84 protein-coding genes, 4 tRNA genes and 1 pseudogene are annotated in these 90,612 nt (G+C 50.2%); 43 read left to right on the top strand and 46 right to left on the bottom strand.

The annotated features are described in order from the left end of the window. The first annotated feature begins 112 nt into the window (after positions 1 to 112). From HMPREF2872_RS02280 to dapC, 4 genes are all read left to right on the top strand, one after another. The gene (locus HMPREF2872_RS02280) at positions 113 to 1,063 is read left to right on the top strand and encodes a YoaK family protein (RefSeq protein WP_283118966.1); all 951 of its coding nucleotides are present in this window, start codon (positions 113 to 115) and stop codon (positions 1,061 to 1,063) included. A gap of 142 nt (positions 1,064 to 1,205) precedes the next feature. Next, a complete protein-coding gene (locus HMPREF2872_RS02275; protein WP_070630897.1) occupies positions 1,206 to 1,886 on the top strand; it encodes a YiaD family glycine zipper/OmpA-like lipoprotein in 681 nt (226 codons plus the stop codon). 341 nt (positions 1,887 to 2,227) lie between these two features. Beyond that, positions 2,228 to 3,400, top strand: a complete 1,173-nt coding sequence (locus HMPREF2872_RS02270; protein WP_070630894.1) for an NAD(P)H-dependent flavin oxidoreductase — start codon at positions 2,228 to 2,230, stop codon at positions 3,398 to 3,400. Between the two features lie 123 nt (positions 3,401 to 3,523). Beyond that, positions 3,524 to 4,714 (top strand): succinyldiaminopimelate transaminase, encoded by a 1,191-nt coding sequence (dapC, locus tag HMPREF2872_RS02265; protein ID WP_070630891.1) that lies wholly within the window; start codon positions 3,524 to 3,526, stop codon positions 4,712 to 4,714. A 47-nt stretch (positions 4,715 to 4,761) separates the two neighbouring features. Here the strand turns inward: dapC and HMPREF2872_RS02260 are convergent, their stop codons facing one another. The 7 genes and pseudogenes from HMPREF2872_RS02260 to HMPREF2872_RS02230 form a co-directional block, all read right to left on the bottom strand. Continuing rightward, a complete protein-coding gene (locus HMPREF2872_RS02260) occupies positions 4,762 to 4,932 on the bottom strand; it encodes a rubredoxin (RefSeq protein ID WP_003680460.1) in 171 nt (56 codons plus the stop codon). A gap of 84 nt (positions 4,933 to 5,016) precedes the next feature. Beyond that, entirely contained in the window at positions 5,017 to 6,108 is a 1,092-nt protein-coding gene (locus HMPREF2872_RS02255) for an acyl-CoA dehydrogenase family protein (RefSeq protein ID WP_070630888.1), read from the bottom strand. Between the two features lie 124 nt (positions 6,109 to 6,232). Next, positions 6,233 to 6,781: a carboxymuconolactone decarboxylase family protein gene (locus HMPREF2872_RS02250; protein WP_003685141.1), complete on the bottom strand. Its 549-nt coding sequence runs from the start codon at positions 6,779 to 6,781 to the stop codon at positions 6,233 to 6,235. Between the two features lie 148 nt (positions 6,782 to 6,929). Then, positions 6,930 to 7,352, bottom strand: a pseudogene (locus tag HMPREF2872_RS02245) (YidB family protein). 163 nt (positions 7,353 to 7,515) lie between these two features. Continuing rightward, entirely contained in the window at positions 7,516 to 7,971 is a 456-nt protein-coding gene (ruvX, locus tag HMPREF2872_RS02240) for a Holliday junction resolvase RuvX (protein WP_070630887.1), read from the bottom strand. Beyond that, positions 7,964 to 8,512, bottom strand: a complete 549-nt coding sequence (locus HMPREF2872_RS02235) for a YqgE/AlgH family protein (RefSeq protein WP_070630885.1) — start codon at positions 8,510 to 8,512, stop codon at positions 7,964 to 7,966. The genes ruvX and HMPREF2872_RS02235 overlap by 8 nt, the downstream gene beginning before the upstream one ends. Before the next feature lie 27 nt (positions 8,513 to 8,539). Then, on the bottom strand, positions 8,540 to 9,085 hold the full coding sequence (locus HMPREF2872_RS02230; RefSeq protein WP_070630884.1) for a CreA family protein: 546 nt from the start codon (positions 9,083 to 9,085) through the stop codon (positions 8,540 to 8,542). Positions 9,086 to 9,258: 173 nt separating this feature from the next. Here HMPREF2872_RS02230 and HMPREF2872_RS02225 point away from each other — a divergent pair, with 173 nt between their 5' ends. The 4 genes from HMPREF2872_RS02225 (at position 9,259) to HMPREF2872_RS02210 (ending at position 15,243) form a co-directional block, all read left to right on the top strand. After that, positions 9,259 to 11,124 carry a murein hydrolase activator EnvC family protein gene (locus tag HMPREF2872_RS02225; RefSeq protein ID WP_070630882.1) on the top strand — a complete coding sequence of 622 codons (1,866 nt, stop codon included), beginning with the start codon at positions 9,259 to 9,261 and terminating at the stop codon, positions 11,122 to 11,124. 215 nt (positions 11,125 to 11,339) lie between these two features. Continuing rightward, positions 11,340 to 12,812 (top strand): S41 family peptidase, encoded by a 1,473-nt coding sequence (locus HMPREF2872_RS02220; protein ID WP_063075383.1) that lies wholly within the window; start codon positions 11,340 to 11,342, stop codon positions 12,810 to 12,812. 95 nt (positions 12,813 to 12,907) lie between these two features. Continuing rightward, a complete protein-coding gene (radA, locus tag HMPREF2872_RS02215) occupies positions 12,908 to 14,284 on the top strand; it encodes a DNA repair protein RadA (RefSeq protein ID WP_070630880.1) in 1,377 nt (458 codons plus the stop codon). A gap of 152 nt (positions 14,285 to 14,436) precedes the next feature. Beyond that, complete coding sequence (locus tag HMPREF2872_RS02210; RefSeq protein ID WP_070630878.1) at positions 14,437 to 15,243, top strand: DUF4198 domain-containing protein; 807 nt, start codon at positions 14,437 to 14,439, stop codon at positions 15,241 to 15,243. 55 nt (positions 15,244 to 15,298) lie between these two features. Here the strand turns inward: HMPREF2872_RS02210 and HMPREF2872_RS02205 are convergent, their stop codons facing one another. Beyond that, a complete protein-coding gene (locus tag HMPREF2872_RS02205; protein ID WP_070630876.1) occupies positions 15,299 to 15,859 on the bottom strand; it encodes a pseudouridine synthase in 561 nt (186 codons plus the stop codon). An 80-nt stretch (positions 15,860 to 15,939) separates the two neighbouring features. Next, a tRNA-Ser gene (locus tag HMPREF2872_RS02200) sits at positions 15,940 to 16,032 on the bottom strand. 199 nt (positions 16,033 to 16,231) lie between these two features. Here HMPREF2872_RS02200 and HMPREF2872_RS02190 point away from each other — a divergent pair. From HMPREF2872_RS02190 to HMPREF2872_RS02155, 8 genes are all read left to right on the top strand, one after another. Next, entirely contained in the window at positions 16,232 to 16,744 is a 513-nt protein-coding gene (locus tag HMPREF2872_RS02190; protein ID WP_283118965.1) for a hypothetical protein, read from the top strand. A 52-nt stretch (positions 16,745 to 16,796) separates the two neighbouring features. Beyond that, positions 16,797 to 17,414 (top strand): 4'-phosphopantetheinyl transferase family protein, encoded by a 618-nt coding sequence (locus HMPREF2872_RS02185; RefSeq protein ID WP_070630872.1) that lies wholly within the window; start codon positions 16,797 to 16,799, stop codon positions 17,412 to 17,414. Positions 17,415 to 17,507: 93 nt separating this feature from the next. Then, entirely contained in the window at positions 17,508 to 19,826 is a 2,319-nt protein-coding gene (locus HMPREF2872_RS02180; protein WP_070630870.1) for an MMPL family transporter, read from the top strand. Positions 19,827 to 19,960: 134 nt separating this feature from the next. Continuing rightward, entirely contained in the window at positions 19,961 to 21,199 is a 1,239-nt protein-coding gene (locus tag HMPREF2872_RS02175) for an NAD(P)/FAD-dependent oxidoreductase (RefSeq protein WP_070630868.1), read from the top strand. 97 nt (positions 21,200 to 21,296) lie between these two features. Beyond that, the gene (locus tag HMPREF2872_RS02170; RefSeq protein ID WP_070630865.1) at positions 21,297 to 21,815 is read left to right on the top strand and encodes a hypothetical protein; all 519 of its coding nucleotides are present in this window, start codon (positions 21,297 to 21,299) and stop codon (positions 21,813 to 21,815) included. 3 nt (positions 21,816 to 21,818) lie between these two features. Beyond that, positions 21,819 to 23,021, top strand: coding sequence for a beta-ketoacyl-ACP synthase (locus HMPREF2872_RS02165; RefSeq protein WP_070630863.1), 1,203 nt, complete (start codon positions 21,819 to 21,821; stop codon positions 23,019 to 23,021). A 173-nt stretch (positions 23,022 to 23,194) separates the two neighbouring features. Continuing rightward, a complete protein-coding gene (locus tag HMPREF2872_RS02160; RefSeq protein WP_070630862.1) occupies positions 23,195 to 25,417 on the top strand; it encodes an NADP-dependent isocitrate dehydrogenase in 2,223 nt (740 codons plus the stop codon). A gap of 58 nt (positions 25,418 to 25,475) precedes the next feature. Next, positions 25,476 to 26,069: a LolA family protein gene (locus tag HMPREF2872_RS02155; RefSeq protein WP_070630860.1), complete on the top strand. Its 594-nt coding sequence runs from the start codon at positions 25,476 to 25,478 to the stop codon at positions 26,067 to 26,069. 55 nt (positions 26,070 to 26,124) lie between these two features. On the opposite strand, the gene ylqF is transcribed toward HMPREF2872_RS02155, so the two are convergent. The 15 genes from ylqF to HMPREF2872_RS02080 all read right to left on the bottom strand — a co-directional run bounded on the left by ylqF (position 26,125) and on the right by HMPREF2872_RS02080 (position 39,962). Next, on the bottom strand, positions 26,125 to 27,066 hold the full coding sequence (gene ylqF / locus HMPREF2872_RS02150; protein WP_049322861.1) for a ribosome biogenesis GTPase YlqF: 942 nt from the start codon (positions 27,064 to 27,066) through the stop codon (positions 26,125 to 26,127). A 93-nt stretch (positions 27,067 to 27,159) separates the two neighbouring features. Continuing rightward, positions 27,160 to 27,396 (bottom strand): protocatechuate 3,4-dioxygenase, encoded by a 237-nt coding sequence (locus HMPREF2872_RS02145; RefSeq protein WP_049351430.1) that lies wholly within the window; start codon positions 27,394 to 27,396, stop codon positions 27,160 to 27,162. A gap of 34 nt (positions 27,397 to 27,430) precedes the next feature. Next, entirely contained in the window at positions 27,431 to 28,285 is an 855-nt protein-coding gene (gene rapZ / locus HMPREF2872_RS02140) for an RNase adapter RapZ (RefSeq protein ID WP_070630859.1), read from the bottom strand. Further along, positions 28,266 to 29,228: an HPr(Ser) kinase/phosphatase gene (hprK, locus tag HMPREF2872_RS02135; protein ID WP_003685274.1), complete on the bottom strand. Its 963-nt coding sequence runs from the start codon at positions 29,226 to 29,228 to the stop codon at positions 28,266 to 28,268. Before hprK ends, rapZ begins: the two co-directional genes overlap by 20 nt. Positions 29,229 to 29,231: 3 nt before the next feature. Further along, positions 29,232 to 29,681: a PTS IIA-like nitrogen regulatory protein PtsN gene (gene ptsN / locus HMPREF2872_RS02130; RefSeq protein WP_070608114.1), complete on the bottom strand. Its 450-nt coding sequence runs from the start codon at positions 29,679 to 29,681 to the stop codon at positions 29,232 to 29,234. Positions 29,682 to 29,948: 267 nt separating this feature from the next. Further along, a complete protein-coding gene (ubiA, locus tag HMPREF2872_RS02125; RefSeq protein ID WP_283118964.1) occupies positions 29,949 to 30,794 on the bottom strand; it encodes a 4-hydroxybenzoate octaprenyltransferase in 846 nt (281 codons plus the stop codon). Between the two features lie 248 nt (positions 30,795 to 31,042). Further along, positions 31,043 to 31,537: a chorismate--pyruvate lyase family protein gene (locus HMPREF2872_RS02120; RefSeq protein WP_070630855.1), complete on the bottom strand. Its 495-nt coding sequence runs from the start codon at positions 31,535 to 31,537 to the stop codon at positions 31,043 to 31,045. Beyond that, a complete protein-coding gene (bioD, locus tag HMPREF2872_RS02115; RefSeq protein WP_070630853.1) occupies positions 31,527 to 32,183 on the bottom strand; it encodes a dethiobiotin synthase in 657 nt (218 codons plus the stop codon). The genes HMPREF2872_RS02120 and bioD overlap by 11 nt, the downstream gene beginning before the upstream one ends. Further along, a complete protein-coding gene (bioA, locus tag HMPREF2872_RS02110; protein ID WP_070630901.1) occupies positions 32,180 to 33,469 on the bottom strand; it encodes an adenosylmethionine--8-amino-7-oxononanoate transaminase in 1,290 nt (429 codons plus the stop codon). The genes bioD and bioA overlap by 4 nt, the downstream gene beginning before the upstream one ends. A 52-nt stretch (positions 33,470 to 33,521) precedes the next feature. Beyond that, the gene (locus HMPREF2872_RS02105) at positions 33,522 to 34,427 is read right to left on the bottom strand and encodes a DMT family transporter (RefSeq protein ID WP_070630851.1); all 906 of its coding nucleotides are present in this window, start codon (positions 34,425 to 34,427) and stop codon (positions 33,522 to 33,524) included. Between the two features lie 194 nt (positions 34,428 to 34,621). Next, entirely contained in the window at positions 34,622 to 35,824 is a 1,203-nt protein-coding gene (trpB, locus tag HMPREF2872_RS02100; RefSeq protein ID WP_070630848.1) for a tryptophan synthase subunit beta, read from the bottom strand. A gap of 111 nt (positions 35,825 to 35,935) precedes the next feature. Next, positions 35,936 to 36,346, bottom strand: coding sequence for a hypothetical protein (locus tag HMPREF2872_RS02095; protein ID WP_003685036.1), 411 nt, complete (start codon positions 36,344 to 36,346; stop codon positions 35,936 to 35,938). 4 nt (positions 36,347 to 36,350) lie between these two features. Beyond that, a complete protein-coding gene (locus tag HMPREF2872_RS02090) occupies positions 36,351 to 36,953 on the bottom strand; it encodes a DNA glycosylase (protein WP_070625528.1) in 603 nt (200 codons plus the stop codon). A gap of 36 nt (positions 36,954 to 36,989) precedes the next feature. Beyond that, positions 36,990 to 37,610: a phosphoribosylanthranilate isomerase gene (locus HMPREF2872_RS02085; RefSeq protein WP_003680512.1), complete on the bottom strand. Its 621-nt coding sequence runs from the start codon at positions 37,608 to 37,610 to the stop codon at positions 36,990 to 36,992. Between the two features lie 303 nt (positions 37,611 to 37,913). After that, the gene (locus HMPREF2872_RS02080) at positions 37,914 to 39,962 is read right to left on the bottom strand and encodes a DNA internalization-related competence protein ComEC/Rec2 (protein WP_283118963.1); all 2,049 of its coding nucleotides are present in this window, start codon (positions 39,960 to 39,962) and stop codon (positions 37,914 to 37,916) included. Positions 39,963 to 39,972: 10 nt separating this feature from the next. Here HMPREF2872_RS02080 and HMPREF2872_RS11940 point away from each other — a divergent pair, with 10 nt between their 5' ends. Further along, positions 39,973 to 40,155 carry a hypothetical protein gene (locus tag HMPREF2872_RS11940; protein ID WP_283118962.1) on the top strand — a complete coding sequence of 61 codons (183 nt, stop codon included), beginning with the start codon at positions 39,973 to 39,975 and terminating at the stop codon, positions 40,153 to 40,155. 152 nt (positions 40,156 to 40,307) lie between these two features. Here the strand turns inward: HMPREF2872_RS11940 and HMPREF2872_RS02075 are convergent. Both HMPREF2872_RS02075 and HMPREF2872_RS02070 read right to left on the bottom strand, forming a co-directional pair. Then, a tRNA-Glu gene (locus HMPREF2872_RS02075) sits at positions 40,308 to 40,382 on the bottom strand. A 12-nt stretch (positions 40,383 to 40,394) separates the two neighbouring features. Next, a tRNA-Arg gene (locus HMPREF2872_RS02070) sits at positions 40,395 to 40,471 on the bottom strand. A gap of 115 nt (positions 40,472 to 40,586) precedes the next feature. On the opposite strand from HMPREF2872_RS02070, the gene HMPREF2872_RS02065 reads away from it, so the two are divergent. After that, positions 40,587 to 41,978 (top strand): 3'-5' exonuclease family protein, encoded by a 1,392-nt coding sequence (locus HMPREF2872_RS02065; protein WP_070630845.1) that lies wholly within the window; start codon positions 40,587 to 40,589, stop codon positions 41,976 to 41,978. A gap of 196 nt (positions 41,979 to 42,174) precedes the next feature. After that, positions 42,175 to 42,966, top strand: coding sequence for a Cof-type HAD-IIB family hydrolase (locus HMPREF2872_RS02060; protein ID WP_070630843.1), 792 nt, complete (start codon positions 42,175 to 42,177; stop codon positions 42,964 to 42,966). A 65-nt stretch (positions 42,967 to 43,031) separates the two neighbouring features. Here the strand turns inward: HMPREF2872_RS02060 and HMPREF2872_RS02055 are convergent, their stop codons facing one another. From HMPREF2872_RS02055 to HMPREF2872_RS02040, 4 genes are all read right to left on the bottom strand, one after another. Beyond that, the gene (locus tag HMPREF2872_RS02055; protein WP_003680520.1) at positions 43,032 to 43,238 is read right to left on the bottom strand and encodes a DUF2788 domain-containing protein; all 207 of its coding nucleotides are present in this window, start codon (positions 43,236 to 43,238) and stop codon (positions 43,032 to 43,034) included. 86 nt (positions 43,239 to 43,324) lie between these two features. After that, on the bottom strand, positions 43,325 to 44,494 hold the full coding sequence (gene metZ / locus HMPREF2872_RS02050; RefSeq protein ID WP_070630841.1) for an O-succinylhomoserine sulfhydrylase: 1,170 nt from the start codon (positions 44,492 to 44,494) through the stop codon (positions 43,325 to 43,327). A 115-nt stretch (positions 44,495 to 44,609) separates the two neighbouring features. Further along, a complete protein-coding gene (locus HMPREF2872_RS02045) occupies positions 44,610 to 45,170 on the bottom strand; it encodes a DUF3465 domain-containing protein (RefSeq protein ID WP_070630839.1) in 561 nt (186 codons plus the stop codon). A gap of 121 nt (positions 45,171 to 45,291) precedes the next feature. Beyond that, entirely contained in the window at positions 45,292 to 46,092 is an 801-nt protein-coding gene (locus HMPREF2872_RS02040) for a hypothetical protein (protein ID WP_070630837.1), read from the bottom strand. Between the two features lie 162 nt (positions 46,093 to 46,254). Between HMPREF2872_RS02040 and HMPREF2872_RS02035 the strand changes: the two genes are divergently transcribed. The 3 genes from HMPREF2872_RS02035 (at position 46,255) to HMPREF2872_RS02025 (ending at position 47,754) form a co-directional block, all read left to right on the top strand. Further along, positions 46,255 to 46,506 carry an NGO1151 family protein gene (locus HMPREF2872_RS02035; protein ID WP_049329152.1) on the top strand — a complete coding sequence of 84 codons (252 nt, stop codon included), beginning with the start codon at positions 46,255 to 46,257 and terminating at the stop codon, positions 46,504 to 46,506. Positions 46,507 to 46,582: 76 nt separating this feature from the next. Further along, positions 46,583 to 47,386: a basic amino acid ABC transporter substrate-binding protein gene (locus HMPREF2872_RS02030; protein WP_004521100.1), complete on the top strand. Its 804-nt coding sequence runs from the start codon at positions 46,583 to 46,585 to the stop codon at positions 47,384 to 47,386. A 128-nt stretch (positions 47,387 to 47,514) separates the two neighbouring features. Further along, complete coding sequence (locus HMPREF2872_RS02025) at positions 47,515 to 47,754, top strand: putative hemolysin (protein WP_070630835.1); 240 nt, start codon at positions 47,515 to 47,517, stop codon at positions 47,752 to 47,754. Positions 47,755 to 47,822: 68 nt separating this feature from the next. Here the strand turns inward: HMPREF2872_RS02025 and serS are convergent, their stop codons facing one another. Both serS and HMPREF2872_RS02015 read right to left on the bottom strand, forming a co-directional pair. Further along, positions 47,823 to 49,115, bottom strand: a complete 1,293-nt coding sequence (gene serS, locus HMPREF2872_RS02020) for a serine--tRNA ligase (protein WP_070630833.1) — start codon at positions 49,113 to 49,115, stop codon at positions 47,823 to 47,825. Positions 49,116 to 49,240: 125 nt separating this feature from the next. Continuing rightward, positions 49,241 to 49,316: transfer RNA gene (locus HMPREF2872_RS02015), tRNA-Glu, on the bottom strand. A 133-nt stretch (positions 49,317 to 49,449) separates the two neighbouring features. On the opposite strand from HMPREF2872_RS02015, the gene rdgC reads away from it, so the two are divergent. The 4 genes from rdgC to dcd all read left to right on the top strand — a co-directional run bounded on the left by rdgC (position 49,450) and on the right by dcd (position 52,359). Further along, positions 49,450 to 50,349, top strand: a complete 900-nt coding sequence (gene rdgC / locus HMPREF2872_RS02010; protein ID WP_070630832.1) for a recombination-associated protein RdgC — start codon at positions 49,450 to 49,452, stop codon at positions 50,347 to 50,349. Between the two features lie 78 nt (positions 50,350 to 50,427). Next, entirely contained in the window at positions 50,428 to 51,210 is a 783-nt protein-coding gene (locus HMPREF2872_RS02005; protein WP_070630830.1) for an ADP-ribosylglycohydrolase family protein, read from the top strand. A 25-nt stretch (positions 51,211 to 51,235) separates the two neighbouring features. Then, the gene (locus tag HMPREF2872_RS02000) at positions 51,236 to 51,667 is read left to right on the top strand and encodes an MORN repeat-containing protein (RefSeq protein WP_070630828.1); all 432 of its coding nucleotides are present in this window, start codon (positions 51,236 to 51,238) and stop codon (positions 51,665 to 51,667) included. Between the two features lie 125 nt (positions 51,668 to 51,792). Beyond that, on the top strand, positions 51,793 to 52,359 hold the full coding sequence (gene dcd, locus HMPREF2872_RS01995) for a dCTP deaminase (protein WP_003680541.1): 567 nt from the start codon (positions 51,793 to 51,795) through the stop codon (positions 52,357 to 52,359). A gap of 55 nt (positions 52,360 to 52,414) precedes the next feature. Here dcd and HMPREF2872_RS01990 read toward each other — a convergent pair whose 3' ends face one another. Then, positions 52,415 to 53,236, bottom strand: a complete 822-nt coding sequence (locus HMPREF2872_RS01990) for a posphoenolpyruvate synthetase regulatory kinase/phosphorylase PpsR (protein WP_070630826.1) — start codon at positions 53,234 to 53,236, stop codon at positions 52,415 to 52,417. Between the two features lie 416 nt (positions 53,237 to 53,652). On the opposite strand from HMPREF2872_RS01990, the gene ppsA reads away from it, so the two are divergent. The 5 genes from ppsA (at position 53,653) to HMPREF2872_RS01965 (ending at position 59,136) form a co-directional block, all read left to right on the top strand. Further along, positions 53,653 to 56,037 (top strand): phosphoenolpyruvate synthase, encoded by a 2,385-nt coding sequence (gene ppsA, locus HMPREF2872_RS01985; protein WP_070630824.1) that lies wholly within the window; start codon positions 53,653 to 53,655, stop codon positions 56,035 to 56,037. 268 nt (positions 56,038 to 56,305) lie between these two features. After that, complete coding sequence (locus tag HMPREF2872_RS01980) at positions 56,306 to 57,010, top strand: peptidoglycan DD-metalloendopeptidase family protein (RefSeq protein ID WP_070630822.1); 705 nt, start codon at positions 56,306 to 56,308, stop codon at positions 57,008 to 57,010. A gap of 172 nt (positions 57,011 to 57,182) precedes the next feature. Next, positions 57,183 to 57,665, top strand: coding sequence for a hypothetical protein (locus HMPREF2872_RS01975; RefSeq protein ID WP_070630820.1), 483 nt, complete (start codon positions 57,183 to 57,185; stop codon positions 57,663 to 57,665). A 205-nt stretch (positions 57,666 to 57,870) separates the two neighbouring features. Beyond that, positions 57,871 to 58,830 carry a DnaJ C-terminal domain-containing protein gene (locus tag HMPREF2872_RS01970; RefSeq protein WP_063068882.1) on the top strand — a complete coding sequence of 320 codons (960 nt, stop codon included), beginning with the start codon at positions 57,871 to 57,873 and terminating at the stop codon, positions 58,828 to 58,830. A 15-nt stretch (positions 58,831 to 58,845) separates the two neighbouring features. After that, positions 58,846 to 59,136: a chaperone modulator CbpM gene (locus HMPREF2872_RS01965; protein ID WP_003685006.1), complete on the top strand. Its 291-nt coding sequence runs from the start codon at positions 58,846 to 58,848 to the stop codon at positions 59,134 to 59,136. A 117-nt stretch (positions 59,137 to 59,253) separates the two neighbouring features. Here HMPREF2872_RS01965 and HMPREF2872_RS01960 read toward each other — a convergent pair whose 3' ends face one another. Continuing rightward, positions 59,254 to 59,448: a YbdD/YjiX family protein gene (locus tag HMPREF2872_RS01960; protein ID WP_036493904.1), complete on the bottom strand. Its 195-nt coding sequence runs from the start codon at positions 59,446 to 59,448 to the stop codon at positions 59,254 to 59,256. Next, positions 59,438 to 61,519, bottom strand: a complete 2,082-nt coding sequence (locus HMPREF2872_RS01955) for a carbon starvation CstA family protein (protein ID WP_070630818.1) — start codon at positions 61,517 to 61,519, stop codon at positions 59,438 to 59,440. Before HMPREF2872_RS01955 ends, HMPREF2872_RS01960 begins: the two co-directional genes overlap by 11 nt. 329 nt (positions 61,520 to 61,848) lie before the next feature. On the opposite strand from HMPREF2872_RS01955, the gene HMPREF2872_RS01950 reads away from it, so the two are divergent. Then, positions 61,849 to 62,592, top strand: coding sequence for a pseudouridine synthase (locus HMPREF2872_RS01950; RefSeq protein WP_036493902.1), 744 nt, complete (start codon positions 61,849 to 61,851; stop codon positions 62,590 to 62,592). Positions 62,593 to 62,651: 59 nt separating this feature from the next. Here the strand turns inward: HMPREF2872_RS01950 and alr are convergent, their stop codons facing one another. Next, on the bottom strand, positions 62,652 to 63,710 hold the full coding sequence (alr, locus tag HMPREF2872_RS01945) for an alanine racemase (RefSeq protein WP_070630816.1): 1,059 nt from the start codon (positions 63,708 to 63,710) through the stop codon (positions 62,652 to 62,654). Between the two features lie 216 nt (positions 63,711 to 63,926). On the opposite strand from alr, the gene HMPREF2872_RS01940 reads away from it, so the two are divergent. Together HMPREF2872_RS01940 and HMPREF2872_RS01935 are read left to right on the top strand one after the other, a co-directional pair. Then, positions 63,927 to 64,388 (top strand): winged helix-turn-helix transcriptional regulator, encoded by a 462-nt coding sequence (locus HMPREF2872_RS01940; RefSeq protein ID WP_003747450.1) that lies wholly within the window; start codon positions 63,927 to 63,929, stop codon positions 64,386 to 64,388. A gap of 574 nt (positions 64,389 to 64,962) precedes the next feature. Then, positions 64,963 to 66,300: a GTPase/DUF3482 domain-containing protein gene (locus HMPREF2872_RS01935; protein ID WP_070630814.1), complete on the top strand. Its 1,338-nt coding sequence runs from the start codon at positions 64,963 to 64,965 to the stop codon at positions 66,298 to 66,300. A 73-nt stretch (positions 66,301 to 66,373) separates the two neighbouring features. On the opposite strand, the gene HMPREF2872_RS01930 is transcribed toward HMPREF2872_RS01935, so the two are convergent. Genes HMPREF2872_RS01930 through HMPREF2872_RS01920 form a run of 3 tightly spaced genes read right to left on the bottom strand, consistent with a single transcriptional unit; the run spans position 66,374 to position 72,329 of the window. Next, positions 66,374 to 67,780, bottom strand: a complete 1,407-nt coding sequence (locus tag HMPREF2872_RS01930) for an efflux transporter outer membrane subunit (protein WP_141752830.1) — start codon at positions 67,778 to 67,780, stop codon at positions 66,374 to 66,376. A 56-nt stretch (positions 67,781 to 67,836) separates the two neighbouring features. Further along, positions 67,837 to 71,049: an efflux RND transporter permease subunit gene (locus tag HMPREF2872_RS01925; protein WP_070630810.1), complete on the bottom strand. Its 3,213-nt coding sequence runs from the start codon at positions 71,047 to 71,049 to the stop codon at positions 67,837 to 67,839. 11 nt (positions 71,050 to 71,060) lie between these two features. Then, positions 71,061 to 72,329, bottom strand: coding sequence for an efflux RND transporter periplasmic adaptor subunit (locus HMPREF2872_RS01920; RefSeq protein WP_070630808.1), 1,269 nt, complete (start codon positions 72,327 to 72,329; stop codon positions 71,061 to 71,063). 225 nt (positions 72,330 to 72,554) lie between these two features. Here HMPREF2872_RS01920 and HMPREF2872_RS01915 point away from each other — a divergent pair, with 225 nt between their 5' ends. Continuing rightward, the gene (locus HMPREF2872_RS01915; protein ID WP_070630806.1) at positions 72,555 to 73,190 is read left to right on the top strand and encodes a multidrug efflux system transcriptional repressor MtrR; all 636 of its coding nucleotides are present in this window, start codon (positions 72,555 to 72,557) and stop codon (positions 73,188 to 73,190) included. A 65-nt stretch (positions 73,191 to 73,255) separates the two neighbouring features. Here the strand turns inward: HMPREF2872_RS01915 and ettA are convergent, their stop codons facing one another. Together ettA and HMPREF2872_RS11720 are read right to left on the bottom strand one after the other, a co-directional pair. Continuing rightward, the gene (gene ettA / locus HMPREF2872_RS01910) at positions 73,256 to 74,932 is read right to left on the bottom strand and encodes an energy-dependent translational throttle protein EttA (protein WP_003685028.1); all 1,677 of its coding nucleotides are present in this window, start codon (positions 74,930 to 74,932) and stop codon (positions 73,256 to 73,258) included. A 183-nt stretch (positions 74,933 to 75,115) separates the two neighbouring features. After that, positions 75,116 to 75,256: a hypothetical protein gene (locus HMPREF2872_RS11720; protein ID WP_168164751.1), complete on the bottom strand. Its 141-nt coding sequence runs from the start codon at positions 75,254 to 75,256 to the stop codon at positions 75,116 to 75,118. Between the two features lie 15 nt (positions 75,257 to 75,271). On the opposite strand from HMPREF2872_RS11720, the gene HMPREF2872_RS01905 reads away from it, so the two are divergent. The 3 genes from HMPREF2872_RS01905 to pgmB all read left to right on the top strand — a co-directional run bounded on the left by HMPREF2872_RS01905 (position 75,272) and on the right by pgmB (position 79,635). Continuing rightward, complete coding sequence (locus tag HMPREF2872_RS01905) at positions 75,272 to 76,624, top strand: SLC45 family MFS transporter (protein WP_070630804.1); 1,353 nt, start codon at positions 75,272 to 75,274, stop codon at positions 76,622 to 76,624. Between the two features lie 74 nt (positions 76,625 to 76,698). Continuing rightward, entirely contained in the window at positions 76,699 to 78,957 is a 2,259-nt protein-coding gene (locus HMPREF2872_RS01900) for a glycoside hydrolase family 65 protein (RefSeq protein ID WP_070630802.1), read from the top strand. A gap of 12 nt (positions 78,958 to 78,969) precedes the next feature. After that, positions 78,970 to 79,635 carry a beta-phosphoglucomutase gene (gene pgmB / locus HMPREF2872_RS01895; protein ID WP_070630800.1) on the top strand — a complete coding sequence of 222 codons (666 nt, stop codon included), beginning with the start codon at positions 78,970 to 78,972 and terminating at the stop codon, positions 79,633 to 79,635. 70 nt (positions 79,636 to 79,705) lie between these two features. On the opposite strand, the gene murI is transcribed toward pgmB, so the two are convergent. Together murI and HMPREF2872_RS01885 are read right to left on the bottom strand one after the other, a co-directional pair. Beyond that, positions 79,706 to 80,515, bottom strand: coding sequence for a glutamate racemase (murI, locus tag HMPREF2872_RS01890; protein WP_070630798.1), 810 nt, complete (start codon positions 80,513 to 80,515; stop codon positions 79,706 to 79,708). Positions 80,516 to 80,576: 61 nt separating this feature from the next. Continuing rightward, complete coding sequence (locus HMPREF2872_RS01885; RefSeq protein ID WP_070630796.1) at positions 80,577 to 81,806, bottom strand: multidrug effflux MFS transporter; 1,230 nt, start codon at positions 81,804 to 81,806, stop codon at positions 80,577 to 80,579. A gap of 241 nt (positions 81,807 to 82,047) precedes the next feature. Between HMPREF2872_RS01885 and HMPREF2872_RS01880 the strand changes: the two genes are divergently transcribed. The 3 genes from HMPREF2872_RS01880 (at position 82,048) to HMPREF2872_RS01870 (ending at position 84,905) form a co-directional block, all read left to right on the top strand. Continuing rightward, entirely contained in the window at positions 82,048 to 83,577 is a 1,530-nt protein-coding gene (locus HMPREF2872_RS01880) for a helicase HerA-like domain-containing protein (RefSeq protein WP_070630793.1), read from the top strand. A gap of 130 nt (positions 83,578 to 83,707) precedes the next feature. Then, positions 83,708 to 84,196, top strand: a complete 489-nt coding sequence (locus HMPREF2872_RS01875) for a GNAT family N-acetyltransferase (protein ID WP_036472879.1) — start codon at positions 83,708 to 83,710, stop codon at positions 84,194 to 84,196. A gap of 208 nt (positions 84,197 to 84,404) precedes the next feature. Continuing rightward, positions 84,405 to 84,905: a glycosyltransferase family 9 protein gene (locus tag HMPREF2872_RS01870; RefSeq protein ID WP_191620539.1), complete on the top strand. Its 501-nt coding sequence runs from the start codon at positions 84,405 to 84,407 to the stop codon at positions 84,903 to 84,905. 48 nt (positions 84,906 to 84,953) lie between these two features. Here HMPREF2872_RS01870 and HMPREF2872_RS01865 read toward each other — a convergent pair whose 3' ends face one another. The 3 genes from HMPREF2872_RS01865 to HMPREF2872_RS01855 all read right to left on the bottom strand — a co-directional run bounded on the left by HMPREF2872_RS01865 (position 84,954) and on the right by HMPREF2872_RS01855 (position 87,850). Then, positions 84,954 to 86,309 (bottom strand): PFL family protein, encoded by a 1,356-nt coding sequence (locus HMPREF2872_RS01865; protein WP_070630792.1) that lies wholly within the window; start codon positions 86,307 to 86,309, stop codon positions 84,954 to 84,956. Positions 86,310 to 86,324: 15 nt separating this feature from the next. Next, positions 86,325 to 86,597 carry an ACT domain-containing protein gene (locus tag HMPREF2872_RS01860; protein WP_003680574.1) on the bottom strand — a complete coding sequence of 91 codons (273 nt, stop codon included), beginning with the start codon at positions 86,595 to 86,597 and terminating at the stop codon, positions 86,325 to 86,327. A gap of 107 nt (positions 86,598 to 86,704) precedes the next feature. After that, positions 86,705 to 87,850 carry a polyamine ABC transporter substrate-binding protein gene (locus tag HMPREF2872_RS01855; RefSeq protein WP_070630790.1) on the bottom strand — a complete coding sequence of 382 codons (1,146 nt, stop codon included), beginning with the start codon at positions 87,848 to 87,850 and terminating at the stop codon, positions 86,705 to 86,707. A gap of 328 nt (positions 87,851 to 88,178) precedes the next feature. Between HMPREF2872_RS01855 and HMPREF2872_RS01845 the strand changes: the two genes are divergently transcribed. Continuing rightward, positions 88,179 to 88,715, top strand: coding sequence for an RNA pyrophosphohydrolase (locus tag HMPREF2872_RS01845; RefSeq protein ID WP_004520487.1), 537 nt, complete (start codon positions 88,179 to 88,181; stop codon positions 88,713 to 88,715). Positions 88,716 to 88,783: 68 nt separating this feature from the next. Next, positions 88,784 to 90,612, top strand: a 1,829-nt coding sequence (locus HMPREF2872_RS01840; protein ID WP_070630786.1) for a DNA topoisomerase IV subunit B, incomplete at its 3' end; no start/stop codon positions are given.

Raw genomic sequence — 90,612 nt, 5'->3', positions numbered from 1 at the left:
TGTGGTGTAAACAACGCAACGTTTTCCTACACTTTATATTATTTGTTCTTGGCAGCAGGCAGTTGCATATAAAATACACCCAATATAAATGCTCGACCCTATCCTCAAATCAATGAACGACGACAAACGGCCCCACTCTTACCGACCGCGCCACCATAGGCAACACACGCCGCCGTTTTGGCAGGCAGACCGCCCGTACCTGCACGAACACAATATTTCCGATGCCCGTTTCAGACGGCTGGGCTACATCATGGCCTTTCTTGCCGGCGCGATTAATGCCGGCGGTTACTTCGCATTCTCACGTTATACCTCCCACGTTACCGGCTCAATGTCGCTGTTGGCAGATGTTTTGTATCTTCAAGAGTGGAGTGTGGCCATTATTGCCACAATCAGCGTGTTGTGTTTTGTTGCCGGAGCCGCGCATTCGGGCTGGGTGATTTTATGGACGCAGCAGATGCGTTTCCGTGGCAGCTTTGGGTTTTCCATGTGGCTGGAAGCAGTTTATCTGTTGATATTCGGTTGGTTCGGTATTGCCGCGATGGAATGGGATTTTGGCGGCTCTGATTTTATTATGCCGTCTTTGGCATTGTTTTTATTGTGTTTTATTATGGGCATGCACAATACGGTTATCACGCTTCTTTCCGGCGGAGCCATCCGCTCCACCCACATGACCGGTACGGCGACCGACTTGGGCATTGAAATTTCACGCGCGCTTTATTACTCCAAACAACATCATCCGCGCCTGCCGCACGTCCGCGTCAACAAACCGAAAATGTGGCTTTTAAGCGGCTTGATGCTGTCGTTTTTGCTGGGCGGCGTGGTTGGCGCATGGGGTTATCATTTGGTCGGCCATCATTTCGCCCTGCCCGTTTCCGCCGTTTTGTTCATACTGGGCGCAGGCTCGGTGGGATACGATGTCAAAGTCAGACTAAAATGGGCATTTGTCAGCTGGTATCGCCGTAAAAAGAAAAACGGAAGAAATCCTAAAGAAACTTACTTTTCATCTGACTACAAAACGGCCAAACTGTCAGAAAAATGCAGAAATGTTTCAGTATTATGTTAACTGGCAAATATTTGCGTAATATCGGGTTAAACCCATTCTTTTGCGTTTCGGATATTCGATATCATTAATTCGTAATGACCCACGCGGTTTTTATTCATTTTTTTCAGACGGCCCGTGCCGTCATCTAAAAAGAGGATACGACATGAAATTCTTGAAACCCCTGACCGTTATTGCTACTGCAATTCCTTTGGCACTCACCGGCTGTGTGGCCGATCCTGCTACCGGTCAACAATCCGCCAGCAAAACCGCTATGTATGGTTTGGGCGGTGCGGCTGTTTGCGGCATCGTTGGTGCGCTGACCCACGGCGGTAAAGGCGCGCGCAACTCCGCATTGGCTTGTGGTGCAGTAGGTGCCGGTATCGGCGGTTACATGGACTACCAAGAGAAAAAACTGCGTCAAAGCCTGGCCAACACCAACATCGAAGTTGAACGTCAAGGCAACCAAATCAAACTGGTTATGCCTGAAAACGTAACCTTCGCTACCGGCAGCGCTGCCCTGAGCGGCCATGCTCAAAGCGCCTTGTCTGCCGCCGCGCAAACTTTGGTTCAATATCCTGACACCACTTTGACCATCAACGGCCACACCGACAATACCGGTAACGACGCCATCAACGAGCCATTGTCTCGCAACCGCGCCGAATCTGTTGCCATCTTCCTGCAATCCCGTGGCGTAAGCAGCACCCGTTTGAGCACTTTCGGTTACGGCTCCCGTCAACCCATCGCCTCCAACGCTACTGTTGAAGGCCGCGCACAAAACCGCCGCGTTGAAATCTTGATCAACCCCGACCAACGCGCCATTGACGCTGCTAAAAAACAAATGTAATCCGACATCTGTCTGATTCCCATAATTAAGGCCGTCTGAAATTTCAGACGGCCTTTTTTCTTTGTAGATTTTGTTTGCAATTTCTTCTCCTCAATTCAATCCACCATAAAATTTATTCTTTTATTAACAAGACTTTTCAATTTTTCCTTCAAAAAAACTGTATTAATACTCTAATTTTTACACTAACTTAGAGTATAATTCCTAAAATTTTAAAAACACGCCCCATACCGTCTGAAAAACGGCGGCGAAAAACACACTTATTTATATACACATCAGTCCGTTATCCAATCCATTTCATAGGATTTCAGACGGCGCCATCCAGAATCTATGAAGGAGCATTCATGCAAAACAACTTTGACCCATTGATTATCCGTGGCAAATCACTGATCCCCGTCGTACAAGGCGGTATGGGTGTAGGCGTTTCCGCATCAAAACTCTCCAGCGCGGTTGCGCGCGAAAACGGCGTAGGTACGATTGCCAGCGTCGATTTGCGCCACTTGCACGAAGATTTGCTGGCCGAATCAAAAATCGACTCCAGCGAAGAAAAATACACCCGCCTCAACTGCATCGCGCTTGACCGTGAAATCAAAAAAGCCAAAGCCGATTCAGAAGGCAAAGGCATGATTGCCGTCAACGTCATGAAAGCCGTCAAAGACCATGCCGCCTACGTCCGTCAGGCGTGCGAATCCGGTGCTGACGCGATTGTGATGGGCGCAGGTTTGCCTTTGGACTTGCCGGAAATGGCCGAGGGCTACCACAAAGATGTCGCCCTTTTCCCTATTTTGTCCGAATCACGCGGTATCAACATCGTTTTGAAACGTTGGATGAAAAAAGGCATCTTGCCCGATGCCATCGTTATCGAACACCCTGCCCACGCAGCCGGCCACTTGGGCGCGGCAACCGTTGACGGCGTGAACGATGCCAAATTCGAGTTCAAACGCGTTATTGAAGAAACATTTGAAGTATTCAAAAACTTAGGCTTGGAAAGCGAAAAAATCCCGTTGGTACTCGCCGGCGGCATGGCAAACTTTGAAAAAGTCAAAACAGCCTTGAAAAACTGGGGCGCATCCGCTGTTCAAATCGGTACCGCGTTTGCCGTGACCGAAGAAGGCGATGCCCACATCAACTTCAAGAAAACGCTGACCGGTGCGGAAACCGAACAAGTGGTTGAATTCATGTCTGTTGCTGGTTTGCCTGCTCGCGGCGTGCGCACCAAATTCCTCGACAGCTACATCAAACGTGAAGCCAAATTGCAAGCCAATGCCAAAAACGATCCGCGCCGTTGCACCCAAGGCCTGAACTGCCTGACCAGCTGCGGCTTGCGCGACGGTTTGGCCAAAGCCGGTCAATTCTGTATCGACATCCAACTTTCCGCAGCATTCCGCGGCGAAGTCGATAAAGGCCTGTTTTTCCGCGGCAAAGACCCACTGCCGTTTGGCAACGCCATCCGCACGGTTCAAGAAACCATTCATTATCTCTTGAACGGTTCCCTGCCCGTTGTCTCTGCCAAATAAACGCATCAATATTTAAAAGGCCGTCTGAAAAAACATTTAAACCCTGTTTTCAGACGGCCTTTTTGTCCCAATCCATCTAAAAAATGCTAAGATTGTTGCCTGAATTTATCCGGCTGAAACATCATGAACCCATTATTGAACCATCTCAAACCCTATCCTTTCGCCCGCCTGCGTGAAGCCATGCAAGGCATTGATGCACCCGAAGGCGTAACGCCCATTCATCTGCAAATCGGCGAGCCGAAACATCCGACGCCCAAAGTCATCACCGACGCGCTGACCGCCTCCCTGCACGAACTGGAAAAATATCCGCTGACCGCAGGCCTGTCCGAACTGCGCCAAGCCTGCGCCGAATGGGTTGCCCGCCGTTATGATGGTTTGAGCCTCAATCCCGACAATGAAATCCTACCGGTATTGGGCAGCCGGGAAGCTTTGTTCTCTTTTATCCAAACCGTTTTAAATCCGGCTTCAGACGGCCCCAAACCGGTCGTTATCAGCCCTAATCCTTTCTATCAAATTTACGAAGGCGCGACTATTTTGGGCGGCGGCGAAATCCATTTTGCCAACTGTCCTGCGCCCAGCTTCAATCCCGATTGGAGCAGCCTGCCCGAAGACGTATGGCAACGCACCAAAGTCCTGATCGTCTGCTCGCCAAACAACCCGAGCGGCAGCGTCCTGCAATTAGAAGACTGGAAAGAAATTTTTGATTTGCAAGACAAATACGGCTTTGTTATTGCCTCTGACGAATGCTATTCCGAAATCTATTTTGACGGCAACAAACCAATCGGCGGCCTGCAGGCTGCGGCGCAATTAGGACGCGGCACACGCAACATTATTATGTTTACCAGCCTGTCCAAACGCTCCAATGTCCCCGGTTTGCGTTCCGGCTTTGTCGCAGGTGATGCCGAGTTGCTCAAAAACTTCCTGCTCTACCGCACCTACCACGGCAGCGCGATGAGCATTCCCGTCCAACGCGCCAGTATTGCCGCTTGGAACGATGAAGAACACGTCATTGACAACCGCCGCCTCTACCAAGAAAAATTCGACCGCGTTATCCCTATTTTGCAACAGGCATTCGATGTCAAACTGCCTGACGCGTCGTTCTACATTTGGCTGAAAGTTCCCGATGGCGACGACTTGGCATTTACGCGCAACCTGTGGCAAAAAGCCGCTATCCAAGTGTTGCCCGGCCGCTTCCTCGCCCGCAATACCAAACAAGGCAATCCGGGCGAAGGCTACGTCCGCATCGCTCTGGTTGCCGATGTGGAAAGCTGCGTCAAAGCGGCTGAAACCATGGTTGCTTTATACCGCCGATAAAACAAAGGCCGTCTGAAATTTCAGACGGCCTTTTTAAATCAACCAAGTTATATCACGAAATCCAACAGATAAAAATCTTCTTTACCTACGCCGCACTCAGGGCATTTCCAGTCGTCGGGAATATCCTCAAACTTGGTTCCGGCAGGCAGGCCGTGCTCTGGATCGCCGAGGTCTTCGTCGTAAATCCAGCCGCAAGGGCCGCACATATATTGAGCCATTGTGTGTTCCTTCTATTTTAAAAGGCCGTCTGAAACCGTATTTTCAGACGGCCTTTCGTGTGTTTTATTGTTGATATTTTGAATTTATTGCGCTGCTTCCAAAGCGGCGATTTCTTTACGCAGGTGTTTGATGGCCGGTGTTACGATGGCGACGAACATGGCCTCGCGGACGCGGCGTTGCGCCGGACTGCGCATCAGATAACCTTTCGCGCCTGCATGCAATGCGGCAGATTGAGTGGCGCTCAGTGCCAATACAGCAGCGGCTTCACGTAGTTTCAAAGTTGCCAGCGTATCAGGTTTATTGTTCCATGCATTATCGGCAAGGCGTTCGGTTTTCGCCCATACGCCGTCCAACGCGGCTTTCAAATCATCGTAGCTGTGGTTGAGGTAAGCGTTCACTTCAGCGTTCACTACATTGGCCATGCGGATAATGCCGAGCGCACCGTCAATCACACCGGCGCCGATACCCATTTGCAGCAAGATGAAACCGGCTTTAATGGTCGGGATATAAGACTGGAACTGCTCAGGCGAAGCAATCACATCTTCATCGGGAATAAACACATCTTTAAAATTCAGGCTGTAAGTGCGCGTGCCTTCCAAACCGCAGAATTCAGGGCAATCTTGCAGGGTCACGCCTTCCCACTGGCCGCCGGTAATAAACATCACATAGCTGTCGCCGACTTGGGCGGTATTCGCCCAAATATGGTCTTCGCCGATATTGGATACCCAAGGCAAAGAGCCGTTGACTTTGTAGCCGCCCTCGACGCGCTCGGCTTGCAGGTTGTGTTTTTCAATGCCGGCAAGGTGTTTGACGGTATTGGACATGCCCGTACCGGCCAAAACTTTACCCTGCAGAATATTGGCAAGATATTTGTCTTTAACCGCTTGATTGGGCGATTGGTGCAGATACCATGCGCAAGCCGCCTGACACCATGCGCTGAACGAAGTGGCGCCGCATTCTTTACCGATTTCGCGCAATACGGCGATTTGCGTTGCCAAACCCAAACCGTTGCCGCCTTCTTCAACCGTACCGGTCGCGGCAAAACCGCCGATTTTGCCCAATTCCAGCATAAATTCTTTCGGGTACAGGCCTTTGCGGTCGATGTCGTCCACCAATGGTTTCAGCTTGCTTTTAACGAGTGCGGCAACATTGTTCAGTAAAGCTTCGCGTGTCATGATTTTTTCCTCTGAATAAGGTTTGAAGCGTAGATGGTTCTACTCATGAATTATTCTTAGCAACAAGGATATCCTTGCTTTTTACTAAAAGGCCGTCTGAATTTTCAGACGGCCTTTGATGAAATTAGGCAAATGCCTGCAATTCAGGGTTGATTTCAGTTTTGGCAAGGTTGTTGACGTAGTTGCACAAGGTTGCCAAAGCAACACCCATGACGACTTCAACGGCTTGCTGTTGGTTGTAGCCTGCATCGAAGAAAGCTTTCAGCTCGTCGTCGGATACCGCGCCTTTTTTCGCCATAACGGCTTGGGTGAATGTCGCCAAAGCACCCAGTTTGGCATCGTCAAACTCGCCTGCAGCCAATGCGCGTGCGGCTTTGATGGATTGTTCGGACAGCAGTTTTTTCAGGGTAGCCAGTTTGGTGTGGCCGGCAACGCAGAAACCGCATTCGTTGGTACGGGCGGCAATGATTTGGACAACTTCAACTTCGCCGTCAGTCAGGCTGTTGGCCGCATTCAGCTTGCCAACTTCTTGATAAAACGCCAAAGCTTCAGGCGCATTGGCCAAAACGCCGATCAGGTTAGGAATAAAGCCGTTGTTTTTCAATACGGCTTCAATGCGTGGTTTAGCAGCTTCAGGAGCGGTTTCGACTGTGTGTATGGTTAAACGTGACATCTTTATGACCTTTTTTGTAATAAAACGAAGTGGGCATGATAAGCTATCCGCCTCCATCAGAAAAAGACTTATTGGTTATTTACCGTGAACCAAAAGTTATAAGGCCGTCTGAACGGATTCAGACGGCCTTATCAAATGATTCAACTCATTATTTCATAAAGTTTTTCAGCAGCATAGAAGCGATGTCGTCCAAGCCGAAACCATCCGCATCTTAAGCCGTGCCGTTAGGCGTGGCTTTATCGACCAAGTCAGGCAATACTTTTGCCAACAAATCGCCTGCTTGACCGGCATCCACGCCGAATTTTTGCGCGATTTGGTTTACCGTATCGCTGCCCAAAGCATTTTGCAGGTCGCTACCGGACACAGGCAGGTTGCTGGATTGGTTGGAAACCCAGCTGCTCAGGGTATCGCCCAAACCGCCTTGTTGCAGTTGGTTGATCAGGTTGCCCACGCCGCCTTGTTGTTTCACCAAATCCATCGCCATATCGGTCAGAGAACCTTGTGCGCCGTTTTCGCTGTTGCCACCCAACATTTGAGTAGCCGCATTCAAAAGATTCTCCATGAGTGCCATGACTTTTTCCTTGTATTTGTGTCTAAAAAAGAAAATGGAGTGTAGCAAAATTTGCACTGAAAAAAATCAGGCTTAACCAAACTAAACTTCTTTTATCCCAAAGCCGTAATAAAACAAAGGCCGTCTGAAACCCGGTTTCAGACGGCCTTTATAATGAATAATGCTATTCTTCGCGGCCATTGAAATACTCGGCCGCGCCACCTTCAAAAAACCCTTGCAAAATCGCCTGCGCCGCTACTTGGTCAAGTACGGATTTTTGTTTTCGGCCAAATACTTGAGCTTCAGCAAGCAGGCTTTCCGCGTATAGGGAAGACATCCTTTCATCCACCCAATAAACCGGCATATTAAAACGTCCGTGCAACCGGCGGCCAAACTTACGGCTCAAACGGGTCAGCTCATGCTCCATCCCGTCGGTATGCGTCGGCAGGCCGACCACAAAATACTTGGGTTGCCATTCTTTGACCAGCTTGGCAATGGCCTCAAATTTCTCATCATTGCTGTTGCCGGTTACCGTCGCCAGCGGATGAGTCATGCCCAACTCGGTATCGCCCTGCGCCACGCCGATACGCGCCTCGCCGAAGTCAAAGGCCAAAACCGTGCCTTTTGGTGCATCAGGCATGGCCGACTCCTGAAACCAAGGCATTCGGATTGACGCCCAATTTTTCAAAAGCGGCGGCATAACGGAGTTCGTAAGGCACATCAAACAGAATATGCTCGTCCGCAGGGACGGTCAGCCAAACATTTTCTGCCAGCTCGCGTTCCAACTGCCCTTTACTCCATTTTGAATAACCAATGCTGATCAAAGCCTTATCAACCGCACCTTCTTTAGACAAGTTTTCAATCACATCGCGCGAAGAAGTCAGCGCGACGTTATCGGTTACCACCATGCTGTTTTGCCAGCGGCCGATCGGCGTATGCACGACATAGCCGCGCTCAATCTGAACCGGCCCGCCCATCATCACGTTTTCATGTTGCAGGCGCAACGGGATATTGCGATCTGCGGCGGCGAAAATCATGTCCATGGTAATCGGCGAAGGTTTGTTGATGATGATGCCCAGCGCACCTTCTTCATCGTGTTCGCACACATAAATGACCGTATCCGTAAAAAACGGATCGTCCATATGAGGCATGGCAATCAGGAAATGGTTGGCTAAATTCATATTCTTTTAATCTATAAGCTGATTTTATTATTTTTGTCCGTCGGCAACCGGCGCGTCCACCACGCACGCACCGTAAACCGCACCGCCTGCCGGTACCGGCGTATCGGTTTTCGCATGGGCAAAACACGATACCGCGCTCAAAGAGTTTTTCGGAGAGCCTTGAACGATTTTATCGCTGTACACCAAATAAGCGAAAGACTTACGTTTCGGGTCGTAATAGCGGATAATCTGCTGGCTCTTAAATGCTATGCTGGCGCTGCGTTTGAACACTTGCCGCGGTTTCAAAACCGCAGACTCGTTATAACGGATGACTTCCGCACTTTGCACGCAGGAAACCGATGCGTCGCTGGCATCCTCTTCCAAATTGACCGTTTCTTTCAAACCGCCTTTTTTCGCGTACGAAATATAACAGGCAACCCCCTGCACATCAGGATCGTCAAAACCTTCCACTTCAATACGGTCGTTTTTACCCAGCATATGAAACACCGTACTGGCGCGTCCGATTTTATCGGTATCGTTACCGCAAGCCGCCAAAACCATGGCACTCAACACTACTAATAAATATTTTTTCATAATATCCTGTCGATGCAGACTGTCAGTTTCCAGGCAGACTAAACCCTGTCCGCCCACTCTATCGTTACTATATAAGACCGTTCGTCCATATTGCAACCCGATATTATTTTCAGACGGCCTAACAGACAGTATAATCCGTCCTATTGTTCCTACTTTGATAGCAAGATCGAACCATGCGTTACAAACCCCTCATTCTCGCCCTGTTGCTCAGTTTCTCCCTGCCAACCTATGCTGCCAAAGACGCGCCGAAAGAAAAAGCGGCCACCGTCAAAAAGGCTGCGCCCGTGAAAAAAGAGAAAGAAGCCGCCAAGGCAGATGTCAAAAAAGAAACCTCAAAAAAACAAGCAGTAAAAGAAAAAGAGGAAGACAAAAAAGCGGTTAAAGCCAAAGCCTCCAAAGAGAAGGAAACCGCCGACAAAAACGAACGCGCTTCAGCCAAAAACAAAACGGCTAAATCCGCCGAAGCAGCTGCCGACAATAAAAAGGCCAACCGCAAAGCCGAAGAGCCTAAAGAAACGGCAAAAGACAAAAAAGCCGCAGCCGCAAAATCCGGCAAAGCCAAAGAACAAGACAAGAAACCTGTTGAAGATAAAAAAGACAGCAAAGCCAAAGAGCCTGCTAAAAAAGCGGCCGATGATAAAAAAGACGGCAAAAAAACCAAAGAACCCGTAACCGAAGACAAAAAGGCCGACGCTAAAGAAGCCAAAGAGCCTGCAAAAAAAGCTGTTGAAGACAAAAAAGACGCTAAAAAAGACATAAAAACCAAAGAGCAAAACAAAAAAGCCGAGCCTAAAGTTGAGCATAAAGCCACTTCTTCAGCCGACAACGAGTTCAAAGCAGCCGTAACTGCCGCCGCCAACGATATGGAAACCAAAAAATCCCTTGCCAAACGCAACGACGGTTTCATTATTCATGTCAATGCCACGCTCAAACAGCTGCAACAAACACGCAACAACCTCTCCGGCATCAACCGCAAACAACGCGACGCATGGGAAAAATTCCAAAAGCTCAATGCCGATGCCAACCAGTTGAAAGCCGAAGTTTCCAACACGCGCGCCCAAATTTCGCGCTTTGTGTCCGGCAACTATAAAAACAGCCAGCCCAACGCGGTCGCCCTCTTCCTGAAAAACGCCGATGCCGGTCAAAAGACCCGCTTCCTGCGTTACACGCGTTATATTAACAACGCCAACGACCAAGTCATGAGAGACTTGGAAAAACAACAGAAAGAGCTGGCAGCGCAAGAGCAAAAAATCAACAATGAATTGGCTTACCTGAAAAAACTGCAAGCCAATATTCAAGCTTCGTTGCGTCAACAAGGCGTAACCAATACTGCCGAACAAGCTGAAAGCCGCCGTCAAAACGCGCAAATGGCCAAAGAAGCGCAAAAGAAAATCAACCACAGAGAAAACGAGCAACGCCTCAACAATCTCTTGAAAGATTTGGAAAAACGCAAAGCCGAGCAACGCAAAGCCGAGGCTGAAGCGCGTAAAAAAGCCGCCGAAGCCCGCTTGGCCGCTGCCGAAAAAGCCCGCAAAGAGCAGGCTGCCGCCCAACAAAAAGCCGAAGCCGAACGCGCCGCCATGTCCACGCTGACTGACGAAGACATGAAACTGCAAGCCCCGAACACCCAAGGCTTTACCGTCAGCAACGCCAACAGCTTCAGCCGTATGCAAGGCCGTCTGAAAAAACCGGTCAGCGGCACACTGGCAGGCCTGTTCGGTCAAGACCGTGGCGATGGTGAAGTTTGGAAAGGCGTGTTCTACAATACCGTTCCTGCTCCGGTCAGCAGCATTGCTTCCGGTACAGTCACTTTTGCCGGCGAACTTGAAGGCTACGGCAAAGTAGTCGTCCTCGACCACGGCGACGGCTATGTCAGCATTTACTCCGGCCTGAACGAAATCGACACCGCCCAAAACTACGCCGTCAATGCCGGCAGCAAGATTGGCACCAGCGGTACTTTGCCGTCGGGCGAAACCGGCCTTTACCTTGAAGTCCGCTACAACGGACAAGTCATGAATCCGCTTTCATGGATTAACTGATGTTTCAGACGGCCTGAGTGGGCTTTCCCCTTCAGGCCGCCTGAATTTTCATCATAAACTACAATAAAACACGATTTTCACGCCTGTTCAGCACATTAAACAACAAACTTTTACCTTAAACTTATTGTTCCAAGCGTTTAAATCACATAAAGTCAACGGGTTGAGAGAAAACAAAAACCACTTTGCTTACCGTACACAAAAAGAAAGTCAAACGAATGTCAACAAAATCCACTTTGAAAAAAGTTGCAATCTACACTCTCGGCGCATTTAGCGGCATCGCCCTCAGTCTGAGTGTACAAAGTTTTGCCGCCGAAAAAGACAAAAAAGACAACGAGGCCCTGCCCGTGCAAACCATCCGCACCATGGCAGAAGTGTACGGCCAAATCAAAGCCAACTATTACCAAGACAAACCAGACGCCGAGCTCTTTGAAGGTGCAATGAAAGGCATGGTGTCCGACCTCGATCCGCATTCCGAGTATATGGACAAAAAAGGCTATGCCGAAATGAAAGAGTCCACCAGCGGCGAATTCGGCGGCTTGGGCATGGAAATCGGACAAGAAGATGGCTTTGTCAAAGTCGTTGCCCCGATTGAAGACACTCCGGCAGAACGCGCCGGCGTGAAAAGTGGCGACTTCATCGTCAAAATCGACAATACCTCTACACGCGGCCTGACCGTCAGCGAAGCCGTCAAAAAAATGCGCGGCAAACCGGGTACCAAAATCACCCTGACCCTTTCACGCAAAAATGCCGACAAACCCATCGTCGTCAACCTGACCCGCGCCATCATCAAAGTCAAAAGCGTACGCCATCACCTGCTTGAAAAAGACTACGGCTACATCCGCGTCTCCCAATTCCAAGAACGCACCGTTGCCGCGCTGAATGAAGCCGCACAAGCTCTTGTCAAAGAAAACAAAGGTCCGCTCAAAGGCATCATCCTCGACTTGCGCGACGACCCGGGCGGCCTGCTCAATGGCGCAGTCGGCGTATCCGCAGCCTTCTTACAACCTGACGTCACCGTTGTCAGCACTAAAGGCCGCAACAAAAAAGAAGGCATGGTTCTCAAAGCAACTGCCGAAGACTATATCACCACCAGCGGCAAAGACCCGTTGGCCGGATTGCCTGCCGAGCTGAAAACCATTCCTATGACCGTCCTGATTAACGCAGGCTCTGCCTCCGCTTCCGAAATCGTTGCCGGCGCATTGCAAGACCACAAACGCGCCGTCGTCGTCGGCACACAAAGTTTCGGCAAAGGCTCAGTACAAACCCTGATTCCGCTTTCCGGCGGCAGCGCAGTCAAACTGACCACCGCCCTTTACTACACGCCAAACGACCGCTCGATTCAAGCGCAAGGCATTGTTCCTGACGTTGAAGTCAAAGACAAAGACCGCGCCTTTGAAAGCCGCGAAGCCGATTTGGTCGGCCATATCGGCAATCCGTTGGGCGGCCAAGACGTCAACAGCAGTACTGAAACGCCTGCCGACGCCGAAACCAAAGCCGATAAAGACAAGTCCAAAAAAGACAAAGACGAAGACATCTCCAGCCGCCGCATTCCAAATCCGGCCAAAGACGATCAACTCCGTAAAGCCCTGGACTTGGTGAAAAACCCAGCCGAATGGCAAAAATCTTTAGGTTTGGCAGCGAAAAAACCTGCGCCGAAAAAAGATGCGGACAAAGACAGTAAAAAATAAACCTGTTATCTCTCAATAAAAAAGGTCGTCTGAAAACGATATGATTGTTTTCAGACGACCTTTTCACACATCAAATATTCCACAGGGAAAACATCATGGCAAAAGCCCCCAAAACCATCTACCAATGTTCCGAATGCGGCGGCACTTCCCCGAAATGGCAAGGCAAATGCCCGCATTGCGGCGAGTGGAACACGCTTCAGGAAAGCCTTGCCGCGCCCGAGCCTAAAAACGCCCGTTTCCAATCTTGGGCGGCGGACACTTCGACCGTCCAATCACTCTCCGCCGTTACTGCCACAGAAGTGCCTCGCAATCCGACCGGCATGAGCGAGCTTGACCGCGTATTGGGCGGCGGTTTAGTAGACGGTGCGGTCATCCTGCTTGGCGGCGACCCCGGCATCGGCAAATCCACACTGCTGTTGCAAACCATCGCCAAAATGGCGCAAAGCCGCAAAGTGCTGTACGTTTCCGGCGAGGAATCCGCTCAACAAGTCGCCCTGCGCGCGCAACGTTTGGAACTGCCCACCGAAGGCGTGAACCTGCTTGCCGAAATCCGTATGGAAGCGATTCAGACGGCCTTAAAACAGCATCAGCCCGAAGTCGTGGTCATCGACTCCATCCAAACCATGTATTCCGACCAAATCACTTCCGCCCCTGGCTCAGTATCACAGGTGCGCGAATGTGCCGCCCAACTGACGCGTATGGCGAAACAGATGGGCATCGCCATGATACTGGTCGGACACGTTACCAAAGACGGGGCGATTGCCGGCCCGCGCGTGCTGGAGCATATGGTCGATACCGTACTGTATTTCGAGGGCGACCAGCATTCCAACTACCGCATGATACGCGCCATCAAAAACCGCTTCGGCGCGGCAAACGAACTGGGCGTGTTCGCCATGACCGAAAACGGTTTGAAAGGCGTGTCCAACCCGTCCGCCATCTTCCTCGCCAGCTACCGCGACGACACGCCCGGTTCGTGTGTTTTGGTCACGCAGGAAGGCAGCCGCCCGCTTTTAGTCGAAATTCAGGCATTGGTCGATGACGCACACGGCTTCACCCCCAAACGCCTCACCGTCGGTCTCGAACAAAACCGCCTCGCCATGCTGCTCGCCGTCCTCAACCGCCACGGCGGTATCGCCTGCTTCGACCAAGACGTGTTCCTCAACGCCGTCGGCGGCGTCAAAATCGGCGAACCCGCCGCCGACCTCGCCGTCATCCTTGCCATGCTCTCCAGCTTCCGCAACCGCCCCATGCCTGAAAAAACCGTGGTTTTCGGCGAAATCGGCTTAAGTGGCGAAGTCCGTCCTGTTGCACGCGGACAAGAGCGGCTCAAAGAAGCGGAAAAACTCGGCTTCAAACGCGCCATCGTTCCCAAAGCCAATATGCCGCGCAATGCCAAAGAATTTCCAAACCTGAAAATATACGGCGTCAGCAGTTTGCAGGAAGCGATTGATGTTTGTCGTGATGGGGACTAAACCGTTTCGATAATCTAATTCAAAAAAACAATCAGCTAAGAGGCCGTCTGAAAACTTTCAGACGGCCTCTCTTTAAATTTAAATAATTCTGTTATATTATAACGAAATATTTTATTCTATCTTTTCTAAACATCGAAAATCGGAGAGAAATCATGAAAAAAACCGCTTTGCTTATCGCATCCGCCTTCCTATTCAGCACTGCCGCCCACGCCCATCGCGTTTGGGTTGAAACCGTCCACACACATGGCGGCGAATACCTTGAAGCCGAATTGGGCTATGGCGAATTCCCAGAGCTTGAGCCGATCGCCAAAGACCGCCTGCACATTTTCAGCAAACCCATGCAACTGGTGACTGAAAAAGGCAAAGAAAACATGATTCAAAAAGGCACATACAATTACCAATACCGCAGCAAATTGCCCGTTAAAGACGGCAGCTACTTGGTAACCGCCGAATACCAACCGACTTTCTGGTCAAAAAACAACGCAGGCTGGAAACAGGCAAGCATCAAAGAAATGCCTGATGCAAGCTATTGCGAGCAAACCCGTATGTTCGGTAAAAACATCGTCAATGTCGGTCATGAAAGCGCAGATACCGCCATCATCACCAAGCAAGTCGGCCAACATTTAGAAATCGTACCTTTGGACAACCCTGCCAACGTCCACGTCGGCGAACGCTTCAAAGTCCGCGTCCTCTTCAATGGCGAGCCGCTGCCTAACGCCACCGTTACCGCTACATTTGACGGCTTCGACACCAGCGACCGCAGCAAAACCCATAAAACCGAAGCCCAAGCCTTCTCTGATACTACCGATGACAAAGGCGAAGTCAGCATCATTCCCCTGCGCCAAGGTTTCTGGAAAGCCAGCGTAGAACACAAAGCTGATTTCCCCGATCAAAGCGTGTGCCAAAAACAGGCGAACTACACCACCATGACCTTCCAAATCGGTCATTCACACCATTGATTCTTCCATGACAAAAGGCCGTCTAAATATTTCAGACAGCCTTTATTCATTCTATTTAAGGACGATGCGGTGCAAACTGCCATTGTCCCAATTCCAAATTCAAATCAAACAGATTCAGACGGCCTATTGCCACACGGACCAAGCGCAAACATGGAAAGCCTGCTTTCGCCGTCATCCTTCGCACTTGACGGTTTTTCCCTTCCGAAATTTTGATTTCCACCCAAAAATCAGGCACGGATTTGCGCACGCGAATCGGCGGCACGCGCGGCCATAAAACATCCACTTCGCCCTCCTCCAATACCCTGACCTCTGCCGGACGGGTGACAAAATCGCCCAAATCTACGCCACGGCGCAATAAATCCAATTTAGCTTCATCTGGAGAACCCTCCACCTGCGCCCAATAAGTTTTGACCTGCTTAAATTTCGGGTCGGCAATCTGCGCCTGCAAACGGCCATTATTGGTCAGCAACAGCAAACCCTCGCTGTCCGTATCCAAACGTCCGGCCGGATAAAATCCCGGTTTCTCGACAAAATCCTTAAGGCACTGATGTTTTTCATGCGCAGAAAACTGGCAAATCACGCCATAAGGCTTGTTTAGAATAATCAAATCGTTCATTTCACACTTTCAGACGGCCTTGGATTTCAAGAAATTCCGGATAATAAAAAAGACACCGTATAAACGGTGTCTTTCATATTTGGCGGAGTAAGAGGGATTCGAACCCTCGATGCAGGTTGACCCCACATGCTTCCTTAGCAGGGAAGTGCCTTCAGCCTCTCAGCCATTACTCCTAAGGAAGACCGCAATATACGCTTTCTCCCTTCCTTCGTCAAGCATTACCGCCTCAAACTTTCTTAACACCATGAAATCATTTAAATAAAAATATAATATTTTTTTGCATAACCCTATTTTTATACTTCTTTCATATATGTTAAAATGATTCTGCTTTCTGTAAACTTTTTCTACGCCCATTATTACAAAGGAGTTCGTATGTTACGTTTTTCTGCTTTGGTTGCCGTATCCGCCCTGATGCTTGCCGCCTGCTCACAATCCGGCAATTCCCAACCATCTACTTCCTCCTCTCAAACTTCTACTGAAAAAACAACTGCAGCCGGTTCTGCCTGCCGCAGCATGGGTGAAGGCCATAAAGTCAATGGCAAAGGTCAAAACGATATCTATATGTGTAAAGTCGATGTGGCTTTGAACTCTGCCGAAGCCAAATCCGCTTTGGATCCTAGCATCCGCGTTCACTACGGCAGTACGTCCGGCGCGACTTTGACTTCCCGTCAAATCTCCAACTCAGTCGGCAAAACCCCTGATGAAACCTGCCAACGCGCATTCTTAAGCGCGGTTAAACGCTTCCAAAGCACTGCACTTCGTAAAAAAGCCAAATCCGTTCACCTGGTTAGCTACTTTGACAAAGTAACCAAAGGCGGTAACGAGTACGAATGCCACATCGCTACATTCAACAGCCGTGTGGTTTTGAAAGGCAGCTTCCACTAAGCAATGTCAAGAATGCCGGACTTCAATATGAAGTTTGGCATTTTTCTATTTTATGGATACGACACCCCTTCAATGCCTGTTGGCCGATCCGTCTTTTGCCGCCTGCTACGACCATGCGTCTCTAAACGCAGCCGACTCACAACGTTTGGCTACCACGCCGCAACTGGCGCAGCGTCAAGACTGGCAAGTCAGCCGCGCATTAAAACAGCAAACCGATTTAGCGACTGTATCGCTGAGCCACAGCCAAGGCTTTGCCGCTTTATTGTGCGCACCTCAGTCCTTAACAGCCGGTGTCGATATCGAATTTATCCGCCCGCGCGATTTCAAAGCGTTGTCGGCTTTGGTCTGCACGCAGGAAGAACAAAACTATTTAGAAACGGCAAACTGGCCGTCTGAAACGTTTTACCGATTGTGGTGTTTCAAGGAAGCATTGATTAAAGCGACGAATTTGGATTTTCCGTCAGACATGAAATCGGTCGGCTATGTTTTCGATTCAGGGCAACCCGTCAGTTTACGCGCTGGAAAGCAAACCGATTGGCACGGCACAAGCGCGATTTTGGCGGATACGATGGCACTTGCCTGCGTTTGGAAGGAAAAAGCCGTCACTCTGCAATGGCAGTTTTTCGGCTCGCTCAAGCCCAATGATTTAACCGACCGGCAAACTATCTAACAACTGACAAAATAATAATAATCTGATTTAATTTACTGCACTTTTACTTATTCCACACACCAACAGCAGCATTTGCAAAAGGCCGTCTGAACGATGAATCTTCGCCTCCTAAACCGCCTCTATACTGCCCTTATCCTGTTTCTTACTCTGTTTTTGGTTTATGCCTTTGCTTCACAAGCGCGTATCCAAACCGATTTGACCGCGTTATTGCCAAGCGAGCAGCAACCTGATGCCTTACTGACGGCCGCGGATAAAGCCGCAGAAGTGCAGCTCAATTCGCAAGTCATTTTGCTTGCAGGCAGTACCGATGCCGAAACCGCTTTTCAGACGGCCTCACAAATTGCCGACGCATGGCGCAAAAGCGGCATATTTGAACAAGTCGACAGCAGCATGACGCCGAATTTGGACAAAGTGCGAGCGGATATGCAGAAACTGAGTTTGGCAGTTTTGCCGCAAGACGAAATACGCCTGCTGTTTGAGCAACCGCAAGCCTATTTTCAAACGCGTGCAGAAGCTGCGGCCAATCCGTTTGCCGCCCCCTCGCCTTTGTCTTTAGAACAAGACTGGCTGGGCTTCGGACGCTTTGTTGCCGACAAAGCCAATCCGCAAAGCCGCTTGCAGTGGGACATGGACAACGGCATGCTCTTTGCCGAAGACAAAGGCAAAACTTGGGTATTTTTGCGCGGACGGCTCGCCGGCGGCGATCAATTTTCCGGCAACGATGCCCTCTTGCCGCTGATGGCGCAAAGCCGTCAAATCGCTTCGGAAAACGGCGCGGAAAGCTTAAGCGCAGGTGGCGCATTGTTCGCCGCCGTATCCAAAGCAGCCGCAGAAAAAGAAAGTCGGCTGATGAGCATGATCGGGCTTGGGCTGACCTTTGCGCTGCTGTTGTGGGTCTTCCGCAGCGGCCGCGTATTTTTGCTGTCCTTGCCGCTGGCGGCCGGTATGTTGACCGGATTGGCGGTTGCGCTATTAACCTTCGGCGAAGTGCATATCCTGACCATCGTCATCGGCACCAGCCTGGTGGGTATGTTGGTAGATTTTCCATTGCACTGGCTTGCTCCGTCGGTATTCGGGCCGTCTGAAAAGACCGTTTGGCAGGCTGAATCTGCAATGAAACATGTCTTGCCGAGTTTTGCCGTCAGCCTGACGATTACCGTCTTGGGCTACGCACTGCTGTGGTTCACTCCTTTACCTGTATTACGCCAAACTGCGGTATTTTCAGGCTTCGCTTTATTTGGCGCGTTTGGTGCCACCGTTTTATGGCTGCCGCCGCTGTTTCACCGCTACCGTGCCAAAACCGTGCCTTTTGCCGCATTAACTGAAAAGCTCTATTCCTTGTCAGGCCGTCTGAAAAACCGCCTGCACAAACGCGGCTGGTTAATCGTGGGCGGAGTTTTACTGGCAGTCGGACTGTGGCGCAGCGACTGGCGTGACGACATCCGTCAATGGGTCAATATGCCGACCGCGATGTTGACCGAAGTACAACAAATCGGCCAGTTGAGCGGCACGGATTTTGGCGGCAAATATTTGGTGGCCGAAGCACAAAGCGAAGATGCCCTGTTGAAAAAAACCGCCGAACTCAGCCGCTCCCTGCAGCCCTTAATCGCGCAAGGCAAACTGTCCGGCATCCAATCGCCCGACCAATTCATCCTGCCGACAACGGAACAACAAAAACTGCAAAACCGTCTGCGCGAATTGACTAAGTTGCCTGATAGCTGGAAACCACTTACAGAAATCGGTATTCCGCGCAAAACCGTGCGCGATGCCCTGCTTCAAGCTGCCGATACACAACCATTGTCGCTTTCAGACGGCCTGAATACCGATTTGGCAGAAGCTTGGCGTTCCTTGTATTTGGGCGAAGTGGAACCAGGCCGTTTTGCTGCCGTCGTGCGTTTGAACGGCATGACCGATGAAGCCGCCGTACGCGCCGTGGCGCAACACGTCTCCGGCGTACATTGGGCAGACAAACGCGCCCACTTAAACGAACTTTTCCACCACACGCGCAATCAGGCCGCATGGTTGAAACTGGCTTCCTATGCGTTGGCATGGCTGCTCTTGTGGAAAATGTTTGGTTTCAAACACGGCAGCAAAATCCTTGTCGTACCGCTGGCTGCGGCCATTTGCACCGTTGCCGTACTCGGTTTGGCAGGCATTCCCGTCAGCCTGTTTGCTATGTTCGGCCTGCTTTTAGTATCCGCCATCGGCGTGGACTATGCCGTCTATGCTGCCACCGCACACCACAGCGCCCCGGCAAAATTAGGCGGCATGCTGCTTGCCGCCGCGACGACAGCCATTTCCTTTGCCCTGCTCGCCATCAGCAGCACACCTGCCGTTGCCGCGTTCGGCATGACGGTTACCATCGGCGTGGTATTCAATATTTGGCTGGCAGGCACATTGTTGAAAAATTAGACAAAAGATGCAGACGATTGAAGTTGAAACGATATTTTGTTTCAACTTCAATCGCCAAATTGCAAAAGGCCGTCTGAAAAATTTCAGGCGACGGATTAAACATTATTTATCATTAAAATCAAAGGCATTTTCAAATGTCCGTAGAATTTGACGTTGCCGTTATCGGCGCAGGCCCTTCAGGTTCGGTTGCTTCTGCTTTGCTGAACAAACAAGGCTTTAAAGTTTGCGTATTGGAAAAACAACATTTCCCGCGCTTTGTCATCGGCGAAAGCCTGTTGCCGCATTGTATGGAAATGTTGGAAGAAGCCGGTTTTGCCGACGCAGTGCATGCCGAGCCCAGCTTTCAATTTAAAGACGGCGCTGCGTTTTCATGGGGCAGCCGTTACACAGATTTCAACTTTACTGAAAAATTTTCAGACGGCCCCGGCACCATTTATCAAGTACGCCGCGGCATCTTCGACAAAATCCTGATTGATGAAGCGGCAAAACAAGGCGTTGATGTCCGCTTCGGACACGGCGTAACCGCGTTTGACAACAGCGGCGATGTGGCACGTTTGAGCGTTTCGACCGATACAGGCGAAAACTATGAACTGACTGCCAAATTTGTTTTGGATGCCAGTGGTTACGGTCGCGTTCTGCCCCGCCTCTTGGACTTGGAAAGCCCTTCCGAGCTGCCTCCGCGCCAAGCCCACTTCACGCATATCGACGACAACATCACCAGCCCGAAATTCGACCGCAACAAAATCCTGATCAACACGCATCCTGAACATCGCGACGTATGGATTTGGCTGATTCCTTTCGGCGACAACCGCTGCTCCATTGGCGTTGTCGGCACGCCCGACAAACTGGCCGGCGAATCAGAAGCCGTGTTGAAAAAATTTGTGTACGAATGCCCGATGCTGGCGGAAATTTTGGATAAAGCCGTTTGGGAAAACGACTTCCCGTTCCGCTCTATCCAAGGCTACTCTGCCAACGTGAAAACCTTATACGGCAAACACTTCGCTCTTTTAGGTAACGCCGCCGAATTCCTCGACCCCGTCTTCTCCTCCGGTGTAACCATTGCCCTGCACTCTGCCAAACTGGCTGCCGATTTACTGGGCAAACAGCTCAAAGGCGAAGCCGCAGATTGGCAAACCGAATTTGCCGACCAACTGATGATCGGCGTGAACGCATTCCGCACTTATGTAACCGGCTGGTACGATTTCCGCTTCCAAAACGCCATCTATGCGCCCAACCGCAGCCCTGAAATCAGCCGCATGATTTCATCTATTCTGGCAGGCTACGCTTGGGATACGGACAATCCATTCGTGGAAAAATCCGAGCAACGCTTGTCCACACTTGCCGCATTGGTGGGCGATTTGAAGGTAGAATAAGGACGAATGCCTTTCAGACGGCCAAACCCGAAAACAGAACAGGCCGTCTGAAACTTTATCCACACCATTAAATATTTTGACCGATAGATAAAACCTTATGCGATTTATCCCTTTGCTTGCCGCACTGCTGCTTTCCGCATGCACGACCTCGCTCCCCCATCCGCAAACGCTGCCGCCGCTTTCCAAAGAAGGCCAATGGTTTAAACTCGAGCAGACCAATGCGGCGGGGCAGACCGTTCAAACCAATCTCTTGGCAGTCGAGCCTCATTCAGACGGCATCCGCTTTGTCCAAACCGATGCACTGGGTGCGCCGGTATCGCGTCAATCGGTCAGCACCAAAGGCTGGAAAAACGACGGTTTTGTGATGCCCAATGCCGCTTCGCGCCGACTATTTGCCGCCCTGTTGCCGCTTTTGGCCGCCGAACACGCCGCCACGCTTTACCCTGAAGCCCGTCAACAAAATGCCACTAATCAAGGCTTCTGCCCTGATGGCAAAGGTGCGGTATTCAGCTATCGCGAGCGTGATTTGTGGTGTGTCGCCCATCATTCCGAACAATTCCTTATCGGCTTCCCCGACCAAACTTTCTGGACGGTCAGCCCGATTGCAGAAGACTAATCCATGAATACTCCTGTTTATCTTAGCCGTCCGGCACTGACCAGCGCATTGGGCAGCGGCTTGCAAATTCATGCCGATGCCTTACTCACGCCGTCTGAAAACACGCCCCTGACTTTTTCAGACCAATGGGTAAAAAGTAAAACGCATGCTTTCGGTGCAATCAAAGAAACCCTGATGCCTCTGCCCGACAGCATTCCCGAAGCACATCGCAGCCGCAACAACCAGCTTATCCTGCACACGCTTTCGCAAATAGACGGACTGATTCAGACGGCCATTGCCCGTTACGGCAAAGAAAGGGTTGCTGTCGTTACCGGTACGTCCACCAGTGGCGCAGACGAAAATATCCCTTTGTTCCAACACGTTGTCCAAGGTGGTGAGTGGACGGATGTTCCGTTCAAACAACTGCAACACGCCATGGCTTCTCCCTCCGAATTTATCGCCCAAGTTTACGGTTTGGACGGCTTGCGCTATACCGTCTCCACCGCCTGCACTTCCGGCGCACGCGCCATCATCAGCGCAGCTCGACTGCTTCGTGCCGGATTGTGTGATGCCGTGATTTGCGGCGGCGCGGATACGCTTTCGGCGCTGACGATTAATGGTTTTGCCTCTTTGGAAGTGCTTTCAGACGGCATCGCCAAGCCCTTTTCTGCCAACCGCAACGGCATCAATATCGGCGAAGCGGCCGCATTTTTCGTGATGACGCGCGATGCCGATTTTGACGGCGAAATGCAATTGCTCGGCTATGGTGCAAGCAGCGATGCCTACCATATGTCTTCGCCCCGCCCCGACGGTTTGGGTGCAGCACAATCTTTTCAGGCCGCTTTGGATAAAGCCGGTTTGAAAGCGGAAAACATCGGCTGGATCAATCTGCACGGTACCGGCACGCAACACAACGACAGCATGGAAAGCCGAGCCGTTGCCGAAGTATTTGGCAGCCACACCCTTTGCACCTCAACCAAGCCGTCCACCGGCCATACCTTGGGAGCAGCCGGTGCGATTGAAGCCGCGTTTGCCTGGTTGATGGCCAACTGCCAATACAATCCGGAAGGCAAACTACCACCGCAACAATGGGACAACGTACCCGATTCCGAGCTACCAAACATCGCTTTGACCGACGAAAACAGCCGCTGGCCGTCTGAAAAACGCATTGCCGCCAGCTCGTCATTTGCCTTCGGCGGCAGCAATGCCGTTTTGATTATCGGATAAGTCCTTAATATTCAGGTCGTCTTTTCAGACGGCCTTTTTCTTTTCCGCAACTTAAAAAACAATAACATCAAAACAACAACCAAATCCGCCGAAATATGCCATAATAGGCTTAGCACGTTTCATCTCGCGATGTGCCCGAAAAGAAAAACTTAACCTACATAGAGAATAATCCCATGACTAAATCCACCATTATCTATACCTACACCGACGAAGCTCCTGCATTGGCCACCCAATCCCTGTTGCCGATTGTGCAGGCGTTTACCCGCCATGCCGGTATCGAAGTCAAAACCAGCGACATCTCTCTCTCCGGCCGCATTTTAGCGGCATTCCCCGAGCATTTGACCGAAGCGCAGCGCGTACCCGACGCGCTTGCCGAGTTGGGCGAACTGGTGAAGCAGCCCGACGCCAACGTGATCAAACTGCCGAACATCAGCGCATCCGTACCGCAACTGACCGCCGCGATTAAAGAATTGCAGGCAAAAGGCTTTGTCGTCCCCGACTATCCCGCCGACCCGCAAACCGATGAAGAAAAAGCCGTACGCGAACGCTACGACCGCATCAAAGGCAGCGCGGTAAACCCTGTCCTGCGTGAAGGCAACTCCGACCGCCGCGCGCCTAAGGCAGTGAAAAACTTTGCGAAAAAACATCCGCACAGCATGGGCGCATGGACCAAAGACTCCAAAACCCACGTTGCCACCATGCAAAGCGGCGACTTTTTCCATAACGAACAATCCGTTACCGTACCTGAAGCAACTTCCGTATCCATTGTGTTCACCGACAAACAAGGCAACAAAAAAGAGCTGCGCGAGCCTGTTGCCCTGAAAGCCGGCGAAATCATTGACGCAACCGTGATGAGCAAAAAAGCCCTGCTCGCCTTCCTTGCCGAACAAGTGAAAGACGCGAAAGCAAAAGGCGTGTTGTTCTCGCTGCACATGAAAGCCACCATGATGAAAGTGTCCGACCCGATTATCTTCGGACACGCAGTCAAAGTGTTCTTCGCACCCGTCTTTGAAAAATTCGGCGACAAACTGGCTGCCGCCGGTGTCAACGTCAACAATGGCTTCGGCAACCTGCTGGCCAATCTGGACAAACTGGATGCGGACACCCGCGCCGCCGTCGAAGCCGAAATCGCCGCCGTTTATGCCGCCAACCCTGATTTGGCGATGGTCGATTCCGACAAAGGCATCACCAACCTGCACGTCCCCAGCGACGTCATCGTCGATGCTTCCATGCCCGCGATGATCCGCAACTCCGGCCGCATGTGGGACAAAGACGGCAAAGCGCAAGACACCAAAGCCGTGATTCCCGACAGCAGCTACGCCGGCGTTTACCAAGCAACCATCGACTTCTGCCGCGAACACGGCGCGTTTGATCCGACAACCATGGGTACCGTTCCTAACGTCGGCCTGATGGCGCAAGCAGCCGAAGAATACGGTTCACACAACAAAACTTTTGAAATCGAAGCCGACGGCCAAGTTCAAGTCATTGATGCAGCAGGTAATGTCCTGATGCAACACGACGTTGAAGCCGGCGATATCTGGCGTATGTGCCAAACCAAAGACGCTCCGGTTAAAGACTGGGTACAACTCGCCGTCAACCGCGCCCGTCTGAGCAACACACCCGCCGTGTTCTGGCTTGACGAAAACCGTCCGCACGATAAAAGCCTGCTCGCCAAAGTCAAAGCCTACCTTGCCGAACTGGATACCAACGGTCTCGACATCCGCGTCCTCGCTCCTGAAGAAGCCGCTAAATTCAGCTTGGGTCGTTTGAAAAACGGCGAAGACACTATTTCCGTAACCGGCAACGTCCTGCGCGATTATCTGACCGACCTGTTCCCGATTTTGGAACTCGGCACCAGCGCGAAAATGCTGTCCATCGTTCCATTGATGAACAGCGGCGGTATGTTTGAAACCGGCGCGGGCGGCTCCGCACCGAAACACGTCCAACAGTTCCTCGAAGAAAACCACTTGCGTTGGGACTCTTTGGGCGAATTCCTCGCGCTTGCCGTATCGTTTGAACATCTGGCGCAAAAAACCGGCAACGCCAAAGCCCAAGTCCTCGCTGACACGCTGGATGCCGCCACCGAAAAACTGCTGTTGAACGACAAATCGCCCAAACGTAAAGCGGGCGAACTCGACAACCGCGGCAGCCATTTCTACCTCACCCTCTACTGGGCGCAAGAATTGGCAGCACAAGACAAAGATGCCGAACTGAAAGCCGCATTTGCTCCATTGGCAGCCGCTTTGACTGCCGACGAAGCCAAAATCGTTGAAGAACTCTCTGCCGTACAAGGCAAAGCGGTCGACATCGGCGGCTACTACGCAGCCAATCCTGAAAAAGCTGCGCAAGCGATGCGTCCAAGCGCAACCTTTAATCAGGCCTTGTCAGCCTTATAATTAAAGCAATAAAAGGCCGTCTGAACTTTCAGACGGCCTCAAACCTTATGGAAACACAATGAAAAAAACCATTCTTTCTCTTACTCTCCTCATCAGCGCTCCGGCTTTGTGGGCATTTTCCCCTGCCGAATTGGCACAAACCCTGCAAAAACCGCAAAACGTGCAAGGCAATTTTGTCCAACAACGCCAGCTAAAATCCCTCAGCAAACCCATGACCACCAGCGGCAGCTTTACCCTTGTCCCACAAAAAGGCCTGCTCTGGAAAATGCAAAAACCATTTGAAACCACTCTGCGCGTGCGTTCAGACGGCATCATGCAATGGAACGGCAACCAATGGGTCAACCCAAACGCCAGCAAGCTCAACGGCCAAAGCCGCCAAATCAAACTCTTCCTCGACCTTTTGGGCGGCAATACCCAAGGCTTGGAAAAACAATTTGATTTGAAATTAAACGGCAACGAGAAAAAATGGACGTTGACCCTGACTCCGAAAACCGCCATTACCCGCCAAATCTTCAACCGTATCGAAATCAACGGCGATACTCTGGTACGAAAAATCGAATTGGACGAAAAGCAAGGCGACAAAACCATCATGCAGTTCAACCAAATCCAAACCGATAAAACCTTGGACAGCTTCAGCCGTACCGCCCTCTAAATTGTCTATTCCAACAAAAGGCCGTCTGAAAATAGATTTCAGACGGCCTTTTATATTAATCGGCTGAAGGCTGCTGCCCTTTTCTTTCCGCCTTTCTGGCTTCGCGAATGGCTTTAAGTTCAGCCTCTTTCTGTCTGGCTTTTTTCAGCCAAGTTTCCCATTGGTTTGGTGTTTCCAGCGTGATTCTGCCGATTTTGCCTTCGCGGAAATCAGTCAGGATATTTTCAGCGGCCTTTTGATAGTTGACCCGTCCGCCGCTCAAAACCGCACCGCGTTTTTTGGCAATCCACTCCAACCAAGAAGTATCGTCCCAATGGCTGCTTGGATCTTTGTCGGCTTGATAGCGCTCTTGCAACAGAGCCAGATAATGGCGGCGGAGGTAATCCAAAAGCTCAAGCGCCACTTCTTCTTCATCCAGCGCGTTACGCCCGACTGCACCGCCGGCCGCAAGGTTGTAGCCGCCTTCTTCGACGATAATTTTTGGCCACAACATACCGGGGGTATCGTAAAGCCAGAAATCGTCGGCAAGAAAAAGGCGCTGTTCGGCTTTGGTAATACCGGGTTCATTACCGGTTTTGGCAGATTTTTTGCCGATCATGCCGTTAATCAAGGTGGATTTGCCGACGTTGGGGATACCGCAAATCAGGACACGCAGCGGCTTCTCGATACCTTGACGATGCGGAATCATGGCACGGCAGGCTTGGGTAATTTTGCCATGTGCGCCGGTTTCGGAAGAATCAAGCGCAATGGCGCGGGTATCTTGGCGGCTGTTGTAGTGTTCGAGCCAAACTTTGGTGCGCTCGGGATCGGCAAGGTCTTGTTTATTTAAAATTTTAAGTTTGGGCTTGCCTTTGGACAACTGGGCAAGCAAGGGGTTTTCGCTGGAAGCAGGCATACGCGCGTCCAACATCTCAATCACCATATCAACGCTTTTAATGCGTTCGGCAATGGCTTTTTTTGCCTTGTTCATGTGGCCGGGAAACCATTGGATAGCCATGTCTTTTTATTCTTTCTATTCGTATCTGAGGCCGTCTGAAAAATCATTGTTTTTCAGACGGCCTCAGTATTTGGATAATCGGTCAATCAGGATTTAGAGGTTGCCATGCTCGTAGCTGTAATAACCTGCTTCATCCATACATTGCTCAAACGTTTTGGATGTATCGCCACGTTTGGTTCCATTTTGAACTTGTGATTTGCAGGTATTGATTTGGCGGGAAACTTCAGCTTCGCTCGCGCCGGTACGGTGCCAACGGTAAGCAGTGACAGGCTCTGTTGCACAGGCGGTCAAGATAAGCAGGGATAATGCGGTCAGACTGATTTTTTTCATGGTTTCTTCCTTTGAGGCCGTCTGAAACGGCAAGTTAGCGTCCTGCCAAGCTTTGTGCCTGACGATGGCGGACAAGGAGTTCGTAACGGCCTTTAAGGCGCTCGGCCAGTTTTTCCACAACATAAACGGAACGATGCTGACCGCCGGTACAACCGATGGCAATCGTTACATAACTGCGGCTCTCTTGTTGCAGGCGCGGCAGCCAGCGGCTAATAAAATGGTCAATGTCATCAACCATTTCTTGAACCAACGGCTGCTGGCTCAAATAATCTTGAATGGGCTTGTCCATGCCGGTGAAGGGGCGCAATTCCGGATCGTAATACGGATTGGGCAGGCTGCGCATATCAAACATAAAATCGGCATTATTGGGAACGCCGTATTTGAAACCAAAGGATTCAAGAATGACCAGCAAACCGACACGTTCAATATTGAGCCATTGTTGAACGGCATAACGCAGCTGCTGCGCGTTCATTTTGGACGTATCGATGCAATATGCGATGTCTCTAAGCGGGAAGAGCCATTCGCGTTCTTTTTGCAGGCTTTCCAACAAGGTCAGGTTTTGGCCGGACAAAGGGTGTCCGCGGCGGGTTTCTGAGAAGCGGCGAACCAAAACGCCCTCTTCAGCTTCAACAAACAGGACTTCGACCTGATGTCCTTCGTCACGCAAATATTGGATTTGCTCTTGAGCTTCTTGGATATTGATACCGGAACGAATATCAACGCTGACACCAAGCTGGGTTTCTTCGCCGCGTTCAATATGGTACAACACCAGCGAAGGCAACATTTCCAAAGGCAGATTATCAACGCAATAAAAGCCTGAATCTTCGAGTTGTTTGAGGGCTACGGATTTTCCTGAGCCGGATAAGCCGCTAATCAGGACGATTTTCATGATTTTGTTCGTTTTCTTTGAGTTGTGTTTGATGGCGTTCGAGGAATTCTTTGGTGCTGTCTTTACCGCGCAATTGAAGGATGTAATTGCGCACTGCAGCTTCAACCAATACTGCTAAGTTTCGACCGATTGCAACAGGCAGGGTAACGGAACGGACGCTGACATTGAGGATAGATGCTGTTTCGGTACGGATGCTCAATCGATCGAGTTGTTTCATGTATCCGTCGTCGGCCGGAACCAAATTGATAATCAGCTGGAGGATTTTTTTCGGACGGATGGAGGTTTCGCCAAAAATGTGGCGGATATTGAGTATGCCCAAGCCGCGTACTTCGAGGAAATCACGCAGCATAGGCGGACAACGGCCTTCCAGCATTTCCGGGCCGGTACGGAAAAGTTCGACCGCGTCATCGGCAATCAGGCTGTGGCCACGCGAAATCAACTCCAATGCCAATTCGCTCTTACCCAAGCCGGATTGTCCGGTAATGAGTACGCCCACTTCAAATACATCCAAAAATACGCCGTGCTTGATGGTGGAAGTAGCCAATGTACGTTGCAGATAAATCCGCAAAACGTCCATCAAGTGCGGACTTTCCTGCTTGGAAGTCAGCAAAGGAATACTGTTGGTATGGCAATAATCGCGCAATTTGGGCGAAACCGGCAAGCCGTTGGCGACAATGACCAAAGACATGGGGATGTCGAAAAGCTCGCCGAAATCGTAGTTGAGCTCGCCCGTTTCCAAGCGGCGCAAATATTCGGCTTCAGCTACGCCGACAACTTGAATTTGGTTGGGATGGATAAAGTTTAAGTGGCCGACCAAGGCCAAGACGGGTTTATCGGCTTCGACACCGATACGGTTGTCCGCGCCGGAATTACCGGCAGCCCAAGCAAGTTCGAGTTTGTGCTGATTGTCGGAAAACAGGCGGCGGACAGATATGCTGGGCATGAATTACTCTTCGCTCAGGAGTGTACGTACTTCTTCGGCAGAAGTCGCGGCCATCAACGCTTCACGGATGGCTTTTTGAGAGAATCTGCCGGCAAGTTTGGACAAGACTTCCAAATGTTCGCCGGTAGCGTTTTCAGGCACAAGCAGGATGAAAATCAGGGAAACGGGTTTGCCGTCGGGCGCATCAAAGGCAACCGGCTCTTTGGTGCGGATAAAAGCACCGGTGGCTTTTTTCACGCATGCGTGACGGCCGTGAGGAATCGCCACCCCCTGCCCCAAACCGGTCGAACCAAGTTTTTCACGGGCAAACAGGCAGTCGAACACGTTGGCATTCGGTAATTCTGCTTCATTCTCCAGCAGCTGTGCGGCCTCTTCAAACAGACGCTTTTTGCTGCTGACTTCCAAATCCAAAACGATATGGGACAAAGGTAAAATTTCGCCGATCAGGCTCATGTGTATCTCTTTTAAATGTCGCAAAACAATGGGATTGTACCGATTGTCGGTGCAAATCTCAATCCTGAAGGCGTAATTTACACTCGCCCTGCTAACATTTTCCATGTTGTTTTTGATATTTTTTAACGAGCCAAAAATAATCCAACTATTTGTTTATATAGAATTTAAAATAAAAATCCTATCACTAGCCAAACTATACTTCAAATGAAAAGGGGTATGTCCGGCATACCCCTTTTCCCTTTTTTCAGACGGCCTCAACCTAGTTTTTTAAAACAGTTTGGAAACCAAAAACAACCAGAAATAATGGCAGACCAATCCGCAAAACCACGCTAAACCGATGCGGTTGTTGGCCAAAAACGTTTGGAAGCACAACTGACGGTCGCGCGTACGGATGGCGGCATACTGCTGATACTGCCAATAAACAGTTATCGGCAATATCAACCAATACGGCCAAGTTGCGCCAATTTTAATACCCAACACCGCCATCAATACGGTAAACCAAAAATGACAAAGCATAGAGGCGGTAATATCGTGATGGCCAAATGTGATTGCCGAAGTTTTAATGCCGATTTTCAAATCGTCTTCTTTGTCCGCCATGGCATAAATCGTGTCGTAAGCCAGCGTCCATAAGGCATTGGCGGTAAACATCAGCCACGCTTCGGGAGGCACTCGGCCTTGTATGGCGGCAAAGGCCATGGGAATGCCGAACGAAAATGCCAGTCCTAAATAAAACTGCGGCAACGGGAAAAAGCGTTTGGTAAAGGGATATGTGACGGCCAAGAACAAGGCCGGAAGGCTCATCAGCCAAGTAAAGCGGTTAAGCGGCACCAAGCATAAAGCCGCCATCAGACACAGCATGACGGTTAAAAGCAGCGCTTCGGTTTTGGAAACCAAGCCTTTGGCAAACGGGCGATTTTTGGTACGCTCTACTGCGCCGTCAAAATTGCGGTCGGCAAAGTCATTCACCACGCAACCTGCGCTGCGCATCAGAAATGTGCCTGCGGTAAAGGCAATAAAAATATCCGCGTCAGGAACGCCTTTAGACGCAATCCACAATGCCCAATAAGTCGGCCACAGCAAAAGCAGTGTACCAATGGGTTTGTCGACGCGCATCAGCTTGGCGTATATCACCGTCCGTCCGACAGCGTAACGCGGTAGAAATTGTAGAAAAAATCGCCTTATGTTCATTGATGTAATGTGTCGTTGTTTATGTGTCGATTCAGAAGGAAAGGCTTTTCAGAGCCTTAGCTCTTATTATAATTTATTGCCGTCTGAAATCAAACAGATCTTAACAATTTAATTTGTTGTATTATAACAGAATTATGACAAACATCGGTAATTGGTTTTACTTTCAGACGGCCTTAGCGGTATAAATCTATTAATTTCAATAAGAAATATTCTGTTAATTCCAATATTTCGCCGTTCCAATCGAAATACGAACGGCGCGCGGTAACAGGCCGTCTGAAAGATGGATGGTCGGAATCTTCAAAACGAAGAAACTCAAAATCCGAACGCTTCAACGGCAATGTACCGTCAAACAGGCGCTCACCCAAAGGCTGCGTTCCGCAATCCAATAATTCTGTCCATAGACGGCTATCCGGCCAGCACGCGCTTCTGGCTTGTATCACTGTTTCACCGTCCAGTTTGAGCAAAACATCGCGCACAAAGATTTCATCGCTATTGTCCGCCCCCTTCGTCAAACCCAAATACACAGGCTCGACTGAAAAATCCTTACCAGAAGCGCGTAAAGCGGCGGTTAGCGAAGAAACGGTCAGTAGATGTCCGGCCTTAGACGGCAAAAGACTTGAAGCTTCGGCATGTGAACAAAGCGTGCCGCGCGGTATATCAAGCTCCATCTGACACCTCTGTTTTGGCCAACTCTTGCCATTGGGCTTCGGGAAACTCATCTTTCAGACAGCCTTTAAGATATTCCAAGGTATCGCCGGCAATGGTTTCATCCTTGCTGTCGTGAATATGGTTGAAAATCAGGCTGTGTAACCGGATGCCGTATTGTTTGAGCGCGGCGAAGCTGAGCAGGGTATGGTTGATGCTGCCGAGCCGCCCGCTGGTAACGAGAATGACGGGATAAGCCTGTTGCTGAATATAATCAATGGTTAACAGGTTTTCCGTCAGTGGAACCATCAATCCGCCCGCGCCTTCGACCAAGACGATTTCGTATTGCTCCGCCAATTCTTGCGTGGCGGCGCGGATTTTGTTTAAGTCCAAAGCCCTGCCGTCCAGACGGGCAGCGAGATGGGGCGAGGCGGGATAGCTGAAGATTTCAGGCATGGTCAGCCGCTGTTTGTCGGCTTCCTGCAAGGATATGCCCATGATGTTGCGGTGGACGGCGATGTCGTCGGCGATGTTTTGGCAACCGGTTTGCACGGGTTTTTGCGTAATCACGCTTTTGCCCTGCTGCAATAATTGTTTTGCCAACATGCCGGTGGCGACGGTTTTGCCGATGTCCGTGTCTATGCCGCTGACGAAGTAAACGCCTTTCATTTGCTGTGTTCCTTCAAGATTTGTACGGTTTTATCGGTAAGTTCGGTCAAGAGGCCGTCTGAAATAATGTAAGGCGGCATGAGGTACACCAGCCTGCCAAATGGGCGCACCCAAATACCCTGTGCCACGCAATCCGCCTGAAAACGCGCCATATCCACGCCTTTTTCCAGCTCAATCACGCCAATGGCACCCAAAACGCGCACGTCTTTCACGCCGCGGATGTCCCATGCAGCTTTCAGACGACCTTTTAAGATACTTTCGATGCGGCGGATATTTGCCTGCCAATCTTGGGACAAAAGCAGTTTGACCGAAGCGCAGGCAACGGCACACGCCAGCGGGTTCGCCATAAATGTCGGTCCGTGCATGAACACGCCCGCTTCGCCGCGCGAAATCGTTTCGGTAACTTTTTGTGAAGTGACTGCCGCCGCCAGCGTCATATAGCCGCCGCTCAAACCCTTGCCGATACACATAATATCCGGCACGACCTCCGCGTGTTCGCAGGCAAACATCTTGCCCGTGCGCCCGAATCCAGTGGCAATTTCATCAAAAATCAATACGATATCAAATTCGTCGCACAAATCGCGTAATCCGCGAAGATATTGCGGATGATAAAAATACATGCCGCCCGCGCCCTGCACGACAGGTTCCAAAATAAAGGCGGCGATATCCGCATGATGCGCTTCAAACAAGGCACGGACAGGCTGCAAATCCGCCCCGTCCCATTCATCGTCGAAACGGCTTTTCGGATTATCGACAAAATAACGCTGCGGCAACGCGCTGCCGAAAATATGGTGCATCCCCGTTTCTGGATCGCAGACGGACATCGCGTTCCAAGTATCACCGTGATACCCGCGCCACACCGTCGCAATATTCTGCTTCGCGGTCAAACCCCGCGCCTGCTGGTATTGCACCGCCATCTTCAGCGCAACTTCTACCGAAACCGAACCTGAATCCGCATAAAAAATACGGTCCAAACCCTGCGGCAAAATCCCGACCAATAATTTGCCTAATTCCACCGCCGGCCCATGCGTCAAACCGCCGAACATCACATGCGACATTTGCTTAATCTGCGCCTCAACCGCCTGATTCAAAACGGGATGATTGTAGCCATGTATCGCACACCACCAAGACGACATCCCGTCAATCAGCCGCGTGCCGTCCGCCAATTCAATATGCACGCCCTCCGCACGGCGCACCGGATAAACAGGCAACGGGTCGGTCATGGACGTATAGGGATGGAGCAGATGAGCGCGGTCGAAATCGAGCAGGGAGGAATGTTCAGACATGTTGAAAACAATGGTTTGATCAGTTTCATTATTATATAACATATTTCCTATTTCAGACGGCACGTCTTCCATACTGCATCAATGCCAATCCGCCTACTGCCGCCAAACAGCCGGCAACCAAGGAAACATGCAATGCCTCGTCCAAAAACCAAGCGGAACACAAAATGCCGAATACCGGCACCAAAGTAATGTACGCTGCCGCGCTGCCTGCGCCCAAAGTCTTCACGCCTTCAAAATACCACGCATAGCTCAATACCGTTGCGCCGACAGACAGGCCAATCAAAGCAAACCAGCCCCTGCCGTCCATTTCGGCAAGCATGCCAAACGGCAGGCCGTCTGAAATCAGCGCAGGCGGCAGCAACATCATTGCGCCCAGCCAAGCAGTGGCCACGGTAACCGTCAGCGCATCAATCCCCTGCAACACCGCCCTGCCTATCATCGTATAAGTAACCAAGCAGCAAAGGCTGCAAAACACCAGCACTTCGCCCCACCCTATGCCGCCTCCCGACAAAAATGCCGCAATCTCGCCATGCGTGACCGCCCATATCGAGCCTGCCACAGCCAACAACATACCCGACACAATCTTGCCGTTGAGCTTCTCGCCTAACAGCAAAGCCGCAAAAAACATCGTCAGCACTGGATTGAATGTGACCAACACCGTCGCCCTTGAAGCAGGAATCCGCTGCAAACCCAGCATAGATAACACAGTAAAACCAAATACGCCGAATGCCGCCGCCAGTGCCAATCCAAGCCATTGTTTGCGCGACAAAACCGCCAAAGTACGCAATCGATACCGTGCAAACAGCCAGCCCAAAAGCAAGATTGCCGCCGTCAAAAAGCGCAGCATACCGCCCGTTAAAGGCGGCAGCGCCTGTCCCAGCATCCGCCCCATCGGCCAAGATGCGCCCCAAAACGCCGCCATGCCCAATAGTTTTAGATGGATTGCTAAATGTTTCATGGTGATGGATAACTTGAATAATCGGTTTAGAAAGCGTACACACGCAGTTTGGAAGGATAAATTTCCTTAGCCGCCGATACTTGATAGAGTTTGCGCGGATAAAATACTACGCTGAATCATTCAGGAAACAAAGGCCGTCTGAAAGACTGAAATCCAGCTTTTTCAGACGGCCTTTACTGCTCAATCGATAAGGCTTACAACTCAATGCCTTTGAGTTTCGCCACGGTATTAATGTCTTTATCGCCGCGGCCGGAGAGGTTGACCAAAATCACTTGATCTTTGCTCATTTTCGGCGCGTTTTTCACCGCCCAAGCAACGGCATGGCTGGACTCCAGCGCAGGAATAATGCCCTCGAAACGGCAGAGCAAGTCAAAGGCTTCGAGTGCTTCGTCATCTTTGGCAACGGTGTATTCCACGCGGTTGATATCGTTCAAATGGCTGTGTTCCGGGCCGATGCCTGGGTAGTCCAAGCCTGCGGAAACAGAGTGCGTACCCAAAACTTGACCGTTTTCGTCCTGCATCAAATAGCTGCGGAAACCGTGCAATACGCCGATAGGGGCTTTGCTGGTAATCGGTGCGGCGTGGTCTGGCGTATCCACACCCAAACCGCCGGCTTCTACGCCGACCAAACGTACGTTTTCTTCTTCGATATAGGGATGGAACAAACCGATGGCATTGGAGCCTCCGCCCACGCAGGCAACGGCAACATCAGGTTGGCGGCCGATAGCTTCCAACATTTGTTCTTTGGCTTCATTGCCGATCACGCATTGGAAATCGCGTACCATTTCGGGATACGGTGCAGGCCCTGCGGCAGTGCCGATGATGTAGAACGTATCGTCCACGCGGGCGACCCATTCGCGCATGGCTTCGTTCATCGCGTCTTTCAAAGTGCGGCTGCCGCTGTCAACGCTGACCACGTTCGCACCCAATAATTTCATGCGGAACACGTTGGGCATTTGGCGTTGAATATCGTCCGCGCCCATGTACACGTCGCAAGTCATGCCGAAGCGGGCGGCGACGGTGGCGGAAGCCACGCCGTGCTGACCCGCGCCGGTTTCGGCGATGACACGTTTTTTGCCCATGCGGCGGGCGAGCAATGCCTGACCGATGGTGTTGTTGACTTTGTGCGCGCCGGTATGGTTCAAATCTTCACGCTTCAGCCAGATTTGTGCGCCGCCCAAATGCTCGGACAATCGCGCGGCATGGTAAACAGGGCTGGGACGGCCGACATAGTGTTTCAAATCATGGCTGAACTCTTCCCAAAATGAAGGATCTTCTTTCGCTGCTTTATAGGCTTCTGCCAATTCTTGCAAAGCAGGAATCAGGGTTTCAGAAACGTACAGGCCGCCGTGTTCGCCGAAAAAGCCGTTCTCGTCGGGAGCGTGATAATTTTTCATGGGATTTTTCCTTGTTCGTTTTATGGTTTCAGACGGCCTGATTCAGTACAAGGCCGTCTGAAAGTAAAATTGTCAGCAATTATAGCCGTTTTCCATTCATTTTGTCGGCAACTAATTGAATAATAATATCAGTAGACAAAATAGAAACAACAGCGTACAGCTCGATGTTGCAACTAATGCCGTACCCAACGGCGGCGCAATATATTTTTCTTTGTTTTTGTTTCTCAGGCATAGTTTTAATACCAACATCCCCAGCCACAGCGCCAGCAACCACCAACCCAGAAAGTTAAGCACAAGCAAAGCAATAATCAATTCATTGGTATTTATAGTGCTTATGTTCAAAAATATCCAATTAAGGCCGTTAACAGACATAATGACTGCAGATATTTGTATCACATACAAAAGCGTTCCGCCCAACAATACCTTGATGTGCCATTGTTTGGCCTTCAGCCACACCGAGACGACATTAAAAAGCCACCACAAAGCCATAAACACCATTACAGAAATTTCATAACGGTCCATCACCCTACTCCTGAAAAACAGTCAATCCAGCCATTTCAAAAAAAGCCCGATACGCCGCCGCTTTTTTCGCCAAACTCAAAGGATAGGCACGCGAAGTCGAAGGCAGGCGCGTCAGGGTTAAATCACGTCCAGCATAGGGGAACGGCACTGTTTCGCCGGTCTTCGGCATTTTCATGCCGCTGCCTTGAATCTCCAACAAAACTTCGGTTGCCTTGCCGCCGGTGGTGCAAAGATGGCGGCACTCGGGCATTTGCGCCAATACTGCTGCCAAATCGACGGTTTCTATCACTTTTAAAAACTTATCCGAAGCATTGCCATGCTCGCGTATTGCCTTCAACACGGTCGGACAGGATGCAATCCCCTTCTCACTCAAAAACGCTTTGATTTTATCGGCATCAAACGCTTTTTCGCCCTGCTTTTGAAAATGCGCCGCATCGCCGAAAAACACCAGCCCATACACACGCCACATATCGTTTTGAAAATTCGGATAATGAAACTGCATCGCGTGTTTTTCTTCTTTAGGCGGAAACGTCCCCATCATCATGACCGTTGCCTGCGGCGGCAACAAGGCTGCGAAAGGGTGGGACTCGACGATTGGTTCTTGCATATCTGCATTCCTGTGGTTTTTCATTCAAACAAATTTTCAGACGGCCTTTACTGCCTGAATAAACGCCGCCATTTTCTCCCTGCTCTTAACCCCGCCGGAGATTTCCACGCCGCCGGACACATCCACCGCCGCCGCACCACTGATTTTTACCGCTTCGGCAACGTTTTCCGCAGTCAATCCGCCGGCAAGTATCCACGGTTTGCCGATATTGCCGTGCAACATAGTCCAATCGAAACTTTGTCCCGTACCGCCGTATTCGGTCGGATGATAGGCATCAAACAGCAAGGCGCGGGCATTCGGAAATTTGGCGCAGGCCGTCTGAATATCGGCAGCAGACTGTACGCGCACGGCCTTCAAATACGGACGATCAAACCGACGGCAAAAATCATCGTCTTCATCACCGTGAAACTGAATCACATCTATCGGCATCTGACGCAAAATCTCGCGAATGGTTTGCTCGTTTTCATTCACAAACAAGGCCACCACCGATACAAACGGCGGCAGGTTTTTCACAACCGCCTGCGCCTGCTCAATACTCACTGCCCGTTTACTCTTGGCGTAAAACACCAGCCCGATAGCATCTGCACCCAATTCGGCCGCGGCCAGCGCATCTTCAGGTCGGGTAATACCGCAAATTTTGGTGCGTATGGTGTTCATGGGGATTGCCTTTTTAAACAGATAGGTCGGATATTATATAAGTTTAAGGCCGTCTGAACATGAAATATCAGGTTCAGACGGCCTTAAACTTTAAAACAACCATCAGCCGATAATTACTCATGACTTTGTGATTATTACCCTATTTTTAAACTGCCTATTTTTTCATCAAAATTAATTTATTCTTTATTATCAAATATCAAACCAAACTATCCACAATTGGATTCACACAAAATTTGGATAATGCCCGTTAATAAAAAATATTAAGGCCGTCTGAAAAATCTTTCAGACGGCCTTTTATCCTTTTTACTCAAACGGTTTCTTCTGCCAATAAAACTTATCCTTTTTCAAACGGCCTTGAAATATATCGCCCTGTCCCAAAGCAAACACCAACGCGCCTGACAAATCCGTTCTCAATAAAGTAATGCCGTGCGCGCGGACACGATTTTGTACGGCAACGGTCGGATGTTTGTAGGCATTGGCATAGCCGCTGGATGCCACGGCATATTGCGGCGAAACCGTATGCAAAAAGCTGCCTGACGAAGCCGTGCTGCTGCCGTGATGTCCCAATATCAACACTTGGCTATACAGCGCATTGCCGTATTTCTCAATCAAACCGGCCTCGCCTTTCACACCCAAATCTCCGGTTATCAACAAGGCTTTGCCGTTTGCCACGACACGCAATACGCAGCTTTGGTCGTTATCTTCCTTGCCCGTATTTTCAGACGGCCTGAGCAACTCGAAATCTACGCCGTCCCATCGCCATTTGTCTTCTTGGCAAAACTCTGCATTCGGATAAAACTCAGGTTGTCCGGCAAGCAACTTATCGGTACCGACAGCCGCTATACTTTGAAAACCACCGTCATGGTCAATATCATGGTGCGACAAAATAAGGCTGTCCAAACGGCGCACACCCATAGCGTTCAAACTCGGCACAATACCTGTTTGCGCCACTTGCTCCGTTCCCGTATCAAACAAAAGATTGCGGTTACGCGTTTGTATCAACACCGATAAACCTTGCCCTGCATCCATCACGGTAACTCTTGCCACCCCCTCCTCCAGCTTGGCAGGACGGTAAAACACAAAACCCAATAAAACCAGACATGCCCAAGGTTTCAAGCCCATGCCTTTAGGCAACAATAACAGCAAAGCCGCCATCATCGCCAACACCAGCAAAAGCACAGGCGCTGCTGCGACGGCAAATTCAAGCGATACCGTAGCCAGCCATACCAAACCGCGTAAAGTATATTCCGCCAAAAATGCCGCTACCAACTGAACAAGCTCAAACGGGAAAACCGAACCCAGCAAAGCCAACGGCGTCAACACCCAAGAAAACCAAGGAATAGCCAGCGCATTAACCAACGGACTGAGCAAAGGCAACGAAGCAAACAAATAGCCCAGCAATACCACTGACAATACCGTCGCTGCCCATTGCCCCCGTACAGCCAAACTCCAGCCCGACTCTTTCAGACGGCCTGATGAAGCCCAAATCAAAGCAGCAACCAAACCGAATGACAGCCAAGTTCCCACGGCCAATACAGCCAACGGGTCCAACAACAAAACAACGGCCAAAGCCTGCCACCACGCCGTCCAGCCCGAGCCGCCACTGCCGCGCCACCATGCCCATGCAAACGCAGCCAACATCAACACACTGCGTTGCGTCGGCACAGAAAAACCGGCCAAAAGCGCATAAAACAAAGCACCGGCAACACCGCCGGCCAATATCCACACACGCGGTTTCGCCGGAATCCACGGTAAAGAACGGAAAATTCGCTTAATCAGCCAGGCAAACAATACTGCCACCATCGTCACATGCAAGCCCGAAATACTGACCAAGTGCGTCAGCCCCAAAGGACGGAATGCCTGCCACAAGGGCGGCCGCAACGCCGATTGCTCTCCAATACTCAAAGCACGCATCAGCCCTATGCCGTCTGAAAACTCAGGATACTTATCCCCTGTTCTCTGCCAACTCCGGCTTACCGCATCACGCATATTAGCCAAACCGAAACCGCCACCTTGCCGCACGAGTTTTCTGTCACGCCCCAAAGTACCCATGCCATCAATACCATTGGCCAAAGCCCAGGTTTCACGGTTCAAACCGCGCACATTCACTTCACCGATCACCGGCTTTACCCGCGCCGATACAGACCACCGACTGCCCACCGCCCAATCACGCCGCTGATAATCCGACAACATCAAATCAAATGCCTGCCCACGTTCATCCCAAGCCCTTGCCGCAAACTGCACACGCCGACCATCATCACGCGGCATATCCGCCACTTCAACCGTCAAAACTTTAGCCGCCGCCTCCCCCACAGGCCATTGACCAGCCAAAACCAGCCCGGTCCGCCACACTCCAAACACCATGCCTACACAGACGGCCAGCACCAACCAAGCTACAGCAAATCTTCGACACAACGCAAGCACGCCAATGATTACAGACAACCAAGCCCACCATGGCGGTACAAACGGCAACGCAAACGAAAGCACTACACCCACCACCCAAGCAGGCAACACAAACCGCCACGCCATGAACATTTTCCCTTAAATTATGATTATTAGATATGCAATAATAAATGCTTTTAGTAGATTATGACAAACGCCAACCAGCATTAGCAGATAAAAGATAGGTTCAAATCATTTCAAAACCGATAGACGCAAAAAAGCGCAATCCGAAACAGATTGCGCTTTTTTATAAACTGGCACGCCCACGGGGAATCGAACCCCGGTTACCGCCGTGAAAGGGCGATGTCCTAACCGCTAGACGATGGGCGCGGAGATTTTCTGTGGCGCACCCGGAGCGATTCGAACGCCCGACCCTCTGGTTCGTAGCCAGATACTCTATCCAACTGAGCTACGGGTGCATCAAGAAAGATTTGAATTATAAAGAGAGGGCTATTTACTGTCAAGCGTTTTATTTGGAAAACTTGCAGACAGCGTGTAAAATGCGCATTTGCTATTGAATTTACAGAGAATAAAATGTCAGATTTCGCACGCTGGCCGCTCTTATCCGAAGCATTTTCCCGTTTGGGACGGCCTGTGGTCGTGGTGGATTTGGAGACGACCGGTGGAAATTTCTATCAAGACAGGATAACGGAAGTCGCCCTTGTTCGTTTCGAGCAAGGACGCGCCACACATTACGAGCAATTGGTCAATCCTTGCCGCAGTATTCCCGAATTTGTTGCCAGACTGACCGGAATTCATGATGAAACGGTGAAAAACGCGCCTGTCTTTGCCGATATTGCAGCCGATTTGTTGCCGCTATTGCAAGGTGCAGTGGTTGTTGCCCACAACAGCCGCTTTGACTACACCTTCCTGCGCCACGAGTTTGCCCGTATCCATACTGACTTTGCCGCACCCTCGCTCTGTACGGTTCAACTGTCGCGCCGCCTGTATCCTGAGTTTTACAAACACAGCCTCGACAGTATTATCGAACGCACCGGCATTCAGACGGCCAACCGCCACCGCGCCATGACCGATGTTGTCGCATTGTGTGATTATCTCGAATTAAGTCTGGCAGAAAAAAATCATCAACAATGGGACGAACACGTCCGTGTATTGATGAATCCGAAAATGTTGCCCACTTGGCTGCCTGATTCGCTTGCCCAACAGCTCTATGCCCTGCCCGACAGTTACGGCGTATTGGTTTGGCTTGACCATTTCGGCAAAGCCCAAGCCATTGAAGCACACGAACGCGCATACAGTGAAACCGCCACCCTGCTGCACAGCAAAAAACTACCGCCGTACATCAAAGCCGCAGCCTCTATCCGTTTTATTCCGGCAGTCGGACAGCTTCATACATTATGGCTCAAAGCCCAGACCATGCAGGAATACCAACTGATGCCGTCTGAAAAGTCCACATCGTTTTCTACCGTCCGCTTTATCGCTGACGAACACGGCAGCCTTCAAGCACGCATCGTCTTGTTAAACAGCGGCACCAGAAATTGGCGCCCTTACGGTTTGTTTGCCCACAAAAAAGCAGCCAAACGTGCTTTGACGCAATGGTCGCAAGAACACAAACTCTGCCCAGATTCTCTCAATATTTTGCCGACCAGCTACGCAAAAGGCGAACCCTGCCCTGTCGAGGCCGTCGGAAAATGTAATGGCAACTGCCGCCAGCCAAACGGTATCAAACATCAAAACCAACGCATTACCGAGCTTGCCGCCCTACTCCCCGTAACCGATTGGGGCAAAGCGCACGAAATTGAAATTACCGAAACCGATCCCCTGACCGGAAACAGCATTACCCTGCTCTGCGCCGGCGGCGCGTTGGCATTGCCTGATGGAAGCTGGTATTTCGACAGCAGCCTGCCTATCGTGATTAAAAACAAATTCAGGCAAGACAAAGAAAATATCCGTTTGATTGCTTAAAACAAGGCCGTCTGAAAACCAAATTTTCAGACGGCCTATTGTGAATAACTTTCCGCTTTATTCTCAAAACAAAACTGCCTAAATTTTAATCAGAACTTATTTTTATAATAGCAATCAAATACTAAACCGATTTATACACAAGCTGTTCACACAATTTTCAATGAAAGCTGTGTATACCCGGCCCAACGAGTAAACCATGAACAACCCTGAAATCATCTTTTTTGACATCGACGACACCCTCTACCGCAAATACACGGATACCCTGCGTCCTTCGGTTGCCCAATCCATGCGCGCATTAAAAGCCAAAGGCATTTTGACTGCCATTGCCACCGGCCGTCCGGAAGCCGCCATTCCCGCAAAAGTCAAAGCCTTGATTCAAGAATGCGGTATCGACATGCTCGTTACCATCAACGGCCAATATATTTCCTTTCGCGGCGAACCCCTGCAAAGCTATCCCTTGGACATTGCCGACATCGAAACTGCCATCAACCTGCTTGAACAACATAAAATAGACTACGCATTCGTCAACAACCAAGAAATTGCCGTTTCCTCCCATTCTCCGCGCGTTGTCGAAGGCTTATCACATATCCTGCCCAACTTCCTGACGGACAAAGAATATTTCCGTAAACAGCCTGTTTATCAAATGTTGGTCTTTGTGGATAAGGAAGAAGAAAAAATCCTGCAACCGCTGACCCAGCAACACGGCTTCAAAACCACCCGCTGGCATGAATATGTCGTGGATCTGTTGCGCAAAGAAGGTTCAAAAGCTCGCGGCATCGCCCACTCAGTGGAAAAACTGGGCATTGATATGAGCAAAGTAATGGCATTCGGCGACAGCTTCAACGACTTGGAAATGCTGTCAACCGTCGGCTTTGGCGTTGCCATGGGCAATGGCGAAGAAGCTGCCAAAGCGGCCGCACAATTCGTCTGCCCAAGTGTCGATGAAGACGGTGTCTTGCGTGGCTTGCAAGAATTAGGCATCATTTAAATTATCAAATTAAAAGGCCGTCTGAATATTTTCAGACAGCCTTGTTCTATCTACAAACTTTTTGCTTACTTCGGCAATACCAAAAAGCTAATCAATAATTCTTTAAATACGAATCCAAACACACCCAAGCCCAAAACCAAGAAGAGCATGGCAATGCCGAATTTGCCGGCTTTGGATTCTTTACCCAAGTTCCAAACGATAAAGCCCAAAAAGATAATCAGGCCGCTCAGTAGGATTTTCATTGCCCATGAGGCGAATTCTGCTTCAGTCATATTCTTTCCTTGTATGCTTCAGATGTGTGTCCGTAAATTTCAGACGGCCTTACCGCAACAGGCCGTCTGAAATATCTTTTTTAAACTTATTTGTTCAAGACTTGCTTCAAATCTTCAATCAAATCGTCAACGTATTCCAAGCCGACAGACAGGCGCACCAAGCCCGGGCGGATATTGGCGGCAAGTTTTTCTTCAGGCTGCATACGGCCGTGGGTCGTTGTCCACGGGGGGGGGATGGTTGAGCGCACGTCGCCGAGGTTGGCAGTACGGGAAAAGAGTTCTATGCCGTCCACGATTTTCCATGCGGCTTCCTGATCGGCGACTTCAAAACCGATGACGATGCCGCCGCCGTTTTGCTGTTTGCGGATAAGCTCCGCCTGCGGATGGTCGGGCAATCCGGTGTAGTACACGGCTTGAACCTGTGGCTGCGCTTGCAGCCATTGGGCGATTTTTAGGGCGTTGTCGAACTGTTTTTCCATACGCAGCGACAGGGTTTCCACGCCGCTCAACAACTGCCATGCGTTAAACGGCGACATCGCCAGCCCGCAAGAGTTGCAGTAAACGGCGACCTGCGTCATCAATTCTTCCGAACCCGCTAACACGCCGCCCATCACGCGGCCGTGACCGTCAATCGCTTTGGTTGCGGAAGACACGGAAATATCCGCACCGTGCTTCAAAGGCTGCGAACCGGCTGGCGACAAGAGGCTGTTGTCCACCACCAAAAGCGCGCCGATGCTGTGTGCCAGTTCGGCCAAAGCTTCCAAGTCGGCCACTTCGCCCAAAGGGTTGGACGGGGTTTCCAAGAAAAACAGTTTGGTATTGGGCTTGATTGCCGCTTTCCATTCGTCTACATCAACCGGCGATACATGGCTGACCTCGATGCCGAACTTAGTTACGATGTTATTGATAAAACCGACAGTCGTACCAAACAGACTACGACTGGAAATAACATGATCACCGGCTTTCAAGAAAGTAAAAAACGCTGCTTGAATCGCGGACATACCGGTCGAAGTGGCCACCGCGCGCTCTGCGCCTTCCAATGCGGCAATGCGTTTCTCAAAGGCGGCGATGGTCGGGTTGGCGGTACGGGTATAGGTAAAACCTTTGATTTTTTTGGAAAACAAATCGGCGGCGTGTTGGGCGTTTTCCCACATGAAGCTGCTGGTGAGGAACAATGCCTGATTGTGTTCGCGATATTCGGTTTGCTCTTTGCCACTACGGATGGCAAGCGTTTGAGGATGAAGTTTTTTGCTCATTTGTTTTTCAATCTACTGTATGTTGCGATGGGCGCAGTAAACAATGCGCCCGTTTAATTTGTTAACATTTTGCGCTTATTCCTGCCATCTTTCAAGCAGGAGGCCGTCTGAACGGTTATTGGTAAACCTGTCCGCCGTGCTTCAGCCAACCGTCTTCATGACGACCTGCCGGATCATGATGCGTCCAATGGATAACGCCGCCCTGCTCCGACCATTCATATTCGCCGTAAAACGCTACTTTATCACCTTTTTTCAAGCCTTTGATTTTGTCGGCCAAATCGATATTATGCGCCACCAAAAGCGTTTGACCGCTGGAAAGCTTCAAGATAAAGCGTTGATGGCGCGTGCCTTTATTGTCATCCGGCAGGGTTTTCCATACCGTGCCATCGCCCTCAACCTGAATATCGCTTTGCTCGTTTTCAAACGCCTGTTTTAAAACCGCTTCGGCTGATTCTTTGCCCGAACCGATTTGCTGCTGAGCCGTATCGGCATTCTTTTTACCCGTATTATTTTGTTTTTGAACGGCTTCTATTTTCTGCTGATTCTGCGATTGTACCGGCTGCTTGTTTTGCATTTTGTTATAGGCAAATACGGCAACCAAAGCAATCAGCAATACAATGATTTTATTTTTATTCATAACAATCTCAAAAAAAATGCCCGATTCTGCATCGGGCATATCAACTATTTAGAAAGGATATTTATCACGAAAACGTGAGCCGCTATTATACACGCTTCGTAAAATTTTAAGGGAATTTTACGCCAAAGGCCGTCTGAAACTTTTCAGACGGCCTGGATACTCAACGGCGGTATTTCATTTCAGTCTTCATATCGTCCAAAATACGTTTGACGTTGTGTTCCAATACATCATCCACCAAGCCCGGTGCCTGCTCGTTCAGCATTTGCTGCAACTGGTAAGTGAACAAGGCCATTTGTTTTTGCACGGCAATCCGAATCATGCCATTGACTGCATCGGCCACATGGGGGCGCAAACGCTTAATCAGACGCTCGGTCAACTCTTTTTCAGAAACGCAGAATACTTCCCGACGGCCGATCGCTTGCGGGTTCAATACATTGATATGGACATTGATGGCCGGTTCTTGTTCAAGGCCGTCTGAAACCGCCTCTTCAGCCGCTTCCGCATCATCATTTTCCGGTTTTTCAGCTTCTTCCACTTCAGGCACATCAAAATCTACCGCACCTGATTTCGGATTCAGTCTGACGGTACGCGTTGATTCAATATGACGCTCTGAAGCCGCAGCCTGCAATGCCGATTGCGCGCTCAACCAGTTGTCCTGCAAAACCACCATCGCATCGGTTTCCACTGCTTCGCCCTCGTCAGCCAAAGCAGTATTGTGCTCCAACTGCCAACGGTACAAATACTCTTCCAATACTTTTTCACGATTGTCAGCATCCAGTTTATATTCTTTTTTAGGCGCGGTTTTGGGCGCAGCTTCGACAGCGTCGTCCGATTTTTTAACCAATGGCGCATGAGTCGGCGCGGTATTAAATTGTCGTGCCTGACGCAATCTTTCCAGGCGTTTTTCCCAATTCAGGTCTTCTTCCTCGAGGGCTGTGGGATCAAGACGGTTGTTTTCCATAATAATCTCGTTTTTTCATTTTTATTGTGAACCGCATTCAAACCTAAAATCACTTGAAATACGGCCGATGGTTGGACATATCCGGCAAGCCGGCGCAAGCGTCACATTTTAATATTAATTCGCTATATAATCACTATTTTATTTAATACTCAAGGATACATCATGAGCAGCATCGAACAACGCCTCGAATATCTGGAAGAGGCCAACGACGCTTTGCGTATGCAAAACCACGTCCTCGCCACCGCACTCAAAGGCCTTATCCGCTCCCTGCCCTCCGACATGGCCAACGATGCCGTAGAATCCATCCAGCTTGCCTTTGAAGATGCATTGGCGGAATTGAACTACGAAGACAGCCCGCACACCGACCTCTTCCATGACGTAACCTACGCATTTTTCCGAGAAAAAGACCACTGATTTCGGCCAGCATGTTCACAAAATTATGCTAAACTAAGATTTTATCCGTTAACATTTTATTAAGAAAGCACATATCATGAACATGAAAAAATGGCTGGCCACTGCCCTCGCTTGTTCCGCCCTTGCCCTGACTGCCTGCGGCGGTCAAAGCAACAATGCCTCTGCTCCTGCCGATAAAGTGTACCGTGTTGGCTCCAACGCCGAGTTTGCCCCATTTGAATCTTTGGATTCTGCAGGCAAAGTGGAAGGTTTTGACGTTGACTTGATGAACGCCATGGCTAAAGCCGGCAACTTCAAAGTCGAATTCAAACACCAGCCATGGGAAAGCCTCTTCCCTTCTCTGAACAACGGCGACGTGGACATCGTTATGTCCGGCGTAACCATCACTGACGACCGCAAACAAAGCATGCTCTTCAGTGATCCATACTTTGAAATCACCCAAGTTGTCCTCGTTCCGAAAGGCAAAAAAGTATCTTCTTCCGAAGACCTGAAAAACATGGCCAAAGTCGGCGTGGTAACCGGCTACACCGGCGACTTCTCCGTTTCCAAACTCTTGGGCAACGACAACCCGAAAATCGCACGCTTTGAAAGCGTTCCCCTGATTATCAAAGAATTGGAAAACGGCGGTTTGGATTCTGTAGTCAGCGACAGCGCGGTTATTGCCAACTATGTGAAAAACAACCCGACCAAAGGCCTGGATTTCATCTCCCTGCCTGACTTCACCATCGAAAACTACGGTATCGCTGCACGCAAAGGCGACGAAGCAACCATCAAAATGTTGAACGATGCGCTGAAAAAAGTACGCGAAAGTGGCGAATACGACAAAATTTACGCCAAATACTTTGCTAAAGAAGGCGAAAAAACCGAAGCAGCCAAATAATCCGGTTTGACTTCCTAAACTCAAGGCCGTCTGAAAAGTTTTCAGACGGCCTTTGTCTGGTTAACCTCATTTAACGCAAGCGTCCCCTATAATCCGCTTGTTTTTATCCTTCAAATGAAAGACACGCCATGATCAAACCCCTTATCCTCAGCCTCGCTGCCGCAACTGCTTTGGCCGCCTGCTCCGCTTCTGAAAAACAAGAATCTCCTAACCTCGGAGCAGCCAATCCGGCTTCCGAATTCTGCGTCAAACAAGGCGGCAAATCCGAAATCAAAAAAGACAAAGACGGTGGCGAATACGGCGTGTGCCACTTGCCTGACGGTAAAGTCGTTGAAGAATGGGAATATTTCCGTCAACACAACAAATAATTGCTCAATCATATAAAAGGCCGTCTGAACCCAAGTTTCAGACGGCGTTTCCTTTTAAACAGCGATTATTATACTTCCAATTTGGTCACGCCGCCCATATAAGGTTGCAACGCAGCAGGAACATTAATGCTGCCGTCGGCGTTTTGATGGTTTTCCAATACCGCCACCAAAGTACGGCCGACTGCCAAGCCTGAGCCGTTCAAAGTATGTACCAAACGGTTTTTACCGTTTTCATCTTTGAAACGCGCTTTCATACGGCGTGCTTGGAAATCTTCGCAGTTGGAGCAGCTGGAAATTTCGCGGTAGGTGTTTTGCGCAGGAACCCAAACTTCCAAGTCATAGGTTTTGGTTGCACCGAAACCCATGTCGCCGGTACACAAAGTAATCACGCGGTAGGGCAGTTCCAACGCTTTCAAAATATTTTCAGCATGGCCGACCATTTCTTCCAGCGCTTCGTATGATTTTTCTGGATGAACGATTTGCACCATTTCCACTTTGTCGAATTGGTGTTGGCGAATCAAACCGCGCACGTCTTTGCCGTATGCGCCCGCTTCGGAACGGAAACATGGAGAATGCGCAGTCAATTTCAACGGCAAATCGCTGCCTGCCACGATGCTGTCGGCAACAGTATTGGTCAGCGTCACTTCTGCGGTCGGAATCAGATATTGCGTTTTCTTGCTCTCGTCGCCGCCACGGGTAACGTGGAATAAATCTTCTGCAAATTTAGGCAGTTGGCCTGTACCTTGCAGGGTCAGATCATCCACAATGTAAGGCGTATAATGTTCGGTATAACCGTGTTTCAGCGTGTGCGTGTCCAGCATGAACTGAGCCAAAGCGCGATGCAGATGGGCGATTTGGCCTTTCATCACAGTAAAGCGTGCTCCGGACAGCTTCGCACCGCCTTCAAAATCCAAGCCCAAAGGCTCGCCCAAATCAACATGGTCTTTGATTTCAAAGTCAAATTCGCGCGGCGTGCCGACTTTGCGGACTTCAACGTTTTCAGTTTCATCTTTACCGGCAGGTACGCTTTCATGCGGCAAGTTTGGAATGGTCAGCAGCCAAGCGTCCAATTCTTTCTGAACAGCATCCAAATCAGCGGCAGCCTGCTCCAAATCCGCCTTGATTTGGGCAACCTGATCCATTGCAGCCTGAGCCTCTTCGTGTTTGCCTTGGCCTTTCAACGCGCCGATTTGTTTGGAAATACTGTTGCGTGAAGCCTGCAACTCTTCTGTTTTCACTTGAACGGCTTTGCGTTGTTCTTCCAAAGCGTTAAAACGCGCGGTATCAAACTCGTAACCGCGGGCGGCCAAACGTTCGGCAACTGCGGCGGTATTGCTGCGGAGCAATTGGATGTCTAACATTGTTTTCTCTCGTTAAGATTCAGAATGGCATTATTGTAAACCAATTTAAAGATATTTTCACAGCGGCTGGCCGTCTGAAAACAAAAAACGCCCCTACAAAAAGCAGGAGCGTTTTTTAAGAATTTTGGCACGCCCACGGGGATTCGAACCCCGGTTGCCGCCGTGAAAGGGCAGTGTCCTAGGCCTCTAGACGATGGGCGCATAACCGAAGCGCGAACTATACAGAAAGCCTTTTCTTCTGTCAACGCCTTTACTGCATTTTTAAAGATACTGCCGATTTCCGTATGTTATTTTCGCTGTATAATGCCGGTTTTAATAAAAAGGAAAACCCGCCATGTGGTTTAAGCAAATCAGTTTTTATCCGCTCAACAAAGACAAGTTGCCCGAATTGGAAGTCCTTGCCGACAAATTGGCGCAATCCGAATTTGCCCATTGTCAGGGTTTGGACTGGTTTAGCGAAGGCTTTGCCACGCCGGTTTCCTTTTCGCCCGAGCTGGTTTTCCCTGCCGATTACACCTGGCGCGTTGCTCTGAAAAAAGAAGAAAAAGTCCTTCCTGCCGGTGTCATCAGCGATATTTTGGATGAAAAGGTTTTGGAAATCCAAAACAACGAAGCGCGTAATGTCGGCCGTAAGGAAAAACAAGAGCTGAAAGAACAGATTACTGACGACCTGCTACCCCGTGCCTTTACGCGCAGCAGCCGCACACAGGCGATTTTTGACACGCGCCACGGGTATCTTTTAGTCAACAATGCCGCATCTGCCAAAGCGGAAAATATCCTGACTAAACTGCGCGAAGCCTTGGGCGGTCTTGAAGCAGCCCTACCCAACACCAAACAATCGCCATCCTCCCTGATGACCAGCTGGCTGCTGCAAGGCCATTGCGAAGGCGGTTTTGAATTGGACAGCGATTGCGAACTCAAAGGCGTAGGCGATGTTGTTCCGGTCGTCAAAGTTTCCAAACAAGACCTGACCGCCGATGAAGTGGTACAACACGTCAAAAACGGTAAAACCGTTACCCAACTGGGCTTGGTATGGCGCGAACAGATCGCGTTTATCCTCACCCAAGACTTTACGCTCAAACGCATCCAGTATCTGGACGTATTGCAAGAAGAAGCCGAAAGCAACGGCGACGATGCCGCCAGCCTTGCCTTTGCCTCGCAAATCCTGATGACCGAAGCCATCAGCACCATGTTGGAAGAACTGGTTTCTTATTTGGGCGGCTGGCAAGAATAATTTTTCAGACGGCCTTTTGATTGGGAAATATCAAAGGCCGTCTGAAATATAAATAGAAGTATCAGAAAGGATGTCATGATGTTGGGCGCAGTCATTGGCGATATTGCCGGATCACGATTCGAGTTTGACAACTACCGTCATACCGATTTTGACATTTTCAGCCCCGACAGCGACTTTACCGATGACACGATTTGCACTGTTGCTATTGCCGATTGGGTTTTACAAGGTTGTAACGATAATTTGGCCTCTATTTTGCAAGGCTGGTGTAGGGCATATCCCTGTCCGAAAGGCGCATATGGCGGCCGCTTCTCACAATGGATAGAATGGAAAGATCCAGAACCTTATAATAGCTGGGGCAACGGCTCGGCCATGCGTGTTTCTGCCGTCGGTTGGGCATTTGCCACATTGGAAGAAACCCTGCATTTTGCCGAACAATCCGCCATCGTGACGCACAACCACCCGAAAGGCATTAAAGGCGCGCAAGCCGTAGCCGCCGCCATCTTTTGGGCACGTACCGGTATAGGCAAAGCGCAAATCAAAGAAAACATTACACGACAATTCGGCTACGACTTGAGCCAAAGTTGTGACCAAATCCGCCCGCATTATCATTTCAACGAAAGCTGTCAGGAAACCGTACCTCAAGCGATTACCGCCTTTCTTGAAAGCGATGATTTTGAACACGCCATCCGACTGGCAGTTTCCCTGGGCGGAGACAGTGATACCTTGGCAGCCATTACCGGCAGTATTGCCGAAGCCTGCTACGGCATCCCTACGGCCATGCGCGAACACGCTTTAGCCATATTGCCACGCCGTATTGCTGAAACCCTGCTGACTTTTGAATCCCAATATCAGGCCGTCTGAAACTGCCTGCAAAAAGGAATAATTAATGATGAAATACCTCGCCCTACTCCCTATCGCCTTCATGCTGGGTACACCTGCCATTGCCGAAACCATCAATCCTTATCAGGAAAAAGGTTGCGCTTATGATGGCGATGTCGGCAAAGACGGCAAACCGTCCGGTAAAGGTACATGGAAATGCCAAGACGGCCGCAGCTATGTCGGCACATTTAAAAACGGTAAATTTGACGGCAAAGGCGCATATACCATTTCCGGCAACGGCGAAACCTTTATCGAACCTTTCTCCTCCAACAGCGCCAAATTACGCAATATGACGCTGGAAGGCATGTTCAAAAAAGGCAAGGCACACGGAAACTTTACCGCCTCTCAAAACGGCACACCCGTCTTCATCATGAAATGCGAAGACGGTATGATTAAAGAAGTCAAACTGCCTAAGAAATCTACTTCCAAAACCAAATAAACAGCCTTTCAGACGGCCTTATCCATATTTCAGGCCGTCTGAAACATCAATTAACAAGCCTGCCTAAAGGCTGTTGTATTGATTTTAAAGAATTTCCAAACAACCCTTACCCCAGGACAACCACCATGAGCATTAAATCCGACAAATGGATACGCCGCATGGCCGAAGAACACGGCATGATTGAGCCGTTCGAGCCCAACCAAATCAAAGAGGCCAACGGCCAACGCATCATTTCCTACGGCACATCCAGCTACGGCTACGACATCCGTTGCGCCAATGAATTCAAAATCTTCACCAATATCAACAGCACCATCGTCGACCCGAAAAACTTCGACCCGAAAAACTTCGTTACAGTCGAAGACGACTGCTGCATCATTCCGCCCAACTCCTTTGCACTGGCGCGCACAGTCGAATATTTCCGCATCCCGCGCAACGTCCTGACCGTCTGCCTAGGCAAATCCACTTACGCTCGCTGCGGCATTATCGTCAACGTTACCCCGTTCGAGCCCGAGTGGGAAGGCTACGTTACGCTTGAATTTTCCAACACCACCCCCCTGCCTGCCAAAATCTACGCCGGCGAAGGCGTGGCCCAAGTCTTGTTCTTTGAAAGCGATGAAGTCTGCGAAACTTCATACAAAGATCGCAACGGCAAATACATGGGGCAAACCGGTGTTACCTTGCCTAAGACCTAATGTACAAAATATAAAAAGGCCGTCTGAAGTTTCAGACGGCCTTTTATCATTTCATTTAGAAACGGCGTTTCAGCTTACAAGCCTGCAAGATATGAACAGCAAGTTCTTCCACTGATTTATCCGTTGTATTGGTAAACGGCACTCCGTGGCGTTTGAACATATTTTGTGCATCAGCAATCTCGCTGCGGCAAGTATCGATTTTGGCATAGGTCGAATTAGGACGGCGCTCCTGACGGATAGCCTGTAGACGCTCGGGTTGAATAGTCAAACCAAACAGCTTGTCTTTATAAGGTTTAACCATACGCGGCAAATCGGTTGATTCCAAGTCATCGGGAATCAATGGATAGTTTGCGGCGCGGATACCGTATTGCAGAGCCAAATAAAGACAAGTCGGCGTTTTGCCCGAACGGGATACGCCCATCAAAATCACATCCGCTTCCTGCAGATTTTTATCGCTGACACCGTCATCATGGTTGAGCGAGAAGTTCACTGCTTCCATACGTGCGTCATAACGCTTGGTATTACCGATACTATGATGGCCTCGCTCAGCAATCGTTGCTTCAACATTCAATTCTTTTTCCAGCAAACCCAAGAACGTTTCAAAGAAATCAATATGGAATGCATTGGATTTTTTGATGATTTCACGGATTTCATCATTTACCACGCTGACAAAAGCAATCGGACGATCGCCAAACTGTTCGGCTGTCTTATTGACTTCATCCACTACGGCCAACGCTTTTTCAGGCGTATCGATAAATGGATGAACATGGCGCTTGAACTCGACATTGCCGAATTGGTTCAACAGGGCTTCACCGATATTTTCAGCGGTCAGACCGGTGCGGTCGGAAATATAGAAGACTTGGCGTGGAGCAGTCATAATGAATCCTTCTGAGGGTAACGTTTCAGACGGCAATCATAGCAGTTACAGCCTTTGCAATAAAGCGATTCCCGGTAGATTACACAGGATTACAACAAATTTGAACAAATTTTAAATTGGAATAAAATTTTATTTTCCCAAATTTATTGGAATTTTGTTCTAAATTTGCAAAGTAAATTTAGATTCTTAAATTTATTAACTTATTTTGTTTCCCATATTTAACAAGAAGATAACACGTAAAAACATGAATCTGATATTCATATTTCAGAAGGCTACACGTCTGAAAAGCACAATATCACAGACGAATTTGTGATTTTTAAAAAGATAAAACACATGACAGCCATCAAACGAATGGCTACAATAAGCAGGCGGATTTGTTTCTTTTTTAACATTTTTGGATTGGATTGGACACACAAATGGCCGAAAACTACGTTATTTGGTTTGAAAACCTGCGTATGACTGACGTTGAGCGAGTGGGCGGTAAAAATGCCTCTTTGGGCGAAATGATCAGCCAACTGACTGAAAAAGGCGTGCGCGTTCCCGGCGGTTTTGCAACCACAGCCGAAGCTTATCGTGCTTTCCTGGCTCACAATGGTCTGAGCGAGCGTATTTCCGAAGCCCTGAAACAGCTGGATGTTGAAGACGTTGCCGAATTGGCACGCGTGGGTAAAGAAATCCGTCAATGGATTTTGGATACTCCGTTCCCTGAGCAGCTGGATGCTGAAATCGAAACAGCTTGGAACAAAATGGTTGCCGATGCCGGCGGTGCGGACATTTCCGTTGCCGTACGTTCTTCCGCAACAGCAGAAGACTTACCGGACGCTTCTTTCGCCGGCCAACAAGAAACCTTCCTGAACATCAACGGCTTGGATAACGTTAAAGAAGCAATGCGTCATGTATTCGCTTCCCTGTACAACGACCGTGCCATTTCTTACCGTGTACACAAAGGCTTCGAACACGACATCGTTGCCCTTTCTGCCGGCGTACAACGCATGGTGCGTTCTGACAGCGGTGCTTCCGGTGTGATGTTTACCATCGATACCGAATCCGGTTACGACCAAGTCGTTTTCGTTACCTCTTCTTACGGTCTGGGTGAAAACGTCGTACAAGGCGCGGTAAACCCTGACGAATTCTATGTATTCAAACCTACTTTGAAAGCAGGCAAGCCGGCTATCCTGCGCAAAACCATGGGTTCGAAACAAATCAAAATGATCTTTACCGACAAAGCCGAAGCCGGTAAATCTGTAACCAACGTTGATGTACCTGCAGAAGACCGTCAACGCTTCTCCATTACCGACGCCGAAGTAACCGAGTTGGCTCATTACGCGCTAACCATCGAAAAACACTACGGCCGCCCAATGGACATCGAATGGGGCCGCGACGGCTTGGATGGCAAACTCTACATCCTGCAAGCGCGTCCTGAAACCGTGAAATCTCAAGAAGACGGCAGCCGCAACCTGCGCCGCTTCTCTATCAACGGCGAAAAGGTTGTCTTGTGCGAAGGCCGTGCCATCGGTCAAAAAGTCGGTCAAGGTAAAGTTCGCTTGGTGAAAGATGCTTCCGAGATGGATTCCGTTGAAGCAGGCGACGTACTCGTTACCGACATGACCGACCCGGATTGGGAACCGGTAATGAAACGTGCTTCTGCCATCGTTACCAACCGTGGTGGCCGTACCTGCCACGCAGCGATTATCGCGCGTGAATTGGGTATTCCGGCTGTTGTAGGTTGTGGCGACGCTACTGATCTGCTGTCTGAAGGCCAAGAAGTGACCGTATCTTGTGCCGAAGGCGATACCGGCTTCATCTACTCCAGCTTGCTGGACGTACAAATTACCGATGTTGCTTTGGACAACATGCCTAAAGCGCCTGTAAAAGTGATGATGAACGTTGGTAACCCTGAATTGGCATTCAGCTTCGCCAACCTGCCTAGCGAAGGTATCGGCTTGGCGCGTATGGAATTCATCATCAACCGTCAAATCGGTATCCACCCTAAAGCCTTGTTGGAATTTGACAAACAAGACGACGAGTTGAAAGCGGAAATTACCCGCCGCATCGCTGGCTACGCTTCTCCTGTCGACTTCTATGTCGATAAAATCGCAGAAGGTGTGGCAACTTTGGCTGCTTCGGTTTATCCACGCAAAACCATCGTTCGTATGTCTGACTTCAAATCCAACGAGTACGCTAACTTGGTGGGTGGCAGCATCTATGAACCGCACGAAGAAAACCCAATGTTGGGCTTCCGTGGTGCAGCGCGTTATGTAGCCGATAACTTCAAAGACTGCTTCGCACTCGAGTGTAAAGCCTTGAAACGCGTTCGCGATGAAATGGGTTTGACCAACGTCGAAATCATGATTCCATTCGTTCGTACCTTGGGTGAAGCAGAAGCTGTTGTTAAAGCCCTGAAAGAAAACGGTTTGGAACGCGGCAAAAACGGCCTGCGCCTGATCATGATGTGCGAGTTGCCAAGCAACGCTGTATTGGCAGAACAATTCCTGCAATACTTCGACGGCTTCTCCATCGGTTCTAACGACATGACCCAGCTGACCCTCGGCCTCGACCGTGACAGCGGTTTGGTATCTGACTCCTTCGACGAGCGTAACCCTGCCGTTAAAGTGATGTTGCACTTGGCAATCTCTGCCTGCCGCAAACAAAACAAATACGTCGGTATTTGCGGTCAAGGCCCATCAGACCATCCGGACTTTGCCAAATGGCTGGTTGAAGAAGGTATCGAAAGCGTATCGCTCAACCCTGATACCGTCATTGAAACCTGGCTGTATCTGGCTAACGAATTGAATAAATAAGTTCAATGAGACAAAAATCCCCTGCCCATTTATCCCGGCAGGGGATTTTTATTGCCTTTCAATGCCGTCTGAAAAAACTTTCACTTTCTTTTACCTTACCGAAAAAATCCTTTATCATCAAAATGATAAAAAAATATGCCGCCATATCCACAAATTTTAAATGTTAATATACTGCCTTTCTGTATTTTATCCCGTGTCTTTTGAGTGAACCTTTTTCCACTCTTCCTATCTATCATACGCAGCATAACGATACATTTTGAAATATCCCATGAATACAAACTTTATTTCCACCTTTCAGACGGCCTTAAAACGTCTGGCACTCATCAGCACCATTGCCGTCTTAGCAGCCTGCGCCGGCAACAATACCTCTTCCAACCGCGCCGTACCTGACGGCTACTACAAAGTCCGCCCTGGCGATACCCTGACCCAAATCGCCAAACGCTACGGACAAAATGTCAACACACTGGTTGCATGGAATAACCTTCCCAACGCCTCACAAATCGAAGTCGGCCAAGTATTGCGCGTCCGCCGTCATGTTGCCTCACGCAGCACTGCAACGCAGCAACGCCAAACCACTGCCGTTACCCCGATCAACCGATTGAACCTGCAATGGCCGACCGATAACGCTTCATCCTCCATTATCCAACGCTACAACGGCACCACCAGCAAAGGCATAGATATTGCAGGCACGCAAGGCCAACAAATCCGTTCTGCCGCAGCCGGTACCGTCATCTACGTTGGCGAAGAAGTCCGCGGCTACGGCAAGCTGATTTTAATTAGCCACAATGAATACACCATTACCGCCTACGCCCACAACGACACGCTTTTGGTACAAAAAGATCAAAAAGTCCAAGCAGGCCAAGTTATCGCCACCATGGGCAGCAGCGATTCAGACAGCGTCAAACTTCATTTTGAAGTACGTCTAAACGGCAAAGCAGTCGATCCCCTGCCTTATTTGACCAGAACAAATTAATACCTCAATCAAAAGGCCGTCTGAAACAAAATTATTTCAGACGGCCTTTTGATTTGTCTCACCATAACACTCATTTCAACAAAGTATTGACCAACTTAACTTATGTTGATTGAGTGAAAACGCCGTTATACAATGACAACTCTTTTTAACATTTTATTTTAGGTGCCCTACTATGTCTCCTAACCGCATTCTTGCAACCGCACTCTTGTTTGCGTCTGCATTTGCCAGTGCAGATGTCCATATTGATGAAAGCATCCCTTACCGCGACAAAGAAGAAATCGATACCCGTATCGTTTCTGAATGTTTAGAAGTGGGCAGCATTATGTCCAAATCTTTGCAAGAAACTGCAGCCAAAAGTGATGTAACTGTTGTCCGTGACGGTAAAAAACAAGGCACATACGCAGATATCGCCATTACTTCCGCTATGAGCGCAGGCAATGCCTTTATCGGTCACGCCAAAGGTATGGCGGTTTCAGCCGCTTTGTATGTTGACGGCAAACAAGTTAATAAAAAAACCTTCACCCGCAACTCTTCCGGCGGCATGTTTGGCGCTTATAAAAGCTCTTGCGCCGTCTTGAACCGCACTTCTAAAGTATTGGGTTCAGATATTGCCCAATGGGTGGTCCGCGAACAAAAAAACGCTCAAGATAAATAAAACCCCAATTTGATAAAGGCCGTCTGAAAAACCGTATTTCAGACGGCCTATATATTTTCTATTTCTCTAGGAACAAAGAAATAAATTATCCATTAATCATTGTCAGAAATAGAGAATTTTATTTCCAACGCCCTTGATTTTAGAATATCTACCCTCAATTATTAAAACTATAAGAATTTTGTATATGAGCAGTCAAAGGAATAACATGGCAGAAAAAAACTATTATGAAATACTAGGCGTTGCCAAAGATGCGGATGAGGCCGAAATCAAAAAAGCCTACCGAAAACTGGTGCGCAAATACCACCCCGATGTCAGCAAAGAACCTGACGCAGCCGAACGTACGGTAGAAATCAACCGTGCCTACGAAACGCTTTCCGACAAAGAAAAGCGGGCTGAATACGATGAAATGTTGGCTAATCCTTACGGACGCAGCGCCGGAGGAAATCCGTTCGGTCAAGGCGGCAATCCGTTTGGCAATGGATTTAACGGTGGCGGCTTCCACTATGAACGTCATGAAGGCGAACCGTTCGGAGCGGGAGACTTCAATTTTGAAGATCTGTTTTCATCATTCCGCCAATCCCACACTCGTTCCGAGCAACCCCGCGGCCCAATAAAAGGCGAGGATCAACATGCTGAATTGAGTATTGATATTTACGCAGCGTATGTTGGCGCAGAACGTAGCATGACTTTGAATGTGCCAACTCTAGACGAATACGGACGTGCGGTTTATCAAAATAAAACCCTCAACGTCAAAATCCCCAAAGGCATTGCAGAAGGCCAACAAATCCGTTTGGCCGGTCAAGGTTTGCCGGGATATAACGGTGGAGAAAACGGTGACTTGTACTTAAAAATCAAGTTCCACGACCAACCTGATTTATACGTCAAAAACAGGAAAGACGTATATCAAACAATAGATGTCAAACCTTGGGAAGCCGTATTGGGCGGCAAAATCATCGTCCCTACCGCTTCAGGCCGCTTACAGGTCAATCTGCCTGCCAACAGCCAAAGCGGTAAAAGCATCCGCCTCAAAGGCAAAGGTATTCCTGCAAAAGAAGCCGGAGACCTTTATCTCAATATCCGCATTAATGTTCCGCCAGTAGAGAGCGAAGCCGACCGTGCCGCATGGGAAAAATTGGCCGAACACTTTGCCGCGAAACAAGCATAAGAGAAAGGATAAATTATGATTCAGTCTTCCGATATTACCCTTACTTTTGAAGAAATCGTTGCCGCCAGCCGCTGCCGTCGTGATTGGCTGTTGGAACTTATAGCAGAAGACATCATCAGTATCGATGGTGCGCCCGAAAAAAGCACCTTCAGTGGTTTTCATCTTGCCCGCATCCGTCGCGCACAACGCTTAAGCCGTGATTTTGAGGCCGGCATTCCCGCATTGGGGCTGATTATGCGGCTGTTAGACGAGGTAGAAGAACTCAGAAAAATACAGCGTCCGCTGGTACTACTCGAAGAAGAGTAAATATCGACAAGTTGTTCGATTAAATATTGATGACAAGAAAAAGTTTTTGATGTTTATTGATATTCTATAATGAAAGGCCGTCTGAAAATATTTTCAGACGGCCTTTTTATGCCTTCATTAACAACAGCGTCCGCCGTTGCCGCCGCAACGGCGTTTGCGGCAGTAGTCTTGAAATTGCAGCTCAGTCATGACCGGCGCGTTGGGATTATGTCTGCGCTGGCGGGCAACGTAGTTTTCATAATCTGGAACACCGGCCATCAAGTTTGCTGTCAGCTTGATGGTTTTCCACCAAGATGCAAGCTTATGCTTCATTCTGAGCCTCCGGCTGTTTACCGTCGCGGTACACTGCTGGAATTTCTTTAGCAGTTGGCCAGCCGACTTTGCGGGCTTTCATGGCAGTATGGAAACCGTATACGGCGACAATCACGACAACTGCCAGGAACAAAGCGGTCAGACCGGCATTGATTTGGTCGTTGAAGATGATTTGTGACATTTCGCCAATGTCTTTAGCTGGAGCAAGGACTTTGCCTGAAGCCAAGGCATCGCGGTATTTGCCTGCGTGAGCCAAGAAGCTGACGCGTGGGTCGCTGTGGAACAGTTTTTGCAAACCGGCATAGCAGGTCACAAACAATACGCCGAAAGCAGGAACTAAGGTTACCCAAACATAGCGGTCGCGTTTCATTTTCACCAATACAACGGTACACATGATCAACGCTACGCCTGCAAGCATTTGGTTGGCGATACCGAACAACGGCCAGAGCGAGTTGATACCACCCAGAGGGTCGGTTACGCCGGTATAGAGGAAGTAACCCCACAATGCCACAGCCAAGAATGTTGCAACCAAGTTGGCAGGGATAGAGTCGGTGTTACCGAATGGTTTGTAGAAGATACTGCCCAAGTCTTGGATCATGAAACGGGCAACGCGTGTACCGGCGTCAACCGCGGTCAAGATGAACAAGGCTTCAAACAACAAGGCAAAGTGATACCAGAATGCCATCATGGCTTCGCCCGGAATCAGACGGCTCATGATGTGTGCCATACCGACTGCGAGGGTTGGCGCGCCGCCTGCACGAGACAGAATGGTGTTTTCGCCCACTTCTTTAGCAGTGTGCAACAGGGTTGCGGCATCAACAGGGAAGTTCAGTTTAGTGGTGATGACTTCGGCAGCAGTATTGGCATCTGTACCAATCAGCGCGGCCGGGCTGTTCATCGCGAAGTACACGCCTGGATCAAGCGAAGTGGCGGCAGCCAGAGCCATAATGGCCACAAAGCTTTCCATAATCATGCCACCGTAGCCGATCATGCGGACGTGGGTTTCGTTTTCCACCATTTTTGGCGTGGTACCTGAAGAAATCAGCGCATGGAAGCCTGAAACCGCACCACACGCAATGGTAATGAACAAGAATGGGAACAATGCACCGGAGAATACCGGACCTGAACCATCGATGAAGTGGGTAACTGCAGGCATTTGCAGCGTTGGGTTAACAATAACGATACCCAAAGCCAAAGCTGCAATCGTACCGATTTTCAGGAAGGTAGACAGATAATCGCGTGGAGTCAACAAGAGCCAAACCGGCAATACGGAAGCCACGAAACCGTAAATCATAATCGCCCAAGTCAGCTGAATGCCGTCAAGGTCGAACCAGTGACCAAAGGAGCTGTGGGCAACATCTTCACCGTAAATCACGGCCAACATCAACAAAATAAAGCCGACGATGGAAATCTCGCCAATTTTGCCCGGACGGATATAACGGGTGTAGATACCCATAAACAAGGCAATCGGCATAGTCGCTGCTATGGTGAACGTACCCCAAGGGCTGTGAACCAATGCTTTCACAACGATCAGCGCCAACACCGCCATGATGATGACCATAATCATCAAAATACCGATGGATGCAATCACGCCGGGAACGGTACCGAGTTCTTGTTTCACGATATCGCCCAAAGACTTACCGTCACGGCGCATAGAAACAAACAGTACCATCATGTCCTGTACGGCACCGGCAAATACCACGCCGAAAATAATCCACAAAGTACCGGGCAGATAACCCATTTGCGCTGCCAATACAGGACCAACCAGAGGGCCTGCGCCGGCAATAGCGGCAAAGTGGTGACCGAACAGTACGCCTTTATGTGTGGGCACATAGTCCAAGCCGTCATTGTGGCGTTCTGCTGGAGTCAGACGGTTAGGATCAAGCTGCATCACACGATTGGCAATGTAAAGACTGTAAAAACGGTAGGCAATGCAGTACACCGAAATGGCGGCCGTAACCATCCAAATCGCACTGACTTGCTCGCCACGGCTGAGAGCTAAAGTAGTAAAGGAGGCCAAGCCTACCAAAACCACAATGCCCCAGATCAAAAATGATTTGAGCGATTTCATTGATTTATCCTTAAAACGTGATGCACAAAGGCTTGCTTTAGCGACAAACTGCCTTAATGCGCTTCAGAAAGACCAATCATTATAGTCTTCATGATTTCAGAGTGAAATGTCATTTCAACCCAAATTCGACTGAAAACAAAATGATTAGTTCGTCCGTAAGATTAACACAAACAGACAATACACCCTTTAGTTTTTACTTTAGAACTAAAAATTTCTTAACATATCGCAAGTGAAAGGCCGTCTGAAAACCCAAATCTTCAGTTTTCAGACGGCCTGACAAACGGTCAATGCTATAATCCGACATTCCCATTTCTCTATATTGCCATACCATGCAAAACAACGATTCCGAAACCATGCGCCTCTCCAAACGCATGGCACAATTAGGTTTATGCTCGCGCCGCGAGGCAGACAGCTACATCGAGCAAGGCTGGGTCAAAGTCAACGGCCAAACCGCTGTACTCGGTCAAAAAGTCACTGAGCGCGACCGCATCGACCTCAACAAACAAGCCCATGAAAAACAAGCCGCACGCGTAACCATCCTGCTGAACAAACCCGTCGGCTACGTCAGCGCGCAGGCAGAAAAAGGCTATAAATCCGCTGCCGAACTCATTACCGCCGACAACCATTGGGAAGGCGACGACAGCCGTATCCCTTTCAGCGAAAAGCACAAATTCGGCTTAGCCCCTGCCGGCCGCCTGGATATCGACTCCGTCGGATTATTGGTACTCACTCAGGACGGCCGCATTGCCAAACAACTGATTGGCGAAAACAGCAGCAGCGAAAAAGAATACCTCGTCCGCGTCCGCGGCAAACTGGACGACAAAGGCCTCGCCCTGCTCAACCACGGCTTGAGTTTGGACGGAGAAAAATTGCGCCCCGCCAAAGTCGAATGGCAAAACGAAGACCAGTTACGCTTTATTTTACGACAAGGCAAAAAACGCCAAATCCGCCGCATGTGCGAACTGGTCGGCCTGCGTGTCGTTGGTTTGAAACGCATCCGCATGGGCAAGGTCAAACTCGGCAGACTGCCGCCGGGCAAATGGCGTTATTTACGCGCTGACGAATCGTTTTAATTGCAGATAACAAAAAGGCCGTCTGAAAACACATTTCAGACGGCCTGATCTTTTACTGCTTACTCAATATAAGTAAACTTCGCACGTTTGATATTGCAGAGGATTTCGTACGGAATCATACCGGCAACTTCAGAAACTTCATTGATATTAATCACATCGCCCCAAAGCTCGACTTCCGCGCCCAAGCCCTCTTTCGAGGCTTCCAGCTCAACCGTAATCATATCCATAGATACCCTGCCGATAATACGGCTGCGTTTGCCATCCACCGCCACAGGGGAATTAGTGGAAGCGCGACGCGGATAACCGTCGGCATAGCCGCAGGCAATCAAACCGACACGGGTAGATTTGCTGGTGTAGAACGTTGCACCGTAACCAATCGGAGAATGCGGCTGCAACACACGCTCGCCAAAAACGCGGGAAGTCAGACGCATAACAGGTTTCAAACGCTCATCCACGCCGCCGAAAGGCGAAATACCATATAAGGCCAGACCGGCACGTCCCCAATCGCGCCGCGCTTCAGGCACGTTCAAAATCGCGGCGGAATTGGCCAAACTCTCTTCGCCTTCCAAACCTTCACATGCCAAATCAAACGCTTCAAGCTGCATTTCGGTCATGCCGTTTTCCAGCTCGTCCGCGCAGGCAAAATGGCTGAATTTCACAATGTTTTCAACCGATTCAGATTGTTTCAATGCTGTATAGGCAGCAGCATAGTTATGCGGAAAGAAACCGGCACGGTGCATACCCGAGTCCATTTTCAGCCATACGGTTGTCGGACGTTGCCACTCATGATGTACAAACGCCTCCAGCTGCCATTGGCTGCCGATTGCCGGCCACAAATCATAACGGTCAACATCCGCATACTCGGCAGCATCAAACACGCCTTCCAACAAAACAATCGGGTTTTTAATGCCGTTTTGACGCAATTCCACGCCTTCATCTACCGTTGCCACCGCAAAGCCGTCGGCAATATCCGCCAACGCGTGTGCGCATCTGACCGCGCCATGCCCGTAAGCATCGGCCTTAATCACAGCCAACAATTTATTGCCGTGCAACTCTTTGAGAAAACGATAATTTTGACGTAAATTATCCAAACGGATTTGCGCATTGAGCGGACGCATAATGTATTCCTCTTATCGGCATTCCGATTCAAACGGCCTGCCCTATTACTTTGAAGCAAATATTATAGGTCAAAAACTACACAGGATTCCATGAAATACACAAGAATAATCTATTCATAATTTAGGCCTCATGCGCGCCTTTAGGCATTTATGCTTCTTCTCAACCTGTTTTAAGGTTATGATTCAATCCAAATGAAAACGACAGACATCAAGGCCATGAAAGAACTCGACAAAACCGACTTAAAAATTCTCAAGCTCCTACAACAAAATGCACGTATCCCCATGACCGAATTGGCTGAAAAAGTCGGCCTCTCTACCACGCCGGTAACCGAACGCGTCCGCCGCTTGGAACGCGACAACCTTATTACCGGCTATCACGCCCATCTGAATCCCCATGCTTTAGGTCAAAGCCTCTTGGTCTTTGTCGAGCTGAAACTGCGCTCCAAATCCGGCAATATTTTTGAAGACTTCAAACGCGAAGTGCTGAAGATTCCGCAAATTCTAGAATGCCACTTGGTCTCCGGCGAATACGACTACCTTATCAAAGTCCGCCTGCCCAATATGTCCGCCTATCGCGATATGCTCGGCAATATCCTGCTGCAACTGCCGGCTGCAGCCGAAAGCCGCAGCTATGTTGTCATGGAAGAAGTCAAAGAAGAAGTGGTATTAGATATCTAATTCTATTCAACAAACAGAGGCCGCCTGAAAGATTACAACATTCAGACGGCCTTTATTTTAAATAGGCAAAAAAAATGCACACATTCGACAGAATGCGTGCCAAGTCTACAAAGGAGAAATAGAGGAGAAACTATTAACTGACTACTCGAACCAGCTAACGAAACGAATTATGCAACAAGATATTCAACCGCGCAAGTATTTTTCTTGTAAAGTTTCTTAATTGTTCGATTTACAAATTTTAAATGTAATCATATTTCAATACAGATAAAAAAATGCGCATATCGTTTCGATATGCGCCAAGTCTACAAAGGAGAAATAGAGGAGAAAAATCAAGCTGCATCAAGCAACTCAACGGCGCGAATTATCCTAGCCTTCTACCCCCCTGTCAACTGTTTTCCTATCTATTTTCAAGTATTTTGCCAAAAAACAACAAATCCGCTATTCCCCTCTTTTTCTTGCTATTTTCGCCCATATATAAGAAAAATTTAGGGCCGTCTGAAACTTATATTGCCACTCAAGATAAACGGCTCCATACTCACACATTCATCGTCCATATCAACCCAAGCCAAAGACCATGACCGCCCCACTCTCCCTTGCCGTTGTCGGCCATACCAACACAGGCAAAACCTCGCTCTTACGTACACTTTTGCGCGACAGTACCTTCGGCGAAGTGAAAAACGCGCCATCCACCACGCGCCATGTCGAAGAAGCCCTTATCAACGACGGCGACGACAGCTTGGTTTACCTCTACGACACCCCCGGCCTTGAAGATGCCGGCGGCGTGTTGGACTGGCTGGAAACCCATACATCCGCACGCGATGACGGCATTGAGCGCATCCAGCAGTTCCTCAGCAATCATGAGGCGCATCACGAGTTCAACCAAGAAGCCAAAGTGCTGCGCCAAGTCATGCAAAGCGATATGGCCATTTACGTTATCGATGCGCGGGAACCCGTCCTCGACAAATACAAAGACGAACTAACCATTTTGTCATGGTGCGCCAAGCCCATCATGCCCGTGTTCAACTTCACCCAAAATCAAGACCTGACCGCTTGGACCAATATGCTCGCCCGTCGAACCCTGCATGTTTACGCCGGTTTCGATACCGTTGCCTTCGACTTTGAAGGCGAAATCCGATTGTGGGACAACCTTGCCACCATGTTACCTAAGCGCGACATCCTCGACCGCCTCATCAATATGCGCCGTCGCGAGTGGCAACGGCTGGATATGGAAGCGCGCCGTGAAATTGCCGATTTTCTGCTGGATGCCGCCGCATTCACCCAAGAAATTGCCGAAAACGACGACCCAGCCCCGACTTTGGAAGCCATGCAATCGGAAATCCGCCAACTCGAGCGGCAAATGCAACAACGCCTGTTCACACTTTACCGCTTCTATCACGACGAAGTCGGCAGCGACAGCACATGGATGCCCAAAGCCTTCAAACAAGATCCGTTTGACAGCGAGTTGCTCAAACATTACGGCATCCGTACCGGTACCGGCGCAACCGCAGGCGCACTCATCGGCCTAGGTTTGGATATTGCCACGCTTGGCGGCTCGCTTGGTTTGGGTACCGCTATCGGCGGACTATTGGGCGGTATTTTGCCCAATGCCCAAGACATCACCGACAAAATCAACGGTCGACAAACCCTGCATATCGATCCGGAAACCCTTACCCTACTTGCTGCACGCGCACTGGATTTGTTGCACGTCTTGCAAACGCGCGGCCATGCGGCTCAATCGCATATCGAGCTAAACGAACGTAAAGCGCCCTGGAATGCGGCCAAATTGCCAAGCGAACTCAACAAAGCGCGCAGCAACCGCAAATGGTCTTCGCTCAACACACACCAGCCCGAAGCCAGCCGTAACGGACGCGCAGCCTATGTCGCCACTTTAAGCGAGAAATTAAAAACTTAGAATTACCATATAACAAAAGGCCGTCTGAAACCCAAATGTTTCAGACGGCCTTTTAATCTTAGCAGGCAAATACTTATTCGGCAGCTTTGGTTTCGCGTTTCAAACCGCCACCAAGTGCTTTATACAAGTCGGCAAGATTTTCCAAACGGGTCAGCTGATTAGCCAAAAGAGCAGTTTCTGCACTGTAATTGCTACGCTCGGCATCCAGCAAATCCAATGCGCTGGATACACCATGTTTGTAGCGCAGGCTGATGAGGCGCAGGCTATCGTTGTAGGCACGGCTTTGTTTGCTCAAAGCGTTATAGCTTTTATCCAGCTGTTCGCGTGCAACCAACGCATTGGAAACGTCTTTAAATACAGATTGAACAGCGGCTTCATAAGCAACGATTTGTGCCTGTTGGCGCAGTTTGGCTACGTCAAGATTGGCTTTGTTTGTGCCCCAGTCAAAGATAGGCAGGGTAATGGACGGTGCAAAAGCCCAAATACCCGTGCCGCTCTTAAACAGGCCGCTCAACTCGCCGGAAGCTGTACCGACCGAACCGGTCAGGCTGATGCGTGGGAAAAACGCCGCACGAGCCGCGCCGATATTGGCATTGGCTTGTTTGAGCGCATGTTCGGCTGCACGGATATCCGGACGGTTGAGCAACACGTCCGAACTCAAACCGGCAGGCAGTTTGGTCATTTTGAACTGCTTGCTCAAAGGCAGACCGGCAGGTAAGTCTTCGGGCAAAGGTTGATTAATCAACATAGCCAAAGAATTGCGTGCTTGCTCGCGGTTTTTCACTGCAGATGCGTAATCGGCTTTGGCCGATTCGATCAGCGCTTCCTGTTGGCGCAAATCAACGGCGGAAATCACGCCGGCCTTATGGCGTAATTGCGAGAGCTTGTAAGTCGCTTCACGGGTTTGCAACACACGTTGTGCCAATGCCATGGTTTCTTCCGCGTAGCGTTCATTAAAGTAGGCTTTGGCAACGGTAGAAATCAAGGTCAGATGGGCGGCATCGCGGTTTGCGGCCACATTGAAATAACCTTGCAACGCGGCTTCACTGGTACTGCGGACACGTCCGAAGAGGTCAAGCTCATAAGAGGCTGCACCCAAACCCACGCTGTATTGGCTGCTGACGCTGCCGCCGCTCAAGCTGCCTTGACGCGAACCTGTACCGCTGGCATTAACGGTTGGCAACAAATTATTACGCGCAATCATGTATTGCTTGCGGTAGATTTCCGCATTCAGCGCGGCTGTACGCAAATCGGTATTGCGTTCCAATGCGATGCTGATTAGACGGTGAAGGCGCGGATCAGCAAAGTAATCTTGCCAACCCAATTCGGCGGCACGGATACCGTCGTCAACTGTGTCGTATTTAAACGTATCGGCCACAGCAACTTGGGGCTGCTCATATTTCGGCATCATGGTACAGGCCGACAAAGCCACGGCGGCGGCAACGGCGGTCAGTACAGGTTTGAATGTAATCTTCTTCATTTTAGAATCCTTTAGCATTTTGAGGCCGTCTGAAAAGTTTTCAGACGGCCTTTGCTTTAGTGCTTGTCTGAATCGTGTTTACCGTCTTCAATCATGCCTGCTTCAGCGGCGTGTTTGGCGGCCATCTCATGCTCATGTGCAGTTTCTTTAAAGAATTTGCGCACAACCACATAGAACAAAGGCACAAGGAATACAGACAGAATCGTACCGATCAACATACCCCAGAACACGGTCGTACCAATCGCACGTTGGCTGGCGGAGCTGGCACCGCTGGCAACATAGAGCGGTACCACGCCCAAGATGAAGGCGAACGAAGTCATGATAATCGGACGGAAACGCAGGTGTGCGGCGGCAAGCGCAGCTTCAAGCGCGCTCTTGCCTTGCGCTTGCAGGTCTTTGGCAAACTCGATAATCAAAATCGCGTTTTTCGCACTCAAACCCATCACCGTAACGAAACCGACTTGGAAGTAGATATCGTTGGCGTATGCCGGAATACTGCCCAGCAGCGCTTCAAACATGTTGCGGCCGGTCACGCCCAATGCCGCGCCAATCAAGCCCAACGGAATCACAAGGATAACCGCCAACGGGATAGACCAGCTTTCGTACAAAGCAGCCAATACCAAGAATACAGCGGCAGCGGCCAATGCGTACAACACGACAGTTTGCGAGCTGCCTTTGGCCTCTTCACGAGACTGACCGCCCCATTCCAGACTGTAACCGCCGCCCATTTCATCAACCATTTGCTGTACCGCAGCCATGGCCTGACCGGAAGATACGCCATTAACAGGCGAGCCGGAAAGCTCCATTGCCGGATAACCATTGAAGCGGACGCTTTGTTCCATACCGTTTTCCCAAGAAACAGTAGCAATGGTAGAAAGCGGTACGGCAACACCGGATTTGTTCGGCACGGTCAGGTTCAGAATATCGGCAGGCTGCATACGGGCACTCGCATCAGCCTGTACCATCACCCGTTGCAGACGGCCTTGATTCGGGAAGTCGTTTACATAAGACGAACCCAAAGAAGAAGCCAAAGCAGTACGGATGTCAGAGAACGAAATACCTTGTGCGGCGGCTGCGGAACGATTGATGTCGATTTTCAACTGCGGCGCATCTTCCAAACCGCTCGCACGAACGGTACTTGGGTTAAACAAACCGCTTTTGCGCATTTTGTCAATCAACTCATCACGCTTGTCCAACAATGCGGCATGGCCGCTGTTGTTACGGTCTTGCAGATAAATCGTCAAGCCGGAGCCTGTACCCAATTCCATAATGGCTGGAGGCACAATCGCCAAACCGAAACCGTCTTTCAGCGTAGCCATCATCATGCCGGTCAACTTACCGGAAATAGAAGTTGCATCGCTGCCCGGAGCAGTACGTTCGCTCCAGTCTTTCAGAATAACAAAGCCCAAAGCCATGTTTTGACCGGAGCCTGAAAAACTGAAGCCGGAAACGGTAATAATGTTCTCAATCTCAGGTATAGATTTTGCCAGCTGAGTGATTTGAGCCAAAGTTGCATCGGTACGCTCTTTGGTTGCACCGGCAGGCAACTGCACGCTCAACATCAAGTTACCTTGGTCTTCAGACGGCAAGAAGGAAGTCGGCAGACGCATAAACAGGAATACGCCCACAACAGTCAAACCAATATAGACAACCATCATGCGCAAAGTCTTGCGCAAGACTTTGGCAACCCAGCCTTCGTAGCCGTGTGTCCAGTTGTCGAATTTTTTGTTAAACCAACCGAAGAAACCTTTTTTCTCTTCGTGATGACCCTTCTGAATCGGTTTGAGCATGGTGGCACACAATGCCGGAGTCAGCGTCAAGGCAAGGAATGCGGAGAAGCCGATCGATGCCGCCATAGTCAGGGCAAACTGTTTGTAAATGTTACCGGTTGCACCGCTAAACATTGCCAGCGGCACAAATACGGACATCAACACGGCAGTAATACCGATCACCGCACCGGAAATCTGCCCCATCGCTTTTTTGGTTGCAGCCTTAGGCGACAGACCTTCGCTCGCCATAATACGCTCAACGTTTTCAACGACCACAATCGCGTCATCGACCACAATACCGATCACCAATACCATCGCAAACATGGTCAATACGTTAATCGACATACCCATGTATGAGATAAAGGCAAAACCGCCCAACAGGGAAATCGGTACAACAATGGTCGGAATCAACGTATAGCGGATGTTTTGCAGGAAGAGATACATCACCAAGAATACCAATACGATGGCTTCCAGAAGCGTATGGATCACTTTCTCAATAGAAATATCCACGAATTTGGAAGTATCGTAAGGAATTTTCCAGCTCATGCCGTCTGGAAAATACTTCTGCAAAACCGCCATTTTTTCTTTCACGGCAGTCGCCGTTGCCAAAGCGTTACCGCTGTTAGACAACATCACTGCCATACCGGTGGTATTCACACCGTTCAAGCGGGTGGAAGAAGAATAGTCCTGCATACCCAAGCTGACTTTGGCAACGTCTTTCAGATAGACATTAGAACCATCTGTATTGGATACCAAAATGATGTTGCCGAACTCTTCAGCCGTACTCAACTGACCTTGCGCTGTAACGGTTGCCGAAATGGTCTGTCCCGGCATAGCAGGCAGAGAACCGATAGAGCCCGCTGAAATTTGAATATTTTGTGTCGCAAGCGCATTGGTTACCGTTGCAAAAGACAGGTTGTAGTTTTGCAGTTTTTTCGGGTCAACCCAAATACGCATAGCGCGTTGCGCACCAAACAATCGAACCTGACCTACGCCGTCGATGCGTTGCAATTCAGGTACGATATTGCGTTGCGCGTAGTCATTCATCTCTTCAGTGGATTGCTTTTCAGAGGAAAGCATGACCACTTGCAAGAAGTTGGAACGCGCCTTAGATACGGTTACACCATATTGTTGTACGGTAGAGGGCAATGTGGACAATACTTCAGACAGTTTGTTCTGTACGTCTACTTGTGCCAAATCTTCATTGGTTTCCGGTGTAAACGTCAGACTGACGCTGCCGCTGCCACTGGAGTTGGCAGAAGTCGTCATATAGTCCAAACCTTCCACACCGTACATATTACGTTCAATAACGGCCAGCACGCTGTCTTCCATTACCTGAGCAGAAGCGCCCGGATAAGTAGCGGTCAAAGTAATGGTCGGCGCTGCAACGGACGGATATTGGGAAATCGGCAGTTTTTGAATGCCGAAAATACCCGCTGCGATGATAAAAATCGCAATAACCCATGCAAAAATGGGGCGGTCAATAAAAAACTTAGACATTCACGCGTTCCTTATTTGGCTTCAGATGCAGCTTTAGCTTCAGGCTTGGCCTCGGATGCAGCCTTGCCGTCTGAAACTGCCGGTGTTGCTGCCGCAGCGTTTGCAGGCGGCGTCCATTCTTTCGGCGTTACCTTTTTAGCACCCGACATAGCGGCAATGCTGATGCCTTCAACAATCACTTTGTCTCCGTCTTTCAGACCGTCTGTAATAATCCAGTTGGTACCTTGCTGTTGGGCTACGGTTACGACACGCGCTTCCATTTCGCTCTTGTCATTTACCACCATCACCGTATCTTGCGAACCGCGGGTAACTGCTTGTTGCGGCACTACAAATGCATTATCCACTGCCACTTGTTCCATCAACACGCGTACATACAAGCCCGGCATCAAGATATTTCTGTCGTTAGGAATGGCGGCGCGCAAAGTAATTTGACCGGTCGTTTCGTTGACAGTCGGATCTGCAAACAGCAGACGGCCTTTTTCAGGGTAAACCGTACCGTCGTCAAATTTGATATCCACTGCAATCGCGCCGTTTGCCGCCAACAATTTGCCTTCGGCAACCTGTTGACGCAGTTTCATGACCTCACTCGCAGACTGGGTAACGTTGACATACATCGGATTGGTTTGTTGAATGGTGGCCAAAACAGTGGTATCGCCGGAATTCAGCAGCGTACCTTCAGAAACTTTAGATTGACCGATGAAGCCGGAAATCGGCGCAGTAATGCGGGAGCGGCTCAGGCTGATACCGGCAGATTTGATGGCTGCTTGAGCGGATTTGACGCCTGCTTCTGCTGAGCGCTTGGCCGTTACGGCCGCATCATATTCTTGTTGGCTGATGGCATCGGCGGCAACCAGCGGTTTGTAGCGGGCCAGGTCGGCATTCGCTTTGGCCAAAGTAGCTTGCGCACTCGCCAACTGGGCGCGTGCGCTTTCTAAATTTGCTTCATAAGTTGAGCTGTCGATTTGGTACAAAGGTTGACCGGCTTGCACATAGCTGCCCTCTTGGAACAGGCGTTTTTGCAGAATACCGCCGACTTGGGCGCGAACTTCGGCAGTACGCAATGATTCCAGACGGCCCGGCAACTCGGTTGTCAATGCAACGGTTTCCGGATGCACAGTGACCACGCGGACTTCAGGCGCAGGTTGTTTTTGCTGTTGCTGACTGCCTTGCGCCTGTTGGCCGGCTGCTTTTTCATCGCCTTTGCCGCAAGCGGAAAGCGCCAACGCAGTAGCTGCTGCAATTGCCGCGACACGCATCATTTTAGAAGCATAAAGAGCCATAATTTTCCTATCTCTATGATAAATAAGGGTTTGACTAATTAAAAATTGATTACTTTAATCTCATATTTCACAAGCAGAAATTGCCTGTTTTATGAAAAACAGGCTGATTATATAGTGTTGAGAAACACTATCAAGTACTAAATTAAATTATACATACATTCTTGCATGTTCAGAAGTAATTTTTTATAATCCGCACCATAAATTTACATTTCCTATAAAAAAACCATGAGAAGAACCAAAACCGAAGCCTTAAAAACCAAAGAATATCTCATGCTTGCCGCATTAGATACGTTTTATCAGAAAGGCATTGCCCGCACTTCGCTCAACGAAATCGCCCAAGCCGCAGGCGTAACGCGCGGCGCGCTGTATTGGCATTTCAAAAACAAAGAAGATTTGTTTGACGCTTTGTTCCAACGGATTTGCGACGACATCGAAAGTTGCATAAAGGAGGATTCAAACAACAATAACGAACAGGCTTGGTCAAGCTTCCGACTGACCCTGACCCGTTTTTTCGAGCGACTGCAACACAACGAGCTTCACTATAAATTCCACAGCATTTTGTTTTTAAAATGCGAACACACCGAGCAAAACGAGGCTGTCATTGCCATCGCTAAAAAACACCAAGCGCTATGGCGTGAAAAAATCGTTGCCGTCCTGACTGATGCGGTACAACAAAAAGCGTTGGCGGATAATTTAGATACCGATATGGCGGTCATCTTCATCAAGTCTTCATTAGACGGCTTGATTTGGCGCTGGCTTTCTTCCGGTCAAGGCTTCGATTTGGCGCAAACTGCTCCCCGCATGATTGAAATCATCATTGATACATTGGAAAACCATCCGCAATTAAGAAAACAATCATAAACATCAAAAATAAAAGGCCGTCTGAAACATTAAAAGTTTCAGACGGCCTTTTGGTTTAAACCTGATTAACGTGTTACCGGTTTGTAACGGATACGTTTCGGTTTCGCACCCTCTTCGCCCAAACGGCGTTTCTTGTCGGCTTCGTATTCCTGATAGTTGCCGTCGAAGAACACCCATTTAGAGTCACCTTCACAAGCCAAAATATGCGTAGCGATACGGTCGAGGAACCAACGGTCATGCGAAATCACCATCACGCTGCCGGCAAATTCCAACAATGCGTCTTCCAACGCGCGCAGGGTTTCCACGTCAAGGTCGTTGGACGGCTCGTCCAACAGCAACACGTTGCCGCCGCTCAACAAGGTTTTTGCCAAGTGCAGACGGCCGCGTTCGCCGCCCGACAATTGACCTGCGATTTTGCTTTGGTCGCTGCCTTTAAAGTTGAAGCGTCCCAAATATTGGCGGGCAGGGATTTCAAACTGTCCGACCTGCAAAATATCGCGGCCTTCAGCGATGTTGTCGAACACGGTTTTGTCGTTTTGCAAACCTTCGCGGCTTTGGTCGATCAGGCTCATTTTCACGGTTTGGCCGATTTTCACTTCGCCGGAATCAGGCTGCTCTTTGCCCGCAATCATTTTAAACAACGTCGATTTACCCGCGCCGTTCGGGCCGATGATGCCGACAATCGCGCCAGCAGGTACTTTAAAGCTCAAATCGTCAATCAGCACTTTGTCGCCAAACGATTTAGAAACGTTCACAAATTCAATCACTTCGTTACCCAAACGCTCGGCAACAGGGATAAAGATTTCCTGAGTTTCGTTGCGTTTTTGGTATTCGTAGTTGCTCATTTCCTCAAAACGCGCCAAACGCGCTTTAGACTTGGCTTGGCGGCCTTTGGCATTTTGGCGCACCCATTCCAACTCCTGCTTCATCGCCTTCACGCGTGCAGCTTCGGATTTCGCCTCGTTTTCCAAGCGTTTTTCTTTCTGCTCCAGCCAAGACGAGTAATTGCCTTTCCACGGGATACCGTGTCCGCGGTCGAGTTCCAAAATCCATTCGGCAGCATTGTCGAGGAAATAGCGGTCGTGCGTTACCGCAACGACTGTGCCAGGGAAGCGCACCAAGAATTGCTCCAGCCATTCGACAGATTCCGCGTCCAAGTGGTTGGTCGGCTCGTCCAGCAAAAGCATATCGGGCTTGCTCAATAAGAGTTTGCACAAAGCCACACGGCGTTTTTCACCGCCGGACAAATTGCCGATTTTGGCATCCCAATCAGGCAGGCGCAGAGCGTCGGCAGCGATTTCCAATTCATGCTCTGCACCGCCGCCGGTAGATGAACCCGCCGCAATAATTGCTTCCAGACGGCCTTGTTCTTCCGCCAACGCGTCAAAATCCGCATCAGGATTGGCATACTCTGCATACACTTCTTCCAAGCGTTTCTGCGCAGCCGCCACTTCGCCCAAACCGCTTTCCACTTCCTCGCGCACGGTTTTTTCAGGATCAAGCTCCGGCTCTTGCGGCAGATAGCCGATTTTGATGCCGCCCATCGGCACGGCTTCGCCCTCAAATTCCTTATCCACGCCCGCCATAATCCGCAGCACGGTGGACTTACCCGCGCCGTTCAAACCGAGCAGGCCGATTTTCGCGCCGGGGAAAAAGGAAAGGGAAATATCTTTAATGATGGTTTTCTGCGGCGGCACAACCTTGCTCACGCGCAGCATAGAATAGACGTATTGTTGGGACATAGTATTCTCAATTCAGTCAAACAAATTTCAGACGACCCATTTTAACCTATTGCCCCAATACTTGCTTGTTCAAATACCGTCTGAAAATAGAAATAAGCATCAAAATATACACCGAGCCGAACCGATACCCTCATTGCCCGACGGTATCAATGCCAAACCGCAGAAAATTTGATTTAAGCCAGTTTATCCTTGAACTGGCATTGCCAATATCCGGCGCGCTTCATAAAATGCACCTATATCCTTGAAAGCACGCACACAAACAATAACGATAGAAAACACCACACCAAGAACCATTTCTGGTTTTTCAATAAAAATACTTTTCAAAAAAGGATTTACCTCATGTCGGAACATACGCAAAAAACAGCAAAACAAGGTTTGCCGTCACTGGCAAAAAGTACGATTTGGATGCTGAGCTTCGGCTATCTCGGCGTTCAGACGGCCTTTACCCTGCAAAGCTCGCAGATGAGCCGCATCTTCCAGACGCTCGGCGCCGACCCGCATAATTTGGGCTGGTTTTTCATTCTGCCCCCATTGGCCGGTATGTTGGTTCAGCCGATTGTGGGCTACTACTCAGACCGCACTTGGATGCCACGCCTGGGCGGCCGTCGTCTGCCCTATCTGCTTTACGGCACACTGATTGCGGTCATCGTGATGATTCTGATGCCCAACTCGGGCAGCTTCGGTTTTGGTTACGCTTCTTTGGCAGCTTTGTCGTTTGGCGCGCTGATGATTGCGCTGTTGGACGTGTCCTCCAATATGGCAATGCAGCCGTTTAAGATGATGGTCGGCGACATGGTCAACGAGGAGCAGAAAAGCTACGCCTACGGCATTCAAAGTTTCTTAGCCAATACGGGCGCGGTTGTGGCGGCGATTCTGCCGTTTGTGTTTGCGTATATCGGTTTGGCGAACACGGCCGAAAAAGGCGTCGTGCCGCAGACCGTGGTCGTAGCATTCTATGTGGGCGCAGCCTTACTGATTATTACCAGTGCGTTCACCATCTTCAAAGTCAAAGAGTATGATCCGGAAACCTACGCTCGCTACCACGGCATCGACGTAGCCGCAAATCAGGAAAAAGCCAACTGGTTCGAACTCTTAAAAACTGCACCTAAAGCGTTTTGGACAGTCACTTTGGTGCAATTCTTCTGCTGGTTCGCCTTCCAATATATGTGGACTTACTCGGCAGGCGCGATTGCAGAAAACGTTTGGCAGACAACCGATGCCTCTTCCGTAGGCTATCAGGAAGCGGGCAACTGGTACGGCGTTTTGGCAGCGGTACAATCCATTGCTGCCGTTATCTGCTCGTTTATTCTGGCAAAAGTACCGAATCAATACCATAAAGTCGGTTATTTCGGTTGCTTGGCTTTGGGTGCACTCGGTTTCTTCTCCGTTTTCTTCATCAGCAATCAATACGCATTAATCCTGTCTTATACCTTAATCGGTATTGCGTGGGCAGGTATCATTACCTATCCTTTGACGATTGTAACCAATGCCCTCTCCGGCAAACACATGGGTACTTATTTGGGTCTGTTTAACGGCTCTATCTGTATGCCTCAAATCGTCGCCTCCCTGCTGAGCTTTATCCTCTTCCCTATGCTGGGCAGCCATCAGGCAACCATGTTCTTGGTTGCAGGCGCAGTCTTGCTGCTGGGAGCCTTCTCAGTATGTCTGATTAAAGAGACCCACGGTGAATAATCCATCCATACCATCGGCAAAGGCCGTCTGAAACCTTTGCCGAACTTACAATTTTAATAACAGGAGCTTCATAAATGTATACAAGAATCATGGAAATCAGCCCTTGGACATTGCGTTCGGCAAAACTGGAAAAAGAACACAAACGGCTGCAAGAGAGCCTGACCAGTTTGGGCAACGGCTATATGGGTATGCGCGGCAATTTTGAAGAAACCTACTCCGCCGACAGCCACTTGGGCACCTACATCGCGGGCGTGTGGTTCCCCGACAAAACCCGCGTCGGCTGGTGGAAAAACGGCTACCCTAAATATTTCGGCAAAGCCATCAATGCGCTCAATTTCAGCAAAGTTAAAATCTTTGTTGATGAACAAGAGGTGGACTTGGCGAAAAACGATGTTGCCGACTTCTCCGTCGAACTCGATATGCAGCACGGTGTGTTGCGCCGCTCGTTCACCGTATTCGGCGTGCGTTTCGATGTGTGCAAATTCCTGTCCGTCGCGCAAAAAGAGCTGGCGGTCATCCGCTGGGAAGCCGTATCCGTTGACGGCAAAACCCACCAAGTCCGCATTGATTCCATCATCGATGCCGACGTGAAAAACGAAGACTCCAACTACGAAGAAAAATTCTGGCAGATATTGGACAAAGGAGTTTCAGACGACCGCTCCTACATTACCACCCAAACCGTCGCCAATCCCTTCGGCGTGGAACAATTCATCGTCAACGCCGAGCAAACCTTCGCCGGCAGCTTCAAAGCCCTCGGCGGCAGCCAAACCGACTGGCAGGTCTCTAATTCTTTCGAAGCCGAAGTCGGCGGCACGCCCGAAACCTTTGAAAAACGCGTGATTGTCACCACCAGCCGCGATTATCAGGGCTTGGAAGCGGTGAAAGCCGCAGGCCGCGCCTTGTCAGAAAAAATCGCAGGCGTTGCATTCGAAACCTTGCTGGACGCGCACAAAGCGGGCTGGCTGCACCGCTGGGAAATTGCCGACGTGGTCATCGAAGGCAGCGACGAAGCGCAGCAGGGCATCCGCTTCAACCTGTTCCAACTGTTCTCCACCTACTACGGCGAAGACGCGCGCCTGAACATCGGCCCCAAAGGCTTTACCGGCGAAAAATACGGCGGCGCGACCTATTGGGACACCGAAGCCTATGCCGTGCCGCTTTACCTCGCACTGGCTGAACCCGAAGTTACCCGCAACCTGCTGCAATACCGCCGCAACCAACTGCCGCAGGCGCAACATAACGCGCGCGAACAGGGCTTGGCGGGCGCACTCTATCCGATGGTAACGTTTACAGGCATCGAGTGCCACAACGAATGGGAAATCACCTTCGAGGAAATCCACCGCAACGGCGCGATTCCTTACGCCATCTACAACTACACCAACTACACCGGCGACGAAAGCTATCTTGCCAAAGAAGGCTTGGAAGTCTTGGTCGAAGTGTCCCGCTTCTGGGCGGACCGCGTCCACTTCTCCAAACGCAACGGCAAATACATGATTCACGGCGTAACCGGCCCGAACGAATACGAAAACAACATCAACAACAACTGGTACACCAACACCCTCGCTGCATGGGTATTGGACTACACCCGTGAAGCCCTGGCGAAATACCCGCGTCCGGATTTGAACGTGAGTGCCGCCGAATTGGAAAAATGGGCAGACATCAGCGCGAATATGTACCGTCCGCATGACGAAGAACTCGGCGTATTCGTCCAACACGACGGCTTCCTCGACAAAGACATCCGCCTCGTGTCCGCGCTTTCGCCCGACGATTTGCCGCTCAACCAGAAATGGTCGTGGGACAAAATCCTGCGTTCGCCCTTCATCAAACAGGCGGACGTCTTGCAAGGCATCTACTTCTTCGGCGACCGTTTCAATATCGACGAAAAACGCCGCAACTTCGACTTCTACGAACCGATGACCGTGCACGAAAGCTCGTTGTCGCCGTGTATCCACGCCATCCTTGCCGCCGAACTGGGCAAAGAAGAAAAAGCCGTGGAAATGTACCAGCGTACCGCCCGCCTGGACTTGGACAACTACAACAACGACACCGAAGACGGTCTGCACATCACCTCCATGACCGGTTCGTGGCTCGCCATCGTCCAAGGTTTCGCCCAAATGAAAACCTGGGGCGGCAAGCTCAGCTTCGCACCGTTCCTGCCAAGTGCGTGGACAGGCTACGCCTTCCACATCAACTACCGCGGCCGTCTGATTAAAGTCGCCGTCGGTAAAGAAAACGTCGTCTTCACCCTGCTCAAAGGCGAACCGCTCGATTTGCAGGTGTACGGCAAAAACATCACGCTCAACGGCAGCCACGCCGTCGCATTGGAAAAATAAGGAGGGCACAAAATGACTTTCACCGCAGTCCTATTTGACCTCGACGGCGTCATCACCGATACCGCCGAATACCACTACCGCGCATGGAAAAAGCTTGCCGAAGAACTGGGCATCAGCATCGACCGCAAGTTTAACGAACAGCTCAAAGGCGTATCGCGCGACGATTCACTCAAACGCATCCTCGCGCACGGCGGCAAAACCGTCAGCGAAGCCGAGTTCGCCGAACTGACCCGCCGCAAAAACGACAACTACGTCGAAATGATTCAGGCAGTCAAACCCGAAGACGTGTACCCCGGCATTTTGCCCCTGCTGGAAGCATTGAAAGCAAACGGCAAAAAAATCGCCCTCGCGTCCGCCAGTAAAAACGGCCCGTTCCTGCTCGAACGCATGGAGCTGACCCACTTCTTCGACACCATTGCCGACCCTGCCGCCGTCGCACATTCCAAACCCGCCCCCGACATCTTCCTCGCCGCCGCCGAGGGCGTGGGCGCGGACATCCGCCAATGCATCGGCATTGAAGACGCCGCAGCAGGAGTAGCCGCCATCAAAGCCGCCGGCGCCTTGCCCATCGGCGTGGGCAAAGCCGAAGACTTGGGCAGCGACATCGCGCTGGTGTCCAACACCGCCGAGCTGACCTACGCCTACCTGCAAAACGTATGGGAACAGTCAGGCAGATAAAATACTAAGGAAGTAAAAAGGCCGTCTGAAAACCTGAATCAGGTTTTCAGACGGCCTTTAATATTTCCAATCAACCCAGTGTAACCATCTCAATCTGTTCCATACTTCTGCCCAAGAAGCGTTCACCGATGGTGCGGAAGCGCAGTGGGATGTCGCTGACGTAGAAGCGGTAATCCGGGTTGTCGTTTTCTGTATTCAGCAAACCTTCTTGTGCTAAGGCTTTGGCGGTGGCTTCGGCGGTGGTGATAGCGGAATCGACCAAGGTGACGTTTTGCGCTTCGCGGCCGATAAGCGGTTTGAGCAGTGGGAAGTGGGTACAACCCAACACCAGCGTGTCGATGTCGTCGGCCAAGAGCGGCTTCAGGTATTCGCGTACGGTCAGGCGGGTGACTTCGTGATCGAGCCAGCCCTCTTCTACCAATGGCACAAGCAGGGGTGCAGCTTGCGTGCGTACCAGTGTGTCGTTGTTTTTCGAATGGATGGCGCGCGCGTAGGCATTACTGTTGACGGTGGTATTGGTCGCGATAATGCCGATTCGATTATTTTTGGTAGTTTGCAAAGCGGCTTCTGCACCGGCGGAGATGACGTCCAATACGGGCATATTGCCTGCTTTTTGACGGATTTTCTGTCCAGCAACAGCGGCGATGGTGTTGCACGCGATAACCAGTGCTTTGACATCGTTTTCCAGCAGGAAATCGACAATCTGCATGGCGAAGGTTTCGATGGTGGCGCGGGATTTGGTGCCGTAGGGAACGCGTGCGGTATCGCCGAAATAGATGATGTTTTCCATCGGCAGGCGTTCCATCAGGGTGCGGACGTTGGTCAAGCCGCCGACGCCGGAATCGAATACGCCGATGGGGCGTTGTTTGCTGGTACTCATGGTTAATTTCTTCAATATAAAGTTGAGTCCGTCTGAAACCGTTTTTCAGACGGCCTGAAGGTTAAACATATTCTTTTTTATCGTTTTCCACCCAAGCCTGATGCGAGCAAATCCACAACAGCACGATACCGCACACGGTCGAACTCAACATCATACCGGCCATCACCAAGGCAGAACCATTATGCAGCCAAGTCGTTGCCATGCCGACCGATGCGCCGATAAGGGATTGGAATACGCCTAAAACGGCATTTGCACTGCCGCCCTCTGCGCTGAAATAACTCATAAAACAGGCCTGAGTGTTCGCTCCGACCAAGCCTTGCGTACCAACTGAAAACATCACGCATGGTACCAAAGCCCACAAAGGCGGCAGAGACAGCGACAATACCAAAACCGTCATCAGCAGATTAGCGGTAAATTGGACGATAATGCCCCATTTGAGGATGTTTTGCGGATGCGTACCGGTTTTCAAACGCCATGCGGTAATGCGGTTAAACGACATCATGGTAATGATATTGAGCGCAAATATCCAAGCATATTGGTTTGGTGAAACATGATACAGATGTTGGTACACAAACGATGATTCGGTCAAAAAGGCAAACATCGAACCAAAACTAAAAGCTTGGAAAAACAGATAGCCCATCGCGGCGCGCGTCCTCAAAACGCGTTTAAACCTGCCTGCCACCACGCCGAACACATCCATGCTGATTTTGCCTTTTTGGTGCGGCTTGGGCAGGAAATACCACATCAAACCCCAAAGCAGCAGCGAATAGCAGGCCAGAAAGCCGAAAATCATGCGCCAGCCGCCCAAATTCTGCAAGCCAGCACCAATCATCGGCGCCATCAATGGCACAATCATCAGAATAATGCCGATTAAGGCAAACATCTGCGCGGCTTTGCGTCCGGAATAATAATCGCGCACCAGCGCGCCGGAAATCACCACGGTCATCCCCGCGCCAAACGCCTGCACGGCACGCAAGTTCAGCAGCTGCTCGACATTATTCACCATCGTCAAACCGACAACGGCGGCAAAGTAAATGCTCAAGCCCACCAAGGCGACAGGTTTGCGGCCTTTAATATCCGAAATCGAACCGCCGACCACCTGACCAAACGCCACGCCAAACATAAAAAAGCTCAGGCTTTGCTCAATACGGTGGATGTCCGAACCCAGCGACTTCGCCATTTCGGGAATCGCAGGCAGATAGGCATCGACAGAAAACGGCATCAGCGCGACCAACATCGCCATCAGCACGGCCATGGTTTTTTCGCCCAAAGGGGCTTGTTGTGCAGTCATTCCGACTTTCGCTTTCGTAAAAAATATTCAAAAAACAAAGAAAACAACCGCCTTGTCAGACGGTTGCGGATTGGATGGAATTATAGCAGATTTCAACCTTGTCCAATCACTGCAAAAAAACCTTTGCAAAACTTAAGGCCGCCTGAAACTTTGCTTGGTTGAACCCCCTCGCCGCAAACGTTAAAATGCTTGTTTTTTAAGACAACAAATTGTTTCACATCACGGATTCTAAGGAATAATCATGACTACATTTCAAATTGCGCGTGCCGACGGGAAAACGCTCGAAATCCAAGGCAAAATGGCCAACCGCCACGGCTTGATCGCCGGTGCGACCGGTACGGGTAAAACCGTTACCCTGCGCCGCATGGCGGAAGCCTTCAGCAGCGAAGGCGTCCCTGTATTCTTGGTCGATGTCAAAGGCGATTTGTCGGGCATCGCGCAAGCCGGTGCCGCCAGCGGCAAGGTGGGCGAACGCATTGCTGAGTTTGGCTTGGGCGAGCAATGGCTGCAAAGTTTCCCCGTGCGCTTTTGGGATGTTTACGGCGAAACCGGTATTCCCGTACGCGTCACCGTTTCAGAAATGGGCCCTATGCTTTTGGCCCGCCTGATGAATCTGAACGACACGCAGGAAGGTCTGCTCAACCTCGTGTTCAAAGTTGCCGATGACAGAGGCTGGCACATTCTGGACTTAAAAGACCTGCGCAGCATGTTGAAACACGTTTCCGACCACGCTTCGGAATACCGCACGCAATACGGCAACGTTTCTGCCGCCAGTATCGGCGCAATTCAACGCCAACTGCTGACTTTGGAAAACGAAGGCGCAGAAAAATTCTTCGGCGAACCTTCCCTCAACCTGCAAGACTGGATGCAAACCGACAACGGCAAAGGCATCATCAACATCCTTAACTCCGAAAAACTGATGCGCTCGCCGCGTATGTACAGCGCGTTTTTGCTGTGGATGCTGGCAGAATTGTTTGAAACCCTGCCCGAAGTCGGCGATTTGGACAAACCAAAATTCGTGATGTTCTTCGACGAAGCACATTTGATGTTCGACAATGCCGCCAATGCGTTGGTCGAACAAATTGAACAAGTCGTGCGTCTGATCCGTTCCAAAGGCGTGGGCGTATATTTCGTCACCCAAAACCCGCTCGACTTGCCCGATACCATTCTCGGCCAACTGGGTAATCGTGTACAACACGCCTTGCGCGCCTTCACACCGCGCGACCAAAAAGCAGTTAAAGCTGCTGCCGAAACATTCCGCAGCAATCCGAATATCAAAGTTGCCGAAGCAATTGCCGAGCTCGGTGTCGGCGAAGCCCTTGTTTCCTTCCTTGATGAAAAAGGTATGCCCGAGCCGGTAGAACGCGCCCTCATCCTGCCGCCTCAATCCGCCCTGACCCCGCTTGCCGCAGAAGAGCGCAACCGTTTGTTCCAAAACGACGATTTGTATCCAAGCTATAAAGACATGGTGGACAACTACTCCGCTTTTGAAGCACTGGCTGAAGCAGACAGCCAAGCTGCCGCTGAAAAAGAAGCCGCAAATGCCGCCAAAGAGCAGGAAAAAGCACAAAAAGCCGCAGAAAAAGAGGCTGCCAATGCTGATCCCGGCATCCTCGGCGGACTGATTGGCGGTTTGAGCGGCGGACGTAAAAAATCCGGCCAAGGTTTGGGCTACAACGTTGCCGACGCCATCGGCAGCCAAATCAACCGCCAAGTAACCAACGCCATTTCCCGCAGCGTAATGGGTATTATTAAAAATATGTTCAAATAATCAGCCTGCAAACATACTGCCTTTATTGCAACAGCCGCAAGTCGGATACTTGTATCCGACACCTTGCTTTCAGACGGCCTCAAAGCAGCCTGAAAACAAGCCAAGTGCCCGCCAAACAGGAAAACACGCCATGCCCCAAACCGTTACCCTTGTGCTGTACGACCCCGCACACGCCGCCGATTTGGACTACCGTCTGCACGGAGAGCAAGCACAATACTCGGTTTCGCCCCAAGAGCGGCTGCAAAACGGCCGGTTCGCCGCGCCCGACTGTTTGGCCGTAACCATTTTGTGCCAAAACCGCCCCATCGGATTTTTCATCCTTGATAAAGGCAGCGACCGCCTTACTTACAGCGCCAACCCCCGCGCCGTATTGCTGCGCTCGATGTCGGTCAACCCCGCATATCAGGGTCAAGGCTGCGCCCGCGCGGCGCTGGCTGACGATAAATTGGCGCCACTCATCCGCAGCATATTGCCCGACTGCGACGAAATCGTGTTCGGCGTACACCACGCCAACCGCGCCGCCATCGGCCTGTACCAAAGCTGCGGATTTGCCGATACGGGGCGAACCTTTATGGGCACAAAGGGGCTGCAATATATTTACAGCAAAACGATTCGGTAAAAGGCCGTCTGAAAAACTGAAAACGACCGGTTTCCAACTCCCTCTCCTGCGCTCGCGCGGGGGAGGGTTGGGGAGGGGGTGGCGTTTCACAGAAACGCTTTGCCGCCGCCTCGTAATGTTCCCGAAGCCGCAAACGCCCCCACCCTAGCCCTCCCCCGCAAGCAGGAGAGGGAACGAATAGGCCGTCCGCACCCAAAAGACCCCAAAAATGACCGCTAAAACCCTGTTCAAAGCCATCAAAAAACGCCTGCAAACGCTGCGCATCCGTGCGGGCAAGGCGTGGCTCGACCGTGCGCCGGTGCCGTCTGAAAAGCCGCTTGCGCCGGAGAATATCGGCGGCATTCTGTTTTTGCGCCAAGACGGCAAAATCGGCGACTACATCGTCAGCTCGTTTGCCTTTCGCGAAATCAAAAAATCCGCGCCGCACATCCGCATCGGCGTGGTCTGCACCGAGGCCAACCGCAGCCTGTTTGACGCCAATCCGCATATCGACGCGGTGCATATTGTCCAAGCCAAAAGCAGCCGCTCGTATCGGGAAACCGGCCGCTCGATTGCAGGGCAATATGATGTCGTTATCGATCCCACCGTATTGGTGCGCAACCGCGATTTGGTTTTAATCCGCAGCATCAGCGCGCCCTACAACATCGGCTTTGCCAAAGAAAACTACCACATTTTCAACCGCAACATCGCCGATAAAAAACAGCATTAAAGGCCGTCTGAAAATCAATTTCAGACGGCCTTTTATTTATCAATCCAATCAGTTTTTCATCGATTGAACCGGAGCCGGGATTCTACCGCCTCGGTTGACGAACACTTCGCATGAGCCTTCTTTGACCGGCATTACAGGCGCGTGGCCCAACAGGCCGCCAAACTCAACGCTGTCGCCGACGGTTTTACCGGTTACCGGAATAATGCGCACGGCGGTGGTTTTGCTGTTGATCATGCCGATGGCGGCTTCGTCAGCGATGATGCCGGAAATGGTATGAGCAGGCGTATCGCCGGGGACGGCAATCATGTCCAAACCAACGGAGCAGACGGCGGTCATGGCTTCGAGTTTGTCCAACGTCAGCACTCCGGCTTCGGTTGCGGCAATCATGCCCTCGTCTTCCGAAACAGGGATAAATGCGCCGCTCAAACCGCCGACTGCGCTGGAAGCCATCATGCCGCCTTTTTTCACGGCATCGTTCAGTAAAGCCAAAGCCGCCGTCGTGCCGTGCGTACCGCAGACGCTCAAACCCATCTCTTCAAGAATGCGCGCCACCGAGTCGCCGACGGCAGGGGTTGGTGCCAATGACAAGTCGAGAATACCAAACGGGATATTCAGCATTTTTGAGGCTTCGCGGCCGATGAGTTCGCCCACGCGGGTAATTTTGAAAGCGGTTTTCTTCACTACTTCCGCAACTTCGGTCAATGTCGTTGCATCTGAATTTTCCAACGCAGCTTTTACGACACCCGGGCCGGAAACGCCGACATTGATAACGGCATCCGCTTCGCCCGATCCATGAAACGCACCCGCCATAAACGGATTGTCTTCCACTGCATTACAGAAAACGACAATTTTCGCGCAGCCGAAACCTTCGGGCGTGATTTCGGCCGTGCGTTTGATGGTTTCGCCTGCCAGCTTGACCGCATCCATATTGATACCGGCGCGCGTGCTGCCGATATTGATGGAGCTGCACACGATATCGGTGGTTTTCATCGCTTCGGGAATGGAACGGATCAACACCTCATCCGAAGGCGACATGCCTTTTTGCACCAACGCGGAAAAGCCACCAATAAAAGACACGCCTATCGCTTTGGCAGCCTTATCCAAAGTTTGCGCCACGCTGACGTAAGAATCAGCATGGGTGGCCGCGGCGATTTGGGCAATCGGCGTAACGGAAATACGCTGATTCACAATCGGCACGCCGTATTTAACAGACAGATATTTTGCCGTTGCCACCAAGTCTTTACCGACTGTGGTGATTTTATTGTAAATATTTTGGTTCAACACATTGATATCGCTGCTGATGCAGTCGTGCAAATCAATGCCGATGGTAATGGTGCGCACGTCAAAGTTCTGGTCGGCCACCATTTTGACGGTTTCTAAAATCTCGCCGGATTGAATACTCATGGCTCTCCCTCCGACTTAAATACGGTGCATGGCTTGGAAAATTTCTTCGTTTTGCATACGGATATCAAGCGCGAGTTTTTTGCTCTCTTCCGCAAACAAATCCAAAACTTCTTGACGCGATTTGGTGCATTTTGAAGTATCCACCAAAATAATCATGGTAAAAAAATCGTCCATCAGCTGTTGGCTGATGTTGAGAATATTGATTTGGTTTTCCGCTAAAATTTTGGAAACGTCGTACACAATGCCCACACGGTCTTTGCCGATGACGGTGATGACTGAATTGTTCATAACGCTGTTTCTCCTGATAGGATATTTGAAAAGTGTTGACAATTATAACACTCAGGCCGTCTGAAAAACTGTTTCAGACGGCCTGAGTATTCAAATTTCAATTTTGATTATCGCCCTGCTTTCAAACCCTGCCACAAGCGAACGCTGAGTTTGCTCGCATCGGTTGACTTAGGCGAAACGATGAAACTTTTTTCCATCAATTCTTTATTCGGGAAAATCGATGCATCGGATGTGTACTTTTCATCCATCAAATCACGCGCCGGACGGCTGGCCGGAGCATAAGTCACATAGTTGCCGTTTTTAGCCGCTGTTTCCGGATTGAGCGTGTGATTGATGTATTTGTGTGCATTGGCCACATTTTGCGCATCACGCGGAATCATCAGTGAATCCACCCAAATACCAACGCCGCTTTTCGGTGCCAATACTTCGACTTCGACGCCGTTTCCAGCCTCTTTGGCACGGGTTTTGGCAATATTGAGGTCGCCACCATAACCCACCGATACGCAAAGATTACCAGCCGCCATATCGTCGATATAGCCGGACGAGGTAAAGCGTTTGATGTCGGGACGTACTTTTTTCATCATTTCAACAGCAGCTTTGATGTCGTCAGGGTTTTCGCTGTTCGGATCTTTGCCCAAATAATGCAAAGCCAAAGGAATCTGCTCAATGGCGCTGTCAAAATAACTGATGCCGCAGGATTTCAGTTTTTGGGTGTATTCAGGATTGAACACCAAATCCCATTCGTTTTCAGGCAGTTTATCCGTACCCAAAGCCTTTTGAACCTGCTGTTTGTTAATCGCCAGCGTATTGATGCCCCAGAAATAAGGGACGGCATATTTGTTGCCCGGATCGACGGTTTCCATCATTTTCAACAAATCAGGATCAATATTGGCGTAATCGGGAATTTGCGATTTGTCGATTTTTTGATACGCGCCGGCTTTAATCTGACGGCCGACATTGGCAATAGACGGCGCAACCAGGTCATAACCCGACTTGCCGGTCAGCAGCTTGGCTTCCAGCGCTTCGTTGCTGTCGTAGTAATCGTAGCGGACGTTGATATTCGTATTTTTTTCAAACGCAGACAGCGTGGCTGGATCGACATAATCCGACCAGTTGTAGATATTGAGTTTATCCGTTTGAGAGGAAGAAGTTTGAGTTTGAGATGCGGAAGATTCTGCGGCGGTTCCTTGTCCGCCGCTACACGCAGTCAAGACGAGGCTCAAGATTGCCGCCGCCATCAAAGATTTTTTCATGGTTTCAGACCTTTTGTTCGGGGGGTAAAAATATTGCAGCGGTGGCAGATGCCACTTACAAAAGGGAAACTGTGGGGGCGGCCGGCATGTGTCCTTTGCCCTTGATTCAGCAAGGTTTGCATTAAACGGCAAAAAGCTTTTGAATGCAAGACCTTAAAGTGAAAAAAAATTTCATTTTTCAGACGGCCTGAAGCTATGGTTTTATTCATAAACAACATTTTTTCAGAAACAGTTTCATGCCGTCTGGAAAAAACTGTGGGCTTATTCAGATGGCCTCAAGATTTGTCAAAACCGCCCAATTTGTGGGAAAATTGCACGATTGAATTTAATGAAGGGCGACACCGTGTTAGACAGAGAAGGCTATCGCCCCAATGTCGGTATTATCCTGATTAACGAACGTAACGAAGTCTTTTGGGGCAAACGCGTACGCGAACATTCATGGCAGTTTCCGCAAGGCGGCATCAAGCCGGGTGAAAGCCCTGAGACCGCCATGTACCGCGAATTGTACGAAGAAGTCGGCCTGTTGCCGCAACATATCAAAATCGTTGGCCGTACGCGCGACTGGTTGCGTTATGACGTTCCCAGCCACTGGGTGCGCCGCGAATGGCGCGGTTCATATCGCGGACAAAAACAGATTTGGTATCTTTTGCGTTTGGTCGGCCGCGACAGCGACGTCAACCTCCGCGCCTGCCACCATCCTGAATTCGACGGCTGGCGCTGGCACCAATACTGGGCGCCGGTTGACGAAGTCATCGACTTCAAGCGCGGCGTGTATTTGGACGCATTGACCGAACTCTCCCGTTTCTTGCGCGGCATAGAAAGCTATGAAGACTTTATCCGTCGCAATCCAATAGAAAACCTATAACCCAAACGCTTTCAGGCCGTCTGAAAGCGTTGTTTTTCATCTTTTCAGACGGCCTTTACATTATTCCTATGGCTAAAAACAATCAATACAGCGAATCCAGTATCACCGTCCTCAAAGGCTTGGAGCCGGTCAAAGAACGTCCCGGCATGTACACCCGCACCGACAGCCCGACCCACATCTGCCAAGAAGTCATCGACAACGCGGCGGACGAGGCGTTGGGTGGTTTCGCGACTGAAATTGACGTACAAATTCATGAAGACGGTTCGCTTTCTGTTCGTGATAACGGCCGCGGTATTCCCGTCGGCCTGCACCCTGAAGAAGGCGTACCCGTAGTCGAACTCGTGTTCACCCGTCTGCACGCAGGCGGCAAGTTCAACAAAAAAGACGGCGGCAGCGCGTATGCCTTTTCAGGCGGCCTGCACGGCGTGGGCGTATCCGTCACCAACGCCCTCTCCACCCGCCTCGAAGTAACCGTCAAACGCGAAGGCAAAATCCACCGCATCGTGTTTGCCGGCGGCGACGTGGTCGAACCGTTGGCGGAAGTGGGCAAATGCGCCGTCAAAGACAGCGGCACCGAAGTGCGCGTGTGGCCGGACGGCAAATATTTTGAGAGCCCGAATTACAGCATTCCCGAACTCGAACGCCTACTGCGCGCTAAAGCCGTATTGCTGCCGGGCGTACGCGTTTCCCTGACCCGTCCGGTCAAAGGCGAAGACGAAGTGCACACCCAAACCTGGCATTACCCCGACGGTCTGAAAAGCTATCTGACCGACCTGATTGCCGACGCACAGGAAGCCGTGCCGCTGTTCTCCTGCGAAAACTACATTTCAGACGACCATAACGGCGATTTCAGCATCGGCGAAGGCGCCGCGTTTGCCTTGACCTGGCTGGAAGAAGGTTCGTGCGCCAACGAAAGCTACGTCAACCTCATCCCAACCCCGCTGGGCGGCACGCACGAAGCGGGCTTGAAACAAGCCGTGTTCAACGCCGTCAACAACTTCATCAATCTGCACAACCTCCTACCGCGCGGCGTGAAAGTACAAAGCGACGACGTGTTCAGCAAAACCGCCTTCGTCCTCTCCGCCCGCGTCCTCGACCCGCAGTTCCAAGGTCAAACCAAAGACAAGCTGACCAACCGCGACGCGCTGAAACTCGTCGCCGCCGTATCGGGCGACCCTTTGGAATTGTGGCTGAACCAAAACGTGGACTTCGGCAAAAAAATCGCCGAACTCGCCATCCGACAAGCACAGGCGCGGATGCGTTCGGTTAAAAAAATCGAAAAGAAAAAAGGCAGCGGCGTCGCCGTCCTGCCCGGCAAACTGACCGACTGCGAAAGCGAAGACATCCGCGAAAACGAACTCTTCCTCGTCGAAGGCGATTCCGCCGGCGGCTCCGCCAAACTCGCCCGCGACAAAGCCACACAAGCCATCCTGCCCCTGCGCGGTAAAGTACTTAACAGCTTTGAAGTCCACCCCGACCAGCTCTTCGGCAACGCCGAAATCCATGATATTTCCGTCGCCATCGGCGTCGATCCGCACGGCATCAACGACAATCCCGATTTAAGCGGCCTGCGCTACGGCAAAATTGCCATCCTATCCGATGCCGACGTGGACGGTTCGCATATTCAAGTTTTGCTGCTGACCCTGTTCTACCGCCACTTCCCGAAACTGGTCGCCGACGGACACATTTACGTCGCACAGCCGCCGCTGTTCCGCGTCGATGTCAACGCACAAGGCAAAAGCAAACCCGCCCGCAAATTCTACGCCCTCGACCAAAACGAACTCGACAGCATTTTGGAGCGACTGCAAAAAGAAGGCGTTAAAGAAACTGCTTATTCCATCAGCCGTTTCAAAGGCTTGGGCGAGATGAACCCCGACCAGCTCAAAGACACCACCAT

The organism is Neisseria sp. HMSC069H12, assembly GCF_001812735.1.
Classification (GTDB): domain Bacteria; phylum Pseudomonadota; class Gammaproteobacteria; order Burkholderiales; family Neisseriaceae; genus Neisseria; species Neisseria subflava.
Note: the sequence above shows the minus strand (reverse complement) of the source record. Positions and strands in the feature narration are given on the sequence as shown.

What these genes read in the sequence shown, in the direction of transcription:
- HMPREF2872_RS02280 (WP_283118966.1), top strand. Translation starts at nt 113, where the DNA reads ATGAACGACGACAAACGGCCCCACTCTTACCGACCGCGCCACCATAGG.
- HMPREF2872_RS02275 (WP_070630897.1), top strand. Translation starts at nt 1,206, where the DNA reads ATGAAATTCTTGAAACCCCTGACCGTTATTGCTACTGCAATTCCTTTG.
- HMPREF2872_RS02270 (WP_070630894.1), top strand. Translation starts at nt 2,228, where the DNA reads ATGCAAAACAACTTTGACCCATTGATTATCCGTGGCAAATCACTGATC.
- dapC (WP_070630891.1), top strand. Translation starts at nt 3,524, where the DNA reads ATGAACCCATTATTGAACCATCTCAAACCCTATCCTTTCGCCCGCCTG.
- HMPREF2872_RS02260 (WP_003680460.1), bottom strand. Translation starts at nt 4,932, where the DNA reads ATGGCTCAATATATGTGCGGCCCTTGCGGCTGGATTTACGACGAAGAC.
- HMPREF2872_RS02255 (WP_070630888.1), bottom strand. Translation starts at nt 6,108, where the DNA reads ATGACACGCGAAGCTTTACTGAACAATGTTGCCGCACTCGTTAAAAGC.
- HMPREF2872_RS02250 (WP_003685141.1), bottom strand. Translation starts at nt 6,781, where the DNA reads ATGTCACGTTTAACCATACACACAGTCGAAACCGCTCCTGAAGCTGCT.
- ruvX (WP_070630887.1), bottom strand. Translation starts at nt 7,971, where the DNA reads ATGCCTGATGCACCAAAAGGCACGGTTTTGGCCTTTGACTTCGGCGAG.
- HMPREF2872_RS02235 (WP_070630885.1), bottom strand. Translation starts at nt 8,512, where the DNA reads ATGAATTTAGCCAACCATTTCCTGATTGCCATGCCTCATATGGACGAT.
- HMPREF2872_RS02230 (WP_070630884.1), bottom strand. Translation starts at nt 9,085, where the DNA reads ATGAAAAAATATTTATTAGTAGTGTTGAGTGCCATGGTTTTGGCGGCT.
- HMPREF2872_RS02225 (WP_070630882.1), top strand. Translation starts at nt 9,259, where the DNA reads ATGCGTTACAAACCCCTCATTCTCGCCCTGTTGCTCAGTTTCTCCCTG.
- HMPREF2872_RS02220 (WP_063075383.1), top strand. Translation starts at nt 11,340, where the DNA reads ATGTCAACAAAATCCACTTTGAAAAAAGTTGCAATCTACACTCTCGGC.
- radA (WP_070630880.1), top strand. Translation starts at nt 12,908, where the DNA reads ATGGCAAAAGCCCCCAAAACCATCTACCAATGTTCCGAATGCGGCGGC.
- HMPREF2872_RS02210 (WP_070630878.1), top strand. Translation starts at nt 14,437, where the DNA reads ATGAAAAAAACCGCTTTGCTTATCGCATCCGCCTTCCTATTCAGCACT.
- HMPREF2872_RS02205 (WP_070630876.1), bottom strand. Translation starts at nt 15,859, where the DNA reads ATGAACGATTTGATTATTCTAAACAAGCCTTATGGCGTGATTTGCCAG.
- HMPREF2872_RS02190 (WP_283118965.1), top strand. Translation starts at nt 16,232, where the DNA reads ATGTTACGTTTTTCTGCTTTGGTTGCCGTATCCGCCCTGATGCTTGCC.
- HMPREF2872_RS02185 (WP_070630872.1), top strand. Translation starts at nt 16,797, where the DNA reads ATGGATACGACACCCCTTCAATGCCTGTTGGCCGATCCGTCTTTTGCC.
- HMPREF2872_RS02180 (WP_070630870.1), top strand. Translation starts at nt 17,508, where the DNA reads ATGAATCTTCGCCTCCTAAACCGCCTCTATACTGCCCTTATCCTGTTT.
- HMPREF2872_RS02175 (WP_070630868.1), top strand. Translation starts at nt 19,961, where the DNA reads ATGTCCGTAGAATTTGACGTTGCCGTTATCGGCGCAGGCCCTTCAGGT.
- HMPREF2872_RS02170 (WP_070630865.1), top strand. Translation starts at nt 21,297, where the DNA reads ATGCGATTTATCCCTTTGCTTGCCGCACTGCTGCTTTCCGCATGCACG.
- HMPREF2872_RS02165 (WP_070630863.1), top strand. Translation starts at nt 21,819, where the DNA reads ATGAATACTCCTGTTTATCTTAGCCGTCCGGCACTGACCAGCGCATTG.
- HMPREF2872_RS02160 (WP_070630862.1), top strand. Translation starts at nt 23,195, where the DNA reads ATGACTAAATCCACCATTATCTATACCTACACCGACGAAGCTCCTGCA.
- HMPREF2872_RS02155 (WP_070630860.1), top strand. Translation starts at nt 25,476, where the DNA reads ATGAAAAAAACCATTCTTTCTCTTACTCTCCTCATCAGCGCTCCGGCT.
- ylqF (WP_049322861.1), bottom strand. Translation starts at nt 27,066, where the DNA reads ATGGCTATCCAATGGTTTCCCGGCCACATGAACAAGGCAAAAAAAGCC.
- HMPREF2872_RS02145 (WP_049351430.1), bottom strand. Translation starts at nt 27,396, where the DNA reads ATGAAAAAAATCAGTCTGACCGCATTATCCCTGCTTATCTTGACCGCC.
- rapZ (WP_070630859.1), bottom strand. Translation starts at nt 28,285, where the DNA reads ATGAAAATCGTCCTGATTAGCGGCTTATCCGGCTCAGGAAAATCCGTA.
- hprK (WP_003685274.1), bottom strand. Translation starts at nt 29,228, where the DNA reads ATGCCCAGCATATCTGTCCGCCGCCTGTTTTCCGACAATCAGCACAAA.
- ptsN (WP_070608114.1), bottom strand. Translation starts at nt 29,681, where the DNA reads ATGAGCCTGATCGGCGAAATTTTACCTTTGTCCCATATCGTTTTGGAT.
- ubiA (WP_283118964.1), bottom strand. Translation starts at nt 30,794, where the DNA reads ATGCGCGTCGACAAACCCATTGGTACACTGCTTTTGCTGTGGCCGACT.
- HMPREF2872_RS02120 (WP_070630855.1), bottom strand. Translation starts at nt 31,537, where the DNA reads ATGGAGCTTGATATACCGCGCGGCACGCTTTGTTCACATGCCGAAGCT.
- bioD (WP_070630853.1), bottom strand. Translation starts at nt 32,183, where the DNA reads ATGAAAGGCGTTTACTTCGTCAGCGGCATAGACACGGACATCGGCAAA.
- bioA (WP_070630901.1), bottom strand. Translation starts at nt 33,469, where the DNA reads ATGTCTGAACATTCCTCCCTGCTCGATTTCGACCGCGCTCATCTGCTC.
- HMPREF2872_RS02105 (WP_070630851.1), bottom strand. Translation starts at nt 34,427, where the DNA reads ATGAAACATTTAGCAATCCATCTAAAACTATTGGGCATGGCGGCGTTT.
- trpB (WP_070630848.1), bottom strand. Translation starts at nt 35,824, where the DNA reads ATGAAAAATTATCACGCTCCCGACGAGAACGGCTTTTTCGGCGAACAC.
- HMPREF2872_RS02095 (WP_003685036.1), bottom strand. Translation starts at nt 36,346, where the DNA reads ATGGACCGTTATGAAATTTCTGTAATGGTGTTTATGGCTTTGTGGTGG.
- HMPREF2872_RS02090 (WP_070625528.1), bottom strand. Translation starts at nt 36,953, where the DNA reads ATGCAAGAACCAATCGTCGAGTCCCACCCTTTCGCAGCCTTGTTGCCG.
- HMPREF2872_RS02085 (WP_003680512.1), bottom strand. Translation starts at nt 37,610, where the DNA reads ATGAACACCATACGCACCAAAATTTGCGGTATTACCCGACCTGAAGAT.
- HMPREF2872_RS11940 (WP_283118962.1), top strand. Translation starts at nt 39,973, where the DNA reads ATGCCTACACAGACGGCCAGCACCAACCAAGCTACAGCAAATCTTCGA.
- HMPREF2872_RS02065 (WP_070630845.1), top strand. Translation starts at nt 40,587, where the DNA reads ATGTCAGATTTCGCACGCTGGCCGCTCTTATCCGAAGCATTTTCCCGT.
- HMPREF2872_RS02060 (WP_070630843.1), top strand. Translation starts at nt 42,175, where the DNA reads ATGAACAACCCTGAAATCATCTTTTTTGACATCGACGACACCCTCTAC.
- HMPREF2872_RS02055 (WP_003680520.1), bottom strand. Translation starts at nt 43,238, where the DNA reads ATGACTGAAGCAGAATTCGCCTCATGGGCAATGAAAATCCTACTGAGC.
- metZ (WP_070630841.1), bottom strand. Translation starts at nt 44,494, where the DNA reads ATGAGCAAAAAACTTCATCCTCAAACGCTTGCCATCCGTAGTGGCAAA.
- HMPREF2872_RS02045 (WP_070630839.1), bottom strand. Translation starts at nt 45,170, where the DNA reads ATGCCCGATGCAGAATCGGGCATTTTTTTTGAGATTGTTATGAATAAA.
- HMPREF2872_RS02040 (WP_070630837.1), bottom strand. Translation starts at nt 46,092, where the DNA reads ATGGAAAACAACCGTCTTGATCCCACAGCCCTCGAGGAAGAAGACCTG.
- HMPREF2872_RS02035 (WP_049329152.1), top strand. Translation starts at nt 46,255, where the DNA reads ATGAGCAGCATCGAACAACGCCTCGAATATCTGGAAGAGGCCAACGAC.
- HMPREF2872_RS02030 (WP_004521100.1), top strand. Translation starts at nt 46,583, where the DNA reads ATGAACATGAAAAAATGGCTGGCCACTGCCCTCGCTTGTTCCGCCCTT.
- HMPREF2872_RS02025 (WP_070630835.1), top strand. Translation starts at nt 47,515, where the DNA reads ATGATCAAACCCCTTATCCTCAGCCTCGCTGCCGCAACTGCTTTGGCC.
- serS (WP_070630833.1), bottom strand. Translation starts at nt 49,115, where the DNA reads ATGTTAGACATCCAATTGCTCCGCAGCAATACCGCCGCAGTTGCCGAA.
- rdgC (WP_070630832.1), top strand. Translation starts at nt 49,450, where the DNA reads ATGTGGTTTAAGCAAATCAGTTTTTATCCGCTCAACAAAGACAAGTTG.
- HMPREF2872_RS02005 (WP_070630830.1), top strand. Translation starts at nt 50,428, where the DNA reads ATGTTGGGCGCAGTCATTGGCGATATTGCCGGATCACGATTCGAGTTT.
- HMPREF2872_RS02000 (WP_070630828.1), top strand. Translation starts at nt 51,236, where the DNA reads ATGATGAAATACCTCGCCCTACTCCCTATCGCCTTCATGCTGGGTACA.
- dcd (WP_003680541.1), top strand. Translation starts at nt 51,793, where the DNA reads ATGAGCATTAAATCCGACAAATGGATACGCCGCATGGCCGAAGAACAC.
- HMPREF2872_RS01990 (WP_070630826.1), bottom strand. Translation starts at nt 53,236, where the DNA reads ATGACTGCTCCACGCCAAGTCTTCTATATTTCCGACCGCACCGGTCTG.
- ppsA (WP_070630824.1), top strand. Translation starts at nt 53,653, where the DNA reads ATGGCCGAAAACTACGTTATTTGGTTTGAAAACCTGCGTATGACTGAC.
- HMPREF2872_RS01980 (WP_070630822.1), top strand. Translation starts at nt 56,306, where the DNA reads ATGAATACAAACTTTATTTCCACCTTTCAGACGGCCTTAAAACGTCTG.
- HMPREF2872_RS01975 (WP_070630820.1), top strand. Translation starts at nt 57,183, where the DNA reads ATGTCTCCTAACCGCATTCTTGCAACCGCACTCTTGTTTGCGTCTGCA.
- HMPREF2872_RS01970 (WP_063068882.1), top strand. Translation starts at nt 57,871, where the DNA reads ATGGCAGAAAAAAACTATTATGAAATACTAGGCGTTGCCAAAGATGCG.
- HMPREF2872_RS01965 (WP_003685006.1), top strand. Translation starts at nt 58,846, where the DNA reads ATGATTCAGTCTTCCGATATTACCCTTACTTTTGAAGAAATCGTTGCC.
- HMPREF2872_RS01960 (WP_036493904.1), bottom strand. Translation starts at nt 59,448, where the DNA reads ATGAAGCATAAGCTTGCATCTTGGTGGAAAACCATCAAGCTGACAGCA.
- HMPREF2872_RS01955 (WP_070630818.1), bottom strand. Translation starts at nt 61,519, where the DNA reads ATGAAATCGCTCAAATCATTTTTGATCTGGGGCATTGTGGTTTTGGTA.
- HMPREF2872_RS01950 (WP_036493902.1), top strand. Translation starts at nt 61,849, where the DNA reads ATGCAAAACAACGATTCCGAAACCATGCGCCTCTCCAAACGCATGGCA.
- alr (WP_070630816.1), bottom strand. Translation starts at nt 63,710, where the DNA reads ATGCGTCCGCTCAATGCGCAAATCCGTTTGGATAATTTACGTCAAAAT.
- HMPREF2872_RS01940 (WP_003747450.1), top strand. Translation starts at nt 63,927, where the DNA reads ATGAAAGAACTCGACAAAACCGACTTAAAAATTCTCAAGCTCCTACAA.
- HMPREF2872_RS01935 (WP_070630814.1), top strand. Translation starts at nt 64,963, where the DNA reads ATGACCGCCCCACTCTCCCTTGCCGTTGTCGGCCATACCAACACAGGC.
- HMPREF2872_RS01930 (WP_141752830.1), bottom strand. Translation starts at nt 67,780, where the DNA reads ATGAAGAAGATTACATTCAAACCTGTACTGACCGCCGTTGCCGCCGCC.
- HMPREF2872_RS01925 (WP_070630810.1), bottom strand. Translation starts at nt 71,049, where the DNA reads ATGTCTAAGTTTTTTATTGACCGCCCCATTTTTGCATGGGTTATTGCG.
- HMPREF2872_RS01920 (WP_070630808.1), bottom strand. Translation starts at nt 72,329, where the DNA reads ATGGCTCTTTATGCTTCTAAAATGATGCGTGTCGCGGCAATTGCAGCA.
- HMPREF2872_RS01915 (WP_070630806.1), top strand. Translation starts at nt 72,555, where the DNA reads ATGAGAAGAACCAAAACCGAAGCCTTAAAAACCAAAGAATATCTCATG.
- ettA (WP_003685028.1), bottom strand. Translation starts at nt 74,932, where the DNA reads ATGTCCCAACAATACGTCTATTCTATGCTGCGCGTGAGCAAGGTTGTG.
- HMPREF2872_RS01905 (WP_070630804.1), top strand. Translation starts at nt 75,272, where the DNA reads ATGTCGGAACATACGCAAAAAACAGCAAAACAAGGTTTGCCGTCACTG.
- HMPREF2872_RS01900 (WP_070630802.1), top strand. Translation starts at nt 76,699, where the DNA reads ATGTATACAAGAATCATGGAAATCAGCCCTTGGACATTGCGTTCGGCA.
- pgmB (WP_070630800.1), top strand. Translation starts at nt 78,970, where the DNA reads ATGACTTTCACCGCAGTCCTATTTGACCTCGACGGCGTCATCACCGAT.
- murI (WP_070630798.1), bottom strand. Translation starts at nt 80,515, where the DNA reads ATGAGTACCAGCAAACAACGCCCCATCGGCGTATTCGATTCCGGCGTC.
- HMPREF2872_RS01885 (WP_070630796.1), bottom strand. Translation starts at nt 81,806, where the DNA reads ATGACTGCACAACAAGCCCCTTTGGGCGAAAAAACCATGGCCGTGCTG.
- HMPREF2872_RS01880 (WP_070630793.1), top strand. Translation starts at nt 82,048, where the DNA reads ATGACTACATTTCAAATTGCGCGTGCCGACGGGAAAACGCTCGAAATC.
- HMPREF2872_RS01875 (WP_036472879.1), top strand. Translation starts at nt 83,708, where the DNA reads ATGCCCCAAACCGTTACCCTTGTGCTGTACGACCCCGCACACGCCGCC.
- HMPREF2872_RS01870 (WP_191620539.1), top strand. Translation starts at nt 84,405, where the DNA reads ATGACCGCTAAAACCCTGTTCAAAGCCATCAAAAAACGCCTGCAAACG.
- HMPREF2872_RS01865 (WP_070630792.1), bottom strand. Translation starts at nt 86,309, where the DNA reads ATGAGTATTCAATCCGGCGAGATTTTAGAAACCGTCAAAATGGTGGCC.
- HMPREF2872_RS01860 (WP_003680574.1), bottom strand. Translation starts at nt 86,597, where the DNA reads ATGAACAATTCAGTCATCACCGTCATCGGCAAAGACCGTGTGGGCATT.
- HMPREF2872_RS01855 (WP_070630790.1), bottom strand. Translation starts at nt 87,850, where the DNA reads ATGAAAAAATCTTTGATGGCGGCGGCAATCTTGAGCCTCGTCTTGACT.
- HMPREF2872_RS01845 (WP_004520487.1), top strand. Translation starts at nt 88,179, where the DNA reads ATGAAGGGCGACACCGTGTTAGACAGAGAAGGCTATCGCCCCAATGTC.